Origin of the sequence: Streptomyces sp. NPDC057010 (genome assembly GCF_042673805.1) — a bacterium.
Classification (GTDB): Bacteria; Actinomycetota; Actinomycetes; order Streptomycetales; family Streptomycetaceae; genus Streptomyces.
This window is the reverse complement of the sequence record NZ_JBHUSC010000033.1, coordinates 1-80,820: the sequence shown is the minus strand read 5'-3', so window position 1 is coordinate 80,820 and position 80,820 is coordinate 1. Positions and strand designations below refer to the sequence as shown.

The window sequence follows — 80,820 nt, the reverse complement described above, 5'->3', positions numbered from 1 at the left end:
GGACGGCTTCACGCGTGCCGAGGGGGCCCGGCACACGTTCGACGTGTGCTGGGAGCAGGACGGGGTGCTGTACGACGTGTGGGTGTCGGCGCCCGTCGGCCGGTCCGCCGAGGCCCGCGGCCACTTCGACGCGGCGCTGGACTCCTTCGTGCCGGGCGGGGCGGGCTCCGGGCGGCCCTGACCTCCCGGGAGACGTACGAGGGCCCCGCCGCCCGGAGCAGGAGTCCGGGCGGCGGGGCCCTCGGTGGTGTCCGGGGCCGGGTCAGCCGCGGGAGGCGGCGAGCTCCGCCACGCGGCGGCGGACCAGGAACCAGCCGCCGACCAGGGCGGCGCCGATCACGGGTACGCACAGCACGGTGGTGCGGCCGACGCCGCCGTCGCACCACATCAGGACCAGCACCGTGGCGAGGAACACCAGGGTGACGATCTGCGTGTAGGGGGCCCAGGGCAGGCGGTAGGAGGGGCGCTCGACGAGACCGCGCTGGGCGCGGCGCCAGAAGAACAGCGAGCAGATCATGACCATCGCCCAGGTGCCGAGGATGCCGAGCGAGGCGAAGTTCAGGACGATCTCGAAGGCGTCCTTGGGCATCAGCTTGTTCAGGCCGACGCCGGCGAGGCCGAAGGCGGCGGTGAAGAGGACGCCGCCGTAGGGGACCTTGCCCTTGTTCATGCGGGCGGTGAACTTCGGCGCGGAGCCGGACATCGCCATGGAGCGCAGGATGCGGCCGGTGGAGTAGAGGCCGGAGTTCAGGCTGGAGAGGGCCGCGGTCAGGACGACCAGGTTCATGATGCCGGCGGCGCCGGGGATCCCGAGCTTGTCGAAGACGGTGACGAAGGGGCTCTGGTCGGAGGAGTACTCCGTGTACGGGAGCAGCAGGGCGAGGAGGACGACCGAGCCGACGTAGAAGAGGCCCACGCGCCACATGATCGAGTTGATGGCCTTCGGCATGAGCTTCTCGGGGTTCTCGGTCTCGCCTGCGGCGACTCCGCAGAGCTCGACGGAGGCGTACGCGAAGACCACGCCCTGGATCACCAGGAGCATCGGGAGCATGCCGGCGGGAAAGATCCCGCCGTTGTCGGTGATGGAGGCCAGGCCCGGGGTGTGGCCGCCGATGTCGTGGCTGGTGGCGACGAGCCAGATGCCGACGATCAGGAAGACGACCAGGGCGGCGACCTTGACCAGGGAGAACCAGAACTCCATCTCGCCGAAGTACTTCACCGAGATGAGGTTCGCGGTGAGGACGACGGCGAGGGCGATGAAGGCGAGGACCCACTGGGGGACGTCGGTGAACAGCGACCAGAAGTGGGCGTAGGTCGCGGCGGCCGTGATGTCGGCCACGGTGGTCGTGGACCAGTTCAGGAAGTAGAGCCAGCCGGCCGTGTAGGCGCCCTTCTCGCCCATGAACTCGCGCGCGTAGGAGACGAAGGCGCCGGAGGAGGGCCGGTAGAGGACGAGCTCGCCGAGGGCGCGCACGACGAAGAAGGCGAAGACGCCGCACACCGCGTAGGCGATCGCGAGGGAGGGGCCCGCGCCGGCGAGGCGGCCGCCGGCGCCGAGGAACAGGCCGGTGCCTATCGCCCCGCCGATCGCGATCATGTTGATGTGGCGGGACTTGAGGTCCTTGCTGTAGCCCTCGTCACCGGCGTCGGTGTGGCGGGAAGACGCCGGGGCGGGTGCCTCGGTCAAGGTGCGGTCACTCATGTACGACTTCGCCTTCGTGGGTGGGACAGGCAGGTGCGGGCCGCCGCGCAGGGGAGCTGGGTGGTGTCCCCTGTGCTGTGGTCCTGTGGTTTTGTCGCCCCAATAGACCACGGGGTTCCGCTACCCGCCAAAATCTGCCCCGTGCGCGCCGAAGCCCCCGACGACCTTGGAATGAGGTGTCGGGGGCTTCGTACGGGCTGGAAAGCGAGGTCCGTCGGTCAGTCGGCCGTGGTGGCGGATGCGGCCTGGTCGAGGCGGAAGGCCTCGTTCCCCAGGCCGATGCGGGCGTGCACCTCGGGGCGGCGGCTGCGCAGCACCGCTCCGTAGGCCAGGCCGGTCAGGACGGCTGCGCCGATGATGCCGGGCAGGGCCCAGCTGAGGGCGGAGCCCTCCTCGGCGCCGACGAGGACGCCGAAGTCCTTGACGGTGTAGACGGCGATGCCGAGGAGGGCGAGACCGGCGGCTCCGGCCGCGACGAGCCGCCAGACCTGGGCGCCGGCGGTGCCGCGGCGGACGAAGAAGGCAATGACGGCGAAGGAGGCGGCGGCCATGAGGAGGGTCACGCCGAGGGCGCCGACGCTGCCCATCCAGGTGAAGAGGTGCAGGACGGGCGCGGTGGGGTCGCCGGTGGGCAGGTCGTCGGTGACGGCGAAGGCGATGACGACGACGGCGGCGATGCCGGTCTGCAGGAGGGAGCCGGTGCCGGGGGCGCCGGTGCCGGCGTTGGTCCGGCCGAAGGCGGCCGGGAGCAGGCCCTCGCGGCCCATGGCGAAGGCGTAGCGGGCGACGACGTTGTGGAAGCTGAGCATGGCCGCGAACATGCCGGTGACGAAGAGGACGTGCAGGACGTCGGTGAACGTGGCGCCGAGGCGGTCCTGGGTGAGCTGGAACAGCAGGCCGGGCCCGGCCTCGGCGGAGGTCTTGACGACCTCGGCGGGGCCGGTGGCGACGGTGAGGGCCCAGGCGCTGAGGGCGAAGAAGAGGGCGACGAAACCGACGGCGAGGAACATCACCCGGGAGACGACGATGTGCGGCTTGCTGGTCTCCTCGGCGTACACCGGGGACTGCTCGAAGCCGACGAAGGCGGCGATGCAGAAGCACAGGGCGGTGCCGAGGCCCGGGCCGCCGAGGGTTTCGGGGTTGAAGGCGTGCAGGGAGAGGCCTTCGGCGCCGGGCTTGCCGAGGGCGGCGAGGTCGAAGGCGACGACGAGGGCGCACTCGATGAGGAGCAGGACGCCGAGGACCCGGGCATTGAGGTCGATCTTGAGCCAGCCCAGCGCGCCGGTGGCGGCGACGGCGAGCAGGGCCGGGATCCACCAGGCGAGTTCGATCTCGAGGTAGGTGGCGAAGAGGCCGGATATCTCGAAGCCGAGGATGCCGTAGACGCCGACCTGCATCGCGCTGTACGCGACGAGGGCGACGAGGGAGGCGCCCGCGCCGGCGGTGGGTCCGAGGCCGCGGGCGATGTACGCGTAGAAGGCGCCGGCGTTGTGGACGTGCCGGCTCATCTCGGCGTAGCCGATGCTGAAGAGGGCCAGGACGAGGCCGAGGATGACGAAGAGGAGCGGCTGACCGACGATGCCCATCACCCCGAAGGTGGTGGGCATGACGCCGGCGACCACCATCAGGGGCGCGCTGGCGGCGAGTACGGAGAGCAGCAGGCCGGCGGTGCCGAGGCGGTCCGCGCGCAGGGCGCGGTCCTGGCCCTTGTAGGTGCGGATCTCGGCCGGGTCCTGGAGCGTGGTGGATCTGCCCGTCGGCATGGGGGCGTCCTTTCGGGGGCTCGGGGGCGTGCGGGGTTGAGGTGTCAGGCGGTGCCGAGCGCGGCGCTGCGCGCGGCGAGGAAGGCCTTGTGCGGGTCGAGGTCCGGATAGGACCAGGGGGCGCGGGTGGCGTGGCGGCCGATGCGGTGGAACAGGGCGGCGGCCTCGGCAGGGCGGCCCTCGCAGAGCTTGGCGTGGGCGAGGAAGTTGAGGTCGACCCGGTTGCGGGGGTGGTCCTCGCGCTCCCATTCCAGCCACCAGTCGAAGGCCGCGCGCAGGACCTGGCGGGCGCGGCGGCCGGACCAGTGCGCGGCGGCGCTGTCGGGGTGGTGGCCGTGGCGGGAGGCGAGCACGCGGTAGCGCTCGGCGTGCGCGATGACGGGGAGCACGGCGAGCGGTGAGTCGGCCGGGGACTCCTCGGCGGCCCAGGACGCGAAGTCGTAGACCTCGTGGAGCGGGTCCTGGCCGGAGCCGGGGGTGCGTTCGGCCAGCTTGGCGACCATCAGGTGGTGGGCGTGGTGGTGTTCGCGGTGGCGGGCCCGGACCTGGTCGAAGTGGCGGCTGAACTCCTCCTCGGTGCCGAAGGCGCCGGAGAGCAGGAGCAGTCCGAGCCAGGGGGTGGGGTCGGCCGGGGCCAGGGCGGCGGCGCGTCGGCAGGCCTCTTCGGCGGCGGCCGGGGTGCCCTTGCGGCGCAGGGCGCGGAAGACGGCGGCGCAGGCGAGGAGGGTGGCGGCGTCGGCGCTCTCGGGTTCGGCGAGGAGCCATTCACGGGCCCAGGCGGTGGCCGCCGGGGTTTCGGCGAGGACGACGACGCGGTGGCCGCGGCGGTCCCAGTCGTCGGCGGTGGCGACGAGCAGGGACCGGGCGCCGGCCCACCGGCCCTGGGTGAACTGGGCGCGCACGTCGACGAGTTCGGCGTCGCACAGGGCGGGGTCGAAGAGCTGGGCATCACGCTTGCGGGCGCGGCCGAGGGGCGGCGGAGGCGGGGACATCCGCGGGTTTCCCTCCAGGACGCGGGCGGACGGGGACGGGAGCGGTGGGCCGTGGACCGTGGGCCGGTGGCTGCCGGTCGTGGGCCGTGGGGCCGCGGACCGTGGGCGGTGAGCCGTGGGCGTGGGCCGTGGCCAAAAACGTGCAGGGTGCACGCGCGGGGCATGACCGGCTGGTCAGGCCGGGCGGATCGGAGATCGTGCCGGTGAGCGCACCGGTGATCACGGACAGCAAAGCGGTACGTACAGCTCCGAGTCAAGGTCCAGTCCACTGCGTGGCGGGTTTCAACTGCTGCGGGCCGCCGCTCAGTTGAGCGGTTCGTTCCGGTTCGGTGCGAGTTCGGCCGTGGCCCGTAGGGTGGGCGCATGACGACGCACGAAGGCCTCCCCCCGTACCTGCTCGGCGTCCCCGGTCCGCTGCGCGACAAGCTGGTGGCAGCAGTGCTGAGCGGCGCGAAGACCTCGACGACCGGGCTGCTGCCCGAGTACGAGGCCGAAGGCGGGCCGCTGCCCGCGCCGGGCGACCGCGGCCTGCTGGTGGACTCGCGGGAGCGTGCGGTGGCCGTGGTGGAGGTGACGGCGGTGAGCGTGCTGCGGCTGGCGGACGTGGATCTGCAGCACGCCCTGGACGAGGGCGAGGGCTACGCGTCAGTGGCCGAATGGCGTGCCTCCCACGAGGCGTTCTGGCACAGCGAGCCGGTGCGCGCGGCGATCGGCGACCCGGGGTTCACGGTCGACGACGACACGAGGGTGGTGGCGGAGCGGCTGCGGGTCGTGGAACGCCTCACCTGAGGCCCGGCCCGGGGCCGGGGCCGGGCCGACCGGGGGCCGGGGTTGGCCGGCGCGTGCCGAGGCCCGGGTCGGCCGAGCCCGAGCACACCGGCCTCGCCTCGCCGGGGCAAGCCGGGGCCGGGCCCGGCCGGGGCCGCGTGCGGGGCCCGGACCCGGCCAGGAGCGGCGTCGGTCAGGCGACCGCCTCGGCCGCCGCGCGGCCCGCGGCGCGGCCCGAGAAGATGCAGCCGCCGAGGAAGGTGCCCTCCAGGGCTCGGTAGCCGTGGACCCCGCCGCCGCCGAAGCCCGCCGCCTCGCCCGCCGCGTAGACGCCGGGGAGCGGTTCGCCGCCGGCCGTCAGGACGCGGGAGGAGAGGTCGGTCTCCAGGCCGCCCAGGGACTTGCGGGTCAGGATCGACAGCCGTACCGCGATCAGCGGGCCGGCCTGCGGGTCCAGGATCCGGTGCGGCGCGGCCGTGCGGATCAGCTTGTCGCCGAGGTACTTGCGGGCCCCGTGGATGGCCGTGACCTGGAGGTCCTTGCTGAACGGGTTGGCTATCTCCCGGTCCCGGGAGGTGATCACGCGGCGCAGCGCGTCCTCGTCGATCAGGTCTTCCTTGGTCACGGCGTTCATGCCGCGCACCAGGGCGGCGAGGTCGCGTTCGACGACGAAGTCGGCGCCGCTGTCCATGAAGGCCTGGACCGGTCCCGGCACGGCCTGCCGCGCCCGGTCGATCACCCCGCGCACCGACTTCCCGGTCAGGTCGGGGTTCTGCTCGGAGCCGGAGAGCCCGAACTCCTTGCCGATGATGCGCCGGTTGAGGACGAACCAGGTGTGGTCGTGGCCGGTCTTCATGATGTGGTCGAGGGTGCCGAGCGTGTCGAAGCCCGGGAAGAGCGGCACGGGCAGCCGCTTGCCCGTCGCGTCCAGCCACAGCGAGGACGGGCCGGGCAGGATGCGGATGCCATGCCGGGCCCAGATCGGGTTCCAGTTCTCGATGCCCTCGGTGTAGTGCCACATCCGGTCCTTGTTGATGTGGCTGGCGCCCGCCGCCTCCGCGATGCCGAGCATCAGGCCGTCCACGTGCGCGGGGACCCCGGAGAGCATCCGCTCCGGCGGGGTGCCGAGCCGGGCCGGCCACTGGGCGCGTACGAGGTCGTGGTTGCCGCCGATGCCGCCGCTGGTCACGATCACGGCCTGGGCCCGCAGGGAGAACTCCCCGGTGGTCCCGCGGGTGCTCGCGGTGCCCCGTACGGCGTCGGAGGGCTCCAGGATCTCGCCCGTCACGGTGTCCACCGCGCCGGCCGTACGGGAGAGTCCGGTGACCCGGTGGCGGAACTTCAGCCGGACCAGCCCACGGGCCACGCCGGCCCGGACGCGCCGCTCGAAGGGCTCCACCAGGCCGGGGCCGGTGCCCCAGGTGATGTGGAAGCGGGGCACGGAGTTGCCGTGGCCGTCGGCGTCGTAGCCGCCGCGCTCCGCCCAGCCGACGACGGGGAAGAAGCGGACGCCCTGGGCGTGCAGCCACGGGCGCTTCTCGCCGGCCGCGAAGTCCACGTAGGCCTCGGCCCAGCGGCGCGGCCAGGCGTCCTCCTCGCGGTCGAAGCCGGCGGTGCCCAGCCAGTCCTGGAGGGCGAGCTCCCGGTTGTCCTTGATCCGCATCCGGCGCTGCTCGGGCGAGTCCACGAAGAACAGGCCGCCGAAGGACCAGTGCGCCTGACCGCCGATCGACTGCTCCGGCTCCTGGTCGAGCAGGATGACCTTGCGGCCCGCGTCGACGAGCTCGGCGGTGGCCACGAGACCGGCCAGGCCCGCCCCGATCACGATCACGTCTGCGTCGTACGTCATGCGTCTGCCCGTCCTCCGGTCGGTGGTGGGGCAGATCCTTTGCTACGGAGCGGTAACCAGTCAACAGCGGTGGTTGGATGTTCTGTGTGAGTGCCGCTGATGAAGTGCTGGACGTCGTGGACCGGGACGACCGGGTCGTGGGACGGGCCCCGCGGGGCGAGGTGTACGCGCGGGGGCTGATCCACCGCTGCGTGTTCGTGCTGGCCAGGGATGCGCAGGACCGGGTATTCGTGCACCGGCGGACCGCCTCGAAGCTGGTGTTCCCCTCGTACTACGACATGTTCGTGGGCGGGGTGCTGGGCACCGGGGAGGGCTACGGGCAGGCCGCGCTGCGGGAGGCCGAGGAGGAGCTCGGGGTGTCCGGGCTGCCCCGGCCCGAGCCGCTGTTCAAGTTCCTGTACGAGGGGCCGGGCGGGGCCTGGTGGTCGTACGTGCACGAGGTGCGGTGCGTGTTGCCCGTACGGCCGCAGGTCTCCGAGGTGGCCTGGCACGCCTTCGTCGGCGAGGACGAGCTGGAGCGGCGGGTCGCCGACGGTTCGTGGACGTGGGTGCCCGACGGGCTGGAGGCGTACCGGCGGCTGCGCGAGTTCCGGGCGGGGACCCGGGTCCCGGGGCGGGGCGTCGGCCCGGCGTAGATTGCGGGGGTGATCGATTCTCCCAAGGGCGGCCTCCTGCGCGACGTGCGCCTGTGGTTCGCGCCGCAGCGGCTCCGCGACGAGGGCGCGACCCCCGACTACCGCTTCTCGCTGGCCAACGAGCGGACCTTCCTGGCCTGGATCCGGACCGCGCTGGCCCTGGTCGGCGGTGGTTTCGCGGTCGACCAGTTCCTGCCTGACCTGCGGTGGGGGGTGCGGGTCGGGATGGCCTTCGCGCTGCTCGCGGTGGGCGCGGCGTGCGCGCTGCGGGCGGTGAACCACTGGGTGCGGTGCGAGCGGGCGATGCGGCGGGGTGAGGACCTGCCGCTGTCGCGGTTCCCGGTGGTGCTGAGCACGGGGGTGGGGCTGGTCGCGGTGGCGATGGTGGTGGTCGTGCTGCTGGGCTGGACGACGGGGCGGTGACGGCCTACGGGGAGGGCCGGGACGCCGGGCTCCAGCCGGAGCGGACCCGGCTCGCGTGGCGGCGTACGACGCTGGCCTCCTCGGTGGTGGCGGTGCTGGCGCTGCGGCAGGCGCTGCGCGGCTCCGGCGGCCCGGTGGAGGTGGCGGGGGCCGCGGTGATCGCGCTGGTGTGGCTGGCGTTCCTGCGGGTGGCGCACGGGCGGATCCGCGAGCTGGCGGCCGGCCGGCCGCCGGGGCTCGCACCGCGGGCGGCGGTGGCGGCGGTGGCGTGCACCGTGGCGCTGGCGCTGTTCGCGATGACGGTGATCATCTGAAGGCGGCCCTGCCGTCCGACGCGGCGGTCGGATGATCGGGCTTCTCCGCGCCGCTGCGACATAACGGGCGACAGCGGACGATCCGCACTAGCCTCGGCGCCATGACCACCACGCACCAGGAACACGCCACGCACGAGCACGCCCACGGCCCCGACTGCGGCCACCAGGCGGTCTCGCACGGAGACCACCTCGACTACGCGCACGACGGGCACCTGCACCGCGAGCACTCCGGGCACTGGGACGAGTGCGAGAGCCCGGGGCACACGACCCACTCCGACCACACCCACCGGCACGGCTCGGACTGCGGGCACGACGCGGTCCCGCACGGCGACCACCTCGACTACGTGCACGACGGACACCGGCACGCCGAGCACGACGGGCACTACGACGACCACTGAGCGGCGGAGCGCCTGACGGAGCATCGGGCAGGCGCGGCACCCGCCCTCCCCCCGGGCCGCGGCGGCTGGCAGGATGCGAGGCGCCCGTCACAGCGACCCGGGGAGAGCGCAGATGCCCGTCGACGACCCGTACCTCGTCCAGCCCGCACCCGGGGTGTACGCCTACGTCCAGCCGGACGGCGGCTGGTGCCTCAACAACGCCGGCTTCGTGAGCGACGGCGGCCGGACCCTGCTCGTCGACACCGCCGCCACGGAGCGGCGCGCGCTCGCCCTGCGGGAGGCGGTCGTGGCGGCCGGGGTGCCGCTCCCCCGTACCGTGGTCAACACCCACCACCACGGCGACCACACCTACGGCAACGGCGTGTTCGCCCCCGAGGCGCTGGTCCTCGGGCACGACAACGCGCGCGCCGAGCAGCTCTCCGCCGGGCACCAGCTGGAGATGATCTGGCCGGCGACGGACTTCGGCGCGATAGACATCACCGCCCCCGATCTCACCTACAGCGACCGGATGACCCTGCACGTCGGCGGGACGGAGGTGCGGGTGATCCACCCGGGCGTCGCGCACACCACCGGGGACTCGATCGTGTGGCTGCCCCGGCAGCGGGTGGTGTTCACCGGCGACCTGGTCTTCGCCGGCGGGACGCCGTTCCTGGCGATGGGCTCGCTGGCCGGCTCGCTGCGGGCGCTGGAGCTGCTGCGCTCGCTCGACGCGGAGACGGTCGTACCGGGCCACGGGCCGCTGACGGACGGGTCGGCCTACGAGTCCACCGAGCGGTACCTGCGCTACGTGGCCGAACTCGCCCGGGAGGGACGGGCGAAGGGGCGGACCCCGCTGGAGGTGGCCCGGGAGGCCGACCTCGGCGAGTTCGCGGCCTGGCGGGAGAGCGAGCGGCTGGTGGCGAACGTGCACCGGGCTTACGCGGAGCTGGCCGGGGAGCCTGAGGGCGCCCCGCTGGACATCCTCGCGGTGCTGAAGGACATGACGGTGATGAACGGCGGGACCCCGATCCTCTGCCACGCCTGACCCGTTCGCGCCGTTCGGGCAGGGCCGGGGACTTCTTTCGGCCCGCACTATGGACGACATACCGACTGGTCGGCATGATGGCTCTCGGAACCGTCGTCGACTCCGCACGGAGGTGCGCAGCATGCCCCCAGCCTCAGCGTCAGCATCGGCCGACCCGCGGGGCCTCGATCTGGAGCGGCTGCGAGGTCATCTCGACCGCGCGCGGCCGGGACTCGTGACCGGGGCGCTGCGCGGCCGGCTGATCGAAGGCGGCCGCTCGAACCTCACGTACGAGATCACCGACGGGAGCTCCCGCTGGGTGGTGCGCAGGCCGCCGCTCGGGCACGTCCTGGCCACCGCCCACGACATGCGCCGCGAGCACCGGGTGATCGAGGCGCTGCACGGCACGGCCGTGCCGGTGCCCGAGCCGATGCTGCTGTGCGAGGACGAGGAGGTGCTGGGGGCGCCGTTCTACGTCATGGAGTACGTGGAGGGGGTGCCGTACCGGACGGCGGGCCAGCTCGCCGCGATCGGGCCGGAGCGCACCCGGCGGGCGGTGCTGGGCCTGGTGGACACCCTGGTCGAACTGCACGCGGTGGACCCGGAGTCGGTGGGCCTGGGCGACTTCGGCCGGCCCGAGGGCTTCCTCGACCGGCAGCTGCGCCGCTGGGGCAAGCAGCTCGCGGCCTCGCGGGGACGCGAGCTGGCCGGGATCGACGAGCTGCACGGCGCGCTCGGCCGGGCGCTGCCCGACTCCCCCGCCCCGACCGTGGTGCACGGGGACTTCCGGCTCGACAACGTGCTGATCGGCGGGCCGGACGACACGATCCGGGCGGTGCTGGACTGGGAGATGTCCACGCTGGGCGATCCGCTCACCGACCTCGGGCTGCTCGTGATGTACAGCTCCGACCTGGGGCTGACGCAATCCCCGGTCAGCACGACGAGCGGGGCGCCCGGCCACCCGTCCCCCGCCGAGCTGGTCGAGCGGTACGCCGCCCGCTCCGGCCGGGACGCCGGCGCCATCGCCTGGTACACGGCCTTCGCGTGGTTCAAGCTCGCGGTGATCCTCGAAGGCATCCACTACCGCTACACGCTCGGGCAGACCGTCGGGGCGGGCTTCGACCGGATCGGCGAGCTGGTGCCGGTCTTCATCGAGCACGGACTGACCACCCTCCAGGAAGGCTGAGGAGCCGATCAGCATGGACTTCGCATTCGATGCCCGGACCGAGGAACTCCGCGAGCGGCTGCTCGCGTTCATGGAGGAGTACGTCTACCCGGCGGAAGCCCTCGCCGCCGAGCAGCGCGCACGGCTGGCCTCGCCCTGGGACACCCCGGCCGTCTTCGGTGAACTGAAGGCCGAGGCGCGCCGCCAGGGGCTGTGGAACCTCTTCCTTCCGGATGCGGAGCACGGCGCGGGGCTGACCAACCTCCAGTACGCCCCGCTCGCCGAGATCACCGGCCGCAGCCCGCACCTGGCGCCGATGGCGACCAACTGCGCCGCCCCGGACACCGGGAACATGGAGCTGCTCGCCCAGTTCGGGAACGAGGAGCAGAAGAAGCAGTGGCTGGAGCCACTGCTTGCCGGGGAGATCCGCTCCGCCTTCGCCATGACCGAGCCCGAGGTGGCCTCCTCGGACGCGACGAACGTGGAGACCCGGATCGAGCGCGACGGGGACGACTACGTGGTCACCGGCCGCAAGTGGTTCATCTCAGGGGCGATGAACCCGGACTGCAGGATCTTCATCGTGATGGGCAAGACCGACCCGGAGGGCGCCGATCCGCGCCGCCAGCAGTCGATGATCCTGGTCCCGCGCGACACCCCCGGGGTCGAGGTGCGGCGCGCCATGACGGTGTACGGGTACGAGGACCACGACCACGGCGGCCACGCCGAGGTGTTCTTCGACGGGGCCCGGGTCCCGGCGGGGAACCTGATCGGCGAGGAGGGCACCGGCTTCGCCATCGCCCAGGCGCGGCTCGGCCCGGGCCGCATCCACCACTGCATGCGTCTGATCGGGATGGCGGAGCGGGCCATCGAGCTGATGTGCCGGCGCGCGCTGGACCGTACGGCCTTCGGCAAGCCGCTGGCCGCGCAGGGCGTCGTGCAGAACTGGATCGCGGATGCCCGGGTGACGGTGGAGCAGCTGCGGCTGCTGGTGCTGAAGACGGCCTGGCTGATGGACACGGCCGGGAACCGGGGCGCCCACACCGAGATCCAGGCCATCAAGATCGCGACCCCGCGGGCGGTGGTGCGGATCCTGGACGACGCGGTGCAGCTGCACGGCGCGGGCGGGGTGAGCCAGGACTTCCCCCTCGCCGAGCTGTGGGCGGCGGCGCGGACCCTCCGCCTGGCCGACGGCCCGGACGAGGTCCACCAGCGGTCGCTGGCACGCCGGGAACTGAAGCGCTACCAGTAGCCGGGCCGCACCCGCCTAGGGGGTCGCGGCCAGGCGGCCCGCCGCCGCGTCGATGACCTCGTCCAGCACCTCGCGGGAGCGGAGCAGATCGCCGATCATCCGGTCGATCCGCTCCCGCTCGGTGGTCAGTTCGGCCACCAGCGCCGGGGTGGCGCGCACCGACGGGCCGCCGTCCTCGTCCCGCATGCACGGCAGGATCTGTGCGATCTTCGTACTGTGCAGGCCGGCCGCGTAGAGCTCCTGGATCCGGATGACCCGGTCGACGGCCCGCTCGGGGTAGTCCCGGTGGCCGCCGGGCGTCCGGTCGGACGCCAGCAGCCCCTGCTGTTCGTAATAGCGCAGCGACCGCTCGCTCACGCCCGTGCGCGCCGCCAGTTCACCGATCCGCATGCCCCACCCCGCCCTTGAACCTCACATCAGTGTCAGGTTTTACGGTACCGGCATGACGCACACACCGCAGGTACCCGCCGCATCCCGTCTCTTCGAATCCGCCCGCCTCGGCGCCCTGGAGCTGCCCAGCCGCCTGGTCATGGCGCCGCTGACGCGCAACCGCGCCGGTGCCGACGGCGTCCCGGGCCCGCTCATGGCCACCCACTACGCGCAGCGCGCCTCGGCCGGCCTGATCATCGCCGAGGGCACCACGCCGAGCGCCGTCGGCCAGACCTACCCCCACATCCCCGGCATCCACAGCGCCGAGCAGATCGCGGGGTGGCGCCGCGTCACCGATGCCGTGCGCGCGGCCGGCGGGCGGATGTTCCTCCAGCTCCAGCACGGCGGCCGGGTGGGCCACCCCGACACCAGCGGACACGTTCCGCTCGCCCCGTCCGCGGTGCGCTTCCCGGAGCAGCTGCAGACCCCCGCCGGGCTCCAGGACGCCGTCGCGCCCCGCGAGATGACGGCCGAGGACATCCGGTCCACCATCGCCGACTTCGCGACCGCCGCCCGCAACGCCGTCGAGGCGGGCTTCGCCGGGGTGGAGGTGCACTCCGCCAACGGGCACCTGCTCCACCAGTTCCTGGCCGGGAACACCAACCGGCGCACCGACGAGTGGGGCGGCTCCGTGGAGGGCCGGATCCGGTTCACCGTCGAGGTGGTCCGGGCCGTCGCCGAGGCCATCGGCGCGGACCGGGTCGGCGTACGGATCTCGCCCGGGGTCAACGTCAACGGCATCGAGGAGGGCGACACGGACGAGATCTACCCGGCGCTGGTCAAGGCCCTGGCGGAGGTGGGACCGGTCTACCTGCACCAGGTCCACGCCGACCCGCGGCAGCCTCTCTTCCGGGAGATCCGCGCGGCCTGGCCCGGCACCCTGATCGCCAACCCGCGGCTCTCCCACGAGGAGGTCGCCGCCGACGGCGGAAGGCTGCGGGCCGAGCAGCTGCTTGCCGGGGGCGCCGATCTGGTGGCGCTCGGCCGCGGGTTCCTCGCCAACCCCGACTTCGTGGAGCGGCTGCGCACCGGCGCGCGGCTCAACGAGATCCGGCCCGAGTTCCTGATGCACGTACACGGGCCGGAGGGCTACAACGACTACCCGGCGCTCCCTACGGACGCAGGGCGCGCAGCAGGAGGTCCGCGAGGTGATCGGCAACCTGCTGCGGCGTGAGCGGGCCGTCCGTGCGGTACCAGGTGGACAGGTGGTGCACGGACCCGAAGTGGTAGTCCACCACCAGGTCGGCGGGGGTGGCGGTGGAGAACACCCCCGTGCGCTGGCCCTCCTCGACGAGCGCCCGGAAGCGTTCGTGGTAGCGCCGGCGCTCGGCCCTCACCTGCTTGAACTTCTCCGGGCTGAGCTGGTGCATCGACCGGAAGAAGATCGCCGCGTCGTCGAGGTTCTCGATGGTCGTGACGACCACGTCGGCGGCGGCCGCCCGCAGCCGCTCCTCGACGGGCGCGTCGGAATCGGCCACCGCGTCGAGCCGCTGCTGCTGGAGGCGCAGCATCCGCGCGTACACCTCGTGCAGCAGGTCGTCCTTCGAGCCGAAGTAGTGGTAGAGCGCACCCTTGGTGACCCCGGCCGCCTCGACGATCTCCTGGACGGAGGTGCGGTCGTAGCCGCGCTCGGCGAAGAGCCGGGTGGCGACGGCCAGCAGCCGCTGCGGTACCGGGGCCTCGTGCGTGCCTTCGGGTTCCGTGGTCCTGGCAGCCATGGCGCCGACCTTCCCTTCCCATTCCCAGCTGTACGACCGTCCGACTGTTTTCAGCCGCGCTCGCGCAGTTCCCGTCGCAGGATCTTGCCACTGGTCGTCTTCGGAAGGACAGGCAGGATCTCCACCTGGCGCGGGTATTTGTACGCGGCGATGCGCTCGGCGCAGTACGCGGAGAGCTCGGCCGGTTCGGCCGAGGTGCCGGGGCGCAGGCTGACGTACGCCTTGACGCTCTCCCCGCGGTAGGGGTCGGGGACGCCGACGACGGCCGCTTCGCGGACGGCGGGGTGGGAGTAGAGCACGTCCTCGACCTCGCGCGGCCAGACCTTGAAGCCGGAGGCGTTGATCATGTCCTTCTTGCGGTCGACGACGTAGAGCCAGCCGGCCGCGTCCATGAACCCGACGTCCCCGGTGCGCAGTTCGCCGCCGGGGAAGGCCTTGGCGGTGTCGGCGGGCAGCCCCCAGTAGCCGGGCACGACCTGCGGGCCGCGTACGGCGATCTCGCCGGTCTCGCCGAAGGGCAGTTCGGCGCCGTGCTCGTCGAGGATGCGGACGACGGTGTCGGCGCCCGGGAGGCCGACCGAGAGGGTGCCGGAGGCCGGGTCGACGGGGGCTTCGAGGTGCGCGGGGACCGAGGCGCAGGGGGCGGTGCACTCGGTGAGGCCGTAGCCGTTGCGGAGGTAGAAGCCGAAGGAGGCGCGCAGCCGTTCGACGAGCGCGGGCGGCAGCGGGGCTCCGCCGGAGGAGACCACCTGGAAGGAGGCGAAGTGGTCGGGGGTGACGCCGGGGTGGGCGGCGAGGGCCATGAAGGCGGTGGCCGGGCCGACGGTGTAGGCGGGGCGGTGTTCGAGGAAGGCGTCGAGGACGACCCCGGCGTCGAAGCGGTGGGCGAGGACGAGCGTGCCGGCGTTGGCGAAGCAGGTGGCGAACTCGCAGACCATGCCGGTGATGTGGAAGAGCGGGGCGAGGGCGAAGTAGGTGGCGCCCTCGGGGAGGGGGTGGCCGGTGACCTGCCGTACCGCGTTGTAGGTGAGGGCACCGTGCGGGTTCATGGCGCCCTTGGGGGTGCCGCTGGTGCCGGAGGTGTAGCTGATGAGGGCGGTATCGCCGGCGGCGAGCTCCACATCGCGCGGCGCGGGGTGCCCCTGCCGGGCCACGCCGAGCAGATCCGCCGCCACCGGCTCGTCAGCCGCGTACGCGTCGAAGGCGGGGCCGTCCAGCCCCGCCGGCGATTGAGGCGACGGGCGCGGAGCGCCCGTGTGGGGCTCGGGGCGGAGCCCCGAGTCCTCGTGAGCCGCGCCGGCGTCCGAGGCGGGAACGGTGGAAGGGCGGGTAGGGGACGGCTCCGCGCAGCGGGAACCGGAAGGGGCCGGGAAGACCCGGGGGTCGTTCCGGGTCTGGAAGTCGCGGTCCGAGGCGGTCAGGGCGACCCGTACGGCCGTGCCCCGAACGGCCTCGCGGAGGTACGCCGACCACGCACCCCCCTCGCACAGCAGCGCAACGGCCCCCGAGTCCCGCAGGATGTGCCCGACCTCGCCGGACTTGTACATCGGGTTGAGCGGGACGACGACCGCCCCGGCCTTCCAGGCGGCGAGGACGCCCAGCACGAAGTGCGGCGTGTTCTGGAGCATCACGGCGACCCGGTCCCCGCGGCGGACGCCGCGCGCGGCGAGGTGGCCGGCCACGGAGTCGGAGAGCGCGTCGGCCTCGGCGTAGCTCGTGCGGCCGTCGAAGTAGGCCAGCGCGGTCCGCCCGGGGACGCGGGCCACGGCGTCCCGGAAGGCGTGCAGCACGCTCGGCGGCGGTGCGACGGGCGCCCGCTGGACCGGGCTGAGCAGGCCGAGCCAGGGCTTCGCCGCGTACGCGGAGGCCGCCGACGAGGGATCCGTCACCGGGTCTCCCACTTCTGCTGGAGGTGGTTCATGCCGGTCAGCCAGCGGTCCGGCTCGGTGGCGCGGGCCGCGTAGAAGTCCGCGACCTCGGGGTGCGGGAGGATCAAGAACCGGCCCTTCTCCATGCCGTCGAACAGCGCGTCCACGACCGCCTCCGGCTCGATCGCGGTCGGCGCGAGGACGAGATCGCCCGCCGAGCCCGCGGCGGTCAGCATGTCGGTGCGCACCCCCTGCGGGCAGATGGCGTGGACCTGGACGCCGCGGTGGCGGTAGGTCAGCGACAGCCATTCGGCGAAGGCGAGCGCTCCGTGCTTGGTGACACTGTACGGGGCCGCTCCGATCATGGTCAGCAGTCCCGCGGCGGAGACGGTGGACACGAAGCGGCCGTCCCCCCGCTCCAGCCAGTCCGGCAGGAGCAGCCGGGCGGCGCGGACGTGGGCCATGACGTTGGTGTCCCAGGCCGATTCCCAGACGGCCTCGTCGGCGAACGCGTCGCCGCCCGAGGCGAGTCCGGCGTTGGCGCAGTAGATGTCGATCCTTCCGCCGAGCGCGTCGCAGGCCTCGTCCACGATCTCCGAGGCGTCACCGGGCACGGCGGTCGCGCGGGCGCCGATGGCACTCGCCACGGAGGCGGCCTTGGCGGGGTCGAGGTCGTTGACGACGACGGTCGCGCCCTCGGCGGCGAAGCGGCGGGCGAGGGCCGCGCCGATGCCGCCGCCCGCTCCGGTGACGACGACTCGCTGGTCCTGGTACGCGCTCACGGGGATCACCTTTCGTGGCCGGACGGGGGGATCGAGGGATCAGGGGCAGACTAACCAGTCGGTATGTCGGGGCGGAAGGGGTCGGGCTCCTAGCGTGGCCGGATGACGCTGTCGCGACGCGGGGTGCTGGGACTGGCGGGGGCCATGGGAGCGGTGGGGGCGGTGGGAGCCTCCGCGCCGAGCGGCGCGCCGGCCGGGCGGGCGGCCCGGGCCAGGCGGGCGGAGCAGGCGGGCGGGGCCGGGCGGGCAGGGCTGGCCGGCCAGGAGGTCCTGGCCGGCCGGGCGGACCAGGTGGACCGGGTGGGCCGGGCCGACGCGGCGGACCGGGTGCGGACCGGTTTCGAGCGGCTCGCCGCGGACGGCTACGCCGCCCTCGCCGGCCAGCGGGTCGGAGTGGTCACCAACCCCACCGGCATCACGGCCGACGCCCGCCACCTGGTCGACGTCCTGCGCGCGGACGAACGGGTGAACCTCGTCGCGGTCTTCGGCCCGGAGCACGGCTTCCGCGGAACGGCGCAGGCCGGAAACTCCGAAGGCGCCTCCCGGGACCCTGCGACCGGCCTGCCGGTGTGGGACACGTACGACAAGAGCGGGCAGCGGCTCGCGGACGTGTTCACGGCGGCCGGGATCGACACCGTCGTCTTCGACATCCAGGACGTCGGGGCCCGCTTCTACACCTACATCTGGACCCTCTACGACTGCATGCGCGCCGCCGCCCTCGCCGACAAGGCGGTGGTGGTGCTGGACCGGCCCAACCCGGTGGGCGGCCTGCGGGTGGCGGGGCCGGTGCTGGAGCGTCCGTACGCGAGCTTCGTGGGCCGGGAGCCGATCGCCCTCGCGCACGGGATGACCGCGGCCGAGCTGGCCCTGCTGTTCAACGGCGAGTTCCTGACCGACAGGCCGGTCCGGCTGCGCACGGTGGAGATGACCGGGTGGCGGCGGGAGTCCTTCTTCGACGGGACCGGCCTGCCCTGGGTGCCGCCGAGCCCCAACATGCCGACCCCGGACACGGCGCTCGCGTACGCGGGCACCTGCCTGTTCGAGGGGACGAACCTGTCCGAGGGACGCGGTACCACCACGCCCTTCCAGGTGGTGGGCGCGGAGGGCGTCGACCGCCGGTGGGCCGAGGCCGCGAACGCGCTGGGCGTGCCCGGGGTGTGGTTCCGGGAGGCGTACTTCACGCCCACCTTCTCCAAGCACGCGGGGAAGGTCTGCGGCGGGATCCGGCTGATCGTGCACGACCGGGAGGCCTTCGACCCGGTCCGGGCCGGTATCGGCCTGCTGGTGACGGCGCGGCGCTCCTGGAGCGGCTTCGCCTGGCGCGAGGACCACTGGATCGACCGGCTGACGGGCTCGGACCGGGTGCGGAAGCTGGTGGACGCGGGGGCCGGGGTGGAGGAGATCGCGGGCGACTGGGCGGCGGGCCTGGCCCGCTTCGAGGCGGTGCGCGAGGAGTACGTGCGGTACGGGTGAGCAGACCCCTAGCCGGGTGGGGGGCGCGGCGGGATGCTGGGAACACCGGAAGGGCGCGGCGTGGAGGGGGACGTCATGTCGGGTGGGGCGGGGATCGGGGTCGGGCCGTACGCGGAGCTGACCTTCGACGCGGAGGGGGACGTGGACCGGGCCACGCAGGAGGCGGTGGGCCGGATCGACGCCACGGACCTGCTGGTCTTCGCACACGGCTGGAACAGTGACCGGTCCACGGCGACCCGGCTGTACGACCGGTTCTTCGCCCCCTTCCCGGGGCTGGTGGGGCCACAGGTACGGCTGGGGTACGTGGGAGTCGTATGGCCGTCGATCCGCTTCTCGGACGAGCCGATACCGGACTTCGAGGCGCCGGGCGCGCTCGCCGAGCCGGGCTTCGGGACGGCCCTGGACCCGGGCACCCGGCAGGCTCTCGGGGAGTTCTGGCCGGGGCGGGGGGCGGAGCTGGACCGGGTGGCCGAACTGCTGGAGGAGCGGCCGGATTCGGCGGCCGCCTTCGTCGAATTCGGGGCGCTCGTACGGGAGCTGGCCGGGCTGGACGCCGTACCGGCGGCGGTCGCCCCGGCGGTGCCCGCCCTGTTCACGGAAGACGTCCTGGAGGTGTGCCGGATCCTCACCCTCGCGCTGGCGGAGGCCGGCGCCCCGCCCGGGGACGCGGACGACGCGCGGGCGCTGTCGGTCGGCGGCGGGCTGCGCGGCCTGTGGAAGGGCGCCAAGGAGCTGCTGCGGCAGGCGACGTACTACCAGATGAAGAAGCGGGCGGGGGTCGTCGGCGAACGCGGTCTCGGCCCGGTGCTGGCCGTGCTGGCGCGCAGCCGCCCGGGGCTGCGGGTCCATCTGATCGGGCACAGCTTCGGTGCGCGGGTGGTGTCCTTCTCGCTGCGCGCCGTACCGGAGGGGGCCCGGCACGTGACCTCCGTGACCCTGCTCCAGGGCGCCTTCTCCCACTACGCCTTCTGCGACCGGCTGCCGCACGACGGGGGCCGCGGCGGCGACCTCGCCGGCCTCCAGCGCAGGGTCGCCGGACCGGTGGTGGCCTGCCACTCCCCCTACGACACCTCCCTCAAGGTGTTCTATCCGCTGGCCTCCCGGATGGCGGGGGATTCGGCCGGACTGCTGGGCTTCGACGAGCGGTGGGGGGCCATCGGGCACGACGGCGTGCAGGCGGTCCCGGGTGCGCCCCGGCTGAGCCTCGACGCGGTCCTGCGCGAGGGCGTGCCGGGGAGCGGTTGCGTCAGCGTGGACGCGGGTTCGGTGGTGCGGCGGGGCGGTGCCCCCTCGGGGGCGCACAGCGACATCTGCCACGAGGAGCTGGCCCGGGTGGTGGTTGCCGCGGGGCGCATGGGGCGCTGAGTTCCGGCCACGTGCCACCCGCACGCCTCGTCCGCCCCCGCATGCGCCCGCCGAGTGCCGGGCATGTTGGGCACATCGGTGGAGGTGAAGGTGTGATGGCGGGATTCCGGAGTCTGGCCTACCAGGTGCGCGACGCACGCAACGACCGGGCCCTGCGGCGCCATTCCCTGCGCCGCTGCCTGGAGCGGTTCGCGCCGTACGGGCACCGGGCCACGTGGTGGCACCTGTGCGACCGGCACGGGATCGCGCCCGAGGACCGGGGGGCGGATCCGCTGCGGCTGGTGGCCGCGCTGGAGGAGCTGGAGGACGCGCGGGCGGTCTGGCTGGAGTACGAGCGGCAGTTCGCGGAGCGGCGCCGGCGGGAGAAGTACCACGGGCTGCGCAGGCCGGAGTGGGCGTGGGGCGGCAGCGGGGACGCGGTGGTGCGGTGCGCGGATCCGGGGGTGCGGCCGGAGGGGGCGCTGGGCGAGGTGCTGCGGCGGCTGGTGCGGGCGCTGGAGTCGGAGCCGGGGACGGCGTGCCCGGTGTGCGGGGAGCGGGAGCTGCGGTGGCCGGACGGGGCGGCGGCCGCGGCTGCGGTCGGGCCCTGGGAGGGGGCGTGGGCCTGGGACGGGCCGGTGTGCGGGGGCTGCGGGATCGTGGTGCCGAGACCGGCGCTGACCGACCTCCACGGAGCGAGACGGGCGCTGGCGGACGTGCCGGCGGCGGGGGCGGCGTGAGGGCCCCGGTGCGGGTGTCGATGCCGGTGCCGTCACCGTCGCCGGTGTCGTTGCCGGTGTCGTTGAACGGTTCGCGGGGCGCCGCCGACGGGCCGGCCGTGCCGATGTCCCCTGCGGCGCTGGCGGAATCGGCGCTGGCCGCGGTGGCCGCCGGGGCCGGGGAGGTACTGGTGCATCCGCGGACGCCGTGCGGGCGGGAGAGCCTTTCGCCGCGGGTGGTGGGGCCGGTGCTGGAGGCGATGCGGGGCGCGGGGGTCCTCGTACCGCTGTCGGTGCCGGTGAGCATCGCGGCCGAGCCCGATCCGGCGGGGCGGCCGGCGCGGGTGCGGTCCTGGACGGTGCTGCCCGACCGGGCGGCGGTGGACTTCGCGGAGCCGGGGGCCGAGGAGTTGGCGGAGGCCCTGCTGGCGCGGGGGGTCGCCGTGGACGCGGTGGTGCCGCTGGGCGGGGCGGCCGGGCACGGGCCGATGGCGCGGTTCCTGGCCTGGCCGGTGCGGGCGCCCGGGCTGGTCCGGCTGGCGGTCGAGCTCGCGGCGGCGGATCCGGCGCTGGTGGCCGGGCTGCGGGGGCTGCCGCCGGTGCCGGTGCTGCTGTACGGGCGGGAGGACGCCGCCTGGCCGGTGCTGCGGCTGGCCGCGCGGTGCGGTACGGGCGCGCGGACCGGCGTGGGGGACGTACTGCACCTGCCGGACGGGCGGCGGGCGCGGTCGAACGCGGAGCTGGTGGCGGCGGCCCGGTCCGTGCTGGACCGGGCCGGCCCGGCGGGTGCGGGCGCGGGTGCGCGGCAGGCCGCTACAGGCGGGAGCCCGTGAGCCTTTCGCCGAAGGCGTCGTCCGGGTTGGACAGCGCGCAGGTCTCCAGTGAGAGGCAGCCGCAGCCGATGCAGTCCGTCAGGTGGTCGCGCAGGCGGCCGAGCCGGGCGATCCGCTGGTCGAGCTCGGCGCGCCAGGCCTCGGAGAGGCGGGCCCAGTCCTCGTGGTTGGGGGTGCGCTCCTCGGGGAGCCGGGCGAGCGCGTCGCGGATGCTGGCGAGCGGGATGCCCACGCGCTGCGCGGCCCGCACGAAGGCCACCCGGCGCAGCGCGTCGCGGGTGTAGCGGCGCTGGTTGCCGGAGGTGCGGCGGCTGCTGATCAGGCCCTTGGACTCGTAGAAGTGGAGCGCGGACACGGCCGCGCCGCTGCGGGCGGACAGCTGGCCGACGGTGAGTTCGTGGACGTTCTCGGGAATCTGCGGCACCCGGCCGAGGGTAGTCGGAGGTCCGTTGACATACACATACGGTCCCAGCATGCTGAGCAAGCGCTTATTCGAGTGAGAGTGTGAGAGGCAGGAGCAGGGCATGGCCGAGCCGAGGGTCTTCACGTCCGCCGAGGAACTGCACGCCGGGATCGGCGAGCCGCTGGGCCCGAGCGGGTGGCTGGAGGTGGACCAGAAGCGGATCGACCTCTTCGCGGACGCCACCGGCGACCACCAGTGGATCCACGTGGACCCCGTACGGGCGGCGGACGGGCCCTTCGGCTCCACCATCGCGCACGGCTACCTGACGCTGTCGCTGCTGCCGAGCCTGGTGCCGCAGATCATGCGGGTCGAGGGCATGAAGATGGGCATCAACTACGGGACGAACAAGGTGCGTTTCCCGGCGCCGGTGCCGGTGGGCTCGCGGCTGCGCTCCACGGCCGTGATCACGGAGGTCACGGAGGCCGGTGGCGGCGTACAGGTGACGGCCACGGTCACGGTCGAGCGCGAGGGCGGCGACAAGCCGGTGTGCGTGGCGGAGTCGGTGTCCCGGTACTACTTCTGAGGGCGTGCGCCCACCATGCGCAGGACGAGGTCGGCGTAGAGCGCGCCGACCTCGTCGGGGGTGCGCCGCCCGTCCGCGTTGAACCAGCGGGCCACGTCGATGCAGAGCGAGAGCACGGCGAGGGTGGTGCCGGGCACGTCGGGGGCGTCGAACTCCCCCGCCGCGACCCCGTCGGCGAGGATGCGGCGCACGGCGGCGTCGCTCTGCCGGCGCAGTGCCACGATCTCGGAGCGGTGCTCCGGAGCGAGAGCATCGAGCTCGTACTGGACCACGCGCGCGGTGGTGTGATGTGCCGCGTGCCACCGTACGAAGGACCGTACGGCGGCGTCGAGCCGCCCGGCCGCGGTCCCCGGGCCCGAAGCGGCCGTCTCCAGGATCTCCAGGGCCTTGTCGTGGCCGATCCGGCTGATCCGGTGGAGCAGCTCTTCCTTGGTCTTGTAGTGGATGTAGAGGGCGGCCGGGCTCATGCCGGCGCGGCCCGCGATGTCGCGGGTGGTGGTGGCGTGGTAGCCGCGCTCCGCGAAGGCCTCGACGGCGGCGACGAGCAGCCGCCGCGCGGCGTCGGGGGTGACCTCGGACCACGGCTGGTAGCCGCCGGCCGTCTCCTCCGCGCTGTCCATCGTTCACTCACCCTCTTCGCCGTGTGGGAGTGACACCTTACCCGAGGGTGAGCAAGCGCTTAGCTTTCCCGGGCGGACCTGTTACTTCGGGGCGAACGGATCGTACTCCGCCATGATCTTCTCCATGCGGGCCTGGTCCACCCGGCTGACGATCTGCGTGACCTCCTGCCGGTCGCGGATCACCTTGGCGAGCGTGAAGGCCGAGGTGGTGAGGTAGAGGACCGCGATGCCGAGGAAGGCCCGCACCCAGCCGTCGACCTCCAGGTTGTAGATCCCCACGGCCACGGCGGCGATGGCGATGCCGAAGGAGGCGACGGCCTGGCCGTAGTACGCCCCCGTGCTCTGCTGCTTGACCGGTGTCTCGTTCATGGCGCCAGCATCGTGGCGTGTGGCGGGGAGCACATCCGCACGCGTACTCAGATGCCTACTCAGGAATCCCGGGAGCTCGGGGTCCGCGGGATCAGAACGCGGAAACCCCGGTGCGGGCGCGGCCGATGAGCAGTTTCTGGATCTGGCTGGTGCCCTCGTACAGGGTCATCACGCGGGCGTCGCGCAGGAGTTTCCCGGCCGGGTACTCGTCGATGTAGCCGTAGCCGCCGTGCACCTGGAGGGCGTTGCTCGCGGCGCGCACGGCGGCCTCGGAGGCGAAGAGCTTCGCGGTGGAGGACTCGGTGGCGAAGGGCTGCCCGCGGTCGATGAGGTCGGCGACCCGCCAGGTCAGCAGGCGGGCGGCGTCCACGTCCACCGAGATGTCGGCGATCAGCTCCTGGACCAGCTGGTGGTGGGCGATCGGCTTGCCGAACTGCTCGCGCTGGGAGGCGTAGGAGACGGCCGCATCCAGCGCCGCCTGGGCGATGCCGACGCAGCCGGCGGCGACCGACATGCGCCCCTTGGCCAGGGCGGACATGGCCACCGAGAACCCCTTCCCCTCCGGTCCGAGCATCGCGGACGCGGGGACGCGGACGCCGTCGAGGGCGAGTTCGGCGGTGGCCTGGCCGCGCAGGCCGAGCTTGCCGTGGACCTCGCGGCGGGTGAGGCCGGGGGTGTCGGTGGGGACGAGGAAGGCGGAGATCCCGCGGTGGCCGGGCTCGTCGTTGGTGCGGGCGAAGAGCAGGACCACGTCGGCCCAGGTGCCGTTGGTGATGAACATCTTGCTGCCGCCGATGACGTACGAGCCCCCCTCGCGCACGGCACGGGTGGTGAGGCTGCCGGCGTCGGATCCGGTGCCGGGCTCGGTCAGGCCGAAGCAGCCGAGGGCGTCCCCGGAGCACAGGCGCGGCAGCCAGGCGTGCTTCTGCTCCTCGGTCCCCCAGGCGGCGATGGTCTTGGCGACGAGGCCGAGGGAGACGGAGACGATGCCGCGCACGGCGGAGTCGCCGCGGCCGAGTTCCTCGGTGACCAGGACGTAGGCGAGGTGGTCGCCGCCCGAGCCGCCGTACTCCTCCGGGACGGTCAGCCCGAGGAAGCCGAGAGCGCCGAGCTTCTTCACGATGGCCCGGTCCACGCTCTCGGCGCGGTCCCACTCGGCGGCGTAGGGAGCGACCTCGCGCTCGGTGAACTCGCGGGCGAGCCTGCGTACGGCGGCCTGTTCCTCGCTCAGCTCCAGGTTCACCGGGCACCTCCGGGCGGTTCGTCGCGGCCGTTAACTAGCACCGGTAGTTTATGGCGGGCAGGCCCTACTATGTGGCGCATGGCCAGACCGCGCAAGCCCCTCCTCAGCAGAGCCCGCATCGTCGAGGCGGCGGGTGCGCTGGTGGACGCGGAGGGGCTGGAGGCCGTGTCGACGCGACGGCTGGCGGCCGCGCTCGGGGTCAGCGGGCCCTCGCTGTACAACCACTTCCGCACGAAGGACGAGATCCTGGAGGCGGTCGCGGACGCGGTGAGCGCCAGGGTCGACCTGTCGATGTTCGAGGCGGACACCGGAGGGGACTGGCGCGCGGCGCTGCACGCCTGGGCGCACTCGTACCGGGACGCCCTGTCCGACCATCCGAACATCGTGCCGGTGCTGGCGCGCGGTCCGGGCCGCCGCCCGGCCGGCCTGCGGCTGGCGGACGCGGTGTTCGGCGCGATGACGGCGGCGGGCTGGCCGCCGGCGCAGGCGACCCGGATCGGCGCACTGATGCGGTACTTCATCCTGGGCTCGGCGGTGGCCTCGTTCGCCCGGGGTTTCGTGGACGACGAGACGGCCTACGACCCGTCGGACTACCCCCACCTGGGCCAGGCCCACCTGCTGGCCGAGCGCCAGCGGGAGGTGGACGAGGGCGCCTTCGAAACGGGCCTGGCGGCACTGCTGGACGGCCTGGCCCTCCAGTACGAGGCCCTGAAGGAAGCGGTGTGACGCGCGGGGACGGACGCCGCCGGCATCGGTGGCCGCGCGCACGCCCGGGGTCCGGCGCGGCCGACTGAGGTCGGACGCGCCGGTGCGCGTGCGGTGAGCCCCGCGGCGGCCCGGCGGGCTAGAACACGACGAGCGAGCGGCCGCCCTTGCCCGCCAGCATCGCGTCGAAGGCGGCCGGGATGCCGTCGAGCGTGATGCGGTCGGTGACCAGGGCGCCGAGGTCGAGGCGGCCCGCGCGGACGTGTTCGGCGATGACCGGGAGGTCGCGGGCGGGGTCGCTGTTGCCGTAGACGCAGCCGGTGAGGGTGCGGGCGAAGTGGAAGATCTCCAGGGCGTGGAAGGAGACCTGCTGCTCCTTGCCGCCGATGCCCACCACCGTGGTGCGGCCCCCGCGGCGGGTGGACTCCCAGGCTCCGCGGATGGTGTCCGCCCGGCCGACGCATTCGACGGCGACGTCCGCGCCCTGCCCGCCGGTGAGGGCGCGGATCTGCTTGGCGGTGGTGTCGGAGGCGAGCACGAACTCCGTGGCCCCGGCCGCTCGCGCCAGTTCCTCCTTGGCCGGGGAGACGTCGACGGCCACGATCGGGCCCGCCTGCGCGATCCGGGCCGCCTGGAGGGCGGCCAGGCCGACGCCGCCGACACCGAAGACGGCGACGGACTCGCCGGGGCGGACCTGGGCGCTGTGGTGGACGGCGCCGTAGCCGGTGAGGACCGCGCAGCCGAGCAGGGCGGCCTCGGCGAGCGGGATGCCGGCGGGCGCGGGCAGCACGCAGTTGGCCGCGACGACGGTCTCCTCGGCGAAGGCGGCCACGTTCAGCCCCGGGTGCAGCTCGGCGCCCCGGTCGTCGTGGGCGTAGACGGCCCCGACTCCGGTGAGCGCGTTGGCGCAGAGCCAGACCTCGCCGATGGTGCAGTGGTGACACTCTCCGCAGGACGGGGCCCAGTTGAGCACCACTCCGTCGCCGGGCGCGACGTGCGTGACGCCCTCCCCGACGGCGAGGACCGTGCCCGCGCCCTCGTGGCCGAGGACGGCGGGCACGGGCACCCGCATGGTGCCGTTGGTGAGGGAGAGGTCGGAGTGGCAGACCCCGGCTGCGGCGAGCCGCACCCGGACCTGCCCCGGGCCGGGATCGGGCAGCACGATCTCCCGTATCTCCAGCGGGGCTCCGACGGCGGGCAGGATGGCGGCGCGGACCATGGTCGTGTTCTCCGTCTGGTATTCGATGGGGCGGCGGCTCAGAACTGGGGGGCTGCGGGGGCTCAGAACTGCAGGGACTTGGTCTGGAGGTACTCGGCCAGACCGTGCGTGCCCAGCTCGCGGCCGACGCCCGACTGCTTGTAACCACCGAAGGGCGCCCGCACGTTGAAGCGGCCGCCGTTGATGTCCACCTGCCCGGTGTCCATACGGCGCGCGAAGGCCACGGCCGTCTCCTCGTCCGCGGCCCAGACGGCGCCGCCCAGGCCGTAGACGGTGCCGTTGGCGATGCGCAGGGCGTGCTCCTCGTCCTCGTACGGGAGGATCGACAGCACCGGGCCGAAGATCTCCTCCTGGGCGATGGTCATGTCGGAGGTGACATCGGCGAACACGGTCGGGGCGACGAAGTAGCCGCGCTCGTGCGGCGCGTCGGGGCCACCGGCGACGAGGCGGGCGCCCTCCTCGATGCCCTTGGCGATGAAACCGCGCACGCGCTCGTGCTGCTTGGCGTTGACGACGGGGCCGATGCGGGTGGCCGAGTCGGTCGGGTCGCCCGTGGGGTACTGGGCGACGGCGGCGGCCGCGAGGGAGACGGCCTCCTCGTAGTGGTCCCGGTGGACGAGCATCCGGGTGAGCGCGTTGCAGCTCTGGCCGGTGTTGTTCATGACGTGGCCCACGCCCGCCCCGACGGCCTTGGCCAGGTCGGCCCCGGGCAGGATGACATTGGCCGATTTGCCGCCCAGCTCCAGGGCGACCCGCTTGACGGCGGCGCCGGCGGTGGCGCCGATCTGCTTGCCGACGGCGGTCGAGCCGGTGAAGGAGACGAGGTCGACTCCCTCGTGGGCGGCCAGGGCCTGCCCGGCGACCGGGCCGGTGCCGGTCACCAGGTTGAAGACTCCGGCCGGGATGCCCGCCTCGTGCACGGCTTCGGCGAAGAGCCGTGCGGTCAGCGGGGTGTCCTCGGCCGGCTTGAGGACGAGGGTGCAGCCGGCGGCGAGAGCGGGCGCCACCTTTGCAACGACCTGGTGCAGCGGATAGTTCCAGGGCGTGATGGCGCCGACCACACCGACGGGTTCCAGCAGGACGGTGGAGTTCCCGATCCGCTCCTCGAAGGCGTACGAGGCCGCGAGCTCGGCGTACGAGGAGGCCACGGCGATCGGCGATCCGACGTGGACCAGCTCCGAGAAGCCCAGCGGCGAACCGAGCTCGGCGGTGATGGTCTCGGCGATCTCGGCCTTGCGGGCGGCCAGCACGTCGCGCAGCGCGCCGATCAGGGCACCCCGCTCGGCGGGGGCGGTGGCCGCCCAGCCCGGCAGGGCGGCGCGTGCCGCGCGTACGGCGGCGTCCACGTCCTCGGCGGTGCCGGCCGGGACCGAGCCGATGACCTGCTCGTCGGCCGGGTTGACCACCTCGATCCGGTCCTGGCCGACGGCGGGCCGCCACTCCCCGCCGATGTACATCCCGTCGTGGGCCTTCATGTCATTCCTCCCGAGCACGCACGAGCGCGTAGACCTGACCTCGCCAACACCCTACAAACTAGCGTCGGTAGTTTTCCGGGCGCCAGGGGCGGCCGGGATCAGATGATGCCGAAAAGCATCCCTGCCGCGAGGACCACCAGGGAGGTGAGGGCCGCCCATTTCACGGTGAACCGGGTGTGGTCGCCGAACTCGACCTTGGCCATCCCGACGAGGACGTAGACGGCCGGAACCAGCGGGCTGGACATGTGCAGGGCCTGGCCCACCAGGGAGGCGCGGGCGATCTCCAGCGGGGAGACCCCGTGGGCGGCGCCGGCTTCGGCGAGGACGGGCAGGACGCCGAAGTAGAAGCCGTCGTTGGACATGAAATAGGTGAGCGGCAGGCTGAGCAGGCCGGTGACCAGGGCCATGTGCGGGCCCATGCCCTCGGGGATGGCTCCGACGAGCCAGTCGGCCATGTGCTTGACCATGCCGGTGCCGGCGAGGACACCGGTGAACACGGCGGCGGCGAACACCATGCCGGCGACGTTGAGGACGTTGTCGGCGTGGGCGGCGATCCGGGCCTTCTGGTCGGGCATGTGGGGGAAGTTGACGGTGAGGGCCAGGGCGGCGCCGAGCAGGAACAGCACGGGGATGGGCAGCAGCTCCATGATCATGGCGGTCAGGAGGGCGACGGTGAGCCCGGCGTTGAACCAGTAGAGGCGCGGGCGCAGGGTGGCGCGGTGGGGGTCGAGGCCCTGGAATCCGTCGCCCTCGCCGGACGGCGCGTCGGAAGCGACGGAACCGGAGGCGGCCTCCGCGGAGCCGGATCCCGAGCCGCGGGTGGAGGTCGCGGCAGCCGCACCGGCCCCGGAACCCGCGGCGACGAGGGACCGGGACTCCTCCTCCGCCTCCGCCTCCCCGCCGGGCAGGACCAGGAGCCCGACGCGGCGGCGCTCCTTGAGGCCGAGGACGTACGCGAGGACGAACACGAAGAGCAGGCCCACCGCGAGGGCCGGGATCATCGGGACGAAGATGTCGGCGGCGTCGAGCTTGAGTGCGGTGGCGGCGCGAGCCGTGGGGCCGCCCCAGGGGAGGGTGTTCATGACGCCGTTGGCGGTGGCGGCGACGCCCGTCATGACCACCAGGCTCAGGCCGAGCCGCTTGTAGAGCGGGTACATGGCCGAGACCGTGATCATGAAGGTGGTCGATCCGTCGCCGTCGAGCGAGACGATCGCGGCGAGGACGGCGGTGCCCACCACGACCCGCACGGGGTCGGCTTTGCAGAACCGCAGGATGCCGCGCACGATCGGGTCGAAGAGGCCGACGTCGATCATCACGCCGAAGTAGACGATGGCGAACATCAGCATGGCGGCGGTCGGCGCGAGCTTCCCGACGCCGTCGATGACGTAGTCGCCGAGGTGCGCGCCCTTGCCTGCGAACACGCAGAAGAGCGCGGGGATGAGGACGAGCGCCGCGATGGGCGACATTTTCTTCAGCATGATCAGGACCAGGAAGGTCGCGATCATGGCGAAGCCGAGGAAGGTCAGCATGCAGGGAACGTAGGTGTCGCCTCCTTGCGCCAACAAGACGTCTGCGCGTGAGCAATACGAGCAAAACCCCAGCTCAGGGCAGGGGTGTCAGCTCGACGGGGAACCCGTTGAGGACGGCCGTGCCGGACAGCGGATCGAGCCGGCTGCCGTCGAGGAGCTGGTTGACGTTGACGCCGGGCGAGGCGGCGGCCACCGAGAGCCGGGAGCCGGCGCGGTCGTGTCCCCAGCCGTGCGGCAGGCTCACCACACCGGTGCGCACGGTGTCGGTCACCTCTACGGGAGCCTCCAGGGCGCCGCCGTCGGCGGTGATCCTGACCCGGCCCCCGTCGGTGAGGCCCAGCCGGCCCGCGTCCTGCGGGTGGATCTGGAGGGTGCAGCGGTTGGAACCTCCGGTGAGGGCCGGGACGTTGTGCAACCAGCTGTTGTTGGACCGCAGGTGGCGGCGGCCCACGAGCACCAGGCCGGCGGGGCGGTCGGCGAGCGCCGCGCGCAGCCTGGGGAGCTCGGCCGCGATCGGGTCCGGGAGCAGCTCGATCCTGCCGCTGCGGGTCCTCAGCACGCCCGGGAGCCGGGGCCGCAGCGGGCCCAGGTCGATGCCGTGCGGGTTCTGCCGGAGGTCCTCCAGGACCAGGTCGTACGGGCCCAGGCGCAGCATCATGTCGAGCCGCCGCTCGGGGCCGGTGCGGCCCGTCAGCAGGCGGGCCTGCTCCTGCGGGTCGGCGCCGAAGAGCGGCGAGTGCGGTTCGGTGACGGCCCGGGCGAGGGTGTCGGCGATGACGCGCTCGTCGACGGCCTCCGCCGGTGCGCCGTGCAGGCCGGAGACGGCGAGGACCAGCCGCGCGTGGATCTCGCACTCGTCCATCCGCCCTTCCTCCAGGGGGATGGCGGCGGGTGAGTAACGGGCCTGGTTGCGTATGGCGAACCCGTTGAACGCGAAGTCGAAGTGGGCGCTCTGCGCGGGCGGCGGCGGAGGCAGCACGACGTGGGCGTGGCGCGAGGTCTCGTTGAGGTAGGGGTCGACGGAGACCATGAAGTCGAGGCCGGACAGCGCCCGGTCGAGCCGGTCGCCGTCGGGTGCGGACAGGACCGGGTTCGAGGCGACGGCGATCAGCGCCCGGATCCGCGTCGCGCCCGGGGTTTCGATCTCCTCCGCCAGGGCGGAGATGGGGAGTTCGCCCTTGACTTCGGGGTGGCCGCTGACGCGGCTCGACCAGCGGCCGAGGATGAAGCCCTTGCCGGGACCGGCCGGGCGGGGCGCACCGGCGGTCGCGGAGAGCGGGAAGAGAGCTCCACCTGGCCGGTCGAGGTTGCCGGTGAGGATGTTCAGTACGTCGACGAGCCAGCTGGCGAGGGTGCCGTACTCGACGGTGCAGCTGCCGATCCGCCCGTAGACGGCGGCCGTGGGGGCGGCCGCGAGCTCGCGGGCGAGGGTGCGGATGTCATCGGCGGCGAGGTCGCAGGCGGGTGCCACGGCCTCAGGAGTGAAACGCCCGAGGGCGGCGGCGAGTTCCCCGAGGCCCTCGGTGTGTTCCTCCAGTACGCCGGGGGCCGCGAGCTTCTCCTCGAGGAGGGTGTGCGCGAGGGCGGCGAGCAGCAGCGCGTCGCTGCCGGGGCGGGGTGCGAGGTGGCGGTCGGCGAGCCGGGCGGTGCGGGTGCGGCGGGGGTCGACGACGACCAGGGTCCCGCCGCGGGCGCGCAGGGCCTTGAGCCGGCCGGGGAAGTCGGGGGCGGTGCACAGGGACCCGTTGGATTCGAGGGGGTTGGCGCCCAGGAGCAGCAGGAAGTCGGTGTGGTCCAGGTCGGGAACCGGAATGGCGAAGGGGTCCCCGAAGAGCAGCCCGCTGGAGACGTGCTTGGGCATCTGGTCGAGCGTGCTGGCGGTGAAGAGGTTGCGGGTGCCGAGGGCCTTCAGGAGGAGCGGCGGGTAGAGGGCGCCGGCCATGGTGTGGGTGTTCGGGTTCCCGAGGACCACGCCGACCGCCTGGGCCCCGTACTCGCCGACGAGCGCCGGTACGGCGGCGGCGATGGCGTCGAAGGCCTCCTCCCAGGTGGCGTCCTGGAGCCGGCCGTCGCGGCGGACGAGGGGGGTGCGCAGCCGGTCGGGGTCGGCGTCGAGGGCACCGAAGGCGGCGCCCTTGGGGCAGATGAAGCCGCGGCTGAAGACGTCGTCGCGGTCCCCGCGGGCGCCGGTGACGGAGGTGCCCTCGATGGTGAGGGTGAGACCGCAGGTGGCTTCGCAGAGGGGGCAGATGCGCGGGGCAGTGCGGGGCATGGGCCCTCCAGGGGAGGCAGGCTACGGCGCGGGCACGCTCGCCCCACCGAGCATACCGACCGGTAGGCACGGAGGGGAGGGGTCTACAGCGGCCGGTCGGCGGGAGGGGGTGGGCGGGCCAGGAGCGGCAGGATTCGGCGGCCGGGCCAGGACCGGCGGAGGTCGGCGGCCGGGCCGGAGCCGGCGGGGTCCAGGAGGAGCCGGGCCGGAGCCGGTGGGGTCGGAGGCCGCGTTCAGTCCAGGACGCGGGCCAGGTAGGCGTGCATCATCGCCCGGGTCTCGGCGACGATGCCGGGATCCCCCGCCGGGTCGGCGCGGAAGGCCAGTTGGATCAGCGCGTCGGTGGCCTCGACGGAGACGAGGACCGCCCGCTCGAGGGTGGCGTCGGCGGTCAGGCCGAGGTGGGCGCAGAGCAGTTCGGTGAGGCGGGCGGCGACCAGGTGGTTGGGGTCCGCCTCCGGGCCCTCGGCGGGCGGGGCGGGCACGCCGAAGTCGACGAGCGCGAAGCCGGGGACGGTGCGCTTCATGACCAGGTACTCGTCCAGTACGGCGTCCACGACGGGCCGCCAGTGGGTCGCGGGGAGGCCGGCGAGGCGGTCCGCGATCCCGTCGGCGTAGCGGTCCAGGTTGCGGTGGGCGAGGGCGATGGCCATGGCCCGCTTGTTGCCGAAGAACCGGTAGACCGAGCCGATCGGCACTCCGGCGCGCAGGGCGACGGCGCGGGTGCTGAGGTTCTCGTATCCGGTCTCGTCGAGCAGTTCGGCGCAGGCGTCGAGGATCCGGGCGAGCCGGTCGGCGCTGCGCTGCTGGATCGGAGTACGGCGCAGGGAGTGGGCGGGGGGCACGGGGTCCATCATGCCGCTCCGGGGTTCTCGGTTCGGCGGCAGCCTCAGTTCAGCAGGAGGCCGAGTCCGCCGACGGTGTAGGTGATCATCAGCGCGAGCAACGGGAGCTGGCCGGCGACCGCCCGGGCGGGCGGGAAGAGGCGGACGGAGCGGTCGTGGGCCGCGACGACGCCGAGCACGTGGCCGGTGACGACGGCGATGACCTGGAGGGCGGCGAGAGCCCCGGGACCCAGTGGGGACAAGGGTTCCGGGGCGTTGTCAGTGCCCAGTGCCATGCTTACCGTGCGTGGTCCTTCGACTACCAGGAGGGAGAAGTAGTGGGCGATCAGATAGCCGAGTGAGATCGGCACGAGTGAGTGCGCGAAGGCGGTCAGCGGGCCGGGGTGCGGGCCGCTGACGAGGCGGGTCGCCGCGGCGCACAGGCAGTAGAGGGTGGCGACGAGGGCAATGGAACCGAGGAGTCCGAGTGTGGCCGTGGGGGTGCGGCCGAGGGGGGAGGTCTGCAGGGCGTTGATCCACGAGGGGTTGTCGGAGAAGCCGTCGTAGGCGGTGGAGCCGAGCAGGACGCAGACGGTGGCGACGAGTCCGGGCCGCTCGGGCGTCGCGTCGAGTCCGTGGAAGGGGTTACGGAGAACCAGGCGGCCGTCGCTGCGGCGGCCGAGGGGGGAGAGCCGGGCGAGGAGCGCGGAGTACGTCTCGAAGGCGTCTCCGTCGTCGAACCAGCGCTCGCCGAAGCGGGCGGCGAGCAGGAGCTGTGCGGCGGTGTAGGCGGTGAGGGCGATGAGGAGGGTGGTGGTGGATGCGGGGTCGGGAGCGGCGAGTTCGAGCCAGGTGAAGCCGAACAGTCCGGCGGCGGCGGGCCATTGGCCGAGCCGTGCGGGGAGCGGGCGGTCGGGGCCGCCGTCGGCGCCGCGCCGGGCACGGGAGAGCAGGAGGTGCAGGGTGCGGAGCGGGTTGAGCAGGCGCCAGACGGGGCCGAGGAGGAGGGAGGCGGGGACGAGTCCGACCCAGAAGAGGACGTAGACGGCGCCGGGAGCGGGGTTGTGCGCGGGGTCGTCGGGACCGAGGAGGAGGTGGAGGAGGACGGCGAGCGCGAGGGCGAGCCCGAGTCCGCGCAGGGCGGTGCGGGTGGCCGGCGCGTCGGCCACCCGCTGGAGGGCGGCGGGCAGGGCGAGCCCGGAGCGGTCGCCACGGAAGCGGGAGGTGGACCAGAGCAGTGCGAGTCCGAGGAAGGAGACGAAGAGCGCGGTGAAGGCTCCGGCGAAGGCGTAGAAGGGAGAGACGGGCAGATCGTGCTGGGACCCGATCCCGTGCGCGAGGGCGGTGAGCGGATCGGCCGGGTGAGGGACCACGCCCTGGCCTGCCGCACCACCGGCCGGAGCCTGCGGGGGCAGGGGCAGGGGCAGGGGCAGGGTCATCGGACGAGGAGCTGGGTCAGGACGAGGGCGGACTCGTGGGTCTCGACCTCGAAGAGGCCGGTGCGGTCGGCCGTCAGGATCAGGGTGGCCTCCTGGCCTGCCGGCAGGGCGAGTTCCTTGTCGTAGCCGTGGACGTGCAGGGTGTCCGCGCGGTCGCTGGTGACGCGCAGGGCAACGCGCTCGCCGCGCTTGAGCTCGGTGCGGGCGGGGGCGGGGCTGACCTTGCCGTCCCGGACGGTGATGGTGACCGTCCGGTCGGCCGGTGGGGCCTGCGCGGGCTCCGGAGTACCGGTCGGGGTCGGCGCGGGGTGGCTGTGGGACGGCTGGCCCGGTGGGCCCGCGGTCAGCGGGACCGCGGTTTCCACCGGCTTGCCGGACACCGCCCAGGCGGTGTGGTCGTCCGCGTACAGGCGGACGGTCAGGGTGTGCGTGCCCTCGGGGACCTGCGCTGCGGGCAGGTGGAACCAGGGGCCGTACAGCCGGGCCAGTTTGCGGCCGTCGAGCTCCAGGTGGGCGTGGCCCGCGCCCGGGAGGGCGGCGCCGCCGGTGCTGTCGGGGGTGAAGCGGAAGTTCTGCACGGCCAGTTGGAGGTTCCAGCCGTCCTCCGAGTCCGGGCGGGTGGTGAGCTGGACCTCCGGTGCGCCCTCGGCCGGGACCTCGCGGAGGCGGTGGCCCGTCCCGTCTTCGGTGGTGAGCAGAGTGCCCACGCTGCCGGAGGCCTGCTCGTGGCTGGTGCCGGGCTTGTGGTGGGTCGTGGCCCGCCCGCCACAGCCCGTCGCCGCTCCCCCGCCGAGCAGCAGGGCCAGCGCGAGCAGGGCCGCCGCGCGGGCACGCCGGCCGCGCCTGCCGGGCCCGCGGGGCGGGCGGGGCGGGCGGGGCGGGTTGCCGCAGGCGTCGCACCGGCTGCGGTCCTCGGTCCGGTCGCTCACGGCTGCCCTCCTGCGGTCGTCGGGCCGGTCGCTCCCGGCTGCCCTCCCGGGGTCCGCCCGTTCCGCCCGGTCGGGGTGGTGGGGGTCATGGGGTGGGCTCCGATGCGGTGAGGGAGGGGGTGGGGGTGTCCGGGGTCGGGGCGCGGTCGCCGGCCGGGTCGCCGCCCGGGCCGGCGGGGCGGGCCGGGGTGCCGGGGCGGGCCGAGGCGATGACCGCCCACAGGATCCAGATCACGGCCACCAGGGCCCGGACCCAGGCGGGGCTCAGGGGGGTCCAGGGGATCATCAGGACCGCCTTGTCGAAGGCGTCCAGCAAGGTGAGCCCGGCGAGCAGGAGGGTGAGGCGGGCCAGCCAGGGGCGGGTGGGGCGCAGGGCCAGGCCCACGCCCGTCCACCACAGGCCCAGCAGCAGGAGGGCCAGCGCCGGGACGGCGGTGGCCACCAGGCCCGTCGTGGAGCCGGCCACGTCCAGGGCCAGGCCCGCCAGGCCCAGCAGCGAGGCGACCGTGCCCAGACGGGAGCCGCGCAGGCGGCGCCACCACAGCACGCCGCCGACCAGGAGGAGGACGCCCGCCACCGCGAGGGCGATCTGGGTCTCCACCCGCTCCAGGCCCCGGGCGCCGTACCAGTCGCAGCCGGCCGGGAGCTTGCGCGCCTGGACGTTGTAGTCGGCGCAGACGAGGAGCTGGACCAGCTTCACCGGTTCGCCGACCAGACGGGCCGAGGCTCCCGAGACCTCGCCGCGGGCGCCCCCGCACCGCGGCACCGTGCCCGGGGTGGAGCCCTCGGGGCCGTCCTGCCAGCAGTTGCCGCGGCCCTGGCCGTCCCACCACACGTCCATGCCGTTGGGGCGGGCGGTGCCGGACTTGTCCTTGCCGAGCACGTTGCCGGCGTACCGGTTGTGGTGGGAGGTGTCCGCCTGCTTCGACCACGCCTCCTCGCCGCGGATGAAGGCGGGCACGGCGGACAGGAAGAAGCCCGCCCGGCGGTGCCCGTACACCCAGTTGTTCTCGTACAGGTTCCAGTTGCCGCCCGCGGTGATGATGCCGGTGCCCGGCGGCATGGAGATCTGCGGGCAGACCACGCCCCGTTCGTATCCGCGCTCGATCGGCGGCTTGGCGCAGGTGCCGTCGGCGACGTAGCCGTAGTAGTCCTGGTTGTTGTCGTGGATGAGGTTCCGCTCGAACCTGGCGTGGTTCTGCGGGAGTCCGGGGTGTCCGGGGAAGGCGCTGTCCATCGAGGCGCCGCCCATGTTCTGGTCGAACTCGTTGTCGTGCACCCATACCGAGTCGCCCGCGGTGCCGGAGTAGCCGACCATGTTGTGATGGCTGTGGCAGCCGGTGATCTCGATGGAGTAGCGGGGGACGTCGTAGCCGCGGCCGTCGTTGATGTTGGAGGCGCTGCCCGGGTAGATGCCGGAGTCGCCGTTCCCGTAGGACTCGCAGTTCTTGTAGAGCCCGTGGTCGCTGGCGAAGGTCAGGAAGCCGTACTCGTCGTTCCACCGGGTCAGAACGTCGTCGATGACGAAACCGTCGCCCGCGAGCACGTACAGCGAGTTGAAGGTGGTGCGCTGGGCGGTGAAGTTGCGGAAGTAGATGCCGTTGGACTTGTCGGCGCGCAGGGCGTTGAGCTTCTGGTACTTGGCGTCGATGACCACGTCCAGGCGGGACGCCCCGGTGCCCTCGATCTGGAGGTCCGTCTTGCCGAGGATGGCGACGAGGTTCTGGTTGTGCCGGCACTTCACCTGCTGCTCGTAGGTGAGGATCTGGTAGCCGAGTGAGGAGTTGGGGGCCTTCAGCTCCGCGCACTCCCCCGTCGGCTTCGGCAGCGAGGGCTCCTCCTCGTAGAGGCCGGGGAGGATCGCGATGTTCATTCCGGGCCGGTCGACGGCGTCGACGGCCTCCTGGAGGTGGCGGTAGCCGCTCTTCGCGCAGCGCTCGTACAGGGCGAGGTTGCGCTGCCGCAGCTCCTCCGGGAAGGCGGATATCCGGCGTTCGAAGTCCGGGCGGTCGGTCTTGCAGACGACGAGGTCGGGCTCGGCCTTGCGGTACTGGGGCACGGAGCCGGAGCCGTCCGGGAGGGCGACGGGGCGTTCCTCGTGCGCGCGGGCGGCGGGCGCGGCGGCGAAGAGGGACAGGAGGGCGAGGAGGGCGGCGAGGAGCGCCGCCGGCACGGCAGGGAACCTGCGGGTCCACGACATGCGCGTGAGAGTAGAGCAATGTTCATCTTTTCGGATCCCCTCTGCGCGAATCCGTTCCCCCGCCGACTCGATGCGCCGTTGACGCGCGGGCCGCGGAATCCTACTGTCGACCATAGGATTCCTTCGACGGAGCGGGAGCAGCACATGAGCGAGCAGGCCAGGAAGACGGCGGAGGGGCTGGAGTACCTCACCGGCTTCGGCAACGAGCACAGCTCGGAGGCCGTCCCCGGCGCGCTGCCGCACGGCCGGAACTCGCCCCAGCGCGCACCGCTCGGCCTCTACGCCGAGCAGCTCAGCGGCAGCGCGTTCACCGAGCCGCGCAGCCACAACCGCCGCTCGTGGCTGTACCGGATCCGCCCTTCGGCGGCGCACCCGCCCTTCACCCGGATCGACAACGGGGCCCTGCGCACGGCGCCCTTCACCGACGCCGCCGCGGACCCGAACCGCCTGCGCTGGAACCCGCTGCCCGACCCGGCGCCCGGCACCGACTTCCTGGCCGGCCTGTGGACCCTCGGCGGCAACGGCGACGCGGCCCAGCGCACCGGCATGGCCATCCACCTCTACGCCGCCAACACGGACATGACCGACCGGGTGTTCAGCGACTCCGACGGCGAGCTGCTGATCGTCCCCGAGCGCGGCGGCCTGCTCCTGCGCACCGAGCTCGGCATCCTCGCCGCCCGCCCGGGCGAGGTGGCCCTGATCCCCCGCGGCGTGCGCTTCCGCGTCGAGCTCCTCGAGGACGACGCCCGCGGCTACGTCTGCGAGAACTACGGCCAGCCCTTCGAGCTGCCGAACCTGGGCCCGATCGGCGCCAACGGCCTCGCCGCCGCCCGGGACTTCCGGGCCCCGGGCGCCGCGTACGAGGACGTCGAGCGCCCGACCGAGGTGGTCAACAAGTTCTGCGGCAACCTCTGGACGGCGACCTACGACCACTCCCCGCTCGACGTGGTCGCCTGGCACGGCACGCACACCCCGTACGTCTACGACCTGCGCCGTTTCAACGTCCTGGGCTCGATCAGCTACGACCACCCCGACCCGTCGATCTTCACCGTGCTGACCTCGCCCTCCGACACCCCGGGGCTCGCAGGCGTGGACTTCGTGGTCTTCGCCCCGCGCTGGCTGGTCGGCGAGGACACCTTCCGCCCGCCCTACTTCCACCGCAACGTGATGAGCGAGTACATGGGCCTGATCGAGGGCGCCTACGACGCCAAGGCCGAGGGCTTCCTCCCCGGCGGCGGCTCGCTCCACAACATGATGTCCGCGCACGGCCCCGACCGGGAGACCTTCGACAAGGCGAGCGCCGCCGAGCTGAAGCCGCAGAAGATCGACGACGGCCTGGCCTTCATGTTCGAGACCCGCTGGCCGATCACCGCCACCGCCCAGGCGGCCGGCGCGGAGCACCTCCAGCGCGGATACGACGACGTCTGGCAGGGTCTCCAGCGCCACTTCCGCGCCTAATATGCGCAGCACGCCGCCCCCGTCCAGCCGTACGGAGAACCACCCGTGACCGCCTTCGCCCCCGACTCGCTGGTGCTGAACCGGAAACTGCCGCTCTGGTACCAGGTGTCACAGTCGCTGCGCGCCTCGATACTCGGGCGCACCCCGGACGCCTCGCTGCGCCTGCCCACCGAGGAGCAGCTCGCCGAGCACTACGGGGTGAGCGTGCTGACCATGCGGCAGGCGCTCAAGGAGCTGGAGGGCGAGGGACTGATCAGCCGGCACCGGCGGCGCGGCACCTTCATCGAACCGGGTGCGCGGCGCAGCGCCCCCGTCCGGCTGCTGGGCTCGGTCGACGCGATCGTGGCCCAGCAGTCGGGTGACCGTACGACGATTCTCGGCCACGGGCGGACGGCGGTGTCCGGGGAGCTGCTGGAGCACTTCCCGGACACGCCCGAGGTGGTCACGTACCGCCGGCTGCGCCACGACCGCGAGAGCGGAGAGCCGACCAACTGGGTGGAGAACGCGGTCCTCCCGGAGTTCGCCGGGGCGGTGGAGCTGGCCGATCTCGAGCGGTGGCCGATGACGAAGGTGCTGCGGGACGTCGTGGGGGTGCGCATCAGCCGCATCACGGACACGGTGGAGGCGCGGCTGGCCGACCCGGAGACGGCCGAACTGCTCCAGGTCCCCCTGCTGAGCCCGATCCTGCACTACACCGGCGTGACCTACGACGAGGACGGCCGGGTGGTGGACGTGGCGCGCATCCGCTACCGCGGCGACCGGTTCTCCTTCACGGTGACGGTCGACGCGCACTGACGCGGGGGCGCGCCGACGACGGTCCGGTCCTACCGCTCCTCCTCGTCCTTGGCGCGCTCGCCCTCCGCCTGCGACGGCGTGGTCCGCATCGTCTGGGGGTGCTTGCGCTGCGCCTTCTCCCGCTCGTCCATGTCCTCGTCGAGGCGCTCGCCCTCGGCCTGCGACGGAGTCGAGTATTCGTCGTACTGACTCATGACCGTCTCCTCGGTCGATACGGTACGTATGCGTACATAAGGAGCGTAGCGCTTCGGCCTGGACGCAGCCCGGCCACCGGGCGCCGTCGCTACCATCGGCGGCGTGAGCGAAGACGTACCGCTGCTGGACGATCTGATGCCCTGGGCCGTGGGCGGCCTGCGCCTGGGCCGGGACTGGGTGGCCGCACCCGATCCGGCGGCCCTGCGCGCCCGCTGGGCCGCCCTGACCGCGGCCGAAGGGGCCGAGCGGGACCGGCTGTTCCGCCCGAGCCGCAGCCGCACGCCCGCCGCCGGCGCGGCCGCGCTGCCCGGCCAGCGCTCGGCCGCCACGGCCCGCTTCGCCGACGAGCCCGGCCCGTGCCCGGAACCCGTACGGGTGCTGCGCGACCCCTTCGACGAGCAGTGGCTCCTGCCCGACCAGCGGCTCATCGACACGGCCCGCCCGGAGCTGTGGCGGGTCCGGGACGAGCACCAGCTGTTCGCCGTCGAAACCCCGGCCCCCGGCCTGCTGGTCACCGCGCACCTCCCGGCCGGCCGGCTCGGCCGGATCCGCCCGCTGCACCGGCGCCCCGGCGGAGCCGAGCCGAACCTCGCCCCGGGCCTGCTGCCCCTGCTGGGGGAGCGGTACGGCGGCTGGGTCACCCCCGAGGACGTGCTGTGCTGGATCCTCGCGGCGGGCAGGCCCGGGCCGCGCGGGTACGAGGTCCCGTTCCCCGCCGATCCCGGGCTCTGGCGGGCCGGTCTGGAGCTGGGCCACCGGCTGCTCACCGTCCAGCTGCGCGGAGCCCGCGGCGGCGAGCCGCCCCGGCTGCCCGGCGGGCGGCGCCCTTACGTCCGCTCGGCGGTCGTGTCCTGGCCGCACGAGGTGACGTACGAGGCCGAGGGCGAGAGCCTGCGCTTCGGCGGCGGGACGGTGTCGCCCGTGCCGGCCGGCGCCTGGGAGTACGAGGTCCAGGGCGTCCGGGTGCTGGAGGCCTGGTTCGCCGCCCGCAGCGCGCACCGCGATCCGGACGCGGACGGCCTGGAGGCGCTCGGTCCGGCCGAGTGGCCGCAGAGCTGGACCTCGGAGCTGCTGGCCCTGGTCACGACCCTGGCGCTGCTGGCCGATCTGGCCGCGGAGCGGGCCGCGTTCGAGCCGGGTCCCGCGCTGCCCGCCGGCGAGCTGCGCGGGGCCGGGGTGCTGCCGCCACCGGGCTGGGCCAGGCGCCCGGCCTCGGTCCTGGACCACCAGGAGGAGGGCCCGGGCGGCCAGTTCGCCCTGCTCTGACGCTCGCCCCGGGCGGCTCTACGGAGCCCACGCCCCCAGCAGCCGCGTCACCGTCCGGTCGAACACCGCGGCCATGTCGAGCCCCGCCCCGGGGACGGGGTCGACGGCGCCCCTGAGGGCTCCGGCCAGCAGCGGGTACTCCCCCGTGGCCAGCCGTGAGCCGAGCCAGGCCGTCCGTACGCGCTGTTCGGCGGCCTCGCTCCAGGGCAGCGACCGGGCCCGCTCGGCGAGCGCCAGTTCGCCCGCCACGTACGTCGCCACCGTGCCGTTGACGGCGGCGACGAGCTCCAGCTTCTCGTGGCCGGCCGCCTCCAGCGGGACCAGGCAGGCCAGGCTGCGCTCCAGGTACCGCAGGGCGTTGGGGCCGAAACCGTACAGGGGGCTGAGCAGCCGGGGCAGCCACGGGTGCCGGAGCATGAGCGCCCGGGTCTGGCGGGCCAGCGCGAGCAGGTCGGCCCGCCAGTCGCCGGTCGGCGCGGTGAACTCGTACTCCCCGCTGACCGCGTCGACCATCAGCTCATACAGGTCCTCCTTGCGCGGCACGTAGTTGTACAGGGACATCGTCCCGGCGCCGATCCCGGCCGCCACGCGCCGCATGGAGACGGCCTCGATCCCCTCCGCGTCCGCGATCCGCACCGCCTCCGCGGCGATCGACGCGCGGCTGTGCGCGGGCCGGGGGCCGCGGCCGGCCCGCGGCGGGCGGGCCCAGATCACTTCGGGTTCAGCGGGTCGCCCACCGGCTGCCATCGCTCACATCACCTCGTCCGTCTCGCCACCATCTTAGTTACGTACGCCGTACGTAGTGAGGTAGGGTGCCGCACATGACTACTACGTACGCTGTACTTAGTGAGGGTCTGGAGAAGAGCTACGGAGAGGTCCGCGCCCTGCGCGGCCTCGACCTCGCCGTGCCGACGGGCACGGTCTGCGGCCTCCTCGGCCCCAACGGCGCGGGCAAGACCACCGCCGTCCGGATCCTCACCACCCTCACCGCACCCACCGGTGGCCGCGCCCTCGTCGCCGGCCACGACGTCACCCGCGAGCCCGCGCGCGTGCGCCGCGCCATCGGCGCCACCGGCCAGTACGCCTCCGTCGACGGGGACCTGACCGGCCGTGAGAACCTCCGCCTGTTCGCCCGTCTCGCCGGACTGCACGGCTCCGCGGTCCGGGACCGCGCCGACGGACTGCTGGAGCGCTTCGGGCTCGGCGAGGCCGCGGACCGGCCGGCCTCCACCTGGTCCGGCGGGATGAAGCGGCGCCTGGACCTGGCCGCCGGGCTGATCACCCGGCCCCGCGTGCTCTTCCTCGACGAGCCCACCACCGGCCTGGATCCGGCGGCCCGCGAACAGATCTGGACGGCCGTACGGGACCTCGCGAACGAGGGCACCACCGTGCTGCTGACCACCCAGTACCTGGAGGAGGCCGACCGGCTCGCCGACGACATCGTGGTCGTCGACCGCGGCCGGGCCGCCGCCACCGGCACCCCGGCCGAGTTGAAGGCCCGGATCGGCGCCCGCGCCGAGGTGGCCGTCGCCGCGCCCGAGGCCCTCGCCGGCGCCGCCGTCGTACTGGACCGGCTCACCGGAGGCCTGCCGGTGCTGGACGAGGGGCGCCTCACGGTCGGCGTCACCGTGCTCGACACCGCGCTCACCCTCCCCCGGATCATCCGCGAGCTCGACACGGCCGGGGTCCCGGTCACCGACGCGAGCCTGCGCCCGCCCACCCTCGACGAGGTGTTCCTGCGCCTCACCCGCACCCCCGTGCCCCCCGCCGAGAAGGAGCACGCGGCATGAGCACCCTGCTGTCCGACGGCGGAGCCGTCCTCACCCGCCAGCTCCAGAAGGCCCGGCACGCCCCGGCGCTGCTGATCCTCACGCAGACCATGCCGATCACGATGCTGCTGTTCTTCGGCTACGTCTTCGGCAGCGCGCTCGCCATGCCGGGCGCCGAGTACCGCGAGTTCCTGGTCCCGGGGCTGCTCGCCGCCACCGCCGCGAACGGGCTGATGACCGGCATGTTCACGGCCGCGCAGGACGCCCACCGCGGGGTCATGGACCGCTTCCGGACGCTGCCGATGAGCCGGAGCGCCGTGCCGCTCGGGCAGACCGCCGCCGACCTGCTCACCACCGCCGTCTCCCTGGTGCCGCTGATGCTGGTGGGGCTGGCGATGGGCTGGCGGGTCGAGAACGGCCTGCCCGGCGCGCTGGGGGCGTTCGGCGTGCTGCTGCTGTTCCGCTTCGCCACCGCGTGGGTGGGCACGTACCTCGGGCTGCTGAGCGCGAGCGAGGAGGCGGCGGGCCAGCTCGGCAGCGCCACCTTCGTCCTGCCGATGCTGTCCAGCGCGTACCTGCCGACCGCCGGGCTGCCCGGGTGGCTGCGTACGGTCGCGGAGTGGAACCCGATCAGCGCGGTGGCGACGGCCGTGCGCGAGCTGTGCGGGAACGCGGGGGCCGAGCCCTCGGCGGGCGCCGCCTGGCCGGCCGTGCACCCGGTCGCCGGGGCGCTGCTCTGGTCGCTGGTCCTCCTCGTGGTGTTCATGCCGCTCGCCACGCGCAGGTTCGCGCGGGGCCGGGGCTGATCCCGGCAGGCATCGGCAAACCGAGGCAGGCCTTGGCGGATCTTGGCGGATCTCTTCACTCCGCATGGGTGACAGATCACGGTCCGACCAGGTAGGCAGGGCTCCATGGCTACCGAACCGCTCCCCCTCGCCGGCATCACCGTCGTCGCCGTCGAACAGGCCGTCTCGGCCCCCTTCGCCACCCGCCAGCTCGCCGACCTCGGCGCCCGGGTGGTCAAGGTCGAGCGCCCCGACGGCGGCGACTTCGCGCGCGCCTACGACACCACCGCGCGGGGTCTCGCCTCGCACTTCGTGTGGGCCAACCGCGGCAAGGAGTCCATCGCGCTCGACCTGAAGGACCCGCGCGGCCGGGAGGTCCTGCACGGCCTGCTGGAGGGCGCCGACGTCTTCGTGCAGAACCTCGCGCAGGGGGCCGCCGCCCGGCTCGGGCTCGACTCGGCGGCGCTGTGCGCCAGGTATCCGCGGCTGGTCGCCGTGGACGTCTCCGGCTACGGAGCGCAGGGCCCGTACGCCCACAAGCGCGCCTACGACATGCTCGTGCAGTGCGAGGCGGGGCTGGTCTCGGTGACCGGCACCCCGGAGCGGCCCGTCAAGGCGGGGATCCCGGCCGCGGACATCGCGGCGGCCATGTACGCCTTCTCGGGGGTGCTCGCCGCCCTGCTGCGCCGCGGGGTGACCGGGCGCGGGGGCAGGGTGGAGGTGTCCATGCTGGACGCGCTCGCCGAGTGGATGGGGCATCCGCTGCACCACACGATGCACGGCGGGGAGCAGCCCGTGCGCACGGGCCTGGCGCACGCGGTGATCGCACCCTACGACGCCTACCCGACGGCCGACGGGGACCGGGTGCTGCTGTCGGTGCAGAACGACCGCGAATGGCGGCGCCTGTCCCAACAGGTTCTGGAGCGGCCTGAGTTGGCGGATGACCCGGCGTACGCGACGAACGCCGCGCGCACCGCCAACCGGGAGAAGACCGACGCGGTGGTGGCGGAGGCGCTGGGTCTGCTGGGTGCGGACGAGGCGATCGGGCGGCTGGAGGCGGCGGGCATCGCCTGTGCCCGGCTGAACTCGGTGGCCCAGCTGGCCGCGCATCCGCAGCTGGCGGCACGGGACCGCTGGCGGGAAGTGGAATCGCCGGCCGGACCGCTGCGGGCCCTGCTGCCGCCGATCGGGCTGCCGGACGGCGCGGCACCGCACATGGGTGCGGTGCCGGCGCTGGGTGAGCACACCGAACCCCTGCTGCGCGCCCTGGGGATGACGGGAGCGCAGATCTCGGTGCTTCGCCGGGACGGTGTGATCGCGTAGGGGCCGGGGAGCCGGGGCCGGGACGACCGGGGCCGGAAGGCCTCGGTCCGGGGGCGGTTTACGAGCGGCGGCTGCCGAAGAGCGTGCGACGCAGGCGGCGCAGCGGTGCGAAGAGCGAGACGCGCGCGCTCCGGCTCCGCAGGCGGTGCGTGTGGTCGCGGGAGGTGAGCTCGCGCATCAGCAGGGTCGCCTCGGCGGTCTCCCGGTGCGGGACGGCGGGACCGCCCAGCACGGCGAGATGACGGTCGAGGCGCGAACTGGTCGCACCGCTTCCGCAGGTGATGGCAGGCACGCGTGGCGGCCTGCTGCGCATAGCTATCTGTTCCATGATCTCTCCCCACCCGTACGAGGGCACCCGGCCCGGGCAGGTTAACCCTATCGCCCTCGCGGCGCGCTCGGGTATCCCGGTGGTGTGAATTACCCCTGTGGCGACGGGGAGTTGACGATTACTCAGCGGAGTCAATCGTTACTCTCCGCACAAAAACGGCGCAGTTGGGACTCTCTGCACGAGTCTCGTCACGGCAGGGGCCACTTGTCGCGCTCTGCGCTAACTTGGAGTGATCACCTGGTGACATATGGGCGCATGCGCACACACATGGGGGGCTCGCATGAGTGGGAATGTGGCGGGTGCGGGTGGGGAAACGAGTTCCGATCGTGTCATCTCGGGCCGCTACCGGCTGCTCGAACCCCTCGGCCGCGGTGGGATGGGCATCGTGTGGCGGGCCCGGGACGAGGTGCTGGCCCGCGAGGTCGCCGTCAAGGAGGTGCGGGCGCCGGCCGGGATGGAGCCCGCCGAACTCCAGCGGATGTACCGGCGCCTGGAGCGGGAGGCCTGGGCGGCGGCCCGGGTCTCGCACCGCGGGGTCGTCACCGTCTACGACGTGGCCTCCGAGGGCGGCCGGCCGTGGATCGTGATGGAGCTGGTGCGCGGGCTCTCGCTGGCCGACGTACTGGAGGCGGAGGGTCCGATGACCCCGCAGCGGGCCGCGCACATCGGTGAGCAGGTGCTGGCCGCGCTGCGCTCCGCGCACGACTCGGGGGTGCTGCACCGCGACGTCAAGCCCGGGAACGTGCTCATCGCCAACGACGGCCGGGTGGTGCTGAGCGACTTCGGGATCGCGAGCCTGGAGGGCTCCTCGGCGATCACCATGACGGGCGAGGTGGTCGGCTCCCCCGAATTCCTGGCCCCGGAAAGGGCGTTGGGGCGCGACCCGGGGCCCGAATCGGACCTGTGGTCGCTCGGGGTCCTGCTGTACACGGCCGTCGAGGGGGTTTCGCCCTTCCGGCAGGAGACCCCGCTGGACACGCTGCGGGCCGTGGTGGACGGGGAACCGCCCGCGCCGCGGCGCGCCGGGCCGCTGGAGCCCGTACTGGAGGGGCTGCTGTGGAAGGACCCGGCCGGGCGGCTGCCCGCGGCGGAGGCGGCCCGGATGCTGCGGGTGGTGGGTGCGGGCGGGGCCGTACGGGCCTACGGCGGGGCGGTGTCGGGGCCGGACTCGCCGACGGCGACCGCGCAGGAGCACCGGCACGAGCACCACCGGCACGGCGGGGCGGGGGCGCCGTACGGGGAGCCCACGCCGCCGATGCCGGCACCCGTCGCACAGCCCGGCCCCGGGCCCTCGCCGCACCGGAACGGCCGGGCCGGGCTGGTGCTGACCGCCGGGATCGTGGTGCTGCTGCTGGCGCTGGCCGCGCTGGGGTGGCTGCTGCTGAAGGACCGTGCGGGCGCGGGCTCCGGGAGCGGGGGCGGGAGCGGCGGGCCGAGCGGTTCGGCGACCACCGCCCAGTCCGTGACCACGTCCCCCTCCGCGCGCCCGTCCGCGTCCGCTTCGGCTTCGGCTTCGGCTTCCGTCTCGGCCTCGTCCTCGGGCGCTGCCGGGCAGCACGTGTCGGTGTACGTCGACGCCGTGCGGACCTCCTACACCGGCAGTTGCCCGCCGCCCGCCGGGAGTGCGCCCGCGTTCACCGCCACCGTCGAGGTGGAGCGGGTCCCGGCCGTCCTGGAGTACCGCTGGGCGACGCGGAGCGGGAAGACCTCGGGCCCCGGCTGGCAGTCCGTCACGTACGAGGCGGCCGGGCCCAGGAGCCGGCGGCTGGAGCACACCGAGCTCGCGCACGTGCCGGGCGCGGTCTTCGAGGACGCGGTCCGGCTGGAGGTACGGGGCCCTGCGGAGGTGACCACGCAGTGGGTGGGGACGTCCGTGACCTGCGAGGAGGAGACCCCGACCCCGACGGGCGGGGCCTCCTCCCCCGGCACGAGCGCGTCACCGTCCACCGCGCCGACGGCGGGGTCCGATCAGGCGGCGTTCGTGAAGACGGGCAGGTAGCCGCCGGACTGTCCGGCCGCGGTGGGGTGGTAGGACTCCCCGATGTTGAGCCAGTTGACGCTGTGCAGCCACGCCGCGCCGGAGCAGATCTCGTGGCCGGTGAACGCGCCGGCGACCGAGGCGAAGGTGAAGCCGTGGTCGGCGGCGCGCTTGGCTATCGCGGCGTTGAGGTAGTCGGCGGCGCCGTTGATGGCGGAGCGTTCGCCCTCGGTCAGTCCGGCGACGCAGGTGCCGTTCAGCTTGTAGAAGCGGGGATAGCCGAGGACGACGACGTGGGCGTTGGGCGAGCGGCTGTCGATGGCGTTGTAGACCTGGTCGAGCTGGCCGGGGAGGGTGGAGTCGACGTACGCCTTGGCCTGGTTGACGCGGTTGACGCAGGTGGACTCGGACTGGAGCACACAGGTCGTCATGACGTCGGAGAATCCTGCGTCGTTGCCGCCGATGGTGATGGAGACCAGGTCGGTTCCGGAGTTCAGCGGGCCGAGCTGGTTGGCGAGGACGTCACCCGTACGGGCGCCCGAACAGGCGGCGAAGGAGAAGGTCTGCGGGGAGTGGGCCGCGGCCCACAGGGCGGGGTAGGCCCGGGTGGTGCGCTTGCAGTCACCGCTCGCGCTGTCGTAGTTGCCGGCGCCGACGCCGGAGGAGTACGAGTCGCCGAGGGCCACGTAGCCGAAGTCGGCCTGGGCGGCGGCCGCCTGGCCGCCGCCGAACAGGGCGGCGCCGGCGGCGAGTAAGACGGAGGAGGTGAGGGCAGCGAAGCGCGACAGTCTCATGCTCATGGGGGTGCGGCTCCTTGTGGGGGTTACTCCTGAGTTACTGCTGAGTCCGTGGTACAAGGAGCGGAGACTGGCTGGAAGTGTCCATGCCAAGAATATTCGGAGCAGGGTTGCGCCCGGAATCTTCACGCGCACTGCGTTTGGAGGAGGAACCGGGACACCCGATCCGGCGAAACACGGGTGCACGAGGGCACGGTGTGCCGGATCATGGGCGCCATGCCAGCCAACCCGCATGACGCGCTGCCGATCCGGCTCAACGTCGACGACAGCGACTCGCCGTCGGATGTAGTCGACGCGCTGTTCCTCGGGCGGTTCGCGTCCGGTGAACAGCCGTACTCGCACAGCGTGTCCATCGACCGGGTCAAGCCGGGGGTCAGCCTGCTGCCGCCCCGGGCCACGGTGTTGCGCTCGGCGCGCGACAGCGACCGCAGCGCCACCCTCGCCGAGGGCGAGGGCTGGACCATGCTCGTCTCCCGCTGGAGCCGGGGCGCGGACGTCACGGTGACGGCGGTCAGCGACGAACTCGCGGAGCGGGTGCTCGGCGAGGCGACGGAGGGCGCGCAGGACGAGCCCGAACCGCAGCCGGAGAACGTCACGATGGGCTTCTGGTACGTCTCGCCGCGGCGCGGCCCGTACCGGACGACCCGCCAGATCGCGGCCGGGACCTGGGCGGAGGTGCGGCCGAACTACACGGCGCCGGTGGCCGGGGCGATGGACCGGCTCATGAAGGTGACCCCGGACGACATCGCGGGTCGGCTGCTGCTGCTCCACGGGCCGCCGGGGACGGGCAAGACGTCGGCGCTGCGCACCCTCGCCCGGTCCTGGCGGGACTGGTGCCAGGTGGACTGCGTCCTGGACCCGGAGCGGCTGTTCAACGACGTGGGCTACCTGATGGACATCGCGATCGGCGAGGAGGAGGGCACGGCGAAGGGCCGCTGGCGGCTGCTGCTGCTGGAGGACTGCGACGAGCTGATCCGCGGCGAGGCGCGGCACACGGCCGGACAGGCGCTGTCGCGTCTGCTGAACCTGACGGACGGTCTGCTCGGCCAGGGCCGCAACGTGCTGGTGGGCGTCACGACGAACGAGGACCTGGAGCGGCTCCACCCGGCGGTGGTCCGGCCGGGGCGGTGCCTGGCGCGCATCGAGGTCGGCCGGCTGACCCACCGGGAGGCGGTGGACTGGCTGGGCACGGAGGAGGGCGTGTCCCGCGAGGGCGCCAGCCTGGCCGAACTGTTCGCCCTGCGTCGCGGCACGGGCCCGGCCGCCGTACCCGCGCTCCCGCCGCAAGGGCACACGGAGGCAGGCCTCTACCTCTAGCCACCGGGTCCAGCCTCGCCGGCGTTTGAGGCGCGGGGGTCCGGGGGCGGGCCCCCGGCAACGGCGCAGCACCCGCGGTACCACGGGGGCACATCCAGCCCCTCCGGCGTTTGAGGAGCGGGGTGCGGGGCGGAGCCCCGGCAGCGGGCGGGGGCTAGCCGGCGGCGTAGCGGGCTCGGAGGGCGTCCGCGGCAGCGGCAAGGGCTTCGGGTTCCGACAGGCCCAGCCGGTGCACCCGTTCCGCGAAGGCCTGCGCGGCGGCCGCGGCCTCGCGGGCCGCGCCCTCCCCCGCCGCGGCGACGAACGTCCCGTTCCGCCCCCGCGTCTCGATCACCCCGTCCGCCTCCAGCGCCCGGTACGCCTTCGCGACGGTGTTCGCGGCCAGCCCCAGCTCCTCCGCCAGCCCCCGCACGGTCGGCAGTTTGAACCCCGCCGGCAGCCGCCCCGATCGCGCCCGGTCGGCGATCTGCGCGCGCAGCTGTTCGTACGGGGCGGCCGAGCCCGCCGCGCCGCTGATGGTGATCTTCAGGTTCGTCGAGGTCACGCGGGTGATTGTCCCCCATCGCCGGTTAATTGGGAGGCGCCGTACGCGCATGCGCCCGTAGCGTCGGCCGTTCACCGGCAACGACGCCTGCAATGCACCGATGCTCGCCATCAACACGCGGTTCGGATACGACATCTGCGCCACCGAAATGCGCTTCACGAAGCAACTGAAGAGACTGGAGACAGTGTGACCGAGCCTCAGCTGACCGTCGTCCTGACCAAGGCCGGAAAGCTCAAGATCCGCTACCCGGCGGCGCAGGTCGCCGACGACGGCGACCGGATCTCCGTCCGCGCCCCCTGGGCCGCCGAGGGCGTACGGGACTTCGGCTTCGTGCGCTTCGAGCCCGGCGACGTGTTCGTCGAGCACTTCTGGCGCACGCGCTGGTACGCGGTCAAGGAGGTGCGGACCGGCGCGGGCGTCCTCAAGGGCTGGTACTGCGACGTCACGCGCCCGGCCCTGGTGCGGAGCGGGGAGATCCTGATCGAGGACCTGGACCTCGACCTGTGGGTCTCGGCGGACGGCTCCTCCGTACTGCGCCTGGACGAGGACGAGTTCGCGGCGAGCGGCCTGGCCACCAGCGACCCCGAGGCGGCCGCCCAGGCCATCCGGGCCCTCGACGCCCTGGACGACCAGGCCCGCACCCCGGCCGGACTGGCAGCCCTCCTCGCCTGACGGCAGCCCTTCCTGTGGCCCCGCCTGGGCGAGGATGCCCGCATGAGCCAAGAATCAGATGAGGTGCGCGAAGCGATCGCAGGCGAGCTGCGCCTCATGGACCCCGGCGTGCGCAGTTCACGCTCGCTCGCCCGACAGCTTCTGGACCCGGACTTCACAGAGGTCGGCGCTTCGGGGCGGCGGTGGACGTACGACGAGATGCTTGCGGCGATGCCCGAGATGGACGGTGCGACAGAGGGCGGTCCGCGCTACGAGCCCTCAGAGTTCACCGGTGTCCTGCTGGCACCCGGTCTCGTGCACCTCACCTACGAGACCACGCTGGATGGGAACCGGGCACGGCGGAGTTCGCTCTGGCGCAAGCAGGGTACGGCCACGACGTGGCGGATGTACTACCACCAGGCCACCCCCATCCCACCCGACAGCAAGTAACCGCCTGCGCCTACCCTGCTGACCATGCGCAACGAGAGGCACGACGAGCCGCTGTCGGATGACGAGGTGGAGCTCTTCATCCAGTACCTCCACCGATACGCCATCCACGCTCTCGACCAGTGGCTACAGCTGCGGGTGGGCCGCGAAGAGTCCCCCGTATACGTCACCCTCAGCCTGAAACCGGACCCGGAGACGGACCCCTCTGTCTACCGGCGGCCCTGACGGCCGACGTCTGGAGTGCTCCGGTGCCCCTCGGCGTGCCCGACTGGGGGCAGAGGGCTTGGGGTGGCAGGCTCCGCGGGCTCGTTTCCTGAGCTCTCTCTTACCTCTTCCTTAAGCGGAGCCTAAGGATCAGCTTGTGGGGGGCGAAGGGGGCGGAAGGCGGGGTTCGGGCCGTTAGCTTGGCGGGGCCAGCGGAGGGCCGGGAACGGCGCCGCCGGGGGGCGGCGCCGCACCGCCCCGACCGCTGGCACATCCTGCCTTGCGCCCGAAGGAGATCCCCCCATGTCCGCACGCCGACGCAGCCGCACCGTCACCCTGATCCGTATCGCGTCCGCCGGCCTCGCCCCCCTCGCGGTGGCCGCGTACGCCGCCGCGCCCGCGGCCGCCCACGGCTCGATGACGGACCCGGTCAGCCGGGTGGCTGCGTGCTACGCGGAGGGCCCGGAGTCGCCGAAGTCGGCGGCGTGCAAGGCCGCCGTCGCGGCGAGCGGGGCGCAGGCGTTCTACGACTGGAACGCGGTGAACATCGCCAACGCGGCCGGGAACCACCGGGCGCTGATCCCGAACGGCCAGCTCTGCTCCGCCGGCAACGACAAGTACCAGGGGCTCGACCTGGCGCGCGCCGACTGGCCGGCCAGCCCGATGACGGCGGGCGCGCACACCTTCCGCTACAAGGGGACCGCGCCCCACAAGGGTTCCTTCGAGCTGTACGTGACGAAGGACGGCTACGACCCGTCGAAGCCGCTGAAGTGGTCCGACCTGGAGCCCGCGCCGTTCGCGAAGGTCACCGACCCGGGCATGCAGAACGGCGACTACGTCTTCACCGGTACCGTCCCGAACAAGTCCGGCCGCCACCTGATCTACAGCATCTGGCAGCGCTCGGACAGCCCGGAGGCCTTCTACACCTGCTCGGACGTGGTCTTCGGCAAGGACAACGGGGGCAATGGCAATGGCGGCAACGGGGGTACGGGTGCCGTCCCGAGCACCAAGCCCAGCGTGAAGCCCAGCGCCAAGCCGAGCTCCGCGCCGTCCGCCGATCCGCGGCCGCAGGCGCCGACGGACCAGCAGATCGCCGATGGCGCCGACAAGTCCACCGTGGAGCACAACGGCCACGGCGACAACGACCCGAAGACGAACGCGAAGGCCGCCGCCGCCCCGGTCCCGTCGCAGTCCACGCAGAGCAACCGCAACCTCGCCGAGACGGGCGGCAGCAGCGCCACCCCGGCGATCGCGATCGCCGGGGCCGGCGTCCTGGCCCTCGGTGCGGCCGTGCTGTTCGGGCTGGCCCGCCGCCGTGCTGCGACGGCGGGCCGCCACGGCCGCTAGTTCACCGCGGACCGCGTGCGCGTCAGTCGAAGACCGAGGCGCACGTGGTCCGTTCGGCGTGCGCCGGGTCGAGGGCGTTCACCGCCTCGTGCCAGGCGATCCGGTCCGTGAGACCGATGGCGACGTGCTCCGAGAGGTCCAGGACGCACAGGTCCTGGAGGACGACGTTCTTCACGCCCGGCCCGTCCAGGAAGGCGCTCCGGTACGGGGTCACCACCTCGTCGTACTTGGTGGCGATCACCGTGTACGCGACCCCGGGCACGGTGTCCCCGCCCGCGTTCAGCTTCTGCTGGAAGGCGGATCCGGCGATCTGGTCGGCCAGCCCCGGGGTGGCCGAGCTGATCAGGTCCTCGGCCCCCGGGAAATACGGGAGCAGTTGGGTGAGTCCGAGCAGCGTGGTGCCGTGGTTGTCGGGGGCCAGCCCGACCAGGGCGTTGACCTTGGCGGCGCCGCCGAGGAACTTCAGGTAGTAGCGCGGCATCATGCCGCCCTGTGAGTGCCCGATGATGTCGGTCTTGGCGGAGCCGGTGGCGGCGAGCACCTTGTCGACGAAGACGTCGAGCTGTGCGGCGGACTTGTCGATGGGGCCGAGCCCGTTGAAGAAGGGCACGCCGGGCAGTTGCCCGTAGTCGAGCGAGTAGACGCAGTACCCGCGGTGCACGAGGTACGGCGCGAGGCCGAGCCAGTTGTCGACGGAGTTGCCGAAGGTGCCGTGCACGAGCACGACGGGGCGCGGGTGCGCGGCGGACGGCTTGCAGGACCAGTTGTTCCAGCCGCTGCTGGGTGCGGACGCGGCCTGCGCGGCGCCGGTGGGGGCGACGAGCGCGGCGGCGGTGAGGGTGAGGACGGCCAGCGGGCGGAGCAGGCGTCTCCAGGGCAGCATCGTGTGATCTCCTTGCGGGTCGACTCAAGGGGATGGTGCGTGGGGGTTCATCCCGTGATCCGGATCACAAAGGGGTGCTGCTGCCGCCAAATTACGGGCGGGTAGCAAAACTGGGAAGTTACGCGTCGGTAAAAATCGCGCGTGTCGCCCGCCGGTCCACTACGCCGCGAGCGTGCCGCGAGCGATGACGTGCGGCCCGAAGCGGGCGCGGACGCGGTCCGTGACGGCCTCCAGCCGGCGGGCCTTCTCGTCCTGCGGGTCGAAACTCAGCTGCCGCGCGGCCCGTTCGGCGGGGATCAGGTCCTCGGCGCGCAGGGACAGGGCGCGCACCCGGGCCCGCTGGAGGCCCAGGCCCTCGTAGAGGGCGTAGGCCGTGGCGGTCAGCGCGTCGGAATGCGCGGTGGGTTCGGCCAGGGTGCGGGTCCGGGTGAGCGTGGTGCGGTCGGCGCAGCGGACGCTGAGCGAGAGGGCGCGGCAGACCTGCCCCCGGCCCTGTTCTTGTGTACGGAGCTTCGCGCCGAGTTCCTGCGTCAGCGAGAGCAGCGCCCGCCGGTGCCGTACGGGATCCAGCTCGTCCCGGTCGAAAGCCCGCTCGGCGGCGACGGCCAGGGCGGCCGCGCCCGGCCGGACGGGGGTCCGGTCGATCCCGAGGGCGCGCTCCTGCACCTCGCGGCCGAGCCGGGCGCCCAGGATCCGCCGCAGGGCGGCGGGCGGGGCGGCGGCGACCCGGCCGACGGTGTCCAGGCCGTAGGAGCACAGGGTCCGGGCGGCCTTGGGGCCGATCCCGTCGAGGGCGATGACGGGCTTGCCGGCCAGGAACCCGACGACGGCGGCGGGCTCGTCGGGGATCACCCGGGTCCCCCCGGGCGGGGCCTCGCGGGCCGCGGCCCGGGCCAGCATGGGGTTGCCGGCCACGCCGACGGTGCAGTCCACGCCGTAGAGGGCGAGGGACCGGACCCGGACCACGGCGGCCAGCCGGCCGGCGTCGCAGCCGAAGTACCGCAGTGCGCCCCGGACATCGGCGAGGGCCGCGTCGGGCGGCAGCGCCTGCACGGCCGGGGTGAGCCCGCCGAGCAGCGCGAGGACACCGGCGTAGGCCTCGGCCCCGAGCGGTGCCCCGTCGGCGGGGTGCAGTCGCAGGCACATCACGGCGCGCGGGTCGGTGGTGCTCATCCCGCGCTCCCGGGACTGGAGTGCCACAGCTTGCGCCCGGTCGCGGGACCGGTGCCCGGCGGCTGGAGATCGGCCCAGGGGTTCATCTCGTACCCCGTGGACATGCGGATCGTGCGCCCACGGCCGGCTCCCGCCCCGGCCCCGGAATCCGCCCCGCCGGCCTGACCGGCCTCCGGTCCGGAGCCGGGCTCCCGACCGGCCCCGGAACCGCGACCGGAGCCGGTGGCCGCGCCCGGACCTTCACCGGAATCCCGGTCCCGGCCGGACCCCCGGCCGGAGCCGGTGCCGGTGCCGGAGGCGGAGCCGGTGCCGGTGCCGGAGGCGACGGCCAGCCGGGCCGCCACCGCGTCCAGGCCGCCCGCCGCCCGCAGTTCCACCAGCTCCGCCAGGTTCCACGCCGCCGCCCCGACCACGCTCAGGCTCTGCGGCCCGCGCCGCTGCACGACACCCCGTACCAGCAGCAGGAAGGAGTGGAAGACGGTGTGCGCGCACCGCTCGTGGCTGTCGTCGAAGAACGCCAGGTCCACCAGGCCCGTGCCGTCGTCCAGCGTCGTGAAGATGACCCGCTTCCCGGAGCGGATCGGCGGCGTCTGGGTGGCCGCCTTGGCCCCCGCGACCAGCACGGTCTGCCCGTGCCCGGCATCGCGCAGCCGCTGCGCCGGGACCACTCCCAGCTCGGCCAGGAAGGCCTGGTGGTCCCCCATCAGGTGCCGCGAGGCGTCCACGCCGAGGACGCCCAGCTCGGCGCTGAGCCGTTCCGCCTCGGAGAGGTCCGGAAGCCCGACGGAGGCCGTGGACCGACCGCCCTCCAGGGGGAGTTGGGGCCCCCGGGCCCCGCGCGCCCCGGCCGCCCGGTGCGCGCCGTGCAGTTCCGTCAAGTGGAGCAGCAGATCGCGCCGGTTGGCACCGAAGGAGTCCAACGCCCCTACCTGCGCGAGCCGTTCGGCCACCGGCCGCCCCGGGTGGGCCCGGTCCCAGAAGTCGCGCAGGGAGGCGTACGGCTGCCCGGACTCGATCCGCAGCGCCTCCGCCTCGCTGATGCCGTGGACGTCGGACAGCCCCAGCCGCAGCCCCCACACCCCTGCGGAACCGGACACCAGTTCGATACGGTGGGCGACCGCCGACCGGTTCACGTCCAGCGGCAGCACCGGCACGCCCCGCCGCCGCGCGTCCGCCAGCAGCAGCCGCTTCGGGTACATCCCCGGATCGTGCGTGAGCAGCCCGGCGTAGAAGGCCGCCGGATGGTGCGCCTTCAGCCACGCCGACTGGTACGTCGGCACCGCGAAGGCCACCGCGTGCGCCTTGCAGAAGCCGTACGAGCCGAAGGCCTCCACGATCTCCCAGGTCCGGGCGATCACCTCCGCCGAGTAGCCCCGTTCACCTGCCTTCGCCGCGAACCAGACCCGGATCCGGCCCTGCGACTCCGGGTCGGACAGCCCGCGCCGCACCCGGTCGGCCTCGTCCCGCCCGCAGCCGGTCATGACGTGCACGATCTCGATGATCTGCTCGTGGAAGACCACCACCCCGTACGTCTCGCGCAGCGCGTCGGCCAGGTCGGGGTGCGGGAAGCGCACCGGCGCCCGCCCGTGCCGGGCCGCGATGAACGGCCGCACCATGTCGGCGGCCACCGGCCCGGGCCGGAAGAGGGAGATGTCGACGACCAGGTCGTGGAAGGTGGCCGGCTGGAGCCGCCCCACCAGGTCGCGCTGGCCGGGGGATTCGATCTGGAAGCAGCCCAGCGTCTCGGCCGAGCGGATCAGCTCGTACGTGGCCCGGTCGCCCGGCGGGACCTGCGCCGGGTCGTCGAGGTCGAGCTCCTCGCCCGTGCCGCGCCGGATCTCGGCGACCGCGTGGGCCATCGCGGACTGCATCCGCACGCCCAGCACGTCGAGTTTGAGCAGTCCGAGCTCCTCCACGTCGTCCTTGTCGAACTGGGACATGGGGAAGCCCTCGCCGCTGGTGGGGACGACGGGCGTGCGGGCGAGCAGGGAGGCGTCGGAGAGCAGGACGCCGCACGGGTGCATGGCGATCCCGCGGGGCAGCGCGTCGAGCGATTCGACGAGCTCCCACAGCCGCCCGTACGACTCCCCGCGCACGTCGCGCAGTTCGGGGAGCTCCTCCAGTGCGGCGCGGGCGTCGCGGGCCCGGATGTGCGGGAAGGCCTTGGCGAGCCGGTCGGTGACGGCCGGGTCCATGGACAGGGCGGCGCCGACGTCGCGGATGGCGTGCCGGACCCGGTAGGTCTCGGGCATGGAGACGGTGGCGACGCGCTCGGTGCCGAACCGGCCGATGATCCGCCGGTAGACCTCCAGCCGGCGGGCGGACTCCACGTCGATGTCGATGTCGGGCAGGACGCGGCGGCGCTTGGACAGGAAGCGCTCCATCAGCAGGCCGTGCGCGACGGGGTCGGCGTGCGCGATGCCGAGCAGGTGGTTGACGAGGGAGCCGGCGCCGGAGCCTCGGGCGGCCACGCGGATGCCCATCTCCCGTACGTCGTCCACCACCTGTGCGACCGTCAGGAAGTACGAGGCGTAGCCGTGGTAGGCGATGATGTCGAGCTCGTGGTGCATGCGCTCCCAGTAGGCGGGGTCGCCCGCGTAGCCGCGCAGCACCATGCCGGCGGCGGCGCGGGAGGCGAGGACCCGCTGGGCGGTGCGGTGGGCCGCGCCGACGAGCCGGGCCTCGGGGAAGTGCACGGAGCCGATGCCGAGGTCGTCCTCGGGGTCCACCGCGCAGGCCTCGGCGGTGTGCCGGGTCTCCGCGAGCAGCCGTCGCGCGTCGGCGGGGCGCAGGCCGGCGGCCCGGGCGATCCGGTCGGCGGCCTCTGCCATGGCGTCGGCGTCCTTGAGCCAGCGCTCGCCGGTGTCGAAGGGCTGCCGTACGGGGGTCAGCCGGCGGGCCGCGTCGAGGATGTCGGCGACCGGGCCCTGGCCGGGGTCGGCGTAGCGGACGGCGTTGGTCAGCACGGCCGGGACGCCCTGCTCGGCGGCGAAGCCGACGGTACGGGCGGCCAGCCGGAGCGAGCCGGGGCCGGTGCCGGTGCGGCCGTGGTGGACGGCCTCCAGCCGGAGCGAGTCCCCGTAGACCTCCCGCCAGGGCGCGAGCAGCCGCGCGGCCCGGTCGGGACGCCCCGCGGCGAGCGCCCGGCCCACCTCGGAACCGGGCCCGAGCAGCACGAAGACGCCTTCCCCGCGCAGGGCCTCCCAGGGCACCACGGGCCCGTCCCCGGAGGGAGCCGCGTGGGCGGCCGTGACCATCCGGCAGAGCTCGGCCCACCCGGCGGCCCCGTCCCGGGCCAGGAACACGGCCCGGGGGGCGGACTCGTCGATGAAGGCACCGCCCTTGACGGGGTTCCGCCGCCGGTACGAGGCCTCGCCGGAGCCGCGGCCGGAGGCAGACCCGGAGCCGAAACCAGAGCCGGAGCCGGAGCCGAAGCCGAAACCAGAGCCGGCGCCGACCCCGCCCGCACCGGACCCGCCCGAGCGGAGGCCGGCCGAGCCCCCCGACCCGGCCGACCCCGCCGAGCCCGCCGAGCCCCCCGCAGGGGACACCGCCAGGTCGGCGCCGAACAGCGGCCGGATCCCCGCCTTCGCGGCCGCCTTCGCGAACCGCACCGCACCCGCCAGGGTGTCGCGGTCGGTCAGGGCGAGGGCGTCCATGCCCCGCTCGGCGGCACGTTCCGCCAGACGTTCCGGGTGCGAGCCTCCGTAGCGCATGGAGAACCCCGAAACGGTGTGCAGATGCGTAAAACCGGGCACCCGCGGCCTCCTGCTTCGCTCGTGTCAACACCTCCCCCGTCTCCACCATAAAGCAATTCGAATGTCCGTGCGAAACATTTGTTCGATCATCCATTCGGCCCTCCCCTGCTGCGTCCCGCCGCCTCCGCGTCGAGCGTGAGAGTCATGACCCAGCCCACCCGGAGTCCGGACGCAGCTCCGTCCAGCGGCTTCCTCGCCGAGATCAAAGACGCCGTGACCACCCGGGCGGCCCTGCTCGTCCTGGGGGTGCTGGCCCTCCAGCTGGCCTTCGTCACCTCGTACATCGGGGCCTTCCACCACCCCAAGCCCAGCGAGATCCCGATCGCCGTCGCCGCCCCCCTCGCGCCGGTCGCCGAACAGACCGCGAAACAGCTCGGTGCGCTGCCCGGCAAGCCGCTCGACACCCGCGTGGCCGAGGACGAGGCCGCGGCCGTCCGGCTGATCGAGAACCGGGACGTGGACGGCGCGCTGATCGTCGACCCCGCCGGCACGACCGACCGGCTGCTGGTCGCGGGCGGCGCCGGCGCCTCCCTCTCCCAGGCCCTGGAACAGATCGTCGGCCTGGCCGAGAAGGCCCAGGGGCGCACCCTCCGGGTCACCGACGTGGCCCCGGCCGACGCGGGCGACGCGCGCGGCCTGAGCTCCTTCTACCTGGTCGTCGGCTGGTGCGTGGGCGGCTACCTGTGCGCCGCGATCCTCGCGATCAGCGCAGGCGCCCGGCCCGCGAACTCCGCCCGCGCCGTCATCAGGCTCGGCTCGCTGCTCGCGTACTCCCTCGCCGCGGGCCTGCTCGGCACGGTCATCGCGGGCCCGGTCCTTGGCGCGCTGCCCGGCAACATCATGGGCCTGTGGGGGCTGGGCACCCTGGTCGTCTTCGCGGTCGGCGCGATCACCCTGGCCTTCCAGGGGCTGGCGGGCGTCGTCGGCATCGGCCTGGCGATCCTGCTGGTCGTGGTCTTCGGCAACCCGAGCGCGGGCGGCGCCTACCCGTACCCGCTGCTGCCGCCGTTCTGGAAGGCCATCGGCCCGGCCCTGCCGCCGGGCGCCGGGACGTACGCCGCGCGCTCCATCGCGTACTTCAAGGGCAACGGCGCGGCCGGGCCGATGCTGGTGCTCGCCGCCTGGGCGGTGGCGGGCTCGGCGGTCACGCTGGCCTGCGCGGTGTTCCGCCGGGGCCGGCCGGGAGCCGCGGTCGGCAGCGGCCTCCCCGACGACGCACCGTCCGTCCCCCGCTTCACGGCCGGGGCCGAGGGGCCGACCACCCCCCGGTGAACCCCCTGGCCGGGGCCGGGGGCAGCGCGGGAGCCGGGGCCGGCACGGGAACCGGGGCCGGCACGGGGGCCGGGGCCGGGGCCGGGGCGGGGCCGGGGCGGGGCCGGGGCCGGGGCGGGGTGTCGTCCGGGACGGGCTTCGATGTTCGGCGCCTTTCCGAGGCGAGTTGTCGGGCGGTAGTGGGCGCCGAATTCATCTCGTTTTAGTCCCGGCCGACACCCCACCCCGTCCCCGACCCCGGCCCGGCACATTCAGCCCGGCCAAATCCAGCCTCGCCGGCGTTTGAGGCGCGGGGCACGGGGCAGAGCCCCGATCTTTGAGCCGCACCCGTGCAACCGGGCCCGGCCAAATCCAGCCCCTCCGGCGATTGAGGAGCGGGGTCCGGGGCAGAGCCCCGATCTTTGAGCCGCACCCGTGCAACCGGGCCGGGCCACATCCAGCTCCTCCGGCGATTGAGGAGCGGGGTGTGGAGGGGTCAGGCGGCTCGGTGGACGATCTCGCCCGCCACCACCACCGTTTCGGCCACCGTGCCCGGGATCCGGTCCGCCGGGACGCGCAGGATGTCCCGGGACAGGATCACGAAGTCCGCCGCCTTGCCCACCGTGAGGGAGCCCCGCTCCTCCTCCAGGAAGTTGGCGTACGCGGAGCCCATCGTGTAGCCGTACACCGCCGTCTCCGCGTCCACCGTCTCCGCCGGCTGCCACGGCTCGCCGCCCGCCAGGGGCCGCCGCGTCACCGCCGTGTAGATGCCGATCATCGGGTCCATCTCCGCCACGTTCCAGTCGCTGGAGAACGCCAGGACCGCCCCCGCCTCGTGCAGGCTCCGCATCGGCCACGCCTTGTGCCAGCGCTCCGGGCCCACGTTCTCGGCCCAGTCCTGCCCGGGGCCCGCGATCTCCGGCGCGCAGTGCCTCGGCTGCATGCAGGCCACCACGCCCAGCTCCGCGAAGCGCTCCACGTCCGCCGGGTCCAGGCATTCCACGTGCACGACCTGGTGACGGGCGTCGCGCGGGCCGTTCACCGCCCGCGCGTGCTCCACCGCGTCCAGGACGGTCCGGATGCCCCGGTCGCCCGTGGCGTGCACGAAGCACTGGAAGCCCCGCGCGTCCAGCCCGGCGAGGAGCTCCGCGAACTCCTCCGCCGGGTAGAAGGTCTCGCCCCGGTGGTGCCCGCAGCCCGCGTACGGCTCCAGCAGCGCCGCCGTACGAGGTTCCACCACGTCGTCGATGTACAGCTTGAGCGGGCCCACCCGCAGCCGGTCCCCGGAGAACCGGCGGGCCGCGTCCTCGAAGTCGGCCAGGTCGGCCTCGCCGGTGCCGCGCGGGTGGAACAGCGCCGCGACGATCCGCGAGCGCAGCCGGCCCTCCGCCCGTGCGCGCTCGTACAGTTCGAGGTCGTCCAGGGAGTTCTGCGGCTCCACGACCGTGGTGATGCCGAAGCCGATCGCGTCGTCGAGGCTCTTGGCGAGGCGGCCGTACTGCCGGTCCGGCGAGGCCCACGGGACGCCGAGGTCGCGCAGCGCCCGGTGGCCGTCGCGCGAGAGCCCCTTGACGGCGAAGTCCTTGACGAAGCCGGTGGGTTCGCCGGTCTCCGGGTCCACCGCCGCCGTGCCGAAGGGCAGGTCCGTACGGTCCCGGGTGATGCCCAGGCGCCGCATGGCCGCCGTGTTCAGCCAGGCCGTGTGCACGTCGTACGAGAGCACGAGCGCCGGAACGTCCCCGGTGACCGGGTCCAGGTCGGCGGCCTCCGGCATCCGGCCGCCCGGGATGGCGGAGTAGTCGAAGGCTTCGGCCTCGATCCATTCGGCGCCGGGGTTGGCCTGCCGCCAGGCCAGGATCCGCTCGTGGATGCCCTCCAGGGTGCGCACCCCGGCGAGCTGCACGCAGGCGTCGTCGGAGCCGAGCCGGACGTGGTTGTGCGCGTCGACGAAGCCGGGCAGGACCAGCTTCCCGCCCGCGTCGATCCGCTCGGTGTCCGGGCCGGCCCAGGCGGCGGCCTCGGCGTCCGGGCCGAGCCAGACGATCGTTCCGTCGTGGACGGCGAGGGCCTCGGCCTCCGGGAACTGCGGGTCCACGGTGTGGATGCGGGCTCCGGTGAGCAGCAGGTCGGCGGGGAAGGGACGCGGTGCCATGTGAAGGTGCTCCATTGCGTGGGACGTGGTCGGTCAGGCGGCCGGGGCGGCGGTGGCCGCGGCGTACGCGGGGACCCGGCCGCGGGCGAGGGCCCAGTAGGCGAGGCCGGAGACGACCGAGCCGAGGAGGGTGAGGTCGGCGCCGCCGAGCGGGGCCACCAGCGGCCCGGTCCACAGCTCGGAGTCGCAGGTCAGGGCGGCGAAGACCATGCCGGCGAGCAGGGCGGCCATTCCGGCGGGGTGGTAGCCGGCGCGGTACCAGTAGGCGCCCGCGCTCCCGGCGTGCAGCGCGTCGGAGTCGTAGTGGCAGCGGCGCAGCAGCATGTCGGCGAGGAAGACCCCGCCCCAGGGCGCGAACACGATGATCAGGAGGGAGAGGAAGGAGAGCAGGGAGGTGGTGAAGTCGGTGAGGAACAGCGCGGCGAGCGAGCCGATCGCGGTGACGGCGGCGCTGATGACGATGGCGCGGGCGCGGCTCCACGGGATGCCGAGGACCTGGAGGTTCAGGCTGGAGGAGTAGAGCGTGATGATCGAGTTGGTGACCGAGCCGCCGAGTACGAGGGCCAGGAACAGCGGCTGGAACCAGCCGGGCAGCAGGCTCTCGGCGCCCGCGACCGCATCGGTCATGTCGGTCTGGGTGGCGGCGGCGACGCCCGCGACGCCGAGGGCCACGGAGGAGACGAACCCGCCGAGGGCGCCCATCCAGGTGATCGACTTCAGGGAGGTGGTCCGGGGCAGGTAGCGGGTGTAGTCGGCGGGCATCGGCAGGTACGAGAACGGCCCGGCGAGCATGACGACGAAGGCGAGGCTCCAGCCGGACAGGCCGGGGGCCGCGGCGGGGGCGCCTGTGTGGGCGCCGGGCAGGAGGAAGACGAGCAGCGCGCCGAAGCCGACGGCGAGGACGTAGGCCATCCAGCGCTCGGCGAACTGCACGGTGGCGTGGCCCCACATGGCGACGGCGAAGGTGAGCGCGAGGGTGATGCCGAGCGAGAGCCCGCGCACCAGCCGGCCGCCGCCCAGGCCGACCTCGGCGAAGAAGACCTCCAGCGCGAGCGTCCCGACGACGGTGTTGACGATGGTGTAGCCGATGCTCACCACCCAGTTCAGGACGCCGGCCGGGAAGTTGCCGCGGACGCCGAAGGCGGCGCGGGAGATGACCAGGGTGGCGGTGCCGGTGCGGATGCCGCTGAGTCCGGCGGCGCTGACGGCGAAGAAGGACAGTCCGCTGATCACGACGACGGCGGTGGCCTGCCAGAAGGAGAGCCCGAAGGCCACGGCGAGGGCGCCGTTGATCACGTAGGTGAAGGTGAGGTTGGAGCCGAACCAGAGCCAGAAGAGGTCCTTGGCGCCGCCGTGGCGCTCGGCGTCGGGGATGGGGTCGATCCCGTGGGTTTCGACCCGGAACACCTCGTCGACGTCGGCTGTCGTCTGCTGCGTCATGCGCACCCCTGATCTTGAACGCCGTTCTAAGTTCTTGAATGGCATTCAAGATGCGGGCCGCACCCCGCCCACGTCAAGACCCCGTCCGGGATAAGGTCGGGCCAGGTGAGACGGGAGGGCGGGACCGGTGGCGGGAGCGGGAGCGGGGGCGGCACGGCGGCGCGACGGGCAGATCGCCCAGGAGCGGATGCTGGAAGAGGCCATGGCGGCGATCGCCGAGAACGGGCTCGCGGCGCTCACCATGTCCGCGCTGGCCGAGCGCCTCGGCACCAGCGGCGGCCACATCCTGTACTACTTCGGCAGCAAGGACCGGCTCCTGCTGGAGGCCCTGCGCTGGAGCGAGGAGCAGCTCACCGGCGAGCGCCGGGCCCTGCTCGGCCGCCGGGTGACGGCCGCCCGCAAACTCGACCAGTACCTGGAGCTCTACCTCCCCGAGGGGCCGCGCGACCCGCGCTGGACGCTGTGGATCGAGCTGTGGGCCCGTACGGCCTCCAACGAACCGCTGAAGGCGGCCCAGGAGGAGATCGACGAGAGCTGGCAGCGGGACCTGGAGGCGCTGCTCGCCAAGGGCGTGGACCAGGGCCGCTTCGCCCCCATGGACGTCCCGGCCCGCGCCTCGGAACTGCTCGCGCTGCTGGACGGGCTGAGCACCCGGGTGGTGCTGGGCCAGCGCGGCGCGGACCGCGCCCGGGCCCTGGGCCAGGCCCGCTCGGCGGCGGCCCTCCTCGTCCCGCGCACGGAGCGGGCGTAGCGGACGCGCAGGACGCACAGGGCCCGCGCAGGGCACGTACGAAGGCCCGCCCGGCGCTCGCGCACCGGACGGGCCTCGCGCTCCCGCTCCCCCGGGGTCACCCCCGCTCGGAGGCGCCCTCGGAGGCCTTCCGGGCCGGCGCGCCCCCGGCGTTGCCGTAGTACGCCTGGCGCATCAGCCGCTGCATGTCGTCGATCATCGGCATCCGCGGGTTGGCGGGCGCGCACTGGTCGGCGTAGGCGTTCATGGCCTGGGTCGGGAGGGCCTCGATGAAGGCGCTCTCGTCCACGCCCTCCTCGGCGAAGGAGGCGGGGATCCCGCACTCGCTGCGCAGCTCCTCCACCGCCCGGGCGTACGATTCGACGCCCTCGGCCGGGGTGGCGGCCGGCAGGCCCAGCATCCTCGCGATCTCCTGGAAGCGCTCCGGGGCCCGGTAGACCTCGGCCTTCGGCCACGGGGTGGCCTTGTGCGAGACCGTGCCGTTGTGGCGGATCACGTGGGGCAGCAGGATCGCGTTGGTGCGACCGTGGGCGAGGTGGAAGGTGTTGCCCAGGGTGTGCGCCATGGCGTGCACCAGGCCCAGGAAGGCGTTGGCGAAGGCCATGCCCGCGACCGCCCCGGCGTTGTGCATCTTCTCGCGCGCCTCCGGGTCGCTCGGCCCGTCGACGACGCACCGCCGGAGGTTCTCGAAGATCAGCCTGATCGCCTGGAGGCAGAGGCCGTCCGTGTAGTCGTTGGCGTACGCGGAGACGTAGGCCTCGGTGGCGTGCGTCAGGGCGTCGAAGCCGGAGTCCGCCGTGACGGTGGGCGGCAGGCCCATGGTCAGGACCGGGTCGACGATGGCGACGTCCGGGGTCAGCGCGTAGTCGGCGAGCGGGTACTTCTGGGCCGCGGCCGGGTCGGAGATGACGGCGAACGGGGTGACCTCGGAGCCGGTGCCGGAGGTGGTCGGGATGGCGACCATCCTGGCCTTCTCGCCGAGCGAGGGGAACGTGTAGGCGCGCTTGCGGACGTCGAAGAACTTCTCCTTCGTGTCGGCGAACTCCACCTCGGGGTGCTCGTACATCAGCCACATGATCTTCGCGGCGTCCATCGGCGAACCGCCGCCGAGGCCGATGATCGTGTCGGGCTCGAAGGCGCGCATCATCGCGGCGCCGGCCCGCACGGTCGAGAGCTCCGGGTTGGGCTCGACATTGTCGATGACCTGGACGGCGACGGCGCCTTCGCGGGCCTGGAGGATGTCGGTGACCTTCTGCACGAAGCCGAGGGCGACCATCGTCTTGTCGGTGACGATCGAGACGCGGCTGATGCCGTCCATCTCGCCGAGGTAGCGGATGGAGTTGCGCTCGAAGTAGATCTTCGGCGGGACCTTGAACCACTGCATGTTGGTGTTGCGCCGTCCGATCCGCTTGACGTTGATCAGGTTCACCGCGGTGACGTTGTTCGACACGGAGTTGTGGCCGTAGGAGCCGCAGCCCAGGGTCAGGGAGGGGAGGAAGGCGTTGTAGACGTCGCCGATGCCGCCGAAGGTGGAGGGCGAGTTGGCGATGACGCGGACCGCCTTGACCTTCCGTCCGAACTCCTCGACGAGTTCCTCGTCCTCGGCGTGGATGGCGGCGCTGTGCCCCAGGCCGTGGAACTCGACCATCGCGGCGGCCAGTTCGAGGCCGTGCTCGGTGCCGGAGGCCTTCAGGGCGGCGAGGATCGGGGAGAGCTTCTCGCGGGTCAGCGGCTCGCCGTCGCCGACCTCGTTGCACTCGGCCAGCAGGAGGGAGGTCCCGTCGGGGACGCTGAAACCGGCCTGCTCGGCGATCCACTGCGGGGACTTGCCGACGACCGCCGGGTTCAGCCTGGCGCCGGAGCAGCCGGCGGCGTGGGCCGTCGTACCGAAGACGTACTCCTCCAGCTTGGCCTTCTCGGCCGCGGAGACCACGTGGGCGCCGAGCCGCCTGAACTCGGCCAGACCCTGCTCGTAGATCTCGGCGTCCAGGATGACCGCCTGCTCGGAGGCGCAGATCATGCCGTTGTCGAAGGCCTTGGAGAGCACGATGTCGTGGATCGCCCGGTTCAGCTTGGCGCTCTTGTGGACGTACGCCGGGACGTTCCCCGCGCCGACGCCGAGGGCCGGCTTCCCGCAGGAGTAGGCGGCCTTGACCATGGCGTTGCCGCCGGTGGCGAGGATGGTGGAGACGCCCGGGTGGTTCATGAGGGCGCCGGTGGCCTCCATGGAGGGGGCGGTGATCCACTGGATGCAGTCGGCCGGAGCTCCGGCGGCGACGGCGGCGTCGCGGACGGTGCGGGCGGCCTCGGCGGAGCAGTTCTGCGCGGAGGGGTGGAAGGCGAAGACGATCGGGTTACGTGTCTTCAGGGCGATCAGCGCCTTGAAGACCGTGGTCGAGGTCGGGTTGGTGACCGGGGTCATCGCGCAGACGACGCCGACGGGTTCGGCGATCTCCGTGATGCCGTTCAGCTCGTCGCGGCGGATGACGCCGGCGGTCTTCAGCCCGCGCATCGAGTTCACCACGTGCTCGCAGGCGAAGAGGTTCTTGACGGCCTTGTCCTCGAAGAGGCCGCGGCCGGTCTCCTCGACCGCGAGCTCCGCGAGCTCACCGTGCCGGGCGAGCGCGGCCAGCGAGGCCTTCTTGACGATGTGGTCGACCTGCTCCTGGTTGAACGACTCGAACCGGTCGAGCGCCTTGAGCGCCCCCTGGACCAGTCCGTCCACCATCTCGTTGGCCTGCATGGCAGGGCTCCTTCATTTCGACCCCGTTTTTCCTGATGTCTCAATTCGACACCCGGGACCGGAATCCGCCCCGCCGAAAAAGCCCTTTCCCGGCGGGCAGAAGGTCGGTTCAGGCGCGTTCATCCATGCAATAGATGGCGCCTGACCTGCACGAACAGAGAGGGACCAAAGACCCCTGTGCGCTTGTGAAAACTTTCACAAGAATTTCTCGAACTCCCGCAGTTCCTCCACCACCGCCTTGCCGGTCGCGGTCAGTTCTGCCGCGCCGGAAAGCCGGTCCAGGGCGCGCTCGACGTCGCCGCCGCCCCCGCCCTCCCCGCCTTCCGCCCGCCGGTACGCCTCGACCGCCACCTGTACGTACACGTCGGCCAGCAGCTCCGACACCGGCACCGGCCGCTCCCGCCAGGGCGATGCGTGCAGCCACTCCCCGTCCAGCACGTACAGGTCGGCCACCTCGGTCAGTTCGCGCAGGCGGGCCCGCCGCCGCCCGGTGAGCAGCGCGAGCGCGGTCTCCCGTACGCCCCCCGCGTACGGCACGCCCAGCGCGCCGGGCCCGCACCTCCCCGCGCCCCCGGGGCCGGTGAGCGGCGTGAGCGTGCCCAGCCCGGCCACGGTCTCCCGCGCCAGGACCGGCGCCGTGCGGTGCAGCAGGTCCCGGGCCGCGTCGAGGTGGCGCCGCCACGCCCCGGCCGCGGAGCGGTCCAGCCCGGGCAGCGGCGGCCGGGCGTAGCAGTCGCGGTAGGGGTCGAGGTCGTCCAGGGCCACCGGCGCACCGTCCGCCCCGGCCCCCCGCCATGCCCGTACGGGCTGCCAGCCGGGTTCCGCCCGCGACGGCGCGAAGCGCCGCTCGCTCCCGTCCTGCCTTACGGAGAACCCCTCGTCGGCGGCCCTGATCCGGGCCTGCGTCCCGCCGGTGCGCAGCAGCCCGAGGGTGGGCAGGTACACCTCGCCGCCCCGCAGGACCACCCTCGCCGGCAGCTCCGACCGGCCCCGCACCACGGCCGCCGCGGCCAGCGCGGACAGCCGGGTGGCGGCCGGCTCGTCCGGCGCCCGCCCCTGCCGCAGGGCGTCCAGGGCTCCGAGCAGCCAGGTGCGCGTGTACGGATGGTCCAGTACGGCATCGAGGGCATCGGGCGCCTCGGCCTCGACGGCCGTGATCAGCTCCCAGGAGCGCTGCCAGTCCGGACCCCCGGCCCCCGCCAGGTCCTCGTGCAGCCGGACCAGCAGGACCCGGGTCAGCTCCTGCTGGGAGGCCGCGAGCGCGGCGGGCCCGCCGGCCTCGGGTGCGACGGCGGCCCGGCCGGCGCGCCGTTCCACACCCTCCACGAGCTCCTTCAGGTCGGCGCAGTAGACGGAGGGGTTGTCGAAGCCGGTGGCGGCCCGGTACCGGTGCGCGTAGAGGCCCCCGCCGCACGAGCGCACGACCGGGCAGCGCCGGCACGGTGCGCTGACACCGGCGAGGCCCGACTGCCGGGCGCGGATGCCGGGATGGGCGGCCACCTCGTCGAAGCCGTGCCGGAAGACGTCGAAACCGGTGGCGGCGGCGCCCTCGTGGGCGGTCTTGAGGGAGTCGGCCTGCTCCAGCGTGCCGTCGGTCTCCACGACGACGAGGTCCGTGGGCGCCAGGCCGAGCGATTCGGTCAGGCTCGGCCCGCCGCGCAGGGTGCTCAGGAGGGAGTCGAACATCCGGACCGGTACCGGCCGGCCCTGCGCGTCCCAGTGGTCGAAGGCCTCCAGGAGCCACCGGGCGTAGGTGTCGGGACGGCCGTCGGGCCTGGCCGGGGGCGTCTCCCACGTGGCGTGCGGCAGGAGGAAGTCGATGCGCGGCGGTGCGAGCGCGGTGAGCGCGTCGAGCACGGCGACCGGGTCGTTCTGCGCGTCGATCGTGCAGAGCAGGCCCTGGTAGAGGTGCCGGTGGCGGTCATGGCCGAGCAGCGCGAGCGCCTTGAGGACGCGGGGGTGGCTGGTGCGGCCGTTGGCGAAGCGGCGGTGCCGGTCGTTGGCCGCGCGGTCGCCGTCGAGGGACACCCCGACCTTGACCCCGTAGGCGTCGAACAGCTCGAGGAACTCCTCGTTCAGCCGGAGCCCGTTGGTGTGGATGCGCAGGTCGAGACCGGTCACCCCGTCGAGACCGCGGGTGAGCACCTCGCACAGCCGTCGCAGCCGGGCGGGGCCGGCCAGCAGCGGCTCGCCGCCGTGGAGGATGACCGTCACGGAGGGCAGCGCGTGGGCACCCGCGTGCTCGGCCAGCCGCTCCGCGATCCGTTCCGCGACCGCTTCGGAGATCACCGCGGGCCGCTGACGCCAGCTCTGGTCCGCGTGTTCGTAGACGTAGCAGTGGTCGCAGGCGAGGTCGCACCTGCTGTGCACCTTGACGACGAACTCGCGGAAGGGGATGAGCCGCGCGGCACCGGCCCCGGTGAACGCCATCGCTGTGGGCGCGCCCCCGCTCAGAGGGACGAGTTGAAGGTGACCGTCCGGGCGCCGGTGGCGGTCGCGCCGGGGAGCACCCGGGCGATGCGCCGGTCGGCGTCCGTGCCGCGGGCGGTGAGCGAGGCCAGCGAAGGCCTGCTGCCGCGCTCGTGCCGTGCCGGTAAGACCGCGGGCTGCTGCTTCTGAGTGGTCGTCACGGTTCCCCCTCCGGGTCGTGGCTGTGTTTCCATCAAGAGCTGTCGTCATGAGACTAGGGACATCGGTGGGAAGCCGAAAGACCACGGAGGCGTCGTGCGCGTCGAGGTGAGGACAGGAGACGGCCGCTTGCTCGTGGCCGAGGTCTGGGGAGCGCCGGACGGAGTGCCCGTACTCCTGCACCACGGCATGCCCGGGAGCCGGCTCGGCACCGCGTTGAGCGATGTCACCGAGCGGTATCCGTGCATCCGGTTCTTCGCCTACGACCGGCCCGGATACGGGGACTCCGACCGGTCCCCGGGGCGGACGGTGGCCGATGCCGCCGCGGATTCCGCCGCCGTCGCGGACGCCCTGGGCGTGGACACCTTCGCCGTCGTCGGCCGTTCCGGGGGCGGTCCGCACGCCCTGGCCTGCGCGGCGCTGCTCCCGGAGCGGGTGACGGGCACGGCCGCCCTGGTCAGCCTCGCGCCGTGGGACGGGGCCGGACTCGACTGGTTCGCCGGCATGACCGCCCACAACGCCGCGCACTACGCGCTCGCCGTCCGCGACCCGGCGGCCCTGGAACGCAAGCTCGCCCCGCGCGCCGCGGCGATCAGCAACGACCCGGGGCGGCTGCTGGAAGAGCTGCGGGCCGACCTCTCCGAGGCCGACCTGCCGGTCCTCTCGGACCACGCCGTGCACCGGGTGCTGATGGACAACTACCGGGAGGCGCTGCGCACTTCGGTGTACGGCTGGCTGGACGACAGCCTCGCCTTCTGCCGGCCCTGGGGGTTCGACCCCGGCTCCATCGCCGGCCGCGTCCTGCTGTGGCGCGGCGCGGAGGACTCCTTCTCCCCCCTGGGCCATTTCCGGTGGCTGGCCGGGCACATCGAGCACAGCACCGCGGTGATCAAGCCGGGGGCGGGTCACTTCGCCGCTCAGTACGCGCAGCCGGAGGCCCTGGACTGGCTATTGTGACCTGCGGCGCCTCCTCGACGGGGGCGACCACCGCCTCGCGGGCGCCCTCCAGGCACTGGATGATCCGCTCGTGCGTGTCGCCGACGCTGTCCACCACCTGTATCCGCATGTAGAAGGCGCGCACCTCGTCGATGAACCGCTTCGAGAACACGCCCACGCCGACGGTCTCGTAGGTACCGGTCGCCACCAGCGGGTATCCCGGGCCCATCCCCACGAGCCGGAAGTCGACGGTGGGCCGCAGCCCCGCGTCGGCCAGCCGTTCGCCGACCCCCGCCAGGCCCGTCCACTCCGGCTCGTGTCCCGGCCGGTCGGGCGGGTCCGCGGCCAGGACGAGCCGGTAGTCCACGTGGTCCACCACCACGTTGTGCTGGCCGCCGTTGAGGACTCCCACGCTCCAGGCCTTGGCGGTGCCCGGCAGGTGCCCCGCCACGTACTCGGACCGCCAGCCCAGTGCGGGCCGTACCGTACGGGCGTACTGGGCCCGTGCCAGGACGGCGCCCGCCGAGACGGCCAGCAGGCTCGCCAGGGGTTCGGCGCTCATCAGCTCCAGGCGCCACGGCCACTGGGAGCGGGCGTCCGCGGGCACGTTCCCGCGCACGATCTCCCAGACGAGGACGGCGCCGAGTACGCACAGGAGCACCAGGGGCGCGGTGAACAGCCAGCGGTTGCGGCGGATCCGCCGCTGCGCGGCATCGGCCCCCGCGCCTCCCCGACCGGACGGTGCAGTGGTCATCCGCGCCTCCCCTTGCCCCCAAAGATGAGCCCCCGCCCATGAGTTGGGCGGGGGCTCACGATTGTGCCGCAGGGCGGGCGCGGTGGCCTACCCGTCGGCCGGACCGGCCGGGGGCGTCCGGCTCAGTACACGCTGACCCCGTAGGCGTTGAGCGCCTCGACCACGGGCTGGAAGTAGGTGGTTCCGCCCGAGGAGCAGTTGCCGCTGCCGCCCGAGGTGAGGCCGACCGCGCGGGTGCCCGAGTAGAGCGGGCCGCCGCTGTCGCCGGGTTCGGCGCACACGTTGGTCTTGATCATGCCGTAGACGATGTCGCCGCCGCCGTAGTTGACGGTGGCGTTGAGCCCGGTCACCGATCCGCTGTGGGTGCCGGTGGTGGAGCCGCGCCGCTTCACGGACATGCCGACGGTGGCGTTGACGGCACTGGTGATGTCCTGGCTGCCGACGCTGCCCGGCGGGACCGGGGAGTTGCTCGCGTACTTGATCAGGCCGTAGTCGTTGGTCGGGAAGCTGGATCCGACGGTGGTGCCGAGCGTGCTGGTGTGGGCCGAGTTGGTCCACCAGGTGCCCGCGCCGTCCGTACAGTGCCCGGCGGTCAGGACGTAGTACGTACTGCCGCTGCGCACGTTGAAGCCGAGCGAGCAGCGCCAGCTCGACGCGTAGATCGCGTCGCCGCCGGAGAGCAGCTTGGTCAGTTTGCCCGGGGTGCGCTCGATGCGCAGGGCGCCGGCGTCGGCTCCGGCCTCGCGCTTGATTCTCGCGAGGTCGGCGTCCGAGACGGTGGAGTCGGCGGTGACCACCAGGGTCCCGGTGGCGGGGTCGGTGTGCCAGGCGGTGCCGGCGACGTCGGCACGCAGGACGGACGCGCCGGCCGAGGCCAGCCGTGCGGCGCTGAAACCGCCGCCGTCCCGTGCGTCCGCGCTCGCCACGGTGGGGGCGGCGAGTGCTGCGACGGCGGCCAGGCCGGTGGCCACCGCGAGCAACCTGGTACGTGTGATGCTCTTGATCCTCACTTATCGTCCTCCGAGAGGTTCGGGGGCCCGGCTGTCGTGGGGGTGCCGGAGCCCGTGAGGCGCAGTCGGGGCACGGGAACGCTCTCTGTTTGCGCCGTGTCCCTGACAAGCACTGTCGGGAGTGTCCTGGCGTCAGATACCGGTCGCAAGGGCGCCTTTCAGCCGCCGCTCGCCGGCCGCCACTTCGAAGGGGAGGGTGTTCCCCGGCGGCGGGAAGGGACAGATGAAGTGGTCGGCGAAGGCGCAGGGCGGCAGCAGGGTCCGGTTGAGGTCGACGTCGATCGAGCCGTCCCGCGCCGGGATGCCGGGCTTCAGGAAACGGAACCGGTAGCTGGAGCGCCCGCCGGTGGCATCACCGAAGACGGCCCAGAGGCCGCCGTCCTGCTCGTCGACGGCGACCTGGAGGGTGTGTTCCACGCCCTCGAAGCGGAAGCGCAGCTCACCGCCGAGGCCGAGCCCGCGCGCCCGCCCGTCGGCGTTCTCCACCTGGACGGTCCGGTGCTCCCCGTACGGCCGGAACTCCCCCGGCAGCACGAAGGAGGGGTCGTACGGGGTGGCCTCGATCCCGTCGAAGGCGCGGCGGTTGGCCGCCTCGGGGTCGTAGACGCGCACCGCCCACTCCCCCTCGCGCCGGATCACGACCAGCCTCAGCAGTCCGGCCGCCACGCGGGCGTGCGAGGGCGGCGCGTCGTCGGCGGCGAGCAGCACCTCGCCGGTGAAGGGCTTCTCGTCGAGGCTCAGGCCGTCTTCGGGAGCGGCCGTCAGCTCCACCCCGGCCCCGGTGGCGCGCCATAGCCCCGGAACGGCCGGAATTCGACCTTCCGGGTAGTCGGCCAGCCAGTGGGTGCCCGTCAGCGCGAGGGGCCCGTAGGCCGCGGAGACGGTGGCCACCCGATGCTCGTGCCATTTCCGCCAGGCGGCGGGCTGATCATCTGCTTCATCGCTCATGCCGCTCAACCCTTCCACACCGGTCCGGACGGGAACCGCGGGCTACTCCGTCCGGACCTGCGGAAACTGAAGGTCCCTCAGCAGGTGTTCTGCGAGTCCTCAGCAGCCGCAGTCGCACCCGCAGTCACAGCCGTCGCAGCAGCCGCCGTCCCCGCAGCAGTTGCAGCCGTCGCAGTTGCAGTTGCCGCAGTCGCAGTTGTCGCACCAGGGCTGCTTCTTCTCCCGGGACCACGGCCCCTCGTGCTCGGTGCAGCACAGCTGGCAGGTGCAGAACAGCCCGAGGGCCACCGCACAGCCGGCCAGCAGGCCGCGGCGCGGCTTCTGCGGAGGCGGACCGCCCCAGCCGCCGCCACCGCCACCGGGCCCCATCGGCGGCGGCATGCCCGGCCCGCCCGGGACCTGCTGCGGCGCGCCCGGCGCGTAGGGGTTGGAGCCGTACGGAGTGGAGGCGTACGGGTTCGCGACGTACGGGCCGCCGCCCTGCCCGGCGGCGTTCATCCCCACGTGCCCGCAGCTGCTGGTCCCGAAGGCCCGGTCCACCGAGGTCCGCAGCTCGTGCACGAGCAGCCGGTGGGCGAGCCCGGCGTCCGCGAACTCCACCTCGCGCAGCGCCAGCCGGATCCCGTGCAGCGCGTCGTCGCACAGCCGCCGCGCCTCGGTGAGCGAGGTCCCGGTGGCGGTGAGGGGGTTCCAGGCTCCGGCCGCGGCGTCCGCGCCCTGGTCCTCCACGGCGTCGAGCAGGTGCGCGAGCCGCCCGAAGTACCGGCCCGCCTCGGCGAGCGCGGGCGCGTTGCCTGGACGTCCGGCCAGCTGCGCGGTATGGGCGAAGGCGGCGGCCGTCGCGGTCTCCGTCGGCTCGGTCACCACCAGCACCGGCGTGCCGAGCCCGGCCAGCGTCTCGATGCCCGCCTGCCGGTCCACGGCGTCGACGAGGACCGCCGTGTCGAAGCCGAGCGAGGCCCCCGTGCGTGCTCCGGCGCGGTCCCAGCCGCGGGCCACCCTGCGCGCGGCCGCGGCGATGGGGGCCCGGGCCAACAGCCCGTCCCGGTCGGCCACGTGGTCCCGCACCTTCGCGGAGGCCAGGACGAGCGAGACGGCGGCCGCGAGCCGCGCCCCCTCACCGTTGGCCACGGGCGCGGTGCGCATGCCGCGCAGCGGGCAGGGGCCGGCGGTGCGCCGGGCGCCGGGCGCGGGGCCCGACTGAGCCTCCGTCAAAACGGAGACGAGCAGCCCGTCGTAGTTGGTGACGATCCGGGCGAACTGGCCGTGGTCGCCCCGAAGTGCCAGGCACAGCCCGCAAAGATGGGCCATCCACTCCGTTTTGAACCGCTCGCCCAGCCGGTGCGTGCAGGGTCTGACTATGCCGAACAAAACCGCTTCCCCCGTGTGTCGTACGCGTGCCTGCCGGGCATCGTATCGAGCCGTGTCACTCACTCGTACGTCCCCATCGTTCACCCGTACGGGGGCACCAGTCGTATTTTCACTCAGTCAGCAGTGGTAGCTGCCAGGATCCTTGACCGTGCAACGGATGTTCTGCACCAGTACCGTCACGAAACCCCTGCGCGGCGACTATCCACTTGGCGCGTTGTCAGCATCATGGACGACCATAGGGGCAGCGGAGAGAAGACAACTGACCGCGGTGAAAGGAGGCGTCCATGGGTTCGGTGCGCAAGGCGAGTGCCTGGCTGGGTCTCGTGGAGGACAGCGACGACGAGCGTTACTACGACGACGACTACGCGGAGGCGGCTCAGGGTTCGGTGGCCGGCCCCGGCGACCAGTGGGTCACCGACCCGCGCGTCCGGGTGGCCTCGGAGTCCGCCGTCGAGCAGGGCCGCCGGATCGCGACGGTCACCCCCGACGGCTTCCGTGACGCGCGTGGAATCGGCGAGCTGTTCCGCGAGGGCGTCCCGGTCATCGTGAACCTGTCGTCGATGGACCCGGGCGACGCGAAGCGCGTGGTCGACTTCGCGGCCGGTCTGACCTTCGGGCTGCGCGGCTCGATCGAGCGGGTGGCGACCAGGGTCTTCCTGCTGACCCCGGCCGACACCCAGATCGTGAGCGGCGAGCCCGCCGGCCGCTCGCGCGACTTCTTCAACCAGAGCTAGGCAAGGTTCTCACCGGAAGGCGTCCAGCCCGGTGAGCGCCTTGCCCAGCACCAGTTGGTGCATCTCGACGGTGCCCTCGTAGGTGAGGACCGATTCGAGGTTCGTCGCGTGCCGCATGACGGGGTATTCGAGCGAGATCCCGTTGGCCCCGAGGATGGTCCGCGCGGTGCGGCAGATCTCGATGGCCTCGCGGACGTTGTTGAGCTTGCCGAAGCTGATCTGCTCCGGCCGCAGGGTGCCCGCGTCCATGCGGCGGCCCAGGTGGTGGGCGAGCAGGATCCCCTTGTGGAGTTCGAGGGCCATGTCCGCCAGCTTGGCCTGGGTGAGCTGGAAGCCGCCGATCGGCTTCCCGAACTGCTCCCGCGTCCTCGCGTAGTCGAGCGCCGACTCGAAACTGGCGCGCGCCGCGCCCATGGACCCCCAGACGATCCCGTAACGGGCGTGGCTGAGGCAGCCGAGCGGTCCCTTGAGCCCGGTGACACCCGGCAGCACCGCATCGGCGGGCAGCCGCACGTCGTCCATGACCAGCTCGCTGGTGACGCTCGCCCGCAGCGACCACTTGTGCTTGATCTCCGGCGCGGAGAACCCGGCGGTGTCGGTCGGCACCGCGAACCCGCGGATCCCCTCGTCGGTCTGCGCCCACACGACGGCGACCGCGGCCACGGACCCGTTGGTGATCCACATCTTGCGCCCGTTGAGCACCCAGTCACTGCCGTCGCGCTTGGCGTACGTCCGCATGGCGGCGGGGTCCGACCCGATGTCGGGCTCGGTCAGCCCGAAGCAGCCGATCAGCTCACCGGCGGCCATGCCTGGCAGCCAGCGCTGCTTCTGCTCCTCGGAGCCGTACTTCCAGATCGCGTACATGGCGAGGGAGCCCTGCACGGAGACCAGCGACCGGATCCCGGAGTCGGCGGCCTCCAGCTCCAGGCAGGCGAGCCCGTACTGCACGGCAGTGGCACCGGCGCAGCCGTACCCGGTGAGGGACATCCCGAGCGCCCCGATGGCCCCGAGCTCACGGGCCAGCTCCCGGATACCGGGCAGCTCCCCGCTCTCGTACCACTCGGCGACGTACGGCAGCACCCGGTCGGCGGCCCAGTCGCGCACGGTGTCGCGGATGGCGAGGTCCTCGGGCCCGAGCAGCTCGTCGAGCCCGAGCGGATCATGAGGCAGGAACGGTGACACGGGGCCTCCCGGCGGCCTGAGTCGTAACCTAGCAGCGCAAGTTTTACGCCCGCCCGACGCTATTAGCCTCCGTCCCCCAAATCCAGCCCCACCCGGCCCCAGCGGAGGCAAATCCAGCCCCGCCGGCGTTTGAGGCGCGGGGGTGCGGGGGCGGAGCCCCCGCAACGGCGCCGCACCCGCCGGCGGCGGTCAGCCCACCTGCTCCGCAGGAGTCACGCACGGCTCCGCCGAAGCCTGCGCGGGCAACCGCACCGCATCCGGCCCGCCGCCAGGCGCCCCGCACTCCATGACCTTCGGCAGCTTCAGCGCCATCACCGCCCCCGCGAACAGCAGCCCCGCACTCACCACCAGCGTCACGTGCAGCCCGTGCACGAAGGCGTGCCGGGCCGCCGCGTACAGCGACTCCCCCGCCGGCCCGCCCAGCTGCGCGGCGATCTGGTAGGCCTCGCCCAGAGAATTGGCCGCGCCCGCCGAGTCCGCCGCCGAAACCCCCGGCACCCCCTCCAGCCCCGGCCGGTACGCCGCGTTCATCACGCTGCCCAGCAGCGCGATGCCCATCCCCGCGCCCAGCTGGTACGAGGTCTCGCCGATCGAGGCCGCGCCGCCCGCGGTGGCCGCCGGCGCCTCGCTCAGCATCGACTCGTACGCCGCGAACAGCGTGGTCTGCAGCCCGAAGCCGAGCAGGATGAAGCCGGCGGTGAGCAGCACGGGCCGGTCGTGCTGCCCCATGAAGGTGAGCAGCAGTACGGCGCCCGCGGTCAGCAGGAAGCCCAGCGAGACCATGGTGCGCGGCCCGATCCGGGCCAGGGTGTAGGACCCGGTGGCCCCGGCCGCCATGGCGGCGAAGGTGAGCGGCAGCAGCCGCAGGCCGGTCTCCAGCGGGCTGAGGTGCAGCACCAGCTGGAGGTACTGGACGGCGATCAGCTCCAGGCCGACCAGCGCCAGCATGGCGAGCACGATGCAGCCCACGGAGGTGGAGAAGGCGGCGCGCGAGAACATCCGCATGTCGATCAGCGGATGCGCACGCCGCTTCTGCCGCCGCACGAACAGCACGAGCAGCACCACGCCGAGGGCCAGCGGCACCAGCGCCTGGGCGTCGAGCAGCTGGCGCTCGGCGCCGAGCCGCTTGATCCCGAGGACCGAACCGAGCACACCGGCGGCGGCCATCACCGCGCCGAGCACGTCCCACGGCCCGTCGGCGGCGCCCTTGGACTCGGGCAGCAGCCAGCGGCCGAGCGGCAGGATGAGCGCCATCAGCGGGATGTTGATCAGGAAGACGGAGCCCCACCAGAAGTGCTGGACGAGGAAGCCGCCGAGGACGGGGCCGCTGGCCGCGCCGATCGCGGCGACGGCGGTCCAGATGCCGATGGCGAGCGCCCGCTCGCGCCGGTCGGGGAAGACCTGGCGCAGTATCGACAGCGTGGCGGGCATGATCATCGCGCCGCCGATGCCGAGCAGGGCCCGGGCGGCGATGAGGACCTGGGCGTTGTCGGCCAGGGCGGCCATGGCCGAGGCCACGCCGAAGAGCCCGTAGCCGAGGAGGAGTATGCGGCGGCGGCCGACCCGGTCGCCGAGGGTGCCGAAGAGGATCAGCAGGGCGGCGCAGACCAGGGGGTAGGCGTCGACGATCCACAGGAGCTCGATGGAGCCGGGGCGCAGGTCCTCGGTAACGGAGGGGACGGCGACGTGCAGGATCGTCGCGTCGAGCGCGACGAGGACCAGGCTGACGCACAGGACCGCGAGAACGACCCAGCGGTTGGCTCCGCCGGAGGCCGCGCGGACCCGCTGCCAGGGGGAAGGGGTCCTGGTCCCGGCCGCGTTCGTCCCCGACATGCATGTACCTCCCAGGTGATCCCCCGCGCTCGGCGGACCAGCGTCTGACGGAGCCGCGGGGGGTGGTGCGCTGTGCGGCGTCCAACGGGGTCCGGCATCGACACGCGAGTGAACGGTCAGCGTACGCGAGTTCGCCTGTCCGACACGTGGCCAAGCTCTCATCCCGACGGCGGCCTCCGTGTGGCGTGCGCCACTTCGCCCCACCCCGCCCCTCCCCCGTGTACACGCGTGCTCACGGCCCGTGGTTCTCGGCCGCGCCCACCGCCCCTCGAACGGCCGCCCACCGGCCGCCGCCACCGATAATCATGCCCGTGAAAGATCTTGGATTTCGCCGGGCCGCGCCCGCGCTGGCCGTCTTCGCGGCGGTCCGGCTGCTCGGGCTGGCCGTGCTCGCGGTGTGGTGCGCGGCGGCCGGCAGCAGCCCGCACACGCTGCTGTCGGCCCGCTGGGACTCCCTCTGGTACGCCCGCATCGCCGCGGAGGGATACGGGTACGAGGTGCTCCTCCCGAACGGGGACGTCCACTCGAACCTGGCCTTCTTCCCCCTGCTGCCCTGGCTGGAGCGGCTGGTGTCGGCGCCGACCGGGCTCTCGTACGGCTCGGCGGGCCTGGTGGTCTCCGCGGTGGCGGGGCTCGCCGCGGCCTGGGGGATCTTCGCGGTGGCGGACCTGCTCCACGGCCGCCGGGCCGGGGTGCTCGCCGTCGCCGTCTGGGCGGCGCTGCCCGTCGGCATCGTGCAGTCCATGGCGTACAGCGAGTCGCTGTTCACCGCGCTCGCCGTCTGGGCGCTGTACGGGGCCCTGCGCGGCCGGTGGCTGACGGCGGGCCTGCTCGCGGCCGGTGCCGGGCTGACCCGCCCGGTCGGCGCGGCGGTGGTCGCGGGGGTGTGGGTGGCGGCCGCCTCGGCCCTGCGCCGCGGGGAGCGGTCCTGGCGGATGGCGGCCGGGGTGCTGCTGGCTCCGCTGGGGGCGGCGGGGTACGCGCTGTGGGTCGGCGCGCGCACCGGGGGCGGTCTCTTCGGGTACCTGGACGTGCAGGCGGGCTGGGGCAACGGCTTCGACTTCGGCTGGGCCTTCGCCCGTTTCATCGGGGCCAAGCTGGCCTCCTCCGCCTTCGCGGCCGGGGTCGGCCTGATCGCGGGGGTCGCGCTGGTGCTGTGGCTGTACGGGCGGTGCGTACGACAGCGGCAGCCGGCTCCGCTCCTCGTGTACGGCGGGATCGTCGTGGCGCTCGCACTGTGCGCCTCCGGGTACTTCGGCTCCAAGCCGCGGCTGTTGCTGCCGGCCTTCCCGCTGTTCCTGCCGGTGGCGGTGGCGCTGGCCGGGTGGCGGACGCGGCGGGCGGCCGCGGTGCTGGGGGTCGCGGCCCTGGCCTCGGCGGTCTACGGGGCGTTCTGGCTGAACGGTTCGGGACCCCCGTAGCGGCCGACGTAACGGAATGGATCATTCCCCTCCATCTTTCAGCAAAGGAAATGACCTGTGGCGATAAAGCCCGGGTAAGTGTGCGAAACAATTTCCCGGGCAGTGGATCAGCCGGACTCCAACCACTGCCGAAATGCCGGGAATTAACTCCGCGTGAGACCAACTCCACATCACATGGTCATCACAAAGCCCGCGATTCGCGCGGGCCGAGCATCGGCTCGCGGTAACGTCGATTGAGTGCGTACCGACCAAATCCTGACCCGTCTGGAGCGGGTGTTCGCCCGGCTGGACCGGGAACCAGAGCGACCGGCTCATCTGCAAACCCCGCAGATGAGCCGGCACCGCGTCGTGCTCCTGGGTTCCACCCTCGCCTTCTACCTGGCGATCGTGGTGGCCGTGCTGACCACGTCCTGGCTCGTCCGCCTGGACTGGCAGGTCATGTTCTTCCGGCCCTACGAACAGTGGCCGCAGGTCCACGCCTTCCTCGACTACCTCGTCGTACTGGGCCAGCGCGGGCCCACCGCCGTCATGGTCGCCGCCTGGCTCGGCTGGCGCTCCTGGCGGCAGCACACGCTGCGCCCGCTGATCGCCCTGGGCGTGGCGCTGCTGCTGCTCAACATCACCGTCGGCTCCGTCAAGCTCGGCCTCGGCCGGCTCGGTCCGCACTACGCCACCGAGATCGGCTCCGCCGAACTCTTCGCGGGCGGCGATATATTTCCTTCCGGCCACACCGCCAACGCTGTCGTGACCTGGGGAATCCTGGCCTACCTGGCTTCCACCGTGGTCACCCGGCGGGTGCTGTCCGTGGTGTCCGCGGTCGTCTCGCTGAGCGTCGGCGCCACCACCGTGTACCTCGGCACCCACTGGGTGAGCGATGTGCTGCTCGGCTGGTCCGCGGGTCTGCTGATCCTGCTGGCCCTGCCCTGGTTCGAGCCGCTCATCGCCCGGACCGAGGCCTACGTCTTCGAGCTGCGCGAGCTGCTGCGCCGCCGCGCGGAGACCGGGCGGATGGCCGCCCCGGTCGCGACCGCCCTCATGCCGCTGCTCTCCGCGGGCGGCAAGTGGCAGCTCCGGCGGGTCGACGACCCCGCCGGTGAACCCTCGTCCGCGTCCGCCGTGCCCGCAGCGCAGACCGCCCAGGCGGTCCCCGCCGGGCACGCGCCGGCGCCCCGGCCTGCGGCGATCATCTCCGGCCGGCCGCACCTGATCAGGTCCGAGCGGACCCCGATCACCCCCGTCGGCAGCCGCCGCCCGGCGCACACCGACCGGACCGCCGCCCGGGGGCCCGCCGCCCGCCCGGTCGCCGGCGGCTGAGCCGACCGCCGCGGGGACGGTACGCACCACCCCACCCCGCGGACCACGAAGGCCCGCAGGACGAACGGCGAGGGCGGGCCGGGTCAGTGACCCGGCC

72 protein-coding genes and 1 pseudogene are annotated in these 80,820 nt (G+C 73.4%); 34 read left to right on the top strand and 39 right to left on the bottom strand.

The features are described 5' to 3' along the window. Positions 1-181: pseudogene (locus tag ACFTXQ_RS24860) on the top strand (hypothetical protein); the annotation flags it as partial. An 81-nt stretch (positions 182-262) separates the two neighbouring features. Here ACFTXQ_RS24860 and ACFTXQ_RS24855 read toward each other — a convergent pair. From ACFTXQ_RS24855 to ACFTXQ_RS24845, 3 genes are all read right to left on the bottom strand, one after another. After that, positions 263-1,702, bottom strand: coding sequence for an amino acid permease (locus ACFTXQ_RS24855; RefSeq protein ID WP_382644298.1), 1,440 nt, complete (start codon positions 1,700-1,702; stop codon positions 263-265). 218 nt (positions 1,703-1,920) lie between these two features. After that, entirely contained in the window at positions 1,921-3,465 is a 1,545-nt protein-coding gene (locus tag ACFTXQ_RS24850; protein WP_382644296.1) for an APC family permease, read from the bottom strand. Positions 3,466-3,509: 44 nt separating this feature from the next. Next, positions 3,510-4,457, bottom strand: coding sequence for a hypothetical protein (locus ACFTXQ_RS24845; RefSeq protein ID WP_382644294.1), 948 nt, complete (start codon positions 4,455-4,457; stop codon positions 3,510-3,512). Between the two features lie 363 nt (positions 4,458-4,820). On the opposite strand from ACFTXQ_RS24845, the gene ACFTXQ_RS24840 reads away from it, so the two are divergent. Next, the gene (locus ACFTXQ_RS24840) at positions 4,821-5,246 is read left to right on the top strand and encodes an ASCH domain-containing protein (protein ID WP_382644292.1); all 426 of its coding nucleotides are present in this window, start codon (positions 4,821-4,823) and stop codon (positions 5,244-5,246) included. Positions 5,247-5,418: 172 nt separating this feature from the next. On the opposite strand, the gene ACFTXQ_RS24835 is transcribed toward ACFTXQ_RS24840, so the two are convergent. Then, positions 5,419-7,074 carry an FAD-binding dehydrogenase gene (locus tag ACFTXQ_RS24835; protein ID WP_382644290.1) on the bottom strand — a complete coding sequence of 552 codons (1,656 nt, stop codon included), beginning with the start codon at positions 7,072-7,074 and terminating at the stop codon, positions 5,419-5,421. 77 nt (positions 7,075-7,151) lie between these two features. On the opposite strand from ACFTXQ_RS24835, the gene ACFTXQ_RS24830 reads away from it, so the two are divergent. From ACFTXQ_RS24830 to ACFTXQ_RS24800, 7 genes are all read left to right on the top strand, one after another. Further along, a complete protein-coding gene (locus ACFTXQ_RS24830) occupies positions 7,152-7,709 on the top strand; it encodes an NUDIX domain-containing protein (RefSeq protein WP_382644288.1) in 558 nt (185 codons plus the stop codon). Between the two features lie 12 nt (positions 7,710-7,721). Then, complete coding sequence (locus ACFTXQ_RS24825; protein WP_382644311.1) at positions 7,722-8,132, top strand: YidH family protein; 411 nt, start codon at positions 7,722-7,724, stop codon at positions 8,130-8,132. After that, on the top strand, positions 8,129-8,446 hold the full coding sequence (locus tag ACFTXQ_RS24820; RefSeq protein WP_382644286.1) for a DUF202 domain-containing protein: 318 nt from the start codon (positions 8,129-8,131) through the stop codon (positions 8,444-8,446). The genes ACFTXQ_RS24825 and ACFTXQ_RS24820 overlap by 4 nt, the downstream gene beginning before the upstream one ends. A gap of 101 nt (positions 8,447-8,547) precedes the next feature. Beyond that, positions 8,548-8,844 (top strand): hypothetical protein, encoded by a 297-nt coding sequence (locus ACFTXQ_RS24815; protein ID WP_382644285.1) that lies wholly within the window; start codon positions 8,548-8,550, stop codon positions 8,842-8,844. A 112-nt stretch (positions 8,845-8,956) separates the two neighbouring features. After that, entirely contained in the window at positions 8,957-9,868 is a 912-nt protein-coding gene (locus ACFTXQ_RS24810; RefSeq protein WP_382644283.1) for an MBL fold metallo-hydrolase, read from the top strand. 121 nt (positions 9,869-9,989) lie between these two features. Then, positions 9,990-11,033 (top strand): phosphotransferase family protein, encoded by a 1,044-nt coding sequence (locus tag ACFTXQ_RS24805; RefSeq protein ID WP_382644281.1) that lies wholly within the window; start codon positions 9,990-9,992, stop codon positions 11,031-11,033. 13 nt (positions 11,034-11,046) lie between these two features. Further along, entirely contained in the window at positions 11,047-12,261 is a 1,215-nt protein-coding gene (locus ACFTXQ_RS24800; RefSeq protein WP_382644279.1) for an acyl-CoA dehydrogenase family protein, read from the top strand. A gap of 15 nt (positions 12,262-12,276) precedes the next feature. Here the strand turns inward: ACFTXQ_RS24800 and ACFTXQ_RS24795 are convergent, their stop codons facing one another. Continuing rightward, the gene (locus ACFTXQ_RS24795; protein ID WP_382644277.1) at positions 12,277-12,651 is read right to left on the bottom strand and encodes a MerR family transcriptional regulator; all 375 of its coding nucleotides are present in this window, start codon (positions 12,649-12,651) and stop codon (positions 12,277-12,279) included. Between the two features lie 52 nt (positions 12,652-12,703). Here ACFTXQ_RS24795 and ACFTXQ_RS24790 point away from each other — a divergent pair, with 52 nt between their 5' ends. Next, the gene (locus ACFTXQ_RS24790; protein ID WP_382644275.1) at positions 12,704-13,864 is read left to right on the top strand and encodes an alkene reductase; all 1,161 of its coding nucleotides are present in this window, start codon (positions 12,704-12,706) and stop codon (positions 13,862-13,864) included. Here the strand turns inward: ACFTXQ_RS24790 and ACFTXQ_RS24785 are convergent. Genes ACFTXQ_RS24785 through ACFTXQ_RS24775 form a run of 3 tightly spaced genes read right to left on the bottom strand, consistent with a single transcriptional unit; the run spans position 13,803 to position 17,067 of the window. Beyond that, the gene (locus ACFTXQ_RS24785; protein WP_030294262.1) at positions 13,803-14,408 is read right to left on the bottom strand and encodes a TetR/AcrR family transcriptional regulator; all 606 of its coding nucleotides are present in this window, start codon (positions 14,406-14,408) and stop codon (positions 13,803-13,805) included. The genes ACFTXQ_RS24790 and ACFTXQ_RS24785 overlap by 62 nt on opposite strands. A 50-nt stretch (positions 14,409-14,458) precedes the next feature. Beyond that, complete coding sequence (locus tag ACFTXQ_RS24780) at positions 14,459-16,297, bottom strand: class I adenylate-forming enzyme family protein (RefSeq protein ID WP_382644273.1); 1,839 nt, start codon at positions 16,295-16,297, stop codon at positions 14,459-14,461. Next, positions 16,294-17,067: an SDR family oxidoreductase gene (locus tag ACFTXQ_RS24775; RefSeq protein ID WP_382644271.1), complete on the bottom strand. Its 774-nt coding sequence runs from the start codon at positions 17,065-17,067 to the stop codon at positions 16,294-16,296. The genes ACFTXQ_RS24780 and ACFTXQ_RS24775 overlap by 4 nt, the downstream gene beginning before the upstream one ends. 93 nt (positions 17,068-17,160) lie before the next feature. On the opposite strand from ACFTXQ_RS24775, the gene ACFTXQ_RS24770 reads away from it, so the two are divergent. The 4 genes from ACFTXQ_RS24770 (at position 17,161) to ACFTXQ_RS24755 (ending at position 21,427) form a co-directional block, all read left to right on the top strand. After that, positions 17,161-18,531 (top strand): exo-beta-N-acetylmuramidase NamZ domain-containing protein, encoded by a 1,371-nt coding sequence (locus ACFTXQ_RS24770; protein WP_382644269.1) that lies wholly within the window; start codon positions 17,161-17,163, stop codon positions 18,529-18,531. Between the two features lie 75 nt (positions 18,532-18,606). Beyond that, positions 18,607-19,896: a serine-threonine protein kinase gene (locus ACFTXQ_RS24765; RefSeq protein WP_382644267.1), complete on the top strand. Its 1,290-nt coding sequence runs from the start codon at positions 18,607-18,609 to the stop codon at positions 19,894-19,896. A gap of 95 nt (positions 19,897-19,991) precedes the next feature. Then, entirely contained in the window at positions 19,992-20,615 is a 624-nt protein-coding gene (locus ACFTXQ_RS24760) for a hypothetical protein (protein WP_382644265.1), read from the top strand. A gap of 104 nt (positions 20,616-20,719) precedes the next feature. Then, on the top strand, positions 20,720-21,427 hold the full coding sequence (locus ACFTXQ_RS24755) for a 3-keto-5-aminohexanoate cleavage protein (protein ID WP_382644309.1): 708 nt from the start codon (positions 20,720-20,722) through the stop codon (positions 21,425-21,427). Here the strand turns inward: ACFTXQ_RS24755 and soxR are convergent. Further along, entirely contained in the window at positions 21,408-21,851 is a 444-nt protein-coding gene (soxR, locus tag ACFTXQ_RS24750; protein WP_382644263.1) for a redox-sensitive transcriptional activator SoxR, read from the bottom strand. The genes ACFTXQ_RS24755 and soxR overlap by 20 nt on opposite strands. 100 nt (positions 21,852-21,951) lie before the next feature. Between soxR and ACFTXQ_RS24745 the strand changes: the two genes are divergently transcribed. Continuing rightward, positions 21,952-22,413 carry a MaoC family dehydratase gene (locus tag ACFTXQ_RS24745; RefSeq protein WP_382644261.1) on the top strand — a complete coding sequence of 154 codons (462 nt, stop codon included), beginning with the start codon at positions 21,952-21,954 and terminating at the stop codon, positions 22,411-22,413. Here the strand turns inward: ACFTXQ_RS24745 and ACFTXQ_RS24740 are convergent. The 3 genes from ACFTXQ_RS24740 to ACFTXQ_RS24730 form a co-directional block, all read right to left on the bottom strand. Next, positions 22,404-23,033, bottom strand: a complete 630-nt coding sequence (locus ACFTXQ_RS24740) for a TetR/AcrR family transcriptional regulator (protein ID WP_382644260.1) — start codon at positions 23,031-23,033, stop codon at positions 22,404-22,406. The two genes, ACFTXQ_RS24745 and ACFTXQ_RS24740, sit on opposite strands and share 10 nt — an antisense overlap. Positions 23,034-23,114: 81 nt before the next feature. Then, entirely contained in the window at positions 23,115-23,402 is a 288-nt protein-coding gene (locus tag ACFTXQ_RS24735; RefSeq protein ID WP_382644258.1) for a YiaA/YiaB family inner membrane protein, read from the bottom strand. Positions 23,403-23,493: 91 nt separating this feature from the next. Continuing rightward, complete coding sequence (locus tag ACFTXQ_RS24730) at positions 23,494-24,645, bottom strand: acyl-CoA dehydrogenase family protein (RefSeq protein WP_382644256.1); 1,152 nt, start codon at positions 24,643-24,645, stop codon at positions 23,494-23,496. 78 nt (positions 24,646-24,723) lie between these two features. On the opposite strand from ACFTXQ_RS24730, the gene ACFTXQ_RS24725 reads away from it, so the two are divergent. Next, a complete protein-coding gene (locus ACFTXQ_RS24725) occupies positions 24,724-25,371 on the top strand; it encodes a TetR/AcrR family transcriptional regulator C-terminal domain-containing protein (RefSeq protein WP_382644254.1) in 648 nt (215 codons plus the stop codon). Between the two features lie 118 nt (positions 25,372-25,489). Here ACFTXQ_RS24725 and ACFTXQ_RS24720 read toward each other — a convergent pair whose 3' ends face one another. The 8 genes from ACFTXQ_RS24720 to ACFTXQ_RS24685 form a co-directional block, all read right to left on the bottom strand. Further along, entirely contained in the window at positions 25,490-26,569 is a 1,080-nt protein-coding gene (locus ACFTXQ_RS24720; RefSeq protein ID WP_382644252.1) for a Zn-dependent alcohol dehydrogenase, read from the bottom strand. 62 nt (positions 26,570-26,631) lie between these two features. Beyond that, positions 26,632-28,044, bottom strand: coding sequence for an aldehyde dehydrogenase family protein (locus ACFTXQ_RS24715; RefSeq protein WP_382644250.1), 1,413 nt, complete (start codon positions 28,042-28,044; stop codon positions 26,632-26,634). Between the two features lie 98 nt (positions 28,045-28,142). Continuing rightward, complete coding sequence (locus tag ACFTXQ_RS24710; RefSeq protein ID WP_382644248.1) at positions 28,143-29,573, bottom strand: CitMHS family transporter; 1,431 nt, start codon at positions 29,571-29,573, stop codon at positions 28,143-28,145. A 73-nt stretch (positions 29,574-29,646) separates the two neighbouring features. Further along, a complete protein-coding gene (locus tag ACFTXQ_RS24705; protein WP_382644246.1) occupies positions 29,647-31,845 on the bottom strand; it encodes a molybdopterin oxidoreductase family protein in 2,199 nt (732 codons plus the stop codon). 233 nt (positions 31,846-32,078) lie between these two features. Beyond that, on the bottom strand, positions 32,079-32,699 hold the full coding sequence (locus tag ACFTXQ_RS24700) for a TetR family transcriptional regulator (protein ID WP_382644307.1): 621 nt from the start codon (positions 32,697-32,699) through the stop codon (positions 32,079-32,081). 35 nt (positions 32,700-32,734) lie between these two features. Continuing rightward, positions 32,735-34,108, bottom strand: coding sequence for a hypothetical protein (locus tag ACFTXQ_RS24695; RefSeq protein WP_382644244.1), 1,374 nt, complete (start codon positions 34,106-34,108; stop codon positions 32,735-32,737). Continuing rightward, on the bottom strand, positions 34,105-34,923 hold the full coding sequence (locus ACFTXQ_RS24690; RefSeq protein WP_382644305.1) for a hypothetical protein: 819 nt from the start codon (positions 34,921-34,923) through the stop codon (positions 34,105-34,107). Before ACFTXQ_RS24690 ends, ACFTXQ_RS24695 begins: the two co-directional genes overlap by 4 nt. A gap of 199 nt (positions 34,924-35,122) precedes the next feature. Then, entirely contained in the window at positions 35,123-37,237 is a 2,115-nt protein-coding gene (locus ACFTXQ_RS24685) for a right-handed parallel beta-helix repeat-containing protein (RefSeq protein WP_382644242.1), read from the bottom strand. A 144-nt stretch (positions 37,238-37,381) separates the two neighbouring features. Between ACFTXQ_RS24685 and hmgA the strand changes: the two genes are divergently transcribed. Together hmgA and ACFTXQ_RS24675 are read left to right on the top strand one after the other, a co-directional pair. Beyond that, on the top strand, positions 37,382-38,695 hold the full coding sequence (hmgA, locus tag ACFTXQ_RS24680) for a homogentisate 1,2-dioxygenase (RefSeq protein ID WP_382644240.1): 1,314 nt from the start codon (positions 37,382-37,384) through the stop codon (positions 38,693-38,695). Between the two features lie 45 nt (positions 38,696-38,740). Beyond that, positions 38,741-39,490 carry a GntR family transcriptional regulator gene (locus ACFTXQ_RS24675; RefSeq protein ID WP_382644238.1) on the top strand — a complete coding sequence of 250 codons (750 nt, stop codon included), beginning with the start codon at positions 38,741-38,743 and terminating at the stop codon, positions 39,488-39,490. Positions 39,491-39,519: 29 nt separating this feature from the next. Here the strand turns inward: ACFTXQ_RS24675 and ACFTXQ_RS24670 are convergent, their stop codons facing one another. Further along, entirely contained in the window at positions 39,520-39,684 is a 165-nt protein-coding gene (locus ACFTXQ_RS24670) for a hypothetical protein (protein WP_382644236.1), read from the bottom strand. A 136-nt stretch (positions 39,685-39,820) separates the two neighbouring features. Here ACFTXQ_RS24670 and ACFTXQ_RS24665 point away from each other — a divergent pair, with 136 nt between their 5' ends. Further along, the gene (locus tag ACFTXQ_RS24665; protein WP_382644303.1) at positions 39,821-40,951 is read left to right on the top strand and encodes a type ISP restriction/modification enzyme; all 1,131 of its coding nucleotides are present in this window, start codon (positions 39,821-39,823) and stop codon (positions 40,949-40,951) included. An 18-nt stretch (positions 40,952-40,969) separates the two neighbouring features. Here the strand turns inward: ACFTXQ_RS24665 and ACFTXQ_RS24660 are convergent, their stop codons facing one another. Beyond that, positions 40,970-41,698 (bottom strand): TetR/AcrR family transcriptional regulator, encoded by a 729-nt coding sequence (locus ACFTXQ_RS24660; RefSeq protein WP_382644234.1) that lies wholly within the window; start codon positions 41,696-41,698, stop codon positions 40,970-40,972. A gap of 74 nt (positions 41,699-41,772) precedes the next feature. On the opposite strand from ACFTXQ_RS24660, the gene ACFTXQ_RS24655 reads away from it, so the two are divergent. From ACFTXQ_RS24655 to ACFTXQ_RS24645, 3 genes are all read left to right on the top strand, one after another. Continuing rightward, on the top strand, positions 41,773-42,741 hold the full coding sequence (locus tag ACFTXQ_RS24655; RefSeq protein ID WP_382644233.1) for an ATP-binding cassette domain-containing protein: 969 nt from the start codon (positions 41,773-41,775) through the stop codon (positions 42,739-42,741). Next, a complete protein-coding gene (locus ACFTXQ_RS24650; RefSeq protein WP_382644231.1) occupies positions 42,738-43,526 on the top strand; it encodes an ABC transporter permease in 789 nt (262 codons plus the stop codon). The genes ACFTXQ_RS24655 and ACFTXQ_RS24650 overlap by 4 nt, the downstream gene beginning before the upstream one ends. Positions 43,527-43,631: 105 nt before the next feature. Then, positions 43,632-44,828, top strand: a complete 1,197-nt coding sequence (locus ACFTXQ_RS24645) for a CaiB/BaiF CoA transferase family protein (RefSeq protein WP_382644229.1) — start codon at positions 43,632-43,634, stop codon at positions 44,826-44,828. Between the two features lie 58 nt (positions 44,829-44,886). Here the strand turns inward: ACFTXQ_RS24645 and ACFTXQ_RS24640 are convergent, their stop codons facing one another. Continuing rightward, the gene (locus ACFTXQ_RS24640; RefSeq protein WP_030720225.1) at positions 44,887-45,156 is read right to left on the bottom strand and encodes a hypothetical protein; all 270 of its coding nucleotides are present in this window, start codon (positions 45,154-45,156) and stop codon (positions 44,887-44,889) included. Positions 45,157-45,436: 280 nt separating this feature from the next. On the opposite strand from ACFTXQ_RS24640, the gene ACFTXQ_RS24635 reads away from it, so the two are divergent. Beyond that, a complete protein-coding gene (locus ACFTXQ_RS24635) occupies positions 45,437-47,155 on the top strand; it encodes a serine/threonine-protein kinase (protein ID WP_382644226.1) in 1,719 nt (572 codons plus the stop codon). On the opposite strand, the gene ACFTXQ_RS24630 is transcribed toward ACFTXQ_RS24635, so the two are convergent. Next, entirely contained in the window at positions 47,125-47,928 is an 804-nt protein-coding gene (locus ACFTXQ_RS24630) for an SGNH/GDSL hydrolase family protein (protein WP_382644301.1), read from the bottom strand. The two genes, ACFTXQ_RS24635 and ACFTXQ_RS24630, sit on opposite strands and share 31 nt — an antisense overlap. Before the next feature lie 183 nt (positions 47,929-48,111). On the opposite strand from ACFTXQ_RS24630, the gene ACFTXQ_RS24625 reads away from it, so the two are divergent. Then, complete coding sequence (locus ACFTXQ_RS24625; RefSeq protein ID WP_382644225.1) at positions 48,112-49,248, top strand: DUF5925 domain-containing protein; 1,137 nt, start codon at positions 48,112-48,114, stop codon at positions 49,246-49,248. Between the two features lie 154 nt (positions 49,249-49,402). Here ACFTXQ_RS24625 and ACFTXQ_RS24620 read toward each other — a convergent pair whose 3' ends face one another. After that, entirely contained in the window at positions 49,403-49,792 is a 390-nt protein-coding gene (locus tag ACFTXQ_RS24620; protein WP_382644223.1) for a GntR family transcriptional regulator, read from the bottom strand. A 186-nt stretch (positions 49,793-49,978) separates the two neighbouring features. On the opposite strand from ACFTXQ_RS24620, the gene ACFTXQ_RS24615 reads away from it, so the two are divergent. The 4 genes from ACFTXQ_RS24615 (at position 49,979) to ACFTXQ_RS24600 (ending at position 52,441) form a co-directional block, all read left to right on the top strand. After that, entirely contained in the window at positions 49,979-50,464 is a 486-nt protein-coding gene (locus ACFTXQ_RS24615) for a DUF402 domain-containing protein (protein WP_382644221.1), read from the top strand. 42 nt (positions 50,465-50,506) lie between these two features. After that, positions 50,507-50,893, top strand: a complete 387-nt coding sequence (locus ACFTXQ_RS24610; RefSeq protein ID WP_382644219.1) for a DUF4440 domain-containing protein — start codon at positions 50,507-50,509, stop codon at positions 50,891-50,893. A gap of 24 nt (positions 50,894-50,917) precedes the next feature. Continuing rightward, a complete protein-coding gene (locus ACFTXQ_RS24605; RefSeq protein ID WP_382644217.1) occupies positions 50,918-51,115 on the top strand; it encodes a hypothetical protein in 198 nt (65 codons plus the stop codon). A 282-nt stretch (positions 51,116-51,397) separates the two neighbouring features. Next, positions 51,398-52,441, top strand: a complete 1,044-nt coding sequence (locus ACFTXQ_RS24600; protein ID WP_382644215.1) for a lytic polysaccharide monooxygenase — start codon at positions 51,398-51,400, stop codon at positions 52,439-52,441. 22 nt (positions 52,442-52,463) lie between these two features. Here the strand turns inward: ACFTXQ_RS24600 and ACFTXQ_RS24595 are convergent, their stop codons facing one another. The 3 genes from ACFTXQ_RS24595 to ACFTXQ_RS24585 form a co-directional block, all read right to left on the bottom strand. Next, a complete protein-coding gene (locus ACFTXQ_RS24595; RefSeq protein WP_382644214.1) occupies positions 52,464-53,324 on the bottom strand; it encodes an esterase/lipase family protein in 861 nt (286 codons plus the stop codon). Between the two features lie 159 nt (positions 53,325-53,483). Continuing rightward, on the bottom strand, positions 53,484-54,497 hold the full coding sequence (locus ACFTXQ_RS24590) for a hypothetical protein (RefSeq protein ID WP_382644212.1): 1,014 nt from the start codon (positions 54,495-54,497) through the stop codon (positions 53,484-53,486). Beyond that, complete coding sequence (locus ACFTXQ_RS24585; protein WP_382644210.1) at positions 54,494-58,255, bottom strand: DNA polymerase III subunit alpha; 3,762 nt, start codon at positions 58,253-58,255, stop codon at positions 54,494-54,496. Before ACFTXQ_RS24585 ends, ACFTXQ_RS24590 begins: the two co-directional genes overlap by 4 nt. 144 nt (positions 58,256-58,399) lie before the next feature. Between ACFTXQ_RS24585 and ACFTXQ_RS24580 the strand changes: the two genes are divergently transcribed. Beyond that, positions 58,400-59,527 (top strand): DUF3533 domain-containing protein, encoded by a 1,128-nt coding sequence (locus ACFTXQ_RS24580; protein ID WP_382644208.1) that lies wholly within the window; start codon positions 58,400-58,402, stop codon positions 59,525-59,527. Between the two features lie 475 nt (positions 59,528-60,002). On the opposite strand, the gene ACFTXQ_RS24575 is transcribed toward ACFTXQ_RS24580, so the two are convergent. Both ACFTXQ_RS24575 and ACFTXQ_RS24570 read right to left on the bottom strand, forming a co-directional pair. Next, the gene (locus ACFTXQ_RS24575; RefSeq protein WP_382644206.1) at positions 60,003-61,658 is read right to left on the bottom strand and encodes an amidohydrolase; all 1,656 of its coding nucleotides are present in this window, start codon (positions 61,656-61,658) and stop codon (positions 60,003-60,005) included. A gap of 33 nt (positions 61,659-61,691) precedes the next feature. Beyond that, positions 61,692-63,098, bottom strand: coding sequence for a purine-cytosine permease family protein (locus tag ACFTXQ_RS24570; RefSeq protein WP_382644204.1), 1,407 nt, complete (start codon positions 63,096-63,098; stop codon positions 61,692-61,694). A 187-nt stretch (positions 63,099-63,285) separates the two neighbouring features. Between ACFTXQ_RS24570 and ACFTXQ_RS24565 the strand changes: the two genes are divergently transcribed. Then, positions 63,286-63,849 (top strand): TetR/AcrR family transcriptional regulator, encoded by a 564-nt coding sequence (locus ACFTXQ_RS24565; RefSeq protein WP_382644299.1) that lies wholly within the window; start codon positions 63,286-63,288, stop codon positions 63,847-63,849. A 97-nt stretch (positions 63,850-63,946) separates the two neighbouring features. Here the strand turns inward: ACFTXQ_RS24565 and adhE are convergent, their stop codons facing one another. The 3 genes from adhE to ACFTXQ_RS24550 all read right to left on the bottom strand — a co-directional run bounded on the left by adhE (position 63,947) and on the right by ACFTXQ_RS24550 (position 69,222). Continuing rightward, positions 63,947-66,592: a bifunctional acetaldehyde-CoA/alcohol dehydrogenase gene (gene adhE, locus ACFTXQ_RS24560; RefSeq protein WP_382644202.1), complete on the bottom strand. Its 2,646-nt coding sequence runs from the start codon at positions 66,590-66,592 to the stop codon at positions 63,947-63,949. 195 nt (positions 66,593-66,787) lie between these two features. Continuing rightward, positions 66,788-69,022 carry a radical SAM/SPASM protein FxsBH, inactivated beta-hydroxylase extension form gene (gene fxsBH / locus ACFTXQ_RS24555; protein ID WP_382644200.1) on the bottom strand — a complete coding sequence of 745 codons (2,235 nt, stop codon included), beginning with the start codon at positions 69,020-69,022 and terminating at the stop codon, positions 66,788-66,790. 20 nt (positions 69,023-69,042) lie between these two features. Beyond that, positions 69,043-69,222: a hypothetical protein gene (locus ACFTXQ_RS24550; RefSeq protein WP_382644198.1), complete on the bottom strand. Its 180-nt coding sequence runs from the start codon at positions 69,220-69,222 to the stop codon at positions 69,043-69,045. 94 nt (positions 69,223-69,316) lie between these two features. On the opposite strand from ACFTXQ_RS24550, the gene ACFTXQ_RS24545 reads away from it, so the two are divergent. Further along, positions 69,317-70,177, top strand: coding sequence for an alpha/beta fold hydrolase (locus tag ACFTXQ_RS24545; protein ID WP_382644196.1), 861 nt, complete (start codon positions 69,317-69,319; stop codon positions 70,175-70,177). On the opposite strand, the gene ACFTXQ_RS24540 is transcribed toward ACFTXQ_RS24545, so the two are convergent. The 4 genes from ACFTXQ_RS24540 to ACFTXQ_RS24525 all read right to left on the bottom strand — a co-directional run bounded on the left by ACFTXQ_RS24540 (position 70,110) and on the right by ACFTXQ_RS24525 (position 74,239). Further along, on the bottom strand, positions 70,110-70,910 hold the full coding sequence (locus ACFTXQ_RS24540; RefSeq protein ID WP_382644194.1) for a hypothetical protein: 801 nt from the start codon (positions 70,908-70,910) through the stop codon (positions 70,110-70,112). The two genes, ACFTXQ_RS24545 and ACFTXQ_RS24540, sit on opposite strands and share 68 nt — an antisense overlap. 122 nt (positions 70,911-71,032) lie before the next feature. Further along, positions 71,033-71,920 carry a S1 family peptidase gene (locus ACFTXQ_RS24535; protein ID WP_382644192.1) on the bottom strand — a complete coding sequence of 296 codons (888 nt, stop codon included), beginning with the start codon at positions 71,918-71,920 and terminating at the stop codon, positions 71,033-71,035. A gap of 132 nt (positions 71,921-72,052) precedes the next feature. Next, positions 72,053-72,868, bottom strand: a complete 816-nt coding sequence (locus tag ACFTXQ_RS24530; protein ID WP_382644190.1) for a DUF1684 domain-containing protein — start codon at positions 72,866-72,868, stop codon at positions 72,053-72,055. Between the two features lie 99 nt (positions 72,869-72,967). Then, positions 72,968-74,239, bottom strand: coding sequence for a DUF5685 family protein (locus ACFTXQ_RS24525; RefSeq protein ID WP_382644188.1), 1,272 nt, complete (start codon positions 74,237-74,239; stop codon positions 72,968-72,970). A gap of 284 nt (positions 74,240-74,523) precedes the next feature. Here ACFTXQ_RS24525 and ACFTXQ_RS24520 point away from each other — a divergent pair, with 284 nt between their 5' ends. After that, a complete protein-coding gene (locus ACFTXQ_RS24520; RefSeq protein ID WP_382644186.1) occupies positions 74,524-74,973 on the top strand; it encodes a cell division protein SepF in 450 nt (149 codons plus the stop codon). Between the two features lie 9 nt (positions 74,974-74,982). Here the strand turns inward: ACFTXQ_RS24520 and ACFTXQ_RS24515 are convergent, their stop codons facing one another. Both ACFTXQ_RS24515 and ACFTXQ_RS24510 read right to left on the bottom strand, forming a co-directional pair. Next, positions 74,983-76,155: an acyl-CoA dehydrogenase family protein gene (locus ACFTXQ_RS24515; protein WP_382644184.1), complete on the bottom strand. Its 1,173-nt coding sequence runs from the start codon at positions 76,153-76,155 to the stop codon at positions 74,983-74,985. 189 nt (positions 76,156-76,344) lie between these two features. Then, on the bottom strand, positions 76,345-77,988 hold the full coding sequence (locus ACFTXQ_RS24510) for an MFS transporter (RefSeq protein ID WP_382644183.1): 1,644 nt from the start codon (positions 77,986-77,988) through the stop codon (positions 76,345-76,347). Between the two features lie 305 nt (positions 77,989-78,293). On the opposite strand from ACFTXQ_RS24510, the gene ACFTXQ_RS24505 reads away from it, so the two are divergent. Together ACFTXQ_RS24505 and ACFTXQ_RS24500 are read left to right on the top strand one after the other, a co-directional pair. Beyond that, complete coding sequence (locus tag ACFTXQ_RS24505) at positions 78,294-79,409, top strand: hypothetical protein (protein WP_382644181.1); 1,116 nt, start codon at positions 78,294-78,296, stop codon at positions 79,407-79,409. A 237-nt stretch (positions 79,410-79,646) separates the two neighbouring features. After that, positions 79,647-80,723 (top strand): phosphatase PAP2 family protein, encoded by a 1,077-nt coding sequence (locus tag ACFTXQ_RS24500; RefSeq protein ID WP_382644179.1) that lies wholly within the window; start codon positions 79,647-79,649, stop codon positions 80,721-80,723. Positions 80,724-80,820: the final 97 nt, after the last annotated feature.

What these genes read in the sequence shown, in the direction of transcription:
- ACFTXQ_RS24855 (WP_382644298.1), bottom strand. Translation starts at nt 1,702, where the DNA reads ATGAGTGACCGCACCTTGACCGAGGCACCCGCCCCGGCGTCTTCCCGC.
- ACFTXQ_RS24850 (WP_382644296.1), bottom strand. Translation starts at nt 3,465, where the DNA reads ATGCCGACGGGCAGATCCACCACGCTCCAGGACCCGGCCGAGATCCGC.
- ACFTXQ_RS24845 (WP_382644294.1), bottom strand. Translation starts at nt 4,457, where the DNA reads ATGTCCCCGCCTCCGCCGCCCCTCGGCCGCGCCCGCAAGCGTGATGCC.
- ACFTXQ_RS24840 (WP_382644292.1), top strand. Translation starts at nt 4,821, where the DNA reads ATGACGACGCACGAAGGCCTCCCCCCGTACCTGCTCGGCGTCCCCGGT.
- ACFTXQ_RS24835 (WP_382644290.1), bottom strand. Translation starts at nt 7,074, where the DNA reads ATGACGTACGACGCAGACGTGATCGTGATCGGGGCGGGCCTGGCCGGT.
- ACFTXQ_RS24830 (WP_382644288.1), top strand. Translation starts at nt 7,152, where the DNA reads ATGTTCTGTGTGAGTGCCGCTGATGAAGTGCTGGACGTCGTGGACCGG.
- ACFTXQ_RS24815 (WP_382644285.1), top strand. Translation starts at nt 8,548, where the DNA reads ATGACCACCACGCACCAGGAACACGCCACGCACGAGCACGCCCACGGC.
- ACFTXQ_RS24810 (WP_382644283.1), top strand. Translation starts at nt 8,957, where the DNA reads ATGCCCGTCGACGACCCGTACCTCGTCCAGCCCGCACCCGGGGTGTAC.
- ACFTXQ_RS24805 (WP_382644281.1), top strand. Translation starts at nt 9,990, where the DNA reads ATGCCCCCAGCCTCAGCGTCAGCATCGGCCGACCCGCGGGGCCTCGAT.
- ACFTXQ_RS24800 (WP_382644279.1), top strand. Translation starts at nt 11,047, where the DNA reads ATGGACTTCGCATTCGATGCCCGGACCGAGGAACTCCGCGAGCGGCTG.
- ACFTXQ_RS24795 (WP_382644277.1), bottom strand. Translation starts at nt 12,651, where the DNA reads ATGCGGATCGGTGAACTGGCGGCGCGCACGGGCGTGAGCGAGCGGTCG.
- ACFTXQ_RS24790 (WP_382644275.1), top strand. Translation starts at nt 12,704, where the DNA reads ATGACGCACACACCGCAGGTACCCGCCGCATCCCGTCTCTTCGAATCC.
- ACFTXQ_RS24785 (WP_030294262.1), bottom strand. Translation starts at nt 14,408, where the DNA reads ATGGCTGCCAGGACCACGGAACCCGAAGGCACGCACGAGGCCCCGGTA.
- ACFTXQ_RS24770 (WP_382644269.1), top strand. Translation starts at nt 17,161, where the DNA reads ATGACGCTGTCGCGACGCGGGGTGCTGGGACTGGCGGGGGCCATGGGA.
- ACFTXQ_RS24765 (WP_382644267.1), top strand. Translation starts at nt 18,607, where the DNA reads ATGTCGGGTGGGGCGGGGATCGGGGTCGGGCCGTACGCGGAGCTGACC.
- ACFTXQ_RS24760 (WP_382644265.1), top strand. Translation starts at nt 19,992, where the DNA reads ATGGCGGGATTCCGGAGTCTGGCCTACCAGGTGCGCGACGCACGCAAC.
- ACFTXQ_RS24755 (WP_382644309.1), top strand. Translation starts at nt 20,720, where the DNA reads ATGTCCCCTGCGGCGCTGGCGGAATCGGCGCTGGCCGCGGTGGCCGCC.
- ACFTXQ_RS24745 (WP_382644261.1), top strand. Translation starts at nt 21,952, where the DNA reads ATGGCCGAGCCGAGGGTCTTCACGTCCGCCGAGGAACTGCACGCCGGG.
- ACFTXQ_RS24740 (WP_382644260.1), bottom strand. Translation starts at nt 23,033, where the DNA reads ATGGACAGCGCGGAGGAGACGGCCGGCGGCTACCAGCCGTGGTCCGAG.
- ACFTXQ_RS24735 (WP_382644258.1), bottom strand. Translation starts at nt 23,402, where the DNA reads ATGAACGAGACACCGGTCAAGCAGCAGAGCACGGGGGCGTACTACGGC.
- ACFTXQ_RS24725 (WP_382644254.1), top strand. Translation starts at nt 24,724, where the DNA reads ATGGCCAGACCGCGCAAGCCCCTCCTCAGCAGAGCCCGCATCGTCGAG.
- ACFTXQ_RS24720 (WP_382644252.1), bottom strand. Translation starts at nt 26,569, where the DNA reads ATGGTCCGCGCCGCCATCCTGCCCGCCGTCGGAGCCCCGCTGGAGATA.
- ACFTXQ_RS24715 (WP_382644250.1), bottom strand. Translation starts at nt 28,044, where the DNA reads ATGAAGGCCCACGACGGGATGTACATCGGCGGGGAGTGGCGGCCCGCC.
- ACFTXQ_RS24710 (WP_382644248.1), bottom strand. Translation starts at nt 29,573, where the DNA reads ATGCTGACCTTCCTCGGCTTCGCCATGATCGCGACCTTCCTGGTCCTG.
- ACFTXQ_RS24705 (WP_382644246.1), bottom strand. Translation starts at nt 31,845, where the DNA reads ATGCCCCGCACTGCCCCGCGCATCTGCCCCCTCTGCGAAGCCACCTGC.
- ACFTXQ_RS24700 (WP_382644307.1), bottom strand. Translation starts at nt 32,699, where the DNA reads ATGGACCCCGTGCCCCCCGCCCACTCCCTGCGCCGTACTCCGATCCAG.
- ACFTXQ_RS24695 (WP_382644244.1), bottom strand. Translation starts at nt 34,108, where the DNA reads ATGACCCTGCCCCTGCCCCTGCCCCTGCCCCCGCAGGCTCCGGCCGGT.
- ACFTXQ_RS24685 (WP_382644242.1), bottom strand. Translation starts at nt 37,237, where the DNA reads ATGTCGTGGACCCGCAGGTTCCCTGCCGTGCCGGCGGCGCTCCTCGCC.
- hmgA (WP_382644240.1), top strand. Translation starts at nt 37,382, where the DNA reads ATGAGCGAGCAGGCCAGGAAGACGGCGGAGGGGCTGGAGTACCTCACC.
- ACFTXQ_RS24670 (WP_382644236.1), bottom strand. Translation starts at nt 39,684, where the DNA reads ATGAGTCAGTACGACGAATACTCGACTCCGTCGCAGGCCGAGGGCGAG.
- ACFTXQ_RS24665 (WP_382644303.1), top strand. Translation starts at nt 39,821, where the DNA reads ATGCCCTGGGCCGTGGGCGGCCTGCGCCTGGGCCGGGACTGGGTGGCC.
- ACFTXQ_RS24660 (WP_382644234.1), bottom strand. Translation starts at nt 41,698, where the DNA reads ATGGCAGCCGGTGGGCGACCCGCTGAACCCGAAGTGATCTGGGCCCGC.
- ACFTXQ_RS24655 (WP_382644233.1), top strand. Translation starts at nt 41,773, where the DNA reads ATGACTACTACGTACGCTGTACTTAGTGAGGGTCTGGAGAAGAGCTAC.
- ACFTXQ_RS24650 (WP_382644231.1), top strand. Translation starts at nt 42,738, where the DNA reads ATGAGCACCCTGCTGTCCGACGGCGGAGCCGTCCTCACCCGCCAGCTC.
- ACFTXQ_RS24645 (WP_382644229.1), top strand. Translation starts at nt 43,632, where the DNA reads ATGGCTACCGAACCGCTCCCCCTCGCCGGCATCACCGTCGTCGCCGTC.
- ACFTXQ_RS24640 (WP_030720225.1), bottom strand. Translation starts at nt 45,156, where the DNA reads ATGGAACAGATAGCTATGCGCAGCAGGCCGCCACGCGTGCCTGCCATC.
- ACFTXQ_RS24635 (WP_382644226.1), top strand. Translation starts at nt 45,437, where the DNA reads ATGAGTGGGAATGTGGCGGGTGCGGGTGGGGAAACGAGTTCCGATCGT.
- ACFTXQ_RS24630 (WP_382644301.1), bottom strand. Translation starts at nt 47,928, where the DNA reads ATGAGACTGTCGCGCTTCGCTGCCCTCACCTCCTCCGTCTTACTCGCC.
- ACFTXQ_RS24610 (WP_382644219.1), top strand. Translation starts at nt 50,507, where the DNA reads ATGAGCCAAGAATCAGATGAGGTGCGCGAAGCGATCGCAGGCGAGCTG.
- ACFTXQ_RS24605 (WP_382644217.1), top strand. Translation starts at nt 50,918, where the DNA reads ATGCGCAACGAGAGGCACGACGAGCCGCTGTCGGATGACGAGGTGGAG.
- ACFTXQ_RS24600 (WP_382644215.1), top strand. Translation starts at nt 51,398, where the DNA reads ATGTCCGCACGCCGACGCAGCCGCACCGTCACCCTGATCCGTATCGCG.
- ACFTXQ_RS24595 (WP_382644214.1), bottom strand. Translation starts at nt 53,324, where the DNA reads ATGCTGCCCTGGAGACGCCTGCTCCGCCCGCTGGCCGTCCTCACCCTC.
- ACFTXQ_RS24590 (WP_382644212.1), bottom strand. Translation starts at nt 54,497, where the DNA reads ATGAGCACCACCGACCCGCGCGCCGTGATGTGCCTGCGACTGCACCCC.
- ACFTXQ_RS24580 (WP_382644208.1), top strand. Translation starts at nt 58,400, where the DNA reads ATGACCCAGCCCACCCGGAGTCCGGACGCAGCTCCGTCCAGCGGCTTC.
- ACFTXQ_RS24575 (WP_382644206.1), bottom strand. Translation starts at nt 61,658, where the DNA reads ATGGCACCGCGTCCCTTCCCCGCCGACCTGCTGCTCACCGGAGCCCGC.
- ACFTXQ_RS24570 (WP_382644204.1), bottom strand. Translation starts at nt 63,098, where the DNA reads ATGACGCAGCAGACGACAGCCGACGTCGACGAGGTGTTCCGGGTCGAA.
- ACFTXQ_RS24565 (WP_382644299.1), top strand. Translation starts at nt 63,286, where the DNA reads ATGCTGGAAGAGGCCATGGCGGCGATCGCCGAGAACGGGCTCGCGGCG.
- adhE (WP_382644202.1), bottom strand. Translation starts at nt 66,592, where the DNA reads ATGCAGGCCAACGAGATGGTGGACGGACTGGTCCAGGGGGCGCTCAAG.
- fxsBH (WP_382644200.1), bottom strand. Translation starts at nt 69,022, where the DNA reads ATGGCGTTCACCGGGGCCGGTGCCGCGCGGCTCATCCCCTTCCGCGAG.
- ACFTXQ_RS24540 (WP_382644194.1), bottom strand. Translation starts at nt 70,910, where the DNA reads ATGACCACTGCACCGTCCGGTCGGGGAGGCGCGGGGGCCGATGCCGCG.
- ACFTXQ_RS24530 (WP_382644190.1), bottom strand. Translation starts at nt 72,868, where the DNA reads ATGAGCGATGAAGCAGATGATCAGCCCGCCGCCTGGCGGAAATGGCAC.
- ACFTXQ_RS24520 (WP_382644186.1), top strand. Translation starts at nt 74,524, where the DNA reads ATGGGTTCGGTGCGCAAGGCGAGTGCCTGGCTGGGTCTCGTGGAGGAC.
- ACFTXQ_RS24510 (WP_382644183.1), bottom strand. Translation starts at nt 77,988, where the DNA reads ATGTCGGGGACGAACGCGGCCGGGACCAGGACCCCTTCCCCCTGGCAG.
- ACFTXQ_RS24505 (WP_382644181.1), top strand. Translation starts at nt 78,294, where the DNA reads ATGCCCGTGAAAGATCTTGGATTTCGCCGGGCCGCGCCCGCGCTGGCC.